Source organism: Cedecea sp. B1(4), assembly GCF_059414925.1.
This window is the reverse complement of sequence record NZ_JCAHMZ010000006.1, coordinates 454,636-560,115: the sequence shown is the minus strand read 5'-3', so window position 1 is coordinate 560,115 and position 105,480 is coordinate 454,636. Positions and strand designations below refer to the sequence as shown.

103 protein-coding genes, 3 tRNA genes and 2 rRNA genes (1 of these 108 only partly in view) are annotated in these 105,480 nt (G+C 53.8%); 62 read left to right on the top strand and 46 right to left on the bottom strand.

Going from position 1 to position 105,480, the window contains the following annotated elements; genetic code table 11:
* From rrf (ACR6JA_RS15330) to rrf (ACR6JA_RS15320), 3 genes are all read left to right on the top strand, one after another.
* Window positions 1-96 (top strand): 5S ribosomal RNA (gene rrf, locus ACR6JA_RS15330); the annotation flags it as partial.
* 14 nt (window positions 97-110) lie between these two features.
* Window positions 111-186: transfer RNA gene (locus ACR6JA_RS15325), tRNA-Thr, on the top strand.
* 38 nt (window positions 187-224) lie between these two features.
* Window positions 225-340: ribosomal RNA gene (gene rrf, locus ACR6JA_RS15320) — 5S ribosomal RNA — on the top strand.
* Between the two features lie 98 nt (window positions 341-438).
* Here the strand turns inward: rrf (ACR6JA_RS15320) and ACR6JA_RS15315 are convergent.
* The 16 genes from ACR6JA_RS15315 to acuI all read right to left on the bottom strand — a co-directional run bounded on the left by ACR6JA_RS15315 (window position 439) and on the right by acuI (window position 14,997).
* The gene (locus tag ACR6JA_RS15315) at window positions 439-1,197 is read right to left on the bottom strand and encodes an amino acid ABC transporter ATP-binding protein (RefSeq protein ID WP_039298264.1); all 759 of its coding nucleotides are present in this window, start codon (window positions 1,195-1,197) and stop codon (window positions 439-441) included.
* 8 nt (window positions 1,198-1,205) lie between these two features.
* A complete protein-coding gene (locus ACR6JA_RS15310) occupies window positions 1,206-2,309 on the bottom strand; it encodes an amino acid ABC transporter permease (RefSeq protein WP_494493806.1) in 1,104 nt (367 codons plus the stop codon).
* Window positions 2,310-2,318: 9 nt separating this feature from the next.
* Window positions 2,319-3,500, bottom strand: coding sequence for an amino acid ABC transporter permease (locus ACR6JA_RS15305; RefSeq protein ID WP_494493805.1), 1,182 nt, complete (start codon window positions 3,498-3,500; stop codon window positions 2,319-2,321).
* A 71-nt stretch (window positions 3,501-3,571) separates the two neighbouring features.
* Complete coding sequence (locus ACR6JA_RS15300) at window positions 3,572-4,597, bottom strand: amino acid ABC transporter substrate-binding protein (RefSeq protein ID WP_494493804.1); 1,026 nt, start codon at window positions 4,595-4,597, stop codon at window positions 3,572-3,574.
* Window positions 4,598-4,895: 298 nt separating this feature from the next.
* Window positions 4,896-5,117: a putative periplasmic lipoprotein gene (locus ACR6JA_RS15295; protein WP_039288243.1), complete on the bottom strand. Its 222-nt coding sequence runs from the start codon at window positions 5,115-5,117 to the stop codon at window positions 4,896-4,898.
* Between the two features lie 291 nt (window positions 5,118-5,408).
* Window positions 5,409-5,705: a DNA-binding transcriptional regulator Fis gene (gene fis / locus ACR6JA_RS15290; protein WP_000462905.1), complete on the bottom strand. Its 297-nt coding sequence runs from the start codon at window positions 5,703-5,705 to the stop codon at window positions 5,409-5,411.
* Between the two features lie 23 nt (window positions 5,706-5,728).
* Window positions 5,729-6,694 carry a tRNA dihydrouridine synthase DusB gene (dusB, locus tag ACR6JA_RS15285; protein ID WP_213715417.1) on the bottom strand — a complete coding sequence of 322 codons (966 nt, stop codon included), beginning with the start codon at window positions 6,692-6,694 and terminating at the stop codon, window positions 5,729-5,731.
* A 371-nt stretch (window positions 6,695-7,065) separates the two neighbouring features.
* Window positions 7,066-7,950 (bottom strand): 50S ribosomal protein L11 methyltransferase, encoded by an 885-nt coding sequence (prmA, locus tag ACR6JA_RS15280; RefSeq protein WP_172744700.1) that lies wholly within the window; start codon window positions 7,948-7,950, stop codon window positions 7,066-7,068.
* An 11-nt stretch (window positions 7,951-7,961) separates the two neighbouring features.
* Window positions 7,962-9,416 (bottom strand): sodium/pantothenate symporter, encoded by a 1,455-nt coding sequence (gene panF, locus ACR6JA_RS15275; RefSeq protein ID WP_494493803.1) that lies wholly within the window; start codon window positions 9,414-9,416, stop codon window positions 7,962-7,964.
* Window positions 9,406-9,648: a YhdT family protein gene (locus tag ACR6JA_RS15270; protein WP_008454917.1), complete on the bottom strand. Its 243-nt coding sequence runs from the start codon at window positions 9,646-9,648 to the stop codon at window positions 9,406-9,408. The genes panF and ACR6JA_RS15270 overlap by 11 nt, the downstream gene beginning before the upstream one ends.
* A gap of 113 nt (window positions 9,649-9,761) precedes the next feature.
* Window positions 9,762-11,108 carry an acetyl-CoA carboxylase biotin carboxylase subunit gene (accC, locus tag ACR6JA_RS15265; RefSeq protein WP_008454915.1) on the bottom strand — a complete coding sequence of 449 codons (1,347 nt, stop codon included), beginning with the start codon at window positions 11,106-11,108 and terminating at the stop codon, window positions 9,762-9,764.
* A gap of 10 nt (window positions 11,109-11,118) precedes the next feature.
* Window positions 11,119-11,598 carry an acetyl-CoA carboxylase biotin carboxyl carrier protein gene (gene accB / locus ACR6JA_RS15260; protein WP_008454913.1) on the bottom strand — a complete coding sequence of 160 codons (480 nt, stop codon included), beginning with the start codon at window positions 11,596-11,598 and terminating at the stop codon, window positions 11,119-11,121.
* A 22-nt stretch (window positions 11,599-11,620) separates the two neighbouring features.
* Complete coding sequence (gene aroQ, locus ACR6JA_RS15255) at window positions 11,621-12,073, bottom strand: type II 3-dehydroquinate dehydratase (RefSeq protein ID WP_008454912.1); 453 nt, start codon at window positions 12,071-12,073, stop codon at window positions 11,621-11,623.
* A 231-nt stretch (window positions 12,074-12,304) separates the two neighbouring features.
* Entirely contained in the window at window positions 12,305-12,904 is a 600-nt protein-coding gene (msrQ, locus tag ACR6JA_RS15250; RefSeq protein WP_494493802.1) for a protein-methionine-sulfoxide reductase heme-binding subunit MsrQ, read from the bottom strand.
* Window positions 12,905-13,909, bottom strand: coding sequence for a protein-methionine-sulfoxide reductase catalytic subunit MsrP (gene msrP, locus ACR6JA_RS15245; RefSeq protein WP_061276105.1), 1,005 nt, complete (start codon window positions 13,907-13,909; stop codon window positions 12,905-12,907).
* Window positions 13,910-14,022: 113 nt separating this feature from the next.
* Window positions 14,023-14,997, bottom strand: a complete 975-nt coding sequence (gene acuI, locus ACR6JA_RS15240; RefSeq protein ID WP_213715421.1) for an acrylyl-CoA reductase (NADPH) — start codon at window positions 14,995-14,997, stop codon at window positions 14,023-14,025.
* 207 nt (window positions 14,998-15,204) lie between these two features.
* Between acuI and csrD the strand changes: the two genes are divergently transcribed.
* The 8 genes from csrD to tldD all read left to right on the top strand — a co-directional run bounded on the left by csrD (window position 15,205) and on the right by tldD (window position 27,646).
* Window positions 15,205-17,145 (top strand): RNase E specificity factor CsrD, encoded by a 1,941-nt coding sequence (gene csrD / locus ACR6JA_RS15235; RefSeq protein ID WP_494493801.1) that lies wholly within the window; start codon window positions 15,205-15,207, stop codon window positions 17,143-17,145.
* A 306-nt stretch (window positions 17,146-17,451) separates the two neighbouring features.
* Entirely contained in the window at window positions 17,452-18,495 is a 1,044-nt protein-coding gene (mreB, locus tag ACR6JA_RS15230; RefSeq protein ID WP_000913396.1) for a rod shape-determining protein MreB, read from the top strand.
* 64 nt (window positions 18,496-18,559) lie between these two features.
* The gene (gene mreC, locus ACR6JA_RS15225; protein ID WP_008454901.1) at window positions 18,560-19,546 is read left to right on the top strand and encodes a rod shape-determining protein MreC; all 987 of its coding nucleotides are present in this window, start codon (window positions 18,560-18,562) and stop codon (window positions 19,544-19,546) included.
* A complete protein-coding gene (mreD, locus tag ACR6JA_RS15220) occupies window positions 19,546-20,034 on the top strand; it encodes a rod shape-determining protein MreD (protein WP_008454899.1) in 489 nt (162 codons plus the stop codon). The genes mreC and mreD overlap by 1 nt, the downstream gene beginning before the upstream one ends.
* A gap of 8 nt (window positions 20,035-20,042) precedes the next feature.
* Entirely contained in the window at window positions 20,043-20,636 is a 594-nt protein-coding gene (locus ACR6JA_RS15215; protein ID WP_008454898.1) for a Maf family protein, read from the top strand.
* Entirely contained in the window at window positions 20,626-22,095 is a 1,470-nt protein-coding gene (gene rng / locus ACR6JA_RS15210; RefSeq protein ID WP_039288211.1) for a ribonuclease G, read from the top strand. The genes ACR6JA_RS15215 and rng overlap by 11 nt, the downstream gene beginning before the upstream one ends.
* A 206-nt stretch (window positions 22,096-22,301) precedes the next feature.
* Complete coding sequence (yhdP, locus tag ACR6JA_RS15205) at window positions 22,302-26,114, top strand: AsmA2 domain-containing protein YhdP (RefSeq protein ID WP_494493800.1); 3,813 nt, start codon at window positions 22,302-22,304, stop codon at window positions 26,112-26,114.
* A gap of 86 nt (window positions 26,115-26,200) precedes the next feature.
* Window positions 26,201-27,646: a metalloprotease TldD gene (gene tldD / locus ACR6JA_RS15200; RefSeq protein WP_494493799.1), complete on the top strand. Its 1,446-nt coding sequence runs from the start codon at window positions 26,201-26,203 to the stop codon at window positions 27,644-27,646.
* A 17-nt stretch (window positions 27,647-27,663) separates the two neighbouring features.
* Here the strand turns inward: tldD and aaeR are convergent, their stop codons facing one another.
* Window positions 27,664-28,611 (bottom strand): HTH-type transcriptional activator AaeR, encoded by a 948-nt coding sequence (gene aaeR / locus ACR6JA_RS15195; RefSeq protein ID WP_034807694.1) that lies wholly within the window; start codon window positions 28,609-28,611, stop codon window positions 27,664-27,666.
* Window positions 28,612-28,788: 177 nt separating this feature from the next.
* On the opposite strand from aaeR, the gene aaeX reads away from it, so the two are divergent.
* The 5 genes from aaeX (at window position 28,789) to ACR6JA_RS15170 (ending at window position 33,766) form a co-directional block, all read left to right on the top strand.
* Window positions 28,789-28,992, top strand: coding sequence for a p-hydroxybenzoic acid efflux pump operon protein AaeX (aaeX, locus tag ACR6JA_RS15190; protein ID WP_008454892.1), 204 nt, complete (start codon window positions 28,789-28,791; stop codon window positions 28,990-28,992).
* A 7-nt stretch (window positions 28,993-28,999) separates the two neighbouring features.
* The gene (aaeA, locus tag ACR6JA_RS15185; protein WP_008454891.1) at window positions 29,000-29,932 is read left to right on the top strand and encodes a p-hydroxybenzoic acid efflux pump subunit AaeA; all 933 of its coding nucleotides are present in this window, start codon (window positions 29,000-29,002) and stop codon (window positions 29,930-29,932) included.
* A gap of 10 nt (window positions 29,933-29,942) precedes the next feature.
* Window positions 29,943-31,904, top strand: a complete 1,962-nt coding sequence (gene aaeB, locus ACR6JA_RS15180) for a p-hydroxybenzoic acid efflux pump subunit AaeB (protein WP_213715426.1) — start codon at window positions 29,943-29,945, stop codon at window positions 31,902-31,904.
* Window positions 31,905-32,003: 99 nt separating this feature from the next.
* Window positions 32,004-33,458: an NAD-dependent succinate-semialdehyde dehydrogenase gene (locus ACR6JA_RS15175; RefSeq protein ID WP_213715427.1), complete on the top strand. Its 1,455-nt coding sequence runs from the start codon at window positions 32,004-32,006 to the stop codon at window positions 33,456-33,458.
* Between the two features lie 35 nt (window positions 33,459-33,493).
* The gene (locus ACR6JA_RS15170) at window positions 33,494-33,766 is read left to right on the top strand and encodes a barstar family protein (RefSeq protein ID WP_213715428.1); all 273 of its coding nucleotides are present in this window, start codon (window positions 33,494-33,496) and stop codon (window positions 33,764-33,766) included.
* A 71-nt stretch (window positions 33,767-33,837) separates the two neighbouring features.
* On the opposite strand, the gene yhcN (ACR6JA_RS15165) is transcribed toward ACR6JA_RS15170, so the two are convergent.
* The 3 genes from yhcN (ACR6JA_RS15165) to argR form a co-directional block, all read right to left on the bottom strand.
* Window positions 33,838-34,104 carry a peroxide/acid stress response protein YhcN gene (gene yhcN, locus ACR6JA_RS15165; protein WP_213715429.1) on the bottom strand — a complete coding sequence of 89 codons (267 nt, stop codon included), beginning with the start codon at window positions 34,102-34,104 and terminating at the stop codon, window positions 33,838-33,840.
* A 124-nt stretch (window positions 34,105-34,228) separates the two neighbouring features.
* On the bottom strand, window positions 34,229-34,492 hold the full coding sequence (yhcN, locus tag ACR6JA_RS15160; protein WP_008454886.1) for a peroxide/acid stress response protein YhcN: 264 nt from the start codon (window positions 34,490-34,492) through the stop codon (window positions 34,229-34,231).
* 368 nt (window positions 34,493-34,860) lie between these two features.
* Entirely contained in the window at window positions 34,861-35,331 is a 471-nt protein-coding gene (gene argR, locus ACR6JA_RS15155) for a transcriptional regulator ArgR (protein WP_008454885.1), read from the bottom strand.
* 488 nt (window positions 35,332-35,819) lie between these two features.
* Between argR and mdh the strand changes: the two genes are divergently transcribed.
* Complete coding sequence (mdh, locus tag ACR6JA_RS15150) at window positions 35,820-36,755, top strand: malate dehydrogenase (protein WP_008454883.1); 936 nt, start codon at window positions 35,820-35,822, stop codon at window positions 36,753-36,755.
* A 59-nt stretch (window positions 36,756-36,814) separates the two neighbouring features.
* On the opposite strand, the gene degS is transcribed toward mdh, so the two are convergent.
* From degS to zapG, 3 genes are all read right to left on the bottom strand, one after another.
* A complete protein-coding gene (gene degS / locus ACR6JA_RS15145; protein WP_213715430.1) occupies window positions 36,815-37,882 on the bottom strand; it encodes an outer membrane-stress sensor serine endopeptidase DegS in 1,068 nt (355 codons plus the stop codon).
* An 88-nt stretch (window positions 37,883-37,970) separates the two neighbouring features.
* Window positions 37,971-39,341: a serine endoprotease DegQ gene (gene degQ / locus ACR6JA_RS15140; RefSeq protein WP_213715431.1), complete on the bottom strand. Its 1,371-nt coding sequence runs from the start codon at window positions 39,339-39,341 to the stop codon at window positions 37,971-37,973.
* Window positions 39,342-39,515: 174 nt separating this feature from the next.
* Window positions 39,516-39,914 carry a Z-ring associated protein ZapG gene (zapG, locus tag ACR6JA_RS15135; RefSeq protein WP_008454880.1) on the bottom strand — a complete coding sequence of 133 codons (399 nt, stop codon included), beginning with the start codon at window positions 39,912-39,914 and terminating at the stop codon, window positions 39,516-39,518.
* Between the two features lie 176 nt (window positions 39,915-40,090).
* On the opposite strand from zapG, the gene zapE reads away from it, so the two are divergent.
* From zapE to sspB, 5 genes are all read left to right on the top strand, one after another.
* Complete coding sequence (gene zapE, locus ACR6JA_RS15130) at window positions 40,091-41,215, top strand: cell division protein ZapE (RefSeq protein WP_213715432.1); 1,125 nt, start codon at window positions 40,091-40,093, stop codon at window positions 41,213-41,215.
* Window positions 41,216-41,442: 227 nt separating this feature from the next.
* Complete coding sequence (gene rplM, locus ACR6JA_RS15125; RefSeq protein ID WP_008454874.1) at window positions 41,443-41,871, top strand: 50S ribosomal protein L13; 429 nt, start codon at window positions 41,443-41,445, stop codon at window positions 41,869-41,871.
* Between the two features lie 15 nt (window positions 41,872-41,886).
* Window positions 41,887-42,279, top strand: coding sequence for a 30S ribosomal protein S9 (rpsI, locus tag ACR6JA_RS15120; RefSeq protein ID WP_000829818.1), 393 nt, complete (start codon window positions 41,887-41,889; stop codon window positions 42,277-42,279).
* A 323-nt stretch (window positions 42,280-42,602) separates the two neighbouring features.
* A complete protein-coding gene (sspA, locus tag ACR6JA_RS15115; RefSeq protein ID WP_008454872.1) occupies window positions 42,603-43,244 on the top strand; it encodes a stringent starvation protein SspA in 642 nt (213 codons plus the stop codon).
* A 3-nt stretch (window positions 43,245-43,247) separates the two neighbouring features.
* Window positions 43,248-43,751, top strand: a complete 504-nt coding sequence (gene sspB / locus ACR6JA_RS15110) for a ClpXP protease specificity-enhancing factor (RefSeq protein WP_213715433.1) — start codon at window positions 43,248-43,250, stop codon at window positions 43,749-43,751.
* 80 nt (window positions 43,752-43,831) lie between these two features.
* On the opposite strand, the gene ACR6JA_RS15105 is transcribed toward sspB, so the two are convergent.
* Window positions 43,832-45,250: a glutamate synthase small subunit gene (locus ACR6JA_RS15105; protein ID WP_039298208.1), complete on the bottom strand. Its 1,419-nt coding sequence runs from the start codon at window positions 45,248-45,250 to the stop codon at window positions 43,832-43,834.
* 9 nt (window positions 45,251-45,259) lie between these two features.
* Window positions 45,260-49,720 (bottom strand): glutamate synthase large subunit, encoded by a 4,461-nt coding sequence (gene gltB / locus ACR6JA_RS15100; RefSeq protein ID WP_494493798.1) that lies wholly within the window; start codon window positions 49,718-49,720, stop codon window positions 45,260-45,262.
* Between the two features lie 679 nt (window positions 49,721-50,399).
* Here gltB and mnmL point away from each other — a divergent pair.
* The 7 genes from mnmL to ACR6JA_RS15065 all read left to right on the top strand — a co-directional run bounded on the left by mnmL (window position 50,400) and on the right by ACR6JA_RS15065 (window position 59,074).
* Complete coding sequence (gene mnmL, locus ACR6JA_RS15095; protein WP_494493797.1) at window positions 50,400-51,332, top strand: tRNA modification radical SAM protein MnmL/YtqA; 933 nt, start codon at window positions 50,400-50,402, stop codon at window positions 51,330-51,332.
* A gap of 61 nt (window positions 51,333-51,393) precedes the next feature.
* Window positions 51,394-53,736: an aerobic respiration two-component sensor histidine kinase ArcB gene (gene arcB / locus ACR6JA_RS15090; RefSeq protein ID WP_213715437.1), complete on the top strand. Its 2,343-nt coding sequence runs from the start codon at window positions 51,394-51,396 to the stop codon at window positions 53,734-53,736.
* Between the two features lie 231 nt (window positions 53,737-53,967).
* The gene (gene elbB / locus ACR6JA_RS15085; protein WP_494493796.1) at window positions 53,968-54,621 is read left to right on the top strand and encodes an isoprenoid biosynthesis glyoxalase ElbB; all 654 of its coding nucleotides are present in this window, start codon (window positions 53,968-53,970) and stop codon (window positions 54,619-54,621) included.
* Entirely contained in the window at window positions 54,618-55,346 is a 729-nt protein-coding gene (gene mtgA, locus ACR6JA_RS15080; protein ID WP_166877750.1) for a monofunctional biosynthetic peptidoglycan transglycosylase, read from the top strand. Before elbB ends, mtgA begins: the two co-directional genes overlap by 4 nt.
* A 46-nt stretch (window positions 55,347-55,392) precedes the next feature.
* On the top strand, window positions 55,393-56,520 hold the full coding sequence (locus ACR6JA_RS15075; protein WP_494493816.1) for a sugar diacid recognition domain-containing protein: 1,128 nt from the start codon (window positions 55,393-55,395) through the stop codon (window positions 56,518-56,520).
* A gap of 138 nt (window positions 56,521-56,658) precedes the next feature.
* Window positions 56,659-57,927 carry a GntP family permease gene (locus tag ACR6JA_RS15070; protein WP_494493795.1) on the top strand — a complete coding sequence of 423 codons (1,269 nt, stop codon included), beginning with the start codon at window positions 56,659-56,661 and terminating at the stop codon, window positions 57,925-57,927.
* A gap of 10 nt (window positions 57,928-57,937) precedes the next feature.
* The gene (locus ACR6JA_RS15065) at window positions 57,938-59,074 is read left to right on the top strand and encodes a glycerate kinase (protein WP_494493794.1); all 1,137 of its coding nucleotides are present in this window, start codon (window positions 57,938-57,940) and stop codon (window positions 59,072-59,074) included.
* Between the two features lie 15 nt (window positions 59,075-59,089).
* On the opposite strand, the gene npr is transcribed toward ACR6JA_RS15065, so the two are convergent.
* From npr to ACR6JA_RS15010, 11 genes are all read right to left on the bottom strand, one after another.
* Window positions 59,090-59,362 (bottom strand): PTS phosphocarrier protein NPr, encoded by a 273-nt coding sequence (npr, locus tag ACR6JA_RS15060; protein WP_008454837.1) that lies wholly within the window; start codon window positions 59,360-59,362, stop codon window positions 59,090-59,092.
* Window positions 59,359-60,213 carry an RNase adapter RapZ gene (rapZ, locus tag ACR6JA_RS15055; RefSeq protein ID WP_008454836.1) on the bottom strand — a complete coding sequence of 285 codons (855 nt, stop codon included), beginning with the start codon at window positions 60,211-60,213 and terminating at the stop codon, window positions 59,359-59,361. Before rapZ ends, npr begins: the two co-directional genes overlap by 4 nt.
* 46 nt (window positions 60,214-60,259) lie before the next feature.
* Window positions 60,260-60,757, bottom strand: a complete 498-nt coding sequence (gene ptsN, locus ACR6JA_RS15050) for a PTS IIA-like nitrogen regulatory protein PtsN (protein WP_494493793.1) — start codon at window positions 60,755-60,757, stop codon at window positions 60,260-60,262.
* Between the two features lie 81 nt (window positions 60,758-60,838).
* A complete protein-coding gene (gene hpf, locus ACR6JA_RS15045) occupies window positions 60,839-61,126 on the bottom strand; it encodes a ribosome hibernation promoting factor (RefSeq protein ID WP_008454833.1) in 288 nt (95 codons plus the stop codon).
* Window positions 61,127-61,148: 22 nt separating this feature from the next.
* A complete protein-coding gene (rpoN, locus tag ACR6JA_RS15040; RefSeq protein ID WP_494493792.1) occupies window positions 61,149-62,582 on the bottom strand; it encodes an RNA polymerase factor sigma-54 in 1,434 nt (477 codons plus the stop codon).
* 48 nt (window positions 62,583-62,630) lie between these two features.
* Window positions 62,631-63,356: an LPS export ABC transporter ATP-binding protein gene (gene lptB / locus ACR6JA_RS15035; protein WP_045784120.1), complete on the bottom strand. Its 726-nt coding sequence runs from the start codon at window positions 63,354-63,356 to the stop codon at window positions 62,631-62,633.
* 6 nt (window positions 63,357-63,362) lie between these two features.
* Entirely contained in the window at window positions 63,363-63,914 is a 552-nt protein-coding gene (gene lptA / locus ACR6JA_RS15030) for a lipopolysaccharide ABC transporter substrate-binding protein LptA (protein ID WP_008454829.1), read from the bottom strand.
* The gene (lptC, locus tag ACR6JA_RS15025; RefSeq protein ID WP_166877761.1) at window positions 63,883-64,455 is read right to left on the bottom strand and encodes an LPS export ABC transporter periplasmic protein LptC; all 573 of its coding nucleotides are present in this window, start codon (window positions 64,453-64,455) and stop codon (window positions 63,883-63,885) included. The genes lptA and lptC overlap by 32 nt, the downstream gene beginning before the upstream one ends.
* Window positions 64,452-65,018, bottom strand: coding sequence for a 3-deoxy-manno-octulosonate-8-phosphatase KdsC (kdsC, locus tag ACR6JA_RS15020; RefSeq protein ID WP_213715442.1), 567 nt, complete (start codon window positions 65,016-65,018; stop codon window positions 64,452-64,454). The genes lptC and kdsC overlap by 4 nt, the downstream gene beginning before the upstream one ends.
* 16 nt (window positions 65,019-65,034) lie before the next feature.
* Window positions 65,035-66,021, bottom strand: a complete 987-nt coding sequence (gene kdsD, locus ACR6JA_RS15015) for an arabinose-5-phosphate isomerase KdsD (RefSeq protein WP_008454826.1) — start codon at window positions 66,019-66,021, stop codon at window positions 65,035-65,037.
* 16 nt (window positions 66,022-66,037) lie between these two features.
* Window positions 66,038-67,015 (bottom strand): calcium/sodium antiporter, encoded by a 978-nt coding sequence (locus tag ACR6JA_RS15010; protein ID WP_213715443.1) that lies wholly within the window; start codon window positions 67,013-67,015, stop codon window positions 66,038-66,040.
* 229 nt (window positions 67,016-67,244) lie between these two features.
* On the opposite strand from ACR6JA_RS15010, the gene mlaF reads away from it, so the two are divergent.
* From mlaF to murA, 7 genes are all read left to right on the top strand, one after another.
* Complete coding sequence (mlaF, locus tag ACR6JA_RS15005; RefSeq protein ID WP_008454824.1) at window positions 67,245-68,060, top strand: phospholipid ABC transporter ATP-binding protein MlaF; 816 nt, start codon at window positions 67,245-67,247, stop codon at window positions 68,058-68,060.
* Window positions 68,061-68,067: 7 nt separating this feature from the next.
* The gene (gene mlaE, locus ACR6JA_RS15000) at window positions 68,068-68,850 is read left to right on the top strand and encodes a lipid asymmetry maintenance ABC transporter permease subunit MlaE (protein ID WP_008454823.1); all 783 of its coding nucleotides are present in this window, start codon (window positions 68,068-68,070) and stop codon (window positions 68,848-68,850) included.
* Window positions 68,851-68,854: 4 nt separating this feature from the next.
* Complete coding sequence (gene mlaD / locus ACR6JA_RS14995) at window positions 68,855-69,406, top strand: outer membrane lipid asymmetry maintenance protein MlaD (protein ID WP_213715444.1); 552 nt, start codon at window positions 68,855-68,857, stop codon at window positions 69,404-69,406.
* Window positions 69,407-69,423: 17 nt separating this feature from the next.
* Window positions 69,424-70,053, top strand: a complete 630-nt coding sequence (gene mlaC, locus ACR6JA_RS14990; protein WP_008454821.1) for a phospholipid-binding protein MlaC — start codon at window positions 69,424-69,426, stop codon at window positions 70,051-70,053.
* Window positions 70,053-70,355: a lipid asymmetry maintenance protein MlaB gene (gene mlaB, locus ACR6JA_RS14985; RefSeq protein ID WP_213715445.1), complete on the top strand. Its 303-nt coding sequence runs from the start codon at window positions 70,053-70,055 to the stop codon at window positions 70,353-70,355. The genes mlaC and mlaB overlap by 1 nt, the downstream gene beginning before the upstream one ends.
* Before the next feature lie 133 nt (window positions 70,356-70,488).
* Window positions 70,489-70,743: a BolA family iron metabolism protein IbaG gene (ibaG, locus tag ACR6JA_RS14980; RefSeq protein WP_008454819.1), complete on the top strand. Its 255-nt coding sequence runs from the start codon at window positions 70,489-70,491 to the stop codon at window positions 70,741-70,743.
* A 53-nt stretch (window positions 70,744-70,796) separates the two neighbouring features.
* On the top strand, window positions 70,797-72,059 hold the full coding sequence (gene murA, locus ACR6JA_RS14975) for a UDP-N-acetylglucosamine 1-carboxyvinyltransferase (RefSeq protein ID WP_008454818.1): 1,263 nt from the start codon (window positions 70,797-70,799) through the stop codon (window positions 72,057-72,059).
* Between the two features lie 45 nt (window positions 72,060-72,104).
* Here murA and sfsB read toward each other — a convergent pair whose 3' ends face one another.
* Entirely contained in the window at window positions 72,105-72,368 is a 264-nt protein-coding gene (gene sfsB / locus ACR6JA_RS14970) for a DNA-binding transcriptional regulator SfsB (protein ID WP_008454817.1), read from the bottom strand.
* 233 nt (window positions 72,369-72,601) lie between these two features.
* Window positions 72,602-73,573, bottom strand: a complete 972-nt coding sequence (ispB, locus tag ACR6JA_RS14965; RefSeq protein ID WP_494493815.1) for an octaprenyl diphosphate synthase — start codon at window positions 73,571-73,573, stop codon at window positions 72,602-72,604.
* 260 nt (window positions 73,574-73,833) lie between these two features.
* Between ispB and rplU the strand changes: the two genes are divergently transcribed.
* The 4 genes from rplU to cgtA all read left to right on the top strand — a co-directional run bounded on the left by rplU (window position 73,834) and on the right by cgtA (window position 76,667).
* Complete coding sequence (gene rplU, locus ACR6JA_RS14960; RefSeq protein ID WP_008454812.1) at window positions 73,834-74,145, top strand: 50S ribosomal protein L21; 312 nt, start codon at window positions 73,834-73,836, stop codon at window positions 74,143-74,145.
* Between the two features lie 19 nt (window positions 74,146-74,164).
* Entirely contained in the window at window positions 74,165-74,422 is a 258-nt protein-coding gene (gene rpmA / locus ACR6JA_RS14955) for a 50S ribosomal protein L27 (RefSeq protein ID WP_007673187.1), read from the top strand.
* Between the two features lie 90 nt (window positions 74,423-74,512).
* Window positions 74,513-75,478 carry a DMT family transporter gene (locus tag ACR6JA_RS14950; RefSeq protein ID WP_213715447.1) on the top strand — a complete coding sequence of 322 codons (966 nt, stop codon included), beginning with the start codon at window positions 74,513-74,515 and terminating at the stop codon, window positions 75,476-75,478.
* Between the two features lie 16 nt (window positions 75,479-75,494).
* On the top strand, window positions 75,495-76,667 hold the full coding sequence (cgtA, locus tag ACR6JA_RS14945; protein ID WP_008454808.1) for an Obg family GTPase CgtA: 1,173 nt from the start codon (window positions 75,495-75,497) through the stop codon (window positions 76,665-76,667).
* Between the two features lie 35 nt (window positions 76,668-76,702).
* On the opposite strand, the gene pmrB is transcribed toward cgtA, so the two are convergent.
* The 3 genes from pmrB to dacB are packed head-to-tail and all read right to left on the bottom strand — an operon-like array spanning window position 76,703 to window position 79,853.
* On the bottom strand, window positions 76,703-77,758 hold the full coding sequence (pmrB, locus tag ACR6JA_RS14940; RefSeq protein WP_494493791.1) for a two-component system sensor histidine kinase PmrB: 1,056 nt from the start codon (window positions 77,756-77,758) through the stop codon (window positions 76,703-76,705).
* On the bottom strand, window positions 77,755-78,417 hold the full coding sequence (gene pmrA / locus ACR6JA_RS14935; protein ID WP_008454804.1) for a two-component system response regulator PmrA: 663 nt from the start codon (window positions 78,415-78,417) through the stop codon (window positions 77,755-77,757). Before pmrA ends, pmrB begins: the two co-directional genes overlap by 4 nt.
* A gap of 2 nt (window positions 78,418-78,419) precedes the next feature.
* On the bottom strand, window positions 78,420-79,853 hold the full coding sequence (gene dacB / locus ACR6JA_RS14930; RefSeq protein ID WP_039305873.1) for a serine-type D-Ala-D-Ala carboxypeptidase: 1,434 nt from the start codon (window positions 79,851-79,853) through the stop codon (window positions 78,420-78,422).
* 250 nt (window positions 79,854-80,103) lie between these two features.
* Here dacB and greA point away from each other — a divergent pair, with 250 nt between their 5' ends.
* Entirely contained in the window at window positions 80,104-80,580 is a 477-nt protein-coding gene (greA, locus tag ACR6JA_RS14925) for a transcription elongation factor GreA (RefSeq protein ID WP_008454799.1), read from the top strand.
* Window positions 80,581-80,685: 105 nt separating this feature from the next.
* Here greA and yhbY read toward each other — a convergent pair whose 3' ends face one another.
* The gene (gene yhbY, locus ACR6JA_RS14920) at window positions 80,686-80,979 is read right to left on the bottom strand and encodes a ribosome assembly RNA-binding protein YhbY (RefSeq protein WP_008454796.1); all 294 of its coding nucleotides are present in this window, start codon (window positions 80,977-80,979) and stop codon (window positions 80,686-80,688) included.
* A gap of 126 nt (window positions 80,980-81,105) precedes the next feature.
* On the opposite strand from yhbY, the gene rlmE reads away from it, so the two are divergent.
* From rlmE to mtr, 18 genes are all read left to right on the top strand, one after another.
* Complete coding sequence (rlmE, locus tag ACR6JA_RS14915; RefSeq protein ID WP_008454794.1) at window positions 81,106-81,735, top strand: 23S rRNA (uridine(2552)-2'-O)-methyltransferase RlmE; 630 nt, start codon at window positions 81,106-81,108, stop codon at window positions 81,733-81,735.
* A 56-nt stretch (window positions 81,736-81,791) separates the two neighbouring features.
* Complete coding sequence (gene ftsH, locus ACR6JA_RS14910) at window positions 81,792-83,729, top strand: ATP-dependent zinc metalloprotease FtsH (RefSeq protein ID WP_166877784.1); 1,938 nt, start codon at window positions 81,792-81,794, stop codon at window positions 83,727-83,729.
* 98 nt (window positions 83,730-83,827) lie between these two features.
* Entirely contained in the window at window positions 83,828-84,676 is an 849-nt protein-coding gene (gene folP / locus ACR6JA_RS14905) for a dihydropteroate synthase (protein ID WP_008454791.1), read from the top strand.
* Complete coding sequence (glmM, locus tag ACR6JA_RS14900; RefSeq protein ID WP_008454789.1) at window positions 84,669-86,006, top strand: phosphoglucosamine mutase; 1,338 nt, start codon at window positions 84,669-84,671, stop codon at window positions 86,004-86,006. The genes folP and glmM overlap by 8 nt, the downstream gene beginning before the upstream one ends.
* A 234-nt stretch (window positions 86,007-86,240) precedes the next feature.
* Complete coding sequence (gene secG / locus ACR6JA_RS14895) at window positions 86,241-86,573, top strand: preprotein translocase subunit SecG (protein WP_038478508.1); 333 nt, start codon at window positions 86,241-86,243, stop codon at window positions 86,571-86,573.
* Between the two features lie 49 nt (window positions 86,574-86,622).
* Window positions 86,623-86,709, top strand: a tRNA-Leu gene (locus ACR6JA_RS14890).
* 59 nt (window positions 86,710-86,768) lie between these two features.
* Window positions 86,769-86,845 (top strand) — tRNA-Met (locus ACR6JA_RS14885).
* A gap of 213 nt (window positions 86,846-87,058) precedes the next feature.
* The gene (rimP, locus tag ACR6JA_RS14880) at window positions 87,059-87,511 is read left to right on the top strand and encodes a ribosome maturation factor RimP (protein ID WP_008454786.1); all 453 of its coding nucleotides are present in this window, start codon (window positions 87,059-87,061) and stop codon (window positions 87,509-87,511) included.
* A gap of 27 nt (window positions 87,512-87,538) precedes the next feature.
* Window positions 87,539-89,041: a transcription termination factor NusA gene (gene nusA / locus ACR6JA_RS14875; protein WP_008454785.1), complete on the top strand. Its 1,503-nt coding sequence runs from the start codon at window positions 87,539-87,541 to the stop codon at window positions 89,039-89,041.
* 24 nt (window positions 89,042-89,065) lie between these two features.
* Window positions 89,066-91,753, top strand: coding sequence for a translation initiation factor IF-2 (gene infB, locus ACR6JA_RS14870; protein ID WP_008454784.1), 2,688 nt, complete (start codon window positions 89,066-89,068; stop codon window positions 91,751-91,753).
* Window positions 91,754-91,818: 65 nt separating this feature from the next.
* Complete coding sequence (rbfA, locus tag ACR6JA_RS14865) at window positions 91,819-92,220, top strand: 30S ribosome-binding factor RbfA (RefSeq protein WP_008454782.1); 402 nt, start codon at window positions 91,819-91,821, stop codon at window positions 92,218-92,220.
* Complete coding sequence (gene truB, locus ACR6JA_RS14860; RefSeq protein WP_494493790.1) at window positions 92,220-93,164, top strand: tRNA pseudouridine(55) synthase TruB; 945 nt, start codon at window positions 92,220-92,222, stop codon at window positions 93,162-93,164. The genes rbfA and truB overlap by 1 nt, the downstream gene beginning before the upstream one ends.
* A gap of 154 nt (window positions 93,165-93,318) precedes the next feature.
* Window positions 93,319-93,588, top strand: coding sequence for a 30S ribosomal protein S15 (rpsO, locus tag ACR6JA_RS14855; protein ID WP_008454776.1), 270 nt, complete (start codon window positions 93,319-93,321; stop codon window positions 93,586-93,588).
* A 247-nt stretch (window positions 93,589-93,835) separates the two neighbouring features.
* Window positions 93,836-95,965, top strand: a complete 2,130-nt coding sequence (gene pnp / locus ACR6JA_RS14850; protein WP_039298148.1) for a polyribonucleotide nucleotidyltransferase — start codon at window positions 93,836-93,838, stop codon at window positions 95,963-95,965.
* A 117-nt stretch (window positions 95,966-96,082) separates the two neighbouring features.
* Entirely contained in the window at window positions 96,083-96,967 is an 885-nt protein-coding gene (nlpI, locus tag ACR6JA_RS14845) for a lipoprotein NlpI (RefSeq protein ID WP_008454770.1), read from the top strand.
* A gap of 110 nt (window positions 96,968-97,077) precedes the next feature.
* Window positions 97,078-97,155, top strand: coding sequence for a protein YrbN (gene yrbN, locus ACR6JA_RS14840; RefSeq protein ID WP_099458804.1), 78 nt, complete (start codon window positions 97,078-97,080; stop codon window positions 97,153-97,155).
* On the top strand, window positions 97,148-99,073 hold the full coding sequence (locus ACR6JA_RS14835; RefSeq protein WP_494493814.1) for a DEAD/DEAH family ATP-dependent RNA helicase: 1,926 nt from the start codon (window positions 97,148-97,150) through the stop codon (window positions 99,071-99,073). The genes yrbN and ACR6JA_RS14835 overlap by 8 nt, the downstream gene beginning before the upstream one ends.
* A 153-nt stretch (window positions 99,074-99,226) precedes the next feature.
* Window positions 99,227-100,471 (top strand): tryptophan permease, encoded by a 1,245-nt coding sequence (gene mtr, locus ACR6JA_RS14830; RefSeq protein ID WP_494493789.1) that lies wholly within the window; start codon window positions 99,227-99,229, stop codon window positions 100,469-100,471.
* Window positions 100,472-100,512: 41 nt separating this feature from the next.
* On the opposite strand, the gene ACR6JA_RS14825 is transcribed toward mtr, so the two are convergent.
* From ACR6JA_RS14825 to ubiU, 3 genes are all read right to left on the bottom strand, one after another.
* Window positions 100,513-101,520 carry a luciferase-like monooxygenase gene (locus ACR6JA_RS14825; RefSeq protein ID WP_008454765.1) on the bottom strand — a complete coding sequence of 336 codons (1,008 nt, stop codon included), beginning with the start codon at window positions 101,518-101,520 and terminating at the stop codon, window positions 100,513-100,515.
* Window positions 101,521-101,663: 143 nt separating this feature from the next.
* Window positions 101,664-102,542 (bottom strand): U32 family peptidase, encoded by an 879-nt coding sequence (locus tag ACR6JA_RS14820; protein ID WP_494493788.1) that lies wholly within the window; start codon window positions 102,540-102,542, stop codon window positions 101,664-101,666.
* Window positions 102,543-102,551: 9 nt separating this feature from the next.
* Entirely contained in the window at window positions 102,552-103,547 is a 996-nt protein-coding gene (gene ubiU, locus ACR6JA_RS14815) for a ubiquinone anaerobic biosynthesis protein UbiU (RefSeq protein ID WP_494493787.1), read from the bottom strand.
* Between the two features lie 255 nt (window positions 103,548-103,802).
* On the opposite strand from ubiU, the gene ubiT reads away from it, so the two are divergent.
* Both ubiT and ACR6JA_RS14805 read left to right on the top strand, forming a co-directional pair.
* On the top strand, window positions 103,803-104,327 hold the full coding sequence (ubiT, locus tag ACR6JA_RS14810; protein ID WP_039288056.1) for a ubiquinone anaerobic biosynthesis accessory factor UbiT: 525 nt from the start codon (window positions 103,803-103,805) through the stop codon (window positions 104,325-104,327).
* Window positions 104,321-104,824: a GNAT family N-acetyltransferase gene (locus tag ACR6JA_RS14805; RefSeq protein WP_494493786.1), complete on the top strand. Its 504-nt coding sequence runs from the start codon at window positions 104,321-104,323 to the stop codon at window positions 104,822-104,824. Before ubiT ends, ACR6JA_RS14805 begins: the two co-directional genes overlap by 7 nt.
* Here the strand turns inward: ACR6JA_RS14805 and ACR6JA_RS14800 are convergent.
* Window positions 104,821-105,114, bottom strand: a complete 294-nt coding sequence (locus tag ACR6JA_RS14800; protein WP_213715457.1) for a GIY-YIG nuclease family protein — start codon at window positions 105,112-105,114, stop codon at window positions 104,821-104,823. The two genes, ACR6JA_RS14805 and ACR6JA_RS14800, sit on opposite strands and share 4 nt — an antisense overlap.
* A gap of 53 nt (window positions 105,115-105,167) precedes the next feature.
* Here ACR6JA_RS14800 and ACR6JA_RS14795 point away from each other — a divergent pair, with 53 nt between their 5' ends.
* Window positions 105,168-105,480: the 5' portion of a YhbP family protein gene (locus tag ACR6JA_RS14795; protein ID WP_494493785.1), read on the top strand. Its footprint extends 116 nt past the window's final position; only the first 313 of its 429 coding nucleotides appear in the window; the start codon lies at window positions 105,168-105,170; its stop codon lies beyond the right edge, outside the window.

The window sequence follows — 105,480 nt, the reverse complement described above, 5'->3', positions numbered from 1 at the left end:
GGTCCCACCTGACCCCATGCCGAACTCAGAAGTGAAACGCCGTAGCGCCGATGGTAGTGTGGGGTCTCCCCATGCGAGAGTAGGGAACTGCCAGGCATCAAATTAAGCGTGCTGATATGGCTCAGTTGGTAGAGCGCACCCTTGGTAAGGGTGAGGTCCCCAGTTCGACTCTGGGTATCAGCACCACTTTTTAGGTTAAAGTTCGGCACGTAGAAAAGAATTTGCCTGACGGCCGTAGCGCGGTGGTCCCACCTGACCCCATGCCGAACTCAGAAGTGAAACGCCGTAGCGCCGATGGTAGTGTGGGGTCTCCCCATGCGAGAGTAGGGAACTGTCAGGCATCAAATAAAGCAAAACCCCGACCGAAAGGCCGGGGTTTTCTGCTTTCAGAGATGTGCAAAACAGCATAAAAAAGGCCGCGTCTGCGGCCTTTGTCGTTTAATGAATAACCTGAGACAAGAAAGCTCGCGTTCTTTCCGATTTCGGGTGGGCAAAAAACTCTTCAGGCGGTGCCTGTTCTACGATCTCTCCACGGTCCATAAAGATAACCCTGTCGGCAACGGTACGCGCAAACCCCATTTCGTGAGTCACGCACAGCATCGTCATCCCGGATTCGGCCAGGCCAATCATGGTATCCAGCACTTCCTTCACCATTTCCGGGTCAAGCGCAGACGTCGGTTCATCGAAGAGCATGATTTTAGGCTTCATGCATAGCGAGCGAGCAATGGCCACTCGCTGCTGCTGGCCACCGGATATTTGCCCCGGGAATTTATGCGCATGTTCAGCGATTCGTACTCGTTCGAGATAATGCATCGCCAGCGCTTCGGCTTCTTTCTTCGGCATCTTACGTACCCAAATCGGAGCCAGGGTGCAGTTCTGCAAGACCGTTAAATGCGGGAACAGGTTAAAGTGCTGAAAGACCATGCCGACTTCGGTACGGACTTTTTCTATATTGCGGAGATCGTCATTCAACTCTGTGCCGTCAACGACAATACGTCCCTGCTGATGCTCTTCAAGATGGTTAATACAGCGAATAGTCGTTGATTTCCCGGAGCCTGATGGCCCACACAGCACGATACGCTCGCCCTGCTTCACATTGAGATTAATATCTTTTAAAACATGGAATTGCCCATACCATTTGTTCACATTTTCCAACGTGATCATCGTGTCGGCAGCCTGCAGTGTCATTTTACTCATCATAATCCTTAGTGCGGCGTGCGGCCGGTGTGGAAGCGCTTCTCCAGATGCTGGCTGTAGCGCGACATACTGAAACAGAAAATCCAATAGACGATAGCGGCGAAGACATAGCCTTCAGTCGACATGCCTAACCAGGCCGGATCGACAGTGGCTTGCTGTACGCTACTAAACAGATCGAACAGGCCGATGATGATCACCAGACTGGTGTCTTTAAACAGCGCAATAATCGTGTTCACCAGACCCGGGATCACCAACTTCAGGGCCTGAGGTAAAATCACCAACCCTTGCGTTTTCCAGTAACCAAGCGCCAATGACTCTGCTGCCTCATATTGCCCTTTGGGCAGAGCCTGCAGCCCGCCACGAACCACCTCGGCCACATAGGCTGACTGGAACAAAATCACCCCGACCAATGCCCGAATCAGTTTATCGATGGTGGTGCCTTCCGGCAGAAACAACGGCAGCATCACGGAAGACATGAACAGCACCGTGATCAGCGGTACACCTCGCCAAAATTCGATAAACATTATTGAAAGGATTCTCACAACCGGCATGCGTGATCGTCTGCCCAGTGCCAGCACTATACCCAGCGGTAGGGCGCCTGCGATGCCGACGGAAGCAATGATCAGCGTGAGGGTTAATCCGCCCCAAAGACGAGTCTCCACGCGGTCCAGCCCCAGGAATCCACCGTACATCAAGACCCAAACGAGGAGCGGATAGGCCACGGCCCAGGCGGCGATATAGCGACCACGGTGAGGAAGCGACTTCCAGAACATTGCGGCTACGGAAAGTAACCCAATGATCAGTGCAAGGTTGATTCGCCAGCGCAATTCGTGAGGGTAAAGTCCATACATAAACTGCCCGAAGCGGTCGTGGATAAAGACCCAACACGCCCCTCCCTGAGTACAGTCGGCTCTTGTCTCACCTACCCAATTCGCCTGGAAAACCGCCCAGTTCAGAAGCGGAGGGATAAGCGTCCACATCAGCCCGAGACAAAGCAGCGTGAGCAGAGTATTCAGCCAACTGGAGAAGAGATTTTTACGCATCCAGCGCCAGACCCGTTCCGGGTGGTTACCTGCCTGGCGGGCGTCGCGCGCCGTTAAAACTTTAGTCATCGACATTCCTTAACGCTCGACGAGGGCGATACGGCGGTTATAGACGTTCATCAGCAGCGAAATAACCAGGCTGATAAGCAAATAAACGGACATCGTGATAGCGATGGTTTCGATAGCCTGGCCCGTTTGGTTAAGCACGCTGCCGGCAAACAAAGACACCATATCCGGATAACCAATGGCTGCTGCCAGGGAAGAGTTTTTGACGATGTTCAAGTACTGGCTGGTCAACGGCGGAATGATGACTCTCAGCGCCTGGGGCACAATCACCTGGCGAAGCGTCACCTGCTTAGGCAGACCCAGGGACAAAGCCGCCTCATGCTGGTCAAAGGGGACGGACTGAATACCTGAGCGGATGATTTCCGCGATAAAGACCGAGGTGTAAACCGACAGCGCCAGCGTTAAAGCAGCCAGTTCAGGGATAAGTACAATCCCACCGCTGAAGTTGAAACCGTGCAGAGCTGGAATATCCCAGTGAAGGGCTGCCCCGAAGATCAAATGCGCCAGCAGCGGAAGCACAACGATCAACGCGATCGTCACGGGCCAGGTGCGACGAATCTGCCCGGTTCTCATTTGGTGCATTTTGTTATAGCGATACAGGCCCGCAGAAACGATCAGTGCGCACAGAATGGCAACCGCAAATGCCAGCAGACCTTCCCCCATAATCGGAGCCGGAAGGGACAGCCCGCGATTGCTCAAGTACATCAGGCCAAAGGCATCCAGAGCCTGGCGTGGGCCCGGCAGATTACGCAGCACGGCAAAGTACCAGAAGAAAATTTGCAGCAACGGGGGGATGTTGCGAAACGTCTCAATATAAAAGGTAGAGAGTTTACGCACCAGCCAGTTATCAGAGAGTCGTGCAAGGCCCACAAAGAAGCCGATAAATGTCGCGAATACAATACAGAGAACAGACACCAGCAGGGTATTCAGCAGCCCAACAACAAAGACTTTGCCGTAGGTATCTCCCTGATCGTAGTCGATAAGATGCTGGACAATGCCGAACCCGGCGGCGCGATCGAGAAAGGCAAAACCGGAGGTAATACCGCGGCTGTCCAGGTTGGTAATGGTGTTGTGAATCAAATAAACCGCCACGCCAATAACAAAAGCGATGGCGACGATTTGATACAGCCAGGCGCGAACCGAGGGGTTAGAAAAAGATAAGTCGGCCTTCACGGCTGGGCGGTGATGACGCATAAGCAAACCTCAGTAACAGGAACATAAATCTGGGGCACCGCAATGGGCAGTGCCCTGTTCTGGTATGTCGCTTAGCGAACTGGTGGGGCGTACTGAATCCCGCCGTTGTTCCACAGGTTGTTCTGGCCGCGTTTGATTTTCAGCGGGCTTTGGGCACCGACGTTACTCTCGAAAATCTCAGCGTAGTTACCGACCTGCTTCACGATGTTGTAGGCCCACTTGTTGTCCAGCTTCAGGTCTTTGCCGAAATCACCTTCTTTCCCTAACAGGTGCGCCATATCCGGCGTGGTAGGGTTGGCGGCCATCTGGTCGACGTTTTTAGAATTAATGCCCATCTCTTCGGCATTCAGCATGGCGAACAGCGTCCAGCGCACGATGGAGAACCAGTCATCGTCCCCGCGGCGTACAACGGGTCCCAGAGGTTCTTTAGAGATGACTTCTGGCAGCACAAGCCACTCTGCCGGATTGCTGAGCTTGATGCGCAGGGCGTACAGCTGAGACTGATCTGAGGCCAGAGTATCGCAGCGCCCGGACTCCAGCGCTTTGGCCGACTCGTCTGAACGGTCAAAGGTGACCGGCGTGTACTTCATCTTATTGGCTTTGAAGTAGTCGGCGACGTTCAGCTCTGTGTCGGTCCCGGCCTGAATACAAACCGTGGCACCATCGAGCTCTTTCGCACTTTTGAGGCCGGCTTTATTGTGTGTCAGGAAGCCGATACCGTCGTAATAAGTAACGCCGGTGAACACCATCCCCATGCCCGCGTCGCGGGAAGAAGTCCAGGTGGTGTTACGGGAAAGAATATCTACCTCGCCGGACTGCAGCGCCGTAAAGCGCTCTTTTGCGGTTAGAGGAGTGTATTTGACTTTAGAAGCATCGCCGAAGACTGCTGCCGCCACGCCACGGCAAACATCCACATCGATACCGGTAAACTTGCCGCTGCCGTCAGCGTAAGAAAAGCCCGGCAGACCATCGCTGATTCCACATTGCACGAAGCCTTTCTTTTTGACGGCATCCAGCGTGGTGCCTGCATGAGCCTGATTAGCCATCGCAAACAGCGCGCCGGTAGCGACCAGAGTGGCGATCATCATCTTCTTCATAAATGCATCCTGAGTGGCAAAATTATCGTTATTGGCGAAATGGCATCCGGGAGGTGCCAGATCCGTATTCGTGGCAAATGCCCGAGTCATAGTCTTTAAAGCAAAGGGGATGCCAGGTTTTTGCGGGGGCGTTTTATGAAGAAGAAGGCAGGCAGCCATGAAGATATGGGCAAAAAAAATGCGCCGAAATAGTGCAGGCCTGCAACTAACGGCGCATTTCAGAGCAAAATGATTCAGGTGTTGCAGGAAGAAGAAACAAAAAAGCGCGAGAGCCTCGCGCTTTGGTCGAGGGGAGAACTTATTTGGTGAGTGCCACGATACCCAAGGCTACGCCTGCCACGGCAGCGGTACCGGCGGCAATCGCGCCAGCGGTTTCCCAGTTATCCTGGGTGGTGCCTTTCATACAGGTATTGGTGTGCACCAGGCGCCCCTGGTCATCATAGACCGGTACGCAAGGGGAGTCGGTCGCACAGCCAGCCAGAAAAGTAGTGAGCAACGCGACAGCGATGAATTTAGTCATTTTGAACCTCGGTTTTACCAAACGCCGGAACAGGGATTGCTCTCGTAGGTGCCCATAAAGGTACGAAGCTTTCACGGATGCTGCACCGGTGTGAATGTGGCTATTTTACCACTGCGACTCAGACCACAGGATCGGGGAATAATTGCAAAGCGTGTGAAGTGTAAACAAAGTGAAGGAAAGGGCGATGCAGCGATGAATGATGAGGAAAAACGTCAGATTCGGGGTGCAGAAAAGAGAAAAGGCGCTTTCCCATGCCGAGTCGCGCCTTTTCACAACACTAACTGATTAGTATCAGTTCATGCCGTATTTTTTCAGTTTCTTACGCAGCGTACCGCGGTTGATACCCATCATCAGGGCAGCGCGGGTCTGGTTGCCGCGGGTGTATTGCATCACCATGTCCAACAGTGGCTGTTCAACTTCAGCCAGTACCAGCTCATACAGGTCATTCACATCCTGACCATTCAGTTGAGCAAAATAGTTCTTCAGTGCCTGTTTAACCGAGTCACGCAGGGGCTTTTGAGTTACCTGATCCTGAGAGTTAACGGTGGAAACGGTCAGTACGTCAGAATTTACGCGTTGTTCGAACATAGTTCTGTCAGCTCTTTATTTCATTACGCAAGATTTTCGAAGTATGCCTCCAACGCCTCCAGCTGTTCGCTGGTATCCTCAATGGCGTTGAATGTGCGCCGAAACTGGTCATTTGGAGCGTGCTCCTGGAGATACCAGGAGACGTGTTTACGAGCAATTCGGTAACCTTTTACATCGCCATAAAAGCTATGCAGTTCCCGAACGTGCGAGCAAAGTAAGCGCTTCACCTCTGCCAGAGGCAAGGGGGGCAGCAGCTCTCCAGTGTCCAGATAATGCTGGATTTCCCGAAAGATCCAGGGTCTTCCCTGAGCCGCACGGCCTATCATCAGGGCATCAGCCCCCGTATAGTCAAGTACAGCTCTGGCTTTAAGCGGGTCAGTAATGTCACCATTCGCGATGATCGGAATGGAAACTTTCTGCTTAACTGCCCGAATGCTGTCGTATTCAGCATCGCCCTGGAATAAACAGGCGCGTGTGCGTCCATGAATTGTCAGAGCCTGAATCCCACAGTCTTCAGCCAGTTTGGCAATCTCTACACAGTTACGGTGCGCGGGCTCCCAGCCGGTACGAATTTTCAACGTCACAGGAACATCCACTGCCTTCACTACCGTCGTCACGATGTCCTTTACCAGACTTGGGTACTGTAGAAGCGCTGAACCTGCCAGCTTACGATTCACCTTTTTTGCCGGACAACCCATATTGATATCAATAATCTGGGCGCCATTAGCCACGTTAATTCGCGCGGCTTCTGCCATCTCTTCCGGTACGCTGCCGGCAATCTGCACGGTGCGAATACCCGGTTCATCCACATGGACCATGCGTAAACGGGACTTATCGCTCGCCCAAACTTCTGGGTTAGAGGACATCATCTCGGAAACGGTTAACCCGGCTCCCATCTCGTAGCACAGCGTCCTGAATGGTCTGTCAGTGATGCCAGCCATAGGTGCTGCGATCAGGCGATTTCTGAGCTGGTGGTGTCCGATGCGCATGAGTTAAGAAATGACCATACTGTGCCTGCAAGGCGGCGTATATTACGCATTTTTCGCACGAGATGAAAGGCCAAACTTTGAACAATCCTCTGTCACAGATCAATGAAGCGGCAACAAGCATGGCCAAAATACGTAATTAATTAAATTAATCAGCGAGTTAGGATTTTTCGTTTATTTCATGCTGTTTTAAATTTTCCTGAAAGTTAGCAGAAATATGCTGTCCAACAGGCTATTTTCACCAGATAAACCGCTGTTTTTGTGGCCAGTTTTGGGGTTTTTATGCGAACAAGCTCTCATTTTTACATACGGCTTACTCACTAAAACTGGCTAAAAACGGCACACGGCGCGGTGTCCGTATGCCGTTATTTTCATCAGCCGTGCTTGCGGCCGGTGATACGGCACCACTCTTCTTTTTCCGCAACCGGGTCAAGCGTGAACTTATCGGCATAAGCTTCACACACACCCTCGGCTTGACTTGCCAGAACGCCGGAAAGGCCAAGGAAACCGCCCTCAACCGGCAGCACGCTGATTAACGGCGCTAGCTCACGCAAAGGGCCTGCCAGAATGTTAGCGACCACCACGTCGGCGCTCATGACTTCTGGTTGGTCTTTCGGCAGGTAAAGCTCAAGCCGGTCGGAAACACCGTTACGCTCGGCGTTATCGCGGCTCGCCTGAATCGCCTGTGGATCGATATCGATGCCGATAGCTTTTGCGGCCCCCAGTTTGAGGGCGGCAATCGCCAGGATCCCGGAGCCGCAGCCGAAGTCGATCACGGTTTTGCCCGCCAGATCCAGACCGTCAAGCCATTCGAGGCACAGTGAGGTGGTTGGGTGGGTACCAGTGCCAAACGCCAGGCCCGGGTCGAGCATCACGTTCACGGCAGTTTCATCCGGCACATCGCGCCAGCTTGGGCAGATCCACAGGCGGTTGCCGAAGCGCATTGGGTGGAAGTTGTCCATCCATTCGCGCTCCCAGTCTTTATCTTCCAGCTGTTCCACTTTGTGGTGGAAACCCTGGCCTAACAAAGGGCAGTGCTCGAGGATAGCGACAACTTCTTCCATGTCGGTTTCCGCGTCATACAAGCCGATAACGTCGGTATCGCCCCAAAGGCGAGTTTCACCCGGCAGCGGTTCAAAGACCGGCGTGTCGTGGGTGTCCTGGAAGGTGACGGAAACCGCCCCGCTTTCAATCAGCGCATCGCCTAAGCTTTCAGCGTTGCCGCCGGTGGTGTTAATTTTCAGTTGGATCCATGGCATGGCGAAACTCTTTATTTATCAGTAGTGGAAACAAGAAGGGGCTCCGGAACGGCACGACCAAAACGGTTACCTATCAGGAACGCCAGCAAGCTGAACAGGAGCGAAGGCACAATCGGGTGGAAGCCCAGAAGCTGCAGGCTAAAACTGGCGAGCACCGCGTATAGTCCGCCGCCGACAATCATGCCGCTCAGCGCGCCTGCTGCGTTCGCTTTCTCCCAATAGAGGCCCAGCACCAGCGGCCACAGGAAAACGGCCTCAAGGCCCCCGAAGGCCAGCAGATTAAGCCAGATAATCATCTCAGGTGGTCGCCAGGCGGCCAGCATCATCAGAATGCCCAGCACCAGCGTCGTGGTGGTGGAAATGCGCTTCAGGCGGCGCTCCTGATGAATTTTAGTCGGACTTGCGCTAAGCCACAGGTCTTTCACGATCGTCGCGGAGGCCTGCAGCAAGTGGGCGTTCACGTTGGACATAATGGCGGCCATTGGCGCGGCCAGGAATAACCCAGCGGCCCAGGGCGGCAGAACCTGCATCATCAGCGTAGGGATAACCAGATCCGGCACCGTCAGGCCCGGGAGTACCGCTCTGCCCAGCGCGCCAGCAAGGTGCATGCCCAGCATCAGGATTGCGACCACAATGGTGCCTATGATGATGCCGCGGTGCACGGCTTTGCTGTCTTTATAAGAGATACAGCGTACCGCCGTGTGGGGCAGGCCGATCACGCCAAAACAGACCAGTACCCAGAAGGAAGCCATAAACGTTGGCGTCAGAATGTCACCCGCGCCCTGAGGGCTGACGAGTTTCGGATCGATGTGTTCTAACGTTTGTACCGCGTTGCCCAGCCCGCCAGCGGCATGAACCACGCCGACCAACAGCACGATGGTGCCTATCAGCATCACCATGCCCTGCATGGTGTCATTGAGCACGCTGGCGCGGAAGCCGCCGAAGGACGTATAGAGCGCGATGGTGATCCCGAAAATCAGCAGGCCAGTTTCATACTTTATCCCTGCGGCGGTTTCCAGCAGCCGCGCGCCACCGATGAACTGGACGGCAATCGCGCCAACAAACGCGACCAACAGGCTAATGCTGGCAATCCAGACGACGGCCCGATTCTGGTAGCGAGCCTGTAGCATGTCATTCAGCGTGATGGCGTTATAGCGGCGTGCCAGGATAGCGAATTTCTTCCCGAGGATCCCCAGAGAAAGCCAGATCGTCGGGATCTGAATCATGGCCAGCAGCACCCAGCCCAGGCCGAACTTATAGGCTGCACCCGGGCCACCGATAAACGAACTGGCGCTGATGTAGGTGGTGGTGAGCGTCATGGCCAGCACGAAGCCGCCCATCGAACGGCTACCGAGAAAATACTCACTCAAAAAGGTACCGGAAGTACGCTGGCGCATGGCGTAAACGGAAAGACCAAAGACCGCGATCAGGTAGATAACCAGCACGGCAATCACTTCATTTTGCATGGTCATCCCCCAGAGGAATGTCGCGGAATAAGTATTTCACCATCAGCCAGCAAAGCAGGATAAAAAGTAGCGGCACCAGCAGGCAGGCCATCTCGAACCAGTGCGGCAAGCCGGTGATCCCCTGTGTATTGTCAGGTAAGTAAGCAGCCACTAACCATGCGGCAAGATAGAGCAAGGTCAGCCAGAGCGCCCAGCGCGCTTCTTTATGGGCCTGAACAAAACGGTTGTCCATTTTTGTCCCTTGAGTTCGCAGAAAGCGGGGATTGTAACGCATCCATCCTGTCGGAGGATAAAAAAAGAAAAAGGCCGGAAATCCGGCCTTTTGTCGACATGTTCAACGGAAACTTAGTGCTGAAGACCGAGTTTCTTCTCCAGATAGTGGATGTTTGTTCCACCGTGCTGGAAGTTTTCGTCGTTCATGATTTTGGTCTGCAGATCGATATTGGTTTTGATGCCATCGATAATCAGTTCTGCCAGGGCGTTTTTCATGCGGGCAATAGCCACTTCACGCGTTTCGCCGTAGCAGATGAGCTTCCCAATCATTGAATCGTAGTACGGCGGTACTGTGTAACCGGCGTAGATATGCGATTCCCAACGCACGCCAAAACCACCAGGCGCGTGGAAGCGCGTGATTTTGCCCGGGCTTGGCAGGAAGGTGTTCGGGTCTTCGGCGTTGATGCGGCATTCCACCGCGTGGCCGGTAACGTGAACGTCTTCCTGTTTGATGGACAGCGGCTGACCGGCTGCGATACGCAGCTGCTCTTTAATCAGGTCAACGCCGGTGATCATTTCGGTAACCGGGTGTTCTACCTGAATACGGGTGTTCATTTCGATGAAATAGAACTCGCCGTTTTCGAACAGGAACTCAAAGGTACCTGCGCCGCGATAGTTAATGTCGATACAGGCTTTGGCGCAGCGGTCGCCGATGAATTTACGCAGCTCAGGCGTAATGCCCGGGGCTGGTGCTTCTTCAACGACTTTCTGGTGGCGGCGCTGCATGGAGCAGTCACGTTCAGCCAGATAGATAGCGTGCCCCTGGCCGTCGGCCAGAACCTGAATCTCGATATGGCGTGGGTTCTCGAGGTATTTCTCCATGTAAACCATGTCGTTGTTGAAAGCCGCTTTGGCTTCCGCACGGGTCATGTTGATGGATTGCTCGAGCTCCGCGTCGCTGCGCACTACGCGCATACCACGACCGCCGCCGCCGCCGGAGGCTTTGATAATCACCGGGTAGCCGATGCGTTTTGCATGGGCACGGTTTTTATCCATGTCGCCGTCCAGTGGGCCGTCAGAACCGGGTACCGTCGGTACGCCCGCTTTTTTCATCGCGGTGATCGCGGAAACTTTGTCGCCCATTAGGCGGATAGTTTCAGCTTTCGGACCGATGAAGATAAAGCCGGAACGCTCAACCTGCTCGGCAAAGTTGGCGTTTTCTGACAGGAAGCCGTAACCCGGGTGAATCGCTACCGCGCCGGTGATTTCCGCCGCAGAGATGATTGCCGGGATGTTCAGGTAGCTTTTTACGGACGGAGCCGGGCCGATACAGACCGTCTCATCCGCCAGTAATACGTGTTTCAGATCGCGGTCCGCGCTTGAGTGCACAGCGACAGTCTTGATGCCCAGTTCTTTACAGGCACGAAGAATACGCAGTGCAATCTCGCCGCGGTTGGCGATGACAATTTTATCCAGCATGTTCGCCTCGTTACTCGATGACGACCAGCGGCTCGTCAAATTCTACCGGCTGACCATTCTCAATCAGAATTGCTTTCACCACACCGGCTTTATCTGATTCGATCTGGTTCATCATTTTCATTGCTTCAACGATGCACAGGGTGTCGCCCACGTTAACTTTCTGGCCCACTTCCACAAACGCTTTGGCATCCGGGCTAGGGGTACGGTAGAAGGTACCGACCATTGGGGAACGTACGATGTGACCACTGACTTCAGCAGCTGCAGGGGCTTCCATTGCTGGGGTTGCGGCTGGTGCAACGGCCTGAGCCAGACCCGGCTGTGGCTGCGGCTGGTACATTGGCGCAGCGTAAGCCTGTTGCATCATTGGGAAACCAGCGTTTGCCGGGGAGCGGCTGATGCGTACAGACTCTTCGCCTTCAGAAATTTCCAGTTCAGCGATGCCTGATTCTTCAACCAGCTCGATCAGTTTTTTAATCTTACGAATATCCATGAGTGGGTTCCGTACTCTTTGTTTAGATGGATTTTGACAGGCGTTTTACCGCCGTCTGTAAAGCATATGAATAGCCGTCAGCGCCTAATCCGCAGATCACGCCGATGGCCTTATCTGATAGATAGGAATGATGGCGGAACGGTTCACGCGCGTGCACATTGCTGAGGTGAATCTCGATAAACGGGATATCCACCGCCAGTAACGCATCGCGCAGCGCGACGCTGGTATGCGTGAACGCGGCCGGATTAATCAGGATAAAGTCGACAGTGTCTTTGGCCTGATGAATTCGGTCAATCAACGCATATTCGGCGTTAGATTGCAGGTGACTGAGCGTCACGCCAAGGCTGGTTGCCTCCGCCTCAAGCGTGTTAACAATTTCTGCTAACGTCTGGTGGCCGTACTTCTCCGGCTCCCGGGTGCCCAGCATGTTTAGATTAGGGCCATTCAAAAGCAAAATGTGAAATTCACCCGACATCGTGCTGCCATCTCCTGCGATTAGTAGGCAATTTACAAAATATACCTAAGTTTTCCGGTTGTCACCTTTTCGAACCGAAAATGGTCGTCAGAAAAAACCGAAGTCGCACATTATAACGATTTCGTAGCATTTGGCAGCTAAATACTGGTCTTATCAGGGAAGATGATCAACCGATATCCAGTTAAGGATACCGATCGATGTTTATTCTGCGGAGAAGCACACGCTTTGCGGCTAGCGCCACCACTGGCGAAACTTCTTGTAGCGAAGCGCAAGAAGAATGATCGCGACCAGCGCATAAAGCAAGGGCTGAGGGGACAAAATCTTAACAGACCAGAGGAAATGAATCGGCGCGAGGATCGCGACCAGATAGACGAAGTTATGCAGTTTCTGCCAGCGGGCACCCAAAAAACGCTGTGCTCGCTGGGTCGACGTCACGGCCAGGGCCAGCAGGATAATCCAGCAAATGATGCCCAGCGTAAGATAGGGGCGGGACACCAGTTCCTGGCCAAGCAGGCCAAGATTGCTGATCCCCAGCTCCAGCAGGGAATAGCTGGTGAGGTGCAGCGTCGCCCAGACGAAGCACCACACGCCCAACAGGCGGCGAGTACGAATCAATAGCGGCTGTTTAGCGTAACGCGCGAGTGGCGTGACAAGTAACGTCGCCAGCAGCAGTTTGAGCGCCATTCTGCCGGTAAAGTGCTGAATGTCTTTTGCCGGGTCGGCGCTGAAAAGTCCCTGGCTTGCAGCGTAAAACAGCCAGACGAAGGGTAGGAAAGCGGCCAGATGAAGCCCCACTTTCAGCCAGGTAATCTGTTTTAACGTCAGGCGCACTCAGAAGTTCTCCTTCAGATTCAGGCCGCGATACAGCGAGGCGACCTGGTCTGCGTAGCCGTTGAACAGCAGGGTGGGCTGGCGCTTAACGTCCAGCACGCCGCCCGAGCCAATAAAGCGTTCTGAAGCCTGTGACCAGCGAGGGTGATCAACGTGCGGGTTTACGTTGGCGTAGAAACCATATTCATTTGGTGCGGCAAGGTTCCATGTCGTAGGCGGCAGTTCGCGCACCAGTTTTATGCTGACAATCGATTTAATGCCTTTAAAACCATATTTCCACGGCACCGTAAGGCGAATCGGTGCGCCGTTTTGCGGTGGCAAAGCTTTACCATAAACGCCCACGGTTAACAGCGTGAGCGGATGCATCGCTTCATCCAGCCGCAATCCTTCTACATAAGGGTATTGCAGCCCACCCCCGATAAACCGGTCCTTTTGGCCCGGCATCTGCTCCGGGTCATAAAGCGTTTCAAAGGCAACGTATTTTGCGTTGCTGGTGGGCTCAACCATAGCGAGCAGCTTGTGAAGCGGGAAGCCAATCCAGGGGACGGCCATCGACCATGCCTCAACGCAGCGCATGCGGTAAATGCGCTCTTCCAGCGGGAAACGCTTATAGAGGTCATCGTGATCGAGCGTCATGGGTTTAGCCACTTCGCCGCTGATTTTAATCTGCCAGGGATCGGTTTTTAGCCCGCCGGCGTTAGCGGCAGGATCGGCCTTATCCAGGCCAAATTCATAGAAGTTGTTGTATCCCGTGACTTTGTCTTCCGGGGTCAGGGCCAGTTTGGCCTGGTACTCTTCTGGCTTAGTGAACGTCAGCGGTTTGCCGGCAGGTGCCGGGGGGCGATCGTTACCTTTGAACCAGGACAGAATATCGGCGTTGGCTGTCTGAGGGAGTGACAGTGCGGCAGCGCTGATGCCCAGAGCTTTCAGTACCTGGCGGCGCTTCATCATAAACACGGATTCTGGCGTAACGTCGGCTTCGGTGAGCCGGGTGACCTTTTTCATGACGTTCTCCTCGTAGCGATAGCCTAAGCATGACCGAGAGAAAGCGTTCCGGCGAATATGTCACGAAAAATTGAAATTTGAGGAGCGACAGGGCGTCGCTCCTCGGGCAAGGTTTAACGCACTTTTACCAGGGTTCTGCCCTGAGCGGCGTTATTAATGATATCGCTGGCGTACTTTGGCGCTTCTGCCAGGCCGATTTCGGTCGTCGCTTGCTGGTAGAAGGCATCCGGCAAGTCTTTCACGAGGCGTGCCCAGGCGGCCGCGCGGCGATCCGGCGGCGTCATGACGGAATCCACACCCTGCAGGCGAACATTACGCAGAATAAACGGCATTACGGTGGTTGGTAGCGCGAAGCCACCGGCTAAGCCACAGGCCGCCACGCAGCCGCCGTAGTTCATTTGCGCCAGAACTTTCGCCAGCACTTTATCGCCGACGGTATCAATGGCACCGGCCCAGAGCTGTTTTTCCAGCGGACGGGTTTCGGCGAACTCATCGCGGCCAAGAATACGGTCGGCACCGAGGCTGCGAAGGTAATCATGCGTACTTTCGCGGCCGGATACGGCGGCCACCTTATAGCCCAGTTTGTGCAGCAGCGCGATGGCGGTGCTGCCTACGCCGCCGCTTGCGCCAGTGACGACGATTTCGCCGCTTTCTGGCGTCACACCTGCGTCTTCAAGTGCCATCACGCAGAGCATCGCGGTAAAACCGGCCGTGCCGATTATCATCGCCTTGCGCGCATCTAAACCTTCGGGCATTGCAACCAGCCAGTCACCTTTTACCCGTGCGGCTTCCGCCAGGCCGCCCCAATGGTTTTCGCCAACGCCCCAGCCGGTGAGCAGCACCGCCTGGCCTGGCTGAAAACGAGTGTCCTCACTGGTGAGCACTTTGCCAGCAAAGTCGATGCCCGGCACCATCGGGAAATTACGGATGATTTTGCCTTTGCCGGTGATGGCCAGCGCGTCTTTGTAATTCAGGCTGGAGTAATCAATCTCCACGGTGACGTTGCCTTCTGGCAACGCGTGGTAGTCGATCGTTTTTACCGCGGCCAGGGTTTGGCCTTCGGACTGTTCCAGGATTAATGCCTGCATGGGCGTTCCTCGGTCGGTAGCAATGGGAAAAAAATCTTAGCAGACTATACTCCGATACTGATGTGAAGAGCCGACCTGACGCAATAAATGCTCAGAAATTCCCGAGGGGTTTCGTTTGCCTGAGGTCGGCCTTTGCTATTTAATGCTTCCTCGTTTGGGGCCCATGATGAGTGTGGTTAATTTTCACTAACCGGAGTTAACACAGGGATGCGATTAACGACGAAACTTTCAGCCTTTATTACCCTTTTAACCGGGCTTGCGATTTTCGTTACGCTCTTTGGGTGTCTGCTAAGTTTCTATAACTCTGTTCACGACAAAACTCAGCAGCGCATTATGGCTGTTGTCACCATCATTGATAACCAGCTTGTCTCACGCTCGCCCCAGGCTCTTGTGGATCACTTTAGCGAGCTGATGATACCGGTGGATATCACCGAAATTCGCCTGATGGCGGATAAAACTTACCTCTTCCAGCACGTTTTACCCGAAGGCTATCGCCCGGCAGGGACGCAATATACCTACCGCACTATTAACGTCGCGTTGATGAAGCACCCAGGCATGACGCTGCAGCTGACTTATCTCGACCCGATTGCTGTCTATTATCACGCCATGTTTACCACGACACCATTAACTGCGGCGGTCGCTTTTATGCTGGTGGTGCTCTTCCTGGCCGGGCGCTGGCTGAGACGACAGCTTTCCGGGCAAGAGCTGCTGGAAATCAGAGCCGGAAAAATCATTAGCGGGGAGCGAGGGGCAGAAGTGCGTGGTTCCGTGCATGAATGGCCGCCGCTGGTGAGCAGCGCAATGGATACTCTACTTTCGGACCTGCAAAGCGCCAGCGAGCAGCGAAGCCGCGTGGATACCCTCATCAGGGCATTTGCCGCCCAGGACATTAAAACCGGCCTCAATAACCGTTTGTTCTTTGATAACCAACTGGCCACGCTGCTGGAAGGCCAGGAGCAAGTCGGCACTCACGGCGTGGTGATGATGATTCGCCTGCCTGATTTCGAGCTATTAAAAGAGACATGGGGCAATGGCCCGGTTGAAGAATACTTATTCACTTTGGTTAACCTGCTCTCGACCTTTGTGATGCGCTACCCTGGCGCTTTATTAGCCCGCTATTTCCGCAGTGATTTTGCGGTATTGCTGCCGCACCGTACGCTGAAAGAAGCGGATGGTATCGCCAGCCAACTCCTCAATTCCGTGGATGCGCTGCCGTCAACCCGTATGGTTGATCGCAGCGATATGCTGCACATTGGCATTTGCGCGTGGCGCAGCGGGCAAACAAAAGAGCAGGTCATGGAGCATGCGGAAATCGCGACCCGCAATGCCGCTTTCCAGGGGGCCAACAGCTGGTCTGTTTACGACGACAAGCTCCCGGAACAGGGTCGGGGCAACGTGAAATGGCGCACTTTGCTTGAGCAGGTACTCAAGCAGGGCGGCCCGCGCTTTTACCAGAAACCCGCGGTTGATAAGCATGGGGTGGTTCACCACCGTGAAATCATGTGCCGTATCTTCGACGGTGAGCAGGAAGTTTTGTCGGCTGAATACATGCCGATGGTCAGGCAATTTGGTTTATCCGAACAATATGATCGGCAGATCGTGTCCAGGCTGTTGCCGCTGCTAAACTTCTGGCCGGAAGAAACCCTTGCCATTCAAATTACCGTTGACTCGCTGATCCGCGCCCCTTTCCAGCGCTGGCTGCGTGATTCGCTGATGCAGTGCGAAAAATCGAAGCGCGCACGGATTATTTTTGAACTTGCTGAGGCAGATGTCTGTCAACACATCAGCCGATTACAACATGTTGTAAGGTTGATCACTGCGTTAGGGGCAAGGGTTGTGATTATCCAGGCGGGATTAACGGTCGTCAGCACAACTTATATAAAAGAGCTGGATGTGGAGTTAATTAAGCTGCATCCGGGTCTGGTCAGAAACATCGGCAAGCGTACCGAAAACCAGCTTTTTGTGAAGAGCCTGGTTGAAGCCTGTAACGGGACGCGAATCCATGTTTTTGCCACAGGAGTGAGGACCCGCGGCGAGTGGCAGACGCTGATTGATAACGGGGTTGCGGGGGCGCAGGGCGATTTTATCGCCGCATCTCAGCCGCTTGACAGTAATGTGAAAAAATATTCACAAAGATACTCGGTTTAACCTGCCGTTTGCCATTATTTCACGTAGAATAACGCGCGCTGCATCTCAAGGGGGCTAGTCAGCCTGCCGGCCAGATTGTCGCAGCCGTTATGAACCGGTTTGCTGCTGTTAGCTGTTCGTTTATTCTACCGCGTTTGCCGCATTTCTGAACGCCATGTAGGAAGACGTTTCAAAAGTGTTACAGCCGTAGTGAACTGCACTATTTTTCACCGTTGCAGAACATTTTTGCGCCTTGTCGCTGTAGCGTGTGGTTGGTAAAGTAAGCGGATTTTGTATCCGCCCCAGCTTTCAGGATTATCCCTTAGTATGTTGAAAAAATTTCGTGGCATGTTTTCCAATGACCTGTCCATTGACCTGGGTACTGCGAATACCCTGATTTATGTGAAAGGACAAGGCATCGTACTGAATGAGCCCTCCGTTGTGGCCATTCGCCAGGACCGCGCCGGCTCGCCAAAAAGCGTTGCGGCCGTAGGCCATGATGCTAAACAGATGCTGGGCCGTACCCCGGGCAATATCGCGGCTATTCGTCCGATGAAAGACGGCGTTATCGCTGACTTCTTCGTGACTGAGAAAATGCTGCAGCACTTTATCAAACAGGTTCACAGCAACAGTTTCATGCGCCCAAGCCCGCGCGTGCTGGTTTGTGTGCCGGTAGGTGCTACCCAGGTTGAACGCCGTGCTATTCGTGAATCCGCACAGGGTGCAGGCGCACGCGAAGTGTTCCTGATTGAAGAACCTATGGCTGCGGCAATTGGCGCAGGCTTGCCGGTATCTGAAGCAACCGGCTCCATGGTTGTGGATATCGGTGGCGGTACCACCGAAGTGGCCGTTATCTCCCTGAACGGCGTGGTTTATTCCTCTTCCGTACGTATCGGCGGTGACCGCTTCGATGAAGCTATCATTAACTATGTGCGCCGTAACTACGGTTCACTGATTGGTGAAGCGACCGCGGAACGTATCAAACACGAAATCGGTTCTGCCTACCCGGGCGATGAAGTGCGTGAGATCGAAGTTCGCGGCCGTAACCTGGCTGAAGGTGTGCCACGCGGCTTCACCCTGAACTCTAACGAAATCCTCGAAGCACTGCAGGAGCCACTGACCGGTATTGTTAGCGCGGTGATGGTTGCGCTGGAACAGTGCCCGCCAGAGCTGGCATCCGATATCTCCGAGCGCGGTATGGTTCTGACCGGCGGTGGCGCATTGCTGCGTAACCTCGATCGCCTGCTGATGGAAGAGACGGGTATCCCGGTAGTAGTTGCAGAAGATCCACTGACCTGTGTTGCCCGCGGCGGCGGCAAGGCACTGGAAATGATCGACATGCACGGCGGCGACTTGTTTAGCGAAGAGTAACAGCCACAGGCCAGGGGGAGCTTTGCGCTGCCCCTGCTTGCTGGTTTGGGAATACGCATAGCCTATGAAGCCAATTTTTAGCCGTGGCCCGTCGCTACAGATTCGCCTTATTTTGGCGGTGCTGGTGGCGCTTGGTGTCATTATCGCCGACAGTCGCCTCGGTATGTTCAGCCAGATTCGAACATACATGGATACAGCCGTCAGTCCTTTCTATTTTGTCTCTAATGGTCCCCGTGAATTACTCGACAGCGTGTCTCAAACGCTGGCCTCGCGCGACCAGCTTGAACTTGAAAATCGGGTTCTGCGTCAGGAGTTAATCCTGAAAAACAGTGAATTGCTGATGTTGGGTCAATACCGGCAGGAGAACGCGCGCCTGCGCGAGCTGCTCGGTTCCCCGCTGCGTCAGGATGAACAAAAAATGGTGACCCAGGTCATCTCCACCGTTAACGATCCGTACAGCGATCAGGTGGTGATCGACAAGGGCAGCGTGAACGGCGTGTACGAAGGTCAGCCGGTTATCAGTGATAAAGGCGTTGTCGGCCAGGTTGTCGCAGTCGCGAAGCTGACCAGCCGGGTGCTGCTGATCTGCGATGCCACTCACGCGCTGCCGATTCAGGTCTTGCGTAACGATATCCGCGTGATCGCCGCCGGTAACGGCTGCACGGACGATCTGCAGCTGGAGCATCTGCCGGCCAATACCGATATTCGTGTCGGCGATGTGCTGGTGACTTCTGGTCTTGGCGGCCGCTTCCCTGAAGGCTACCCGGTTGGCGTTGTGTCATCCGTTAAGCTGGATACCCAGCGCGCCTATACCGTGATTCAGGCTCGTCCTACCGCCGGTCTGCAGCGTCTGCGCTATCTGTTGCTGCTTTGGGGCGCGGATAAAAACGGTTCGTCGCCAATGCCGCCAGAGGAAGTCCACCGCGTGGCCAATGAGCGCCTGATGCAGATGATGCCTCAGGTTCTACCGCCGCCGGGTTCAATGGGCCCTCCTGCGCCGGTCCCAGCGCCAGCAACCGGTATCACACAGCCTGCTACGGGAGCACAGTAGTGGGAAGTTATCGCAGCCAGGGCCGTTGGGTTATCTGGCTTTCATTTTTGATTGCCCTGCTACTGCAGGTCATGCCCTGGCCGGATGACCTCAAGTTTTACCGGCCGGATTGGGTATTGTTGATTCTGCTTTACTGGATTTTAGCCCTGCCGCACCGCGTTAACGTCGGGACGGGTTTTATTGTGGGCGCCATACTGGATTTGATTAGCGGCTCCACGCTCGGCGTGCGTGCTCTATCATTGAGTATTGTGGCTTACCTGGTGGCGCTGAAATACCAGCTTTTCCGTAACCTCGCCCTTTGGCAGCAGGCGCTGGTTGTCATGCTGCTCTCGCTGGTCACAGACATCATTGTTTTCTGGTCAGAATTTTTAGTGATCAACGTCTCTTTCAGACCGGAAGTGTTCTGGAGTAGTGTAGTTAACGGTATCCTGTGGCCCTGGATTTTCCTGTTAATGCGCAAAGTTCGCCAGCAATTCGCTGTGCAATAAAGGTAAACATGACTACGTTGTATCTGGCATCCGGTTCGCCTCGCCGTCAGGAGCTTCTGACCCTGCTGGGCGTTTCTTTCGAGCGCCTCGTGCCTGGCATTGAAGAACAGCGGCAGCCGCATGAAAGCGCGGAGCAGTACGTTCGCCGTCTGGCGCGCGAAAAAGCGCAGGCCGGAGTGGCTATGGCCGCCGAAGATTTGCCTGTACTGGGTGCGGATACAATCGTTATCTTTAACGGCGAAGTGCTGGAAAAACCACGGGATACAGAGCATGCCGCACAGATGCTACGTTTGCTCTCAGGCAATCAGCATCAGGTGATGACGGCAGTTGCTATCGCCGACGCCAGTCAGGTGCTGGAAGCGTTGGTGGTGACCGATGTGACGTTCCGCCGCTTATCCGAACAGGATATTGCCGATTATATTGCCAGCGGTGAACCTATGGACAAAGCCGGAGCTTACGGCATTCAGGGGCTTGGTGGCTGTTTCGTTAAAAGGATTAATGGCAGTTATCATGCAGTGGTGGGATTACCGCTGGTGGAAACTGGTGAGTTGCTGAGCAATTTTCACGCGCTGCGTGACGGACGAGGAAAAGATGACGGCTGAACTATTAGTCAACGTTACCCCATCAGAGACGCGGGTGGCCTATATTGACGGTGGCATACTGCAAGAAATTCATATTGAGCGCGAAGCGCGCCGCGGAATAGTAGGGAATATCTACAAAGGTCGCGTTAGCCGGGTGTTGCCTGGAATGCAGGCGGCGTTTGTAGATATTGGCCTGGACAAGGCGGCATTCCTTCATGCTTCTGACATTATGCCGCACACCGAGTGCGTCGCCGGTGAGGAGCAAAAGAACTTTAGCGTGCGCGACATCGCCGAACTGGTTCGCCAGGGACAGGATTTAATGGTGCAGGTGGTCAAAGATCCGCTGGGCACCAAAGGCGCGCGCCTGACCACCGACATCACGCTTCCTTCCCGTTACCTCGTTTTCATGCCCGGCGCTTCTCACGTGGGTGTTTCCCAACGTATCGAAAGCGAAGCCGAGCGCGACCGCCTGAAGCGTATCGTGAATGAGTATTGCGATGAGCATGGTGGCTTCATTATTCGTACCGCTGCGGAAGGTGTGTGTGAAGAAGATTTAGCCTCTGATGCGGCTTACCTGAAGCGCGTATGGACCAAGGTCAGCGAGCGTAAAAAACGCAATCAAACCCGCTACCAGATGTACGGTGAACTGGCGCTGGCCCAGCGCGTATTGCGTGATTTTGCCGACGCGGCGTTGGACAGAATTCGCGTTGATTCCCGCCTGACTTACGAAATGCTGCTGGAATTTACCGCCGAGTACATGCCGGAGATGACCAGCAAAATCGAGCATTACAGCGGCCGCCAGCCGATTTTCGATCTCTACGACGTTGAGAATGAAATCCAGCGTGCGCTGGAGCGTAAGGTGGAACTGAAGTCTGGCGGCTATCTGGTGATTGACCAGACCGAAGCGATGACCACGGTGGATATTAATACCGGCGCGTTCGTGGGCCATCGCAATCTCGACGACACAATTTTTAATACAAATATTGAAGCGACTCAGGCCATCGCGCGCCAGCTCCGGCTGCGTAATCTGGGCGGCATTATCATCATCGACTTCATCGATATGAGTAATGAAGATCACCGCCGCCGCGTGCTGCATTCTCTCGAGCAGGCGCTGAGCAAAGATCGCGTGAAGACCAGCATTAACGGCTTCTCCCAGCTCGGCCTGGTTGAGATGACTCGTAAGCGCACGCGCGAAAGCGTAGAGCATGTGCTGTGCAACGAATGCCCGACCTGCCACGGTCGCGGCACCGTAAAGACGGTGGAAACGGTTTGCTACGAAATTATGCGTGAAATCGTTCGTGTGCATCATGCCTACGATTCCGACCGTTTCCTGGTCTATGCTTCTCCTGCGGTGGGCGAGGCGTTGAAAAGCGAAGAGTCTCACGCGCTGGCTGAAGTAGAAATCTTTGTGGGTAAACAGGTCAAAGTTCAGATTGAACCGCTCTACAATCAGGAACAGTTCGACGTCGTGATGATGTAAATGCGCGAATGCGCATTGCAGACGACTGACAAACCTCTGGTCATAGAAGAAATACCAGACGTTTAGTCAAAAAAAACAGGAAAATCAATTCGTTGATTTTCGGCTGATAATCACAAAGAGGGAAAAACCACGCTTTTTCCCTCTTTGTCAGCAACCTCAAATGCGCGGATGCGCATTTTGCCCGTAAGGCTGACAAGGAGAGAAAGGTGAGGCGACTGCCCGGCATTCTGCTGCTCACAGGCGTAACGTTGGTTGTTATCGTCGCGCTACTGGTGAGTGGCCTGCGGCTCGTTTTGCCGCACCTGGATGCCTGGCGGCCCGCGCTGCTGGATAAGATTGAAGCCGCCACCGGTGTGCCGGTGGAAGCCAGTAATTTACAGGCAAGCTGGGAGAATTTTGGCCCCACGCTTGATGTTCGCGACGTTAAGGCCGGCCTCAAAGATGGCGGCACGCTGAGTATCAAACGCGTTACGCTGGCGCTGGATGTCTGGCAAAGCCTGCTGCACGCTCGCTGGCAGTTTCGCGACCTGACCTTCTATCAGCTGCAAATGCGTACCAACACGCCGCTCAGCCAGAACGGCGGAGATGGTACGCTGGAAGCGGACAAAATCAGCGATCTTTTCCTTCGTCAGTTCGATCACTTCGATCTTCGCGACAGCTCCCTTAGCTTCCTGACGCTCTCCGGCCAGCGAGCCGAACTTTCTATTCCTCAGCTGACCTGGCTTAACGGTAAAAACCGCCACCGCGCGGAAGGCCAGGTCAGCCTGTCCAGCTTTAACGGCCAGCACGGCGTGGCCAACGTTCGTATGGATCTGCGAGATGAAAACGGGATTCTGAACAACGGCAAGGTCTGGCTGCAGGCAGATGATGTAGACGTGAAGCCCTGGCTGGGCCGCTGGATGGAAGACAATGTCGACCTGAAAAGCGCCCGTTTTAGCCTTGAAGCCTGGATGGACGTGAAAGAAGGGGATATCAGCGGCGGCAGCATCTGGCTGAAAAAAGGCGGGGCAAGCTGGCCAGGTTCCGGTAGCGTGACGCACTCGCTTTCGGTCGATAATCTTACCGCTCAGGTCAGCCGGGAGAAATCCAGCTGGCAGATCTCCGTCCCTTCTACCAATATCACGCTGGATGACCAGGCGTGGCCGAAAGGCTCGCTCTCTGTGGCCTGGGTAGCCCCGCAGGATGTAGGCGGGAAACAAAGCCAGCGCAGCGATGAACTTCGCGTACGCGCCAGCAATATGGAACTGGACAGGTTTAATGGCCTGTTGCCGATTGCCGCCAAAATTTCGCCGCAGCTGGGGGATATCTGGACTTCGTTGCAGCCTCAGGGCCACATTGACGTGCTGGCGCTGGACATTCCACTCCAGCAAACCGAGCTGACTCGTATGCAGGCCCGGTGGAAAGATGTGAGCTGGAAGCAGTGGAAACTGTTGCCTGGCGCGGAGCACTTCTCAGGGTCGGTGACCGGCAGCGTCGCAAACGGGCAGCTTAATGCCGAAATAACCGACGCAAAAATGCCTTATGAAACCGTCTTCCGCGCGCCGCTTGAGATTGAGAAAGGCGTAGCGACGCTTGCCTGGCAGAAAAACGCAGACGGCTTCCAGCTAGACGGCAAGAATATCGACGTTAAGGCTCGCTCCGTTTGGGCGCGTGGCGATTTCCGCTACTTCCAGCCCGCCAGCGGCGATCCGTGGCTGGGAATTTTGGCGGGCATTAGCACCGATAACGGTGCGGACGCCTGGCGCTACTTTCCGGAAAACCTGATGGGTAAAGAGCTGACGGATTATCTCAGCTCGGCGATTCAGGGTGGCCAGGCCGATAACGCCACGCTGGTTTACGGCGGCAACCCACATCTTTTCCCCTACGAGCACAACGAAGGCCAGTTTGAGGTCTACGTCCCGCTTCGTAACGCAAAATTTGCTTTCCAGCCGGACTGGCCTGCGCTGGAAAACCTCGATATCACGCTAGATTTCATCAATAACGGGCTGTGGATGAACAGCAAGTCGGTCAAGCTGGGCGGTGTAACGGCCACTAACTTGACGGCAAACATCCCCGATTATGCCAAAGAAAAGCTGCTGATAGATGCCGACATCAATGGCCCGGGCAATGCGGTAGGGCCTTATTTCAAAGATACGCCGCTGGATGATTCCCTGGCTGCCGCGCTGGATGAACTCCAGATTGGCGGCGATGTGAATGCCCGCTTACATCTGGATATTCCTCTCACTGGTGAAATGACAACGGCCAAAGGCGATGTGCGGCTGAACAACAACACGCTGCTGATCAAACCGCTGAACAGTACGCTGCATAATCTGAGCGGCAAATTCAGCTTTACCAACGGTGACCTGCAGAGTGAAGCGATGAGCGCGAGCTGGTTTAATCAGCCGGTGAGCCTGAACTTCAACACCAAAACTGGCGATAAAGACTATCAGATTGGCGTCAACCTGAGCGGCGACTGGCAGCCCAATAAAACCGGTGTGTTGCCGAAGCAGGTCAACGACGCGCTCAGCGGGAACATCGCGTGGAAAGGCGACGTGGGTATTACGCTGCCTTATCACGGCAGTGCCAGTTACAAGGTCAATCTGGCGGGCGATCTGAAGAATGTGAGCAGTCACTTACCTGCGCCTGTAGATAAAAAATCCGGGGCAGCGCTGCCGCTGAATATCGCCGTTAAGGGCGATTTAAAGAGCTTCGATCTCACGGGCAATGCAGGCGCGCTCAATCACTTCTCCAGCCGCTGGTTGCTGAATAAGAAACTCACCCTCGACCGGGCTATTTGGGCGACAGACAGTAAAACTGTGCCGCCTCTGCCAGAGCAACCGGGCTTGGAACTCGATCTCCCTGCAATGGACGGCGCTCAGTGGCTGGCGCTCTTCAGTGAAGGCGCGGCGGACAGCGTTGGGGGATCTGCCGTCTTCCCGTCCGCAGTGACACTGCGGACCCCGGCATTAACGCTGGCGGGCCAGCAATGGCATAACCTGAGCCTGGTTTCTCGCCCGGAGATGAACGGCACGCAGGTTGAGGCCCAGGGGCGTGAAATTAATGCCTCGCTGAGCATGAAGAACAACGCGCCCTGGCAGGCCAGCGTTAAGTATCTTTATTTCAACCCGAACTGGAGCGTTCTCCCGAGTGGTGCAAACGGAACGGAGACGCTGCAGGTCCCGGAAAGCGGCGATACGCTTAGCTTCCGGGGCTGGCCAAATGTGCAGTTGCGCTGTGCGGAGTGCTGGCTGTGGGGACAGAAATATGGCCGTATCGATGGGGATGTGACCATTAATGGCGATACGCTGCGGCTGGCCAATGGGCTGATTGATACCGGCTTTGCTCGCCTCACCGCCGACGGTGAATGGGTGAATAAGCCCGGCAGCGAACGTACTTCCCTGAAAGGCAAGCTGAAGGGCGAGAAGCTCGATGCGGCCGCGAACTTCTTTGGAGTGAAAACGCCGCTGCAGGGCTCTTCTTTCGACGTTGATTATGACCTGCACTGGCGGGCGGTGCCCTGGAAGCCGGATGAAGCTTCGCTGAACGGTATTCTGCATACCAAGCTGGGGAAAGGGCAAATTACCGACGTCAGCACGGGCCATGCGGGCCAGCTTCTGCGTCTGGTCAGCTTTGACGCGCTGCTTCGCAAACTCCGTTTCGATTTTAGCGATACCTTTGGCAGCGGATTCTACTACGACTCGATTCGCAGCACCGCCTGGATAAAAGATGGCGTATTACATACTGACGACACGCTGGTTGACGGGCTTGAGGCGGATATCGCGATGAAAGGCTCGGTGGACTTAGTCCGTCGCGAGCTAAATATGGAAGCGGTCGTTGCCCCTGAAATCTCCGCGACAGTGGGCGTGGCTACTGCTTTTGCGGTTAACCCGATAATCGGTGCCGCGGTGTTTGCCGCCAGTAAAGTGCTTGGCCCGCTGTGGAGCAAAATCTCGGTGCTGCGCTACAGCATTACCGGCCCGGTAGATAAACCGAAAATTGATGAAGTGCTGCGGCAGCCGCGCACCAGCGAAGCTCACTGATTTGACGTTAGCGGTTAATTGCCGCAAGCTCCATAAATAAACCATTCCTCGCCAAACAGGCGATAAGCAATAAGAGTAGCGAAACGATGAGTCTTAACCTGGTAAGTGAGCAGTTGCTGTCTGCGAATGGCTTAACCCATCAAGATCTGTTTTCCATTCTCGGGCAGCTGTCCGAGCGCCGTCTCGACTACGGCGATCTCTATTTCCAGTCCAGCTATCATGAATCCTGGGTGCTGGAAGACCGCATTATTAAAGACGGTTCATGGAATATCGATCAGGGCGTTGGCGTTCGTGCGGTGAGCGGTGAAAAAACCGGGTTTGCCTATGCCGATCAAATTACTTTGCAGACGCTGGAGCAAAGCGCTCATGCGGCTCGCAGCATCGTTCGTGAGCAGGGCGACGGGCGCGCACGTACGCTGGGTAACGTTCCGCATAGTGCGCTTTATACCAGCGCCGATCCGCTGCTAAGCATGACGCGTGAAGAGAAGCTCGACATCCTGAGACGCGTGGACAGCGTTGCACGCTCTGCAGATGCCCGCGTGCAGGAAGTTAGCGCCAGCCTGACTGGCGTGTATGAATTGATCCTGGTTGCGGCCACGGACGGGACGCTGGCGGCAGATGTTCGCCCTCTGGTGCGCCTGTCGGTTAGCGTTCAGGTTGAAGAAGACGGCAAACGCGAGCGCGGTGCAAGCGGCGGCGGCGGTCGTTTTGGCTATGAGTATTTCCTGGAAAGCGTGAACGGCGAAGTACGGGCTGATGCCTGGGCGAAAGAAGCCGTGCGCATGGCGATGGTTAATTTGTCCGCCGTTGCGGCCCCGGCGGGAATGCTTCCGGTGGTACTGGGCGCAGGCTGGCCAGGCGTGCTGCTGCACGAAGCGGTCGGGCACGGTCTGGAAGGCGACTTTAACCGTCGCGGTACTTCGGTCTTCAGCGGCCAGATGGGCCAGCTGGTGGCCTCCGAACTCTGTACCGTGGTGGATGATGGCACGATGGCTAACCGCCGTGGTTCCGTCTCTATTGATGACGAAGGCGTGCCGGGTCAGTACAACGTGCTGATCGAAAACGGCATTCTTAAAGGCTATATGCAGGACAAGCTGAATGCGCGCCTGATGGGCGTTGCGCCTACCGGGAACGGTCGCCGTGAGTCCTATGCCCATCTGCCGATGCCGCGCATGACCAACACCTACATGCTGGCCGGGAAATCTACGCCGCAGGAGATTATCGAGTCCGTGGATTACGGTATCTTCGCGCCAAACTTCGGCGGCGGCCAGGTAGAAATCACCTCCGGCAAGTTTGTGTTCTCCACCTCGGAAGCCTACCTGATTGAAAAAGGGAAGGTGACCAAGGCGGTGAAAGGCGCCACGCTGATTGGGTCCGGCATCGAAACCATGCAGCAAATTTCGATGGTTGGGAACGATCTGGCGCTGGATAACGGCGTCGGCGTCTGCGGTAAAGAAGGCCAAAGCCTACCGGTTGGCGTCGGCCAGCCAACCCTGAAGGTTGATAACCTGACCGTGGGCGGCACTGCCTGAGTTAATATGAGGCCGGACTAGCTCCGGCCCGTTTGTTTTGCTTTCCCGTTCCTGCCCTGCACGCCCTGATAAAGCTCCGCTACCTTCACAAAATAGTTCGTCAGATAGTTAATACATACCTGCACCTTCAGCGGCAGTTTGTCTTTTTCGGTATACAGCGCGTACACCGGACGGGGATCGGACTGATAGCGCGGAAAGAGGATCTCCAGCTGTCCGCTATTGATCTCGTCGATCACCCACATCAGCGGCGCATAGCCAATACCTGCCCCGGCTTTCAGCCACCGGCTGAGCGTCATCGGATCGTTGGTGACAAAGCGGCCCTGCGGCAACAGGCGGGTCGAGATCCCTTCGGGCGCAATCAGCTCAAATTCGTTATCCGGCCGGATGCTGTATTCCAGCCATGAATGGTTAGCCAAATCAGCGGGTTTTTCCGGCGTGCCGTGAATGTGCAGATAGCTTTTGGCGGCACAAACCACCATTGGCATTGACCCCAGCCTGCGGGAAAACAGGCTCGAATCCTGCAAAGCGCCGACGCGAATGACCAAATCAAGACCATCGGCAATCAGGTCAGGTGCCGGTATGCCGGTGACCAGGTTGACGGTCAGGCCGGGATGTTCACGCAGCATTTCGGCGGTCATGTCGGCGAGAACATTCTGTGCCATAGTTGATGAGCTACCGATGCGCAGCGTGCCGATAGGCGTGTTGTTAAAGGCGTAAAGCTGCTCGTGGACTTCCTGTGCTTCGTGCAGCATTTTGCGGCAGCCTTGATAATAAATTTTGCCGGCTTCGGTCAGGCCAATGCTGCGGGTGCTGCGGTTAAGCAGTTTCACCTGCAGCTCATCTTCCAGTTTGGACACGATCTGGCTGATGGAAGAGACGCTCATTTGTAGCTGCCTTGCGGCAGCGGTGTAGGAGCCAAGTTCAACGACTTTGGCAAACACCGACATACGTTTCAGTCGTTCCATTGTTCACTCTGAGTGAAAAGTGATTTAGATCACACATTATAGATAACAGGGTAACAGTTACGTTAATATATTATTATTAACATAACTCATACCGCACGCTCGCCCGCCTTTTCTGGCCTCTCCGTCGCGGTTTGCCGTCGAGTTATGTATCGCCTGCATTATCTTATCAAGGTCAAAATGAGTCTATTTCCGGTTATCGTAATATTCGGTCTTTCCTTTCCGCCGATATTCTTCGAATTAATTCTGTCGCTCGCCGCGTTCTGGCTGGCGCGTCGGCTGCTGACCCCAACCGGCATTTATGATTTTGTCTGGCACCCTGCATTATTCAATACAGCGCTCTATTGCTGCCTTTTTTATCTGATTTCGCGTTTGTTCGTTTGAGGTTGATGTGAAAATACTAACAAGAAACATAACCCGTACCGCTATCACGCTTTTGCTGGTGCTGCTGGCCTTCATCGCTATCTTCCGTGCGTGGGTGTTTTACACCGAATCCCCGTGGACACGAGACGCGCGTTTCACCGCTGACGTTGTTGCTATTGCGCCGGACGTGTCCGGGCTTATCACCAGCGTGAACGTTCAGGACAACCAACTGGTGAAAAAAGACCAGGTGCTGTTCACCATCGACCAGCCGCGCTACCAGAAAGCGCTCGAGCAGGCCGAAGCAGACGTGGCTTATTACCAGGCGCTGTCCTCTGAAAAGCGTCGTGAAGCCGGGCGGCGTAACTCCCTTGGCATTCAGGCCATGTCGCGCGAAGAGATTGATCAGTCCAACAACTCGCTGCAAACCGTTCTTCATCAGCTAGATAAAGCCCAGGCGACGCGCGATCTGGCCAAACTAGACCTGCAGCGCACGGTCATTCGTGCCCCAGCGGACGGCTGGGTAACCAACCTTAACGTGCACACCGGAGAATTTATTAACCGCGGCGCGGCGTCCGTAGCGCTGGTGAAACAGAATTCGTTCTACATTCTGGCCTATATGGAAGAGACCAAACTGGAAGGCATTCGTCCGGGCTATCGCGTACAGATCACGCCGCTCGGCAGTAACCGCGTGCTGCGCGGCAGCGTCGACAGCATCTCTGCCGGGGTGACGAACGCCAGCAGTACCAGTGATTCAAAAGGGATGGCAACGGTCGACTCCAACCTTGAATGGGTGCGCCTTGCTCAGCGCGTGCCGGTCAGAATCCGCCTTGATGAACAGATGGGAAATCTGTATCCCGCCGGGACAACGGCCACTGTCGTTGTGACGGGAGAAAAAGACCGCAAAGCGGAGAATGACTCAGCTTTTATTAAGCTGATGCATCGTCTGCGCGAGTTCGGTTAAGCAGGCCGCTATGTATAACATTTCCAGGCTGCACGTCCGCTTTGCGATAAAGCTCGCTTTCGCCATTGTTCTGGCGGTGTTTGTCGGTTTTCACTTTGAGCTGGAAACGCCGCGCTGGGCGGTGCTGACCGCCGCGATTGTTGCCGCCGGGCCTGCCTTTGCCGCTGGAGGAGAGCCTTATTCCGGGGCCATACGCTACCGCGGGATGCTGCGCATTATCGGGACATTTATTGGCTGTGCGGCCGCGCTGGTCATCATTATCACGCTGATCCGTGCCCCGGTTGTCATGCTGCTGGTGTGCTGTATCTGGGCCGGATTCTGTACCTGGATCTCGTCGCTTGTTCGCGTCGAAAACTCCTACGCCTGGGGCCTCGCGGGCTACACCGCACTGATTATTGTGGTCACTATTCAGGTTGCTCCGCTGACTACGCCGCAGTTTGCCGTTGAACGCTGTAGCGAAATCGTTATCGGGATTGTGTGTGCCATCGTCGCCGACCTGCTGTTTTCTCCGCGTTCCATCAAGCAGGAGATTGACCGGGAACTGGATAACCTGCTGGTGGACCAATACCGCCTGATGCAGCTTTGTATTGCCCACGGCGACAAAGAAGAGGTGGATAAAGCCTGGAGCGGTCTGGTGCGTAAAGTCACCGCGCTGAACGGCATGCGTGCCAACCTGAATATGGAATCCGCCCGCTGGGCGAAGGCCAACCGACGACTGAAAGCGATCAACACTCTTTCGCTGACGCTGATCACCCAGGCCTGTGAAACTTTCCTGATTCAAAACACCCGGCCCGAATACGTCACGCCAGAATTCCGCCAGCTTTTTGCCGTCGAAGTGGAAACCGCCGACGACGTTTATAAGCGGATGAAAGTGCTGCGCCGAGCGATATCTGCGATGGGCGAAAAGGCCACGCCAATAACCATCGGATCCTGGGTTTCCGCCTCGACCCGCTATCTGTTGCTGAAGCGCGGGTTTATTGGGAATAGCCGCGTGAGTGCGATTGAAGAAGAAGTGCTGAACGGTGAAGCGGTGGTGAAGGTGGAATCCGCCGAGGGCCATCACGCGATGATTAACTTCTGGCGCACGACTATTTCCTGCGTGCTTGGAAGCCTGTTCTGGCTCTGGACCGGCTGGACATCCGGCAGCGGCGCGATGGTGATGATTGCGGTGGTGACGGCGCTGGCAATGCGCCTGCCTAACCCGCGCATGGTTTCGCTCGACTTCCTGTATGGCATGCTGGTGGCGCTGCCGCTCGGCGCGTTCTACTTCCTTGTGGTGCTGCCGTCCACGCAGCAGAGTATGCTACTGCTGTGTATCAGTCTGGCCCTGCTGGGTTTCTTTATGGGCATTGAGGTGCAGAAACGGCGGCTGGGTTCTATGGGAGCGCTGGCCGGAACGATAAATATTATCGTGCTGGATAACCCGATGACTTTCCATTTCAGCAGCTTCCTCGACAGTGCGCTGGGGCAGATCGTCGGTTGCTTCCTGGCCATGATGGTGATCCTGCTGATCCGAGATAATTCGAAAGAGCGCACGGGCCGCACGCTACTGAACCAGTTTGTCTCCGCTGCGGTATCGGCGCTGACGACCAATAATGCCCGGCGGAAAGAGAACCACCTTCCAGCGCTGTATCAGCAGCTGTTTTTACTGTTGAACATGTTCCCGGGCGACATAGATCGTTATCGCCTTGCGTTGACGCTAATCATCGCACATCAACGCCTGCGCGATGCGCCTATCCCGGTCAATGACGATCTCTCTGCCTTCCACCGGCAGTTGCGTAAAACGGCAGATAAGGTGATTTCTGCCAGCAGTGATGATAAGCGAGAGCGCTATTACGAAAGACTTTTAGGCGAGCTGGAAATCTATCAAGAGAAGCTTCGCCTGTGGGAAGCGCCGCGGCAGGTCACCGAGCCGGTGAAGCGGCTGGCGGATATTTTGCACCGCTACCGGCACACGCTGATTAATGCCTGAGCCCAAAACCTTGCACTGAGAGCCGACGCCTGCGTCGGCTTTTTTCTATCTATACTTAACTGCGGTCCATGGGATGAACACTTAGGAACAGGAGCTATTATGACGAATCAGACACTCCAGCAAAGTGAGCTTTTTAAAACCGGCTATCTGGTCGCAGGCAAGTGGCATTCGCTCGAAGACACTTTTGATGTGCTGAATCCTGCTACGGGAGAAATAGTGGCTAGAGTGGCAAGAGCCGGCAAACGAGAAACCGAAGCCGCGATTGAGGCCGCCAGCAAAGCTTTCCCCGCCTGGCGGGCGAAAACTGCCAAACAGCGATCTGAAATTCTCTACCGTTGGTTTGAACTGATGCTGGCGAACAAGAGCTGGCTCGCCCGGTTAATGACCCTTGAGCAGGGGAAGCCGCTCAAAGAGGCTGAGGGTGAAGTGGATTACGCCGCCAGCTTCATTCAGTGGTTTGCTGAACAGGGCAAACGCGCCAACGGCGAGATTATTCCTCCGGTTAAGCCCGGTTCTCGCATTCTGGCCACGCGTGAACCCGTCGGCGTAGTCGCGGCAATCACGCCGTGGAATTTCCCCATGGCGATGCTGACCCGCAAGCTCGGGCCTGCTCTGGCCGCTGGCTGTACCGGAGTGATAAAGCCCGCGAATAACACGCCTCTTTCCGCTTATGCTTTGCTGGAACTGGCGAAGCAGGCCGGCGTGCCGGACGGCGTATTGAATGCCGTGGCCGGGAAAACCCAGGAAATTAGCGATGCCATTATGGCCAGCCATCAGGTGCGCAAAATCTCCTTCACGGGTTCGACGGCGGTGGGTAAAACGCTGATGCGTAACGCCGCAGAAACGATGAAAAAAGTGTCGATGGAGCTGGGGGGCAATGCGCCTTATATCGTGTTTGATGACGCGGATATCGACGCGGCAGTAAAAGGTGCCATTGCTAACAAATTCCGTAATGCCGGCCAGGTCTGCGTCAGCGTTAACCGTTTCTTCATTCAGCAAAATGTGTACGACAGTTTTGTGAATAAGCTTGCTGAAGAAGTCCGGAAGCTGAAAGTAGGCAACGGCCTGGAAGAGGGCGTGATTGTCGGACCGCTGATTGAGCAATCTGCGGTCGAAAAAGTACGAGAGCATGTTGATGACGCGTTGGCGAAAGGTGGGAAAGCGCTTGTCGGCGGCAAGCCCCATGCGTTGGGCGGCAATTTCTGGCAGCCCACCGTCATCATCAACGCTAACGATGATATGAAACTGGCCAGGGAAGAGACGTTTGGCCCCCTTGCGGCGTGCTTCCGCTTTGAAACGGAAGAAGAGGTCATCGAAAGAGCCAACAATACGCCATTTGGGTTGGCGGCCTATTTCTATACCCAGAATTTACAGCGCGTTTTCCGCGTCTCTCAGGCTCTGGAAAGTGGCATGGTTGGGATCAATGAATGTGCTGTTTCTACGGAACTTGGGCCCTTCGGCGGCGTGAAAGAGTCGGGGTTAGGGCGTGAAGGCTCCGTGCTGGGGCTGGACGAGTTTCTTGAAGTGAAAACGCTACATATCGGCGGGCTTTAGCTCAGCGCTTGCTTAAAAGAGTCGGGACGGCAGCGATGAAAAAATTTACTTTTGATTTTAACTACATCGACGACAACCTGGCTTTCTATTGCCAGTTTGCGGAGCAACTCGCGCTGCGCAAAGAGCAGGTTCACGATCTGGATAGCCTGTGGGACGTAGTCACGGCGTCAATGTTACCGCTGCCCGTGGAGATCGAGTTTGCACATTTGCCGGAGAGCAAGCGGCGCAGGTTCGGGGCGCTCATTTTGCTCTTTGACGAGGCAGAAGAAGAACTGGAAGGCCAGCTCCGCTTTAACATTCACGGCTAGCGTTTGATCAGCGGCCATAAAAAAGCCCCCGGCGAGCGGGGGCAAAGTCGTAGGACAAGTACGACGAGGGTTTATTTGTACAGCTCTGCGGTCGCGTGCCAGTTATCGCCGCTACGGGCTTCAATCACGCGGTAAGCAGAGGCACCTTGTTCTGTGGCTTTCTGGGACAATTCCTGACGCATATCCATTGGCGCGCTGCCGACCTGGCTTACAGAAATGGATCCCATGGATTGCAGGCCTTGAGCTTGTTCGCTGTTGACCTGATGTGCGGCAGCGTTAGCGCCTAAAGAGATAACGGACAGCAGGCTCAGTGCGGCGATAGTTAATTTGGTTTTCATAGTCTTTACTCCTGAAGGTTTAACGTGGCGGCCGGAAGGGCTTAATCGCGATTTTTCTACTTGGGGCCGCCGAGGCTTAACGTTTCTACTCAACTCTTTTCAACTGGCTTATGGCTAAGAACGCTTATTTGTACAGTTCTGCCGTTGCGTGCCAGTGCCCACCTGTGCGGGCTTCGATCACGCGATAAGCGGAAGCGCCGTTTTGCTCAGCTTTCTGGTTCAGCATTTCGTGCATATCCATCGGAGAACTGCCGATGTCATCCACGGAAACGGTACCCAGTGACTGGCGATTCTGCGCTTGCTGAGCGTCGATAGAGTCAGCGGCGAAAACGCCGAATGACAGAGCGGAGAGCAGGCTGGCGGTAACTAAAGTGGCTTTCATGTTCATGGTTTTTTCCTCGTCGTATTCTTTTGGTTGGGTCATCGTTCTGTGACCCTCATCACGAAATCAAGTATACACTAGTTACGGGAAAAATTAATACCCTGCTAATTGTTGCCTATGCAACTTTAAATTAACGAAATGATTTTTTATTCCTGATAGTTATTAAAAAGACGTTTTTATCACGGCTTTTTTGTTAAATATAAGTAAAATCATAGATATGGGTGAATTTAACTATTTGTGCGGTAACACGCAGAACAATGCCCTGCGGAATGGTATTGAAGCAATTCCATACGCTGGATTGAGGTTTATTTACGGAAGATTACCGAATGAGAGGCCCGCCGCGTCATGACGGCGGGCTGGGAAGAGGGGAGTGATTACAGCTCTTGTTCGAACAGCACCAGAATGGCTTCGTACAGCTCTTTCACCGTGAAGTTATTGGCTGGCGTGGTGAAAATAGTGTCGTCCCCGGCAATGGTGCCCAGAATACCTTCAGCTTTTCCCAGTGAGTCCAACAGGCGAGCAATGAGCTGTGCGGCGCCAGGGCTGGTATGGATCACTACGACGGCGTCGTTATAGTCGATATCCAGAACCAGGTTTTTTAGCGGGCTGGAGGTCGTCGGGACGCCCAGCTCGGCAGGCAGGCAGTAGACCATTTCCATTTTTGCATTACGCGTTCTTACCGCGCCGAATTTGGTCAGCATGCGGGAAACTTTGGATTGGTTGATGTTTTCGAAGCCGTCGTTTTGTAACGCCTGAACTATCTCGCCCTGTGAGCTGAATTTCTCTTCTTTAAGTAATGCTTTGAAAGCCTTTACTAATTCTTCTTGTTTTGAGGAGTTACGCATAAATAACCTATCCTGGGTAAAAGAGATAACATTATTATGCATTTAAATGAATTTTTATGCAAATTGTTCATCTTCCTCCAGATGCCTGGTTTTACGGCGGCCTGAATAGAGTGGGAGAATCATCCGGCGGAGATCAGCATGAAATAATGTTATGAAAGCGGGCGATTTTATCAAATTTCGTTATCGGCGAACATGCCTGTGTCACGACTCGCAAATAAGCTTCAAAGTAAATTAAATGTTATCAAAATGATGTTGTTTTGGTGTGCGCGGAGGGGTAATGTAACCGCCGTTGATGTAACCACATCAGGTCGTGACCGGGCGCTATGGCGTCGTTCCTCCCGGCGAGTAAATGCAGCAGCAACGCGGTCGGTGATTGCTTTATATCGCAATCTGGCGGCGGGAAGATTGTAATTATCTCATCTCTGGATTATGGTCGCCACCGCATGGAGTTACGGCACGATTTTGCTAACCATAATAAGGAGTTTAGGATGAAAGTTGCAGTCCTCGGCGCAGCTGGCGGTATCGGCCAGGCGCTTGCCCTTCTACTTAAGACCCAACTGCCTTCAGGCTCAGAACTCTCTCTGTATGACATTGCGCCAGTAACCCCAGGGGTTGCGGTGGATCTGAGTCATATCCCGACTGACGTGAAAATCAAAGGTTTCTCCGGCGAAGATGCCACCCCTGCGCTGGTGGGTGCGGATGTGGTGCTGATCTCCGCAGGTGTTGCACGTAAACCAGGTATGGATCGTTCCGACCTGTTCAACGTGAACGCAGGCATCGTGAAAAACCTGATCGAGCAAGTGGCAAAAACCGCCCCTAAAGCCTGCATCGGTATTATTACCAACCCGGTGAACACCACCGTGGCAATTGCCGCAGAAGTGCTGAAAAAAGCGGGTGTCTACGATAAGAACAAACTGTTCGGCGTTACTACGCTGGATATCATCCGCTCCAACACCTTTGTTGCCGAGCTGAAAGGCAAGCAGCCAACGGATATCGAAGTCCCGGTGATTGGCGGCCACTCTGGCGTGACCATTCTGCCGCTGCTGTCCCAGATCCCTGGCGTGAGCTTCACCGAGCAGGAAGTCGCTGACCTGACCAAACGTATCCAGAACGCGGGTACTGAAGTGGTTGAAGCGAAAGCCGGTGGCGGGTCTGCAACGCTGTCTATGGGCCAGGCTGCCGCTCGTTTCGGTCTGTCTCTGGTTCGCGCTCTGAAAGGCGAAAGCAACGTTGTGGAATGCGCTTACGTTGAAGGCGACGGCGAGCACGCACGTTTCTTCTCTCAGCCGCTGCTGCTGGGTAAAAACGGTATCGTTGAGCGTAAAGCTATTGGCACCCTCAGCGCGTTTGAGAAAAACGCGATGGAAGGCATGCTGGATACCCTGAAGAAAGATATTCAGCTGGGCGAAGAATTCGTTAAGTAATCTACGCCTGGATAAAAAAAAACCGGAACTCAGGTTCCGGTTTTTTTTATGTCTGCCGTTTAGCTCCCGGCGGGATATTCCTGCACGGTGACCTGCAGCGTGAGTTTCTTGTCTTCACGCATGACTTCCACCGGAATCACCGAGCCTGGGCGAATTTCCGCCACCTGGTCCATGGTTTCCAGCGCCGAGATGGCCGGTTTGTGGTTCACCGAGATAATCACGTCGTTAACCTGAATACCAGCCTGAGCTGCCGGGCCGTCCGGGGATACGGCATTAACGATAATACCTTGCAGTTGATCGATGCCGGTGGATGGGCCATGCAGCGGGGTGATTTCTCTGCCGCCAATGCCGATGTAGCCGCGAATAACCCGGCCATCGCGGATAAGCTTATCCATTATTTTGGTCGCCAGCTGGGTTGGTATCGCAAAACCAATCCCTTCCGGCGTTTCGCCGTCATTGCTCTTGTCAAACGACAGGGTGTTGATGCCCATCAGTTCTCCGAGCGAGTTCACCAGCGCCCCGCCGGAGTTACCGCGGTTAATTGAGGCGTCAGTTTGCAGGAACGACTGTCGGCCCGAAGGACTCAGGCCGATGCGCCCGGTAGCGCTGATAATGCCCTGCGTGACCGTCTGCCCCAGGTTGTAAGGGTTACCGATGGCCATGACCACGTCGCCAATATGGGGCTGGCGCTTGCCGTTAATAGGAATGATCGGCAGGTTGGTTGCGTTGATTTTCAGCACAGCCAGGTCGGTCAGGCTATCGGACCCAATAAGCAGGGCTTCAAACACTCGCCCGTCCTGGAGCGCGACAATGATCTGCTCGGCATCGTTGATCACGTGCTTGTTGGTGATGATGTAACCGCGTCCGTCCATGATAACGCCGGAGCCTAGCGTCTTGATTTGAAGCTGGTTTTGGCCGTTATTGCCCACACTGCGGTTGTACACGTTCACTACCGCCGGGGCAGCGCGGCGCACGGCCGGATTAAAGCTCATCGGCGTTTCGTCGGTGCTGTCATATTGTGCAGGCACAAGTGGGCCAACGGCTTTGCGTAACGACGGCATCGCGAGCAGCAGCAGCCCCGCAACAATCAGCCCAATGATCACCGAACGTAAGATCTTTAGAAACATGAGTTTGAATTAATGAGTGAGAGATCGACCGCAGAATAGCATGAGTTGGACGGACATCGTACAGACGATGTCCGTTTCTCTGCTTCCGTTAACGCAACAGCAAATAGAGGCTCTGTTCGCCGCGAACAACATGCAGTGCAATGACCGCAGGCTTGGTTTCCAGCACTTTTCGCATTTCGGCGATGGTATGAATTCGCTCACGGTTAATGCCGACGATGATATCGTCTTTGTGCAGACCAACCTGAGCCGCAGGCGTGCCTTTATCCACGTTATCTAGACGAATGCCCTTGCCGCCGTCCTTCAGTTGCCCATCGCTTAGCGTGGCACCCTGCAGCGCCGGCAGGATCATTTCTGCGCTTGCGGAAGAGGCGGTGCTCTTGTCCAGCGTCACGCTCACTTCCAGTGGTTTGCCGTCGCGCATCAAGCCCAGTTTCACCACGGTGCCGGGCTCGGTTGTGGCAATTTTCGCTCGTAATTCGGCGAAACTGCTCAACGGGTTACCGTTCAGGCTGGTGATGATATCCCCGGCTTTAACGCCCGCTTTTGCCGACCCTGATTGAGGCAGGACTTCACTGACAAAGGCGCCGCGCTGGGTGGAAAGGTTAAACGCTTTGGCGATGTCGGCGTTCATCTCCATGCCTTTTATTCCCAGCAGGCCACGTTTGATTTCACCAAATTCCATCAGCTGTTTGGCGAGGGTTTGGGCCATATTGCTCGGGATAGCAAAACCAATCCCTACGCTGCCGCCTGCGGGAGCAAGAATCGCAGTATTGATGCCAATCAGTTCGCCGTTCAGGTTGAGCAGCGCGCCGCCGGAGTTACCACGGTTGATTGAAGCATCTGTTTGAATAAAGTTTTCCAGACCTTCAAGGTTCAGGCCGCTGCGGCCCAGTGCGGAAACGATCCCGGAAGTCGCTGTTTGACCGAGGCCAAATGGGTTACCCACCGCAACCGCAAAATCACCCACTTTGAGCTTGTCAGAGTCGGCCACTTTGATTTCGGTAAGCCCGGTCGCGTTTTGCAACTGAAGTAGCGCGATGTCGCTCTGGTCGTCCCCGCCAATCAGTTTGGCATCAAATTCACGCCCGTCATTCAGCTGCACGCTGATTTTCTGTGCCTGATTAATCACATGATTGTTGGTCAGGACATAGCCTTTTGCGGCGTTGATGATGACGCCTGAACCCAAGCCTTCAAACTGCTGAGGTGTATCGGAGGGGGCTTCATCGCCGTAGAATTTTTTGAACTCTTCCGGCACTTTCTGGCTGGACGCTGAGGCGGTGCCTTCAACCTGTACGCTGACGACCGCCGGTAAGACTTTTTCCAGCATCGGCGCAAGGCTTGGCAAAGCCGGCTGGCCTGGAACCTGGGAAGGCAGTGACGCGCTTGCCAGAGGGGATACGCCGAGCGTCAGAGCGACGCTTAACGCTAATGCATTCAACAGCCGTGTTTGTTTCTTCATTGGATGCTGGATCTCGTCACCTGGAAAAAGGAATGCCCACTCACGCAATTGATGTTATTGAAAGATCAATCGACTCACAATGGCGTAATAAGAAAGCACAAGATAATTAAATGATAGCTGGGTCAGGAAAGGATGGGGCACCTGAACTGTGCCCCGGAAAAGCTAAAACAGGGATTAATCGCGTTTTGCACCGGCGCGAAGCAGGCCGGAAGCACCGTCTGAATAATCACGCGGCATCTGAACCGGCGCCTGATCGTTCCCGGCTTCAGACTCGGCAAGACGGTTACGGAACGGATTGGCTTCCGCTGTCATCTCCGGCAGCAGGCTGCTGGAGCTTTTTGCCATGTGCTGGTACAGCTGGCGATAATCGTGCGCCATGTTATCCAGCAGCTCGGCGCTGCGGGCAAAATGGCTGACTAACTCTTCGCGGTACTCTTCAAGCTCCGCTTTGTTTTTTTCCAGCTCATACTGCAGAGCTTGCTGTTGGCGCAGCTTACGGTTGCCAAAACGCATGGCTACGGCACCGATAATAAGGCCCACTACTAACCCAATAAGCGCATATTCCCAAGTCATGAACTTCTCCCGTTATCTTGTGATTCCGTAGGGTAATGTAGCCACTATAACCGTTAACCTAAGAGAAGTGGAATCCTGACGCTGCATCGCTTAGGGTAGAACGGCCTTTTTTTGGACAACCGGTTCGAAAAAGGCAGTGAACGGCTATCCGATTATAAAGGGAAGATAATAATACCATGCAAAATCTCTCTCCTGCATCGCGCTACCAGCAGGCCCTGGCAGAAGGCAGTTTTCAACCTGATGATGTGCAGCGCGAAGCGATTATGCGCCTGGACGCTATCTGGCAAGCATTGTCCGTTGCACCAACGCCTGCACCTGCCGGTGGGTTGCTGACTAAGTTCGGCAAGCTGTTCGGTAAAAAAGAGGTTCAGGCCGGGCAGGAGCCCGCCCGGGGTTTGTATATGTGGGGAGGCGTGGGGCGAGGTAAAACCTGGCTGATGGATATGTTTTTTCAGAGTTTGCCGGGAGAGCGCAAACTCAGGCTGCACTTTCACCGCTTTATGCTTCGGGTTCACGAAGAGCTGGCGCAGCAGCAGGGTCACACGGATCCGCTGGAAATTATTGCTGACGGCTTTAAGGCCGAAACAGATGTGCTGTGCTTCGACGAATTTTTTGTCTCTGATATCACTGATGCGATGCTGCTGGGTACATTAATGAAAGCGCTTTTTGCGCGAGGCATCACGCTGGTGGCCACGTCGAACATCCCGCCGGATGATTTGTACCGCAATGGGCTGCAGCGCGCGCGGTTCTTACCCGCCATCGAAGCAATCAAACGCTATTGCGACGTGATGAACGTGGATGCCGGGATTGATTACCGCCTGAGAACGCTGACTCAGGCGCACCTTTGGCTGTCACCGCTGAATGCAGACTCCGCGCTGCAAATGGAAAAGCTTTATGTCGCTCTGGCCGGGGCAACGCGCGAAGGTGCGCCGGTGCTGGAAATCAACCATCGGCCAATGGTGACGATGGGGGCCGCAAACCAGACGCTGGCTATCGATTTCAGCACGCTATGCGTGGACGCGCGCAGCCAACATGATTACATCGCGCTTTCGCGCCAGTTCCACACCGTCCTGCTGTTTAATGTAACGGTGATGACAACGTTGATGGAGAGTGAGGCACGCCGTTTTATCGCTATGGTGGACGAATTCTATGAACGCCACGTCAAGCTGGTGGTGTCTGCTGAGACCGAGCTATTCAATATTTATCAAGGGGAAAGGCTTAAGTTTGAGTTCCAACGTTGTCTTTCCAGGCTGCAGGAAATGCAAAGTGAAGAGTATTTACGTCGGCCTCATCTGCCGTGACGATGAATATGTGATATCAACGACAAATTGTGGTCGATCTTTGAGGTCGACTTCTCTATAATCTTGCGACCCCACGTTACAACCAAAGTTTTTTTCCCAAAACTTTTGTCGTGCCGGCATAGGCTATTCGAAGGGGTAGGTTTGCTGGACAATGTCGCGTGAACCTCGACTGATTTTAAACGTTTGGGTGTTCACCAACGTGTAACTATATATTGGGTAAGCTTTTAATGAAAACTTTTACAGCTAAACCAGAAACTGTACAGCGCGACTGGTATGTCGTTGATGCTGAAGGTAAGACCTTAGGTCGTCTGGCTACTGAACTGGCTCGCCGTCTGCGCGGTAAGCACAAAGCGGAATACACTCCGCACGTTGATACTGGTGATTACATCATCGTTCTGAACGCTGACAAAGTTGCTGTAACCGGCAACAAGCGTACTGACAAAGTGTACTACCACCACACCGGCCACATCGGTGGTATCAAACAAGCGACCTTTGAAGAGATGATTGCCCGCCGTCCTGAGCGTGTGATTGAAATCGCGGTTAAAGGCATGCTGCCAAAGGGCCCGCTGGGTCGTGCAATGTTCCGTAAACTGAAAGTTTACGCGGGCACCGAGCACAACCACGCGGCACAGCAACCGCAAGTTCTGGACATTTAATCGGGATTATAGGCAATGGCTGAAAATCAATACTACGGCACTGGTCGCCGCAAAAGTTCCGCAGCTCGCGTGTTTATCAAACCGGGCAACGGCAAAATCGTTATCAACCAACGTTCTCTGGAACAGTACTTCGGTCGTGAAACTGCCCGCATGGTAGTTCGTCAGCCGCTGGAACTGGTCGACATGGTTGAGAAACTGGATCTGTACATCACCGTTAAAGGTGGTGGTATCTCTGGTCAGGCTGGTGCGATCCGTCATGGTATCACCCGCGCTCTGATGGAGTACGATGAGTCCCTGCGTTCCGAGCTGCGTAAAGCTGGCTTCGTTACCCGTGATGCTCGTCAGGTTGAACGTAAGAAAGTCGGTCTGCGTAAAGCACGTCGTCGTCCTCAGTTCTCCAAACGTTAATTGTTCTCTGCCTGTTCAGGCAGCAAGACAGTTGGCAAAAAGCCCGGTCCTGGTACCGGGTTTTTTTATGCCTGTAATTTATATTATTGCTTCTAACATCTTGAAATGATTTGCCTTTCAGGCAAATTCGATATACGACCACCACAAAACCCGTAAAATCTGGTAAACTATCATCCAATTTTCTGCCCAAATGTCGGCATCCGGTTGTTTTCGCCCTGATAAGGCGTCAGCGATGTTTCGGCGAAGCATTGGGTAATAACGGTCAGGTTAGTCGCCGCTTGCGGCTATTAGCAGTAATTTTCTGGATAAACTTGGAGGTTTTCATGGCTGTCGCTGCCAACAAACGTTCGGTGATGACGCTGTTTTCCGGTCCTACTGACATCTACAGCCACCAGGTCCGTATCGTCCTGGCTGAGAAAGGTGTTAGCGTTGAAATTGAGCATGTGGAAACGGATAACCTGCCTCAGGATCTGATTGACCTCAACCCCAATCACAGCGTACCGACCCTGGTTGACCGCGAGCTGACGCTGTGGGAATCCCGCATCATCATGGAATACCTTGATGAGCGTTTCCCGCACCCACCTTTGATGCCGGTTTATCCGGTTGCGCGTGGTGAAAGCCGTCTGTACATGCACCGCATTGAGAAAGACTGGTATTCGTTGATGAACGTGGTGATGAACGGCTCAGCGCAGGAAGCGGAAGCCGCTCGTAAGCAGCTGCGTGAAGAGCTGTTGAGTATCGCCCCGGTCTTTACCCAGAAGCCTTTCTTCCTGAGCGACGAGTTCAGTCTGGTCGACTGCTATCTGGCTCCGCTGCTGTGGCGCTTGCCGCAGATGGGCATTGAGCTGACAGGTGCGGGCTCCAAAGAGATGAAAGGGTACATGACCCGCGTCTTCGAGCGTGACTCCTTCCTGGCCTCTTTGACCGAACCTGAGCGCGAAATGCGTCTGCAGACCCGAGGCTAATTGATGGATATGTCGCAGCTGTCGCCGCGCCGTCCTTATCTGCTGCGGGCCTTTTATGAGTGGCTGCTGGATAACCAGCTCACGCCGCATCTGGTGGTAGATATCACACTACCGGGCGTACAGGTTCCGATGGAGTATGCGCGTGACGGGCAAATTGTGCTGAACATTGCACCGCGAGCCGTAGGGAATCTGGAGCTGGCCAATGACGAAGTGCGCTTTAACGCGCGCTTCGGCGGCGTACCTCGCCAGGTTAACGTACCTATGGCTGCCGTGTTGGCTATCTATGCACGTGAAAATGGCGCGGGCACCATGTTTGAGCCGGAAGCGGGCTATGATGAAGACGCTGAAAGCCACAACGATGACCAGCCAGTCATCGGTGAGACTGAAACAGTTATGCAGGTTATTGACGGCGATCGCCCGGATCACGGCGATGATGACAATAACCCGGATGACGATCCGCCGCCGCCTCCTCGCGGTGGTCGCCCCGCACTGCGCGTGGTGAAATAACAAAAAGCCAGTCGAAAGACTGGCTTTTTTTATGGAGGATTCGGCGCAATCTGGCAGCCTGAGCCGCCAGATTTTAACGCTTATACTTCGAGGAAGTTCAGGATCCCGTCTGCGGCTTTACGCCCTTCAGCAATAGCGGTGACCACCAGATCGGAACCGCGAACCGCATCGCCACCGGCGAAGATTTTCGGGTTGCTGGTCTGGAAAGCGTTCTCGCTAGCTTCTGGTGCGAGAATGCGCCCCTGGCTGTCCAGCTCAACGCTGTGCTGCTCCAGCCAGGTCATGCTGTGAGGGCGGAAACCGAAGGCCATTACCACCGCATCGGCAGGCAATACGTGCTCGGAGCCGGCGACGATCTCCGGGCGACGACGGCCATTCGCATCCGGCGCACCCAGCTCGGTACGGGCCACTTTCACACCGCACACCCGGCCATTTGCGTTAATTTCCACGCCCAGCGGCTGCAGATTGAACTGGAACTCCACGCCTTCTTCGCGCGCGTTTTTCACTTCGCGTTTGGAGCCCGGCATATTTTCTTCGTCACGACGGTAGGCACAGGTCACGTGGGTTGCACCTTGGCGCACTGAAGTACGCACGCAGTCCATAGCGGTGTCCCCGCCGCCCAGCACGACAACGCGTTTACCTTCCATGCTGACATACGGCTCTTCAGCTGTTTCGCTGAAGCCCATGATCTGCTTGGTATTGGCGATGAGGAACGGCAGGGCGTCATACACGCCAGGCGCGTCTTCATTTTCGAGACCACCGCGCATCGACTGATAGGTGCCGACGCCCAGGAACACGGAATCGTATTCGCTCAGCAGCTCGTCCATCTGCACGTCGCGGCCCACTTCGGTATTGAGTTTGAATTCAATTCCCATCCCGCTGAAGATTTCGCGACGCTTGGTCATCACCTCTTTTTCCAGCTTAAAGGCTGGAATACCGAAGGTCAGCAGACCGCCGATTTCTGGGTGTCGGTCGTAAACCACCGCCTTCACGCCGTTACGTGCCAGAACGTCTGCACAGGCAAGCCCGGCAGGGCCTGCACCGATGATAGCCACGCGCTTACCGGTTTGCTTCACGCCGGTCAGGTCCGGCTTCCAGCCCATCTCAATCGCTTTATCGTTGATATAGCGCTCGATGTTACCGATAGTTACCGCCCCGAACTCGTCGTTCAGCGTGCAGGAGCCTTCGCAAAGGCGGTCCTGCGGGCAAACGCGGCCGCAGACTTCCGGCAGGCTGTTGGTCTGGTGAGACAGCTCGGCTGCCTCAATAATGCGTCCCTCATTGGCCAGTTTCAGCCAGTTTGGAATGTAGTTATGAACCGGGCACTTCCACTCGCAGTACGGGTTGCCGCAGGAGAGGCAGCGGTCGGCCTGAGCCTTGGCCTGCCCCTCAGAGAATGGCTCGTAGATTTCCACAAATTCAATTTTGCGGATCTTCAGCGGCTTCTTCGGCGGATCAACGCGCTGCAAGTCGATAAATTGATAAACGTTTTGACTCATCGTGACCTCTTACTGCGCCTGCACCCGCAGCTCAGCTGCGGAACGACTGCGGTGACCCAACAATGCTTTAACATCACTGGACTTCGGTTTAACCAGGGTGAATTTCGAGGCGAATGCCGGCCAGTTGGCCAGGATTTCTTCGCCGCGCTGGGAGCCGGTCAGCTGAACGTGTTCGGTGATCATGCCTCGCAGGTGCTCTTCATGAATCGCCAGCTCTTCCACATTGAGTAATTCAACCAGTTCCGGGTTCACGCGTTTGCGGAATTCACCGTCTTCGTCGAGTACGTAGGCGAAACCGCCCGTCATACCAGCCCCGAAGTTAACCCCCGTTTTGCCCAGAATACAGACGATACCGCCGGTCATGTATTCACAGCCGTTATCGCCGATGCCTTCAACCACGGTAATCGCCCCGGAGTTACGCACCGCGAAACGCTCGCCTGCACGGCCTGCGGCATACATCTTCCCGCCGGTGGCGCCATACAGGCAGGTGTTGCCGATAATGGTCGCTTCGTGGCTGCGGAAGGCTGAGCCTACCGGTGGACGCAGAGAAATCAGCCCGCCCGCCATACCTTTACCGACATAGTCGTTGGCATCGCCGGTCAGGTGCAGCTCAACGCCGCCCGCGTTCCAGACGCCGAAGCTCTGGCCTGCGGTGCCGTTAAAGTGCGCCTTGATTGGATCTGACGCCAGGCCTTGATCGCCATGTTGCTGGGCAATGTAGCCGGAGAGCGAAGCTCCAATCGAACGGTCGGTGTTGCGAATATCAAACCAGAACGTTTTACTCTGCTTGTCGTCCACATACGCCTGTGCCTGGTTCAGCAGTTGTGCGTTAAGGTCGCCCTTATCGAACGGCGGGTTATGCTCGGTGCAGTACACCGCTTTGCCCGGCATCGGTTCAGCCGTTTTCAGCAGGGCAGAGAGATCCAGCTTCTGCTGCTTCGCCGTAAACCCGTCCAGCTCTTTCAGCAGGTCGGTACGGCCAATCAAATCAACCAGACGTTTCACGCCCAGCAGTGCCATCAGTTCTCGGGTTTCGCGGGCGATGAATTCAAAGTAGTTGGTCACTTTGAACGGCAGGCCGTGGTAATGGTTTTTACGCAGTTTGTCATCCTGAGTTGCCACGCCGGTAGCGCAGTTGTTCAGGTGACAAATTCGTAGGTATTTACAGCCCAGCGCAACCATTGGCCCGGTACCGAAGCCGAAGCTTTCTGCCCCAAGAATGGCTGCCTTGATGATGTCGAGGCCGGTTTTCAGCCCACCGTCCACCTGCAGACGAATCTTATGGCGCAGGCCGTTAGCCACCAGTGCCTGCTGGGTTTCCACCAGACCAAGTTCCCACGGGCAGCCCGCGTATTTCACGGATGACAGTGGACTTGCCCCGGTGCCGCCGTCGTAGCCGGCAATAGTAATCAGGTCTGCATAGGCTTTGGCTACGCCCGTTGCGATGGTGCCGACGCCCGGTTCGGAAACCAGCTTCACGGAAATCATCGCTTTCGGGTTAACCTGCTTCAGGTCGAAAATCAGCTGCGCCAGATCCTCGATAGAGTAAATATCGTGGTGAGGCGGAGGTGAAATCAGCGTCACGCCCGGCACGGAGTAGCGCAGCTTGGCGATATAAGGCGTCACTTTATCGCCTGGCAGCTGACCGCCTTCGCCCGGCTTCGCGCCTTGCGCAACTTTAATCTGGATAACGTCGGCGTTGACCAGGTAGGCAGGCGTCACCCCGAAGCGGCCGGAAGCAACCTGCTTGATACGGGACACTTTATTGGTGCCGTAGCGCGCCGGATCTTCGCCGCCTTCGCCGGAGTTAGAGTTCCCGCCGATACTGTTCATCGCTTCAGCCAGGGATTCGTGTGCTTCCGGGCTCAGAGCGCCGATGGACATTGCCGCGGTATCGAAGCGTTTGAACAGCTCGGTCGCTGGCTCAACGTCTTCAATTTTGACGGACTCGTCCTGCGGATTCAGCGCAAGCATATCGCGCAGCGTGGCGACCGGGCGCTCGTTAACCAGTTTCGCGTATTGCTGATAGTCGCTGTACTCGCCGCTCTGCACCGCTTTTTGCAGCGTCTGTACTACGTCCGGGTTATAGGCGTGGTATTCCCCGCCGTGAACGAATTTCAGCTGGCCACCTTGATCCAACGGCTTACGTACCAGCCAGGCGCGTTTGGACAGGTTCAGCAGATCCTGCTGGAAGTCGCCGAAGCCTGCCCCGCCGATGCGGCTGACCGCGCCCTGGAAGCAAAGCTCGAACACTTCTTTATGCAGACCCACCGCTTCGAACAGCTTAGAGCAACGGTAAGAGGCGATAGTCGAGATGCCCATTTTGGACATGATCTTGTACAGCCCTTTGTTGATGCCGTTGCGGTAGTTTTGCATCACGGTGCGGTAGTTTTTATCGATGGCGCCGCTGTCGACCAGCTTCGCCAAGGTTTCATAGGCGAGATACGGGTAGATAGCGGTCGCACCGAAGCCCAGCAGAACGGCGAAGTGGTGCGGATCGCGGGCGCTGGCGGTTTCAACAATGATGTTGGCATCGCAGCGTAGGCTCTTCTCAACGAGGCGAGTCTGGATGGCGCCCACGGCCATCGGGGCCGGAACCGGCAGGCGATTTTTCGCAATATTACGGTCGGACAACACCAGCAAGACGGTGCCATTCCGAACCATGCGTTCAGCTTCGTCGCACAGCGCCATCACCGTTTCGTGCAGCGACTTCTCGGTCACGTCGTAGGTGATGTCGAGCGTATCGGCGCGATAGTGTTCCTCTTCCAGCGTGGTGAGCTGCTGGAAATCAGACCACAGCAGAATCGGCGATTTGAAGCTCAGGCGGTGCGCCTGGCCTTCTGCTTCACAGAAGACGTTCATTTCGCGACCAATGCTGGTGGCCAGGGACATGACGTGGGCTTCACGCAGCGGATCGATTGGCGGGTTGGTCACCTGCGCAAACTGCTGACGGAAATAGTCGTAAATAATGCGTGGCTGGCTGGAAAGCACGGCAAATGGGGTGTCATCGCCCATTGAACCCACGGCTTCCTGACCATTCTCGCCCAGCACGCGGATCACTGAATCCAGCTCTTCGCTGCTGTAGTTAAACTGTTTCTGATAGCTGGCAAGCGTATCGTCGTCCAGCTCCCGCGAGCCCACTTTTTCATCCGGTAGGTCTTCAAACGGCACCAGGCGGCGAACGTTGTTCTCCATCCACTCTTTATACGGATGGCGGCTTTTCAGCTCGGCATCGGTTTCAGCGGAGTGCAGAATACGCCCGACGCGAGTGTCGATAACCATCAGCTCGCCCGGGCCAACGCGGCCTTTCTCAACCACTTCATCCGGCTGGTAGTCCCAGATCCCGACTTCAGAGGCGCAGGTGATGAGCTTGTCTTTGGTGATCACGTAGCGCGCCGGACGCAGGCCGTTACGGTCCAGGTTACAGGCGGCGAAACGTCCGTCGGACATCACGATCCCGGCTGGGCCATCCCACGGCTCCATGTGCATGGAGTTAAAGTCGAAGAAGGCACGCAGCTCAGGATCCATGTTTGGGTTGTTCTGCCATGCCGGTGGAACCAGCAAACGCATGGCGCGCACGATATCCATCCCGCCCGCCAGCAGCAACTCAAGCATGTTATCCATGGAGCTGGAGTCGGAGCCGGTTTCGTTCACGAAAGGTGCGGCGTCGTGCAGATCGGGGATCAGCGGCGTCTGGAATTTATAGGTACGGGCGCGCGCCCACTGGCGGTTACCGGTGATGGTGTTGATTTCGCCGTTGTGCGCCAGATAGCGGAACGGCTGAGCCAGCGGCCAGCGTGGCACGGTGTTGGTGGAGAAGCGTTGGTGGAACAGACAAATGGCCGATTCCAGGCGCAGGTCCGCCAGGTCCAGGTAAAAGCGCGGCAGGTCAGCCGGCATACACAGACCTTTATAAATGTTCACCAGGTTGGACAGACTGCAGATATAGAAGTCTTTATCTTCCTGGATACGTTTTTCGATACGGCGACGGGCGATAAACAGGCGGCGTTCCATATCGCGAGGGCGCCAGCCCGCCGGGGCGTTAACGAATATTTGTTCAATACGTGGCAGAGAGGAGAGGGCGATTTCACCGAGCACGTCTTTGTTCACCGGCACTTCACGCCAGCCAACAATAGACAGAGTTTCGTTTTGCAGCTCTTCTTCAACAATGCGGCGGCTGGCGCGGGCAAGCGCGTCATCCTGGTTCAAGAAAATCATGCCAACGGCATAGTTCTTGGCCAAACGCCAGTGGCGCTCTTCTGCAACAATGCGGAAGAAACGATCGGGTTTTTGCAGCAGCAGGCCACAACCGTCGCCGGTTTTACCGTCGGCAAGGATGGCACCACGGTGCTGCATACGGGCTAGCGCGTGAATAGCGGTACGCACTACCTTGTGGCTAGGTTCGCCTTCTATGTGGGCGATCAGGCCGAAACCACAGTTATCCTTCTCAAGGGATTTATCGTACAACATATCAGTGAACCTCCCCAGGCTCTACGTTACTCCCAACCGTTTGCGCGTGGACGCAGCAAGGGCATGGCGACGGGGTTTGCGCATCATACGCTTGCCTCGCGTGTCGCCCTCTTAATGTCCAACGCATCCGGTGTCACAAGTGTTGAGGACTTGCTTTAGAGGGAATCTCAATTACTGCATAAATATGATGGGCACAGAACCCATCCAGAAAGCTTCCAGCGGATTTCCAACTTATCGGGAAAGAGCACACAGGTCAAATGGCATTCTTATTTATACGGAATCGTACTAAGAGTGGCTTAATTTAATGAATTTAATGGTTTTTTTTGCTTTTTTGGCTGTGGAGGGACAACCGTGAACGCCGAGTGTTATGTGATCGTCCTCACTATCCGAAAGGCCGTGAAACTCCAGACCATGCTGGCATGAATGATATTGCCAGCATGATATGCTGCTTAACCCCCGCAGAGTGCAGCATGACACTGTTTTTCACCGTTCGTCATATTCTTTAAATAAAGGGCAGCGTCATAAGGAAAAGTAATCAAGCGCTGTGTGAATAGAGTTGCACTTATTTTGAGTTTATATGCAATAGATAAGGCTGCGCCGAAGCGATTGATCCAGGTCATCGCCGGTGCGAGAAGAAAATGGCAGGCTAGGTCCCTTTTTCGGGACGGCCCATCAGATTATGCAGTTACAGAAATTAGTCAATATGTTTGGCGGCGATCTCTCTCGTCGCTATGGGCAAAAAGTCCATAAACTCACGCTGCATGGTGGTTTCAGTTGCCCCAATCGCGATGGGACTATCGGGCGCGGTGGCTGTACTTTTTGCAACGTGGCCTCTTTCGCTGACGAAGCGCAGCAGCACAATTCCATCGCTGAGCAGCTCGCACACCAGGCCAGCCGGGTGAACCGTGCTCAGCGTTATCTGGCCTATTTCCAGGCCTATACCAGCACCTGGGCTGAAGTGCAGGTGTTGCGGTCGATGTACCAGCAGGCGGTGAGCCAGACCAGCATCGTGGGGCTGTGCGTCGGTACCCGGCCTGACTGCGTGCCCGACAGCGTGCTGGATTTGCTAAGCGATTATCATGCACAGGGCTATGAGGTATGGCTGGAGCTGGGGTTACAGACGGCGAATGACAAAACGCTGCACCGTATCAACCGGGGGCACGATTTTGCCTGTTATCAGGAAACTACCCGCCGGGCCCGAGCGAGAGGTTTAAAAGTTTGCAGCCATCTGATTGTCGGTTTACCGGGTGAAGGCCAGCGGCAATGTATGGACACGCTGGAGAAAGTGGTTGGAACCGGTGTGGACGGCCTGAAGCTGCATCCTTTGCATATCGTTGACGGCAGCATAATGGCCAAAAGCTGGCGGGCTGGTCGCCTTGAGGGGATCGCGCTGGATGAGTATGTCGTCACCGCGGGAGAAATGATTCGCCATACACCGCTTGATATCGTGTTCCATCGTATTTCGGCTAATGCCCGGCGCCCAACCTTGCTTGCGCCTTTATGGTGTGAGAACCGCTGGGCCGCGATGGTGGATATCGACAGGTATTTGCGGACGCACGGGGCGCAGGGGTCAGCGCTGGGTACGCCGTGGGATCTCTCAGTTCTTTCGTAAATCCTGAGCCCGGTTCCTTTTTGCGGTATATTTAGCGCATCCAAGGCGAAGGAATCGTTCCATGAAGCAAATTCGGTTATTGGCGCAGTATTACGTTGATCTTATGGTGAAGCTGGGGCTGGTGCGCTTCTCCCTACTGCTGGCCTCGGCGCTGGTCGTGCTGGCGATGGTGGTGCAAATGGCCGTCACCATGCTGCTGAGCGGCCAGGTTGAAAGTATCGACGTTGTCCGCTCTATCTTCTTTGGTCTATTGATTACACCCTGGGCGGTTTACTTCCTGTCGGTTGTGGTTGAACAGCTTGAGGAGTCCAGGCAGCGGCTGTCGAAGCTGGTGGAAAAGCTGGAGGAGATGCGCGAGCGCGACCTCATTCTGAACGTGCAGCTTAAGGACAATATCGCCCAACTAAACCAGGAAATCGCCGACCGTGTCAAAGCGGAGGCCGAGCGCCAGACCATGCTGGAGCAGCTCAAAGTTGAGATGCAGGAGCGCGAAGAGACGCAAATCCGGCTTGAGCAACAATCCTCTTTCCTGCGCTCTTTCCTTGATGCTTCGCCCGATCTGGTCTTCTATCGCAACGAAGACCGGGAGTTTTCAGGCTGCAACCGGGCGATGGAACTGCTGACCGGCAAGAGCGAGAAACAGCTTATCCATCTCAAGCCGCAGGATGTGTACTCTGCCGAAGCCGCTGAGAAAGTGCTGGAAACAGACGAAAAAGTGTTTCGTCATAATGTATCTCTGACCTATGAGCAGTGGCTGGATTACCCGGATGGCCGCAAAGCCTGCTTTGAAATTCGTAAAGTGCCTTATTACGACCGCGTCGGTAAACGCCACGGGCTGATGGGCTTTGGCCGCGATATTACCGAGCGTAAACGCTATCAGGATGCGCTGGAACGTGCGAGCCGGGATAAAACCACCTTCATCTCCACCATTAGCCACGAGCTGCGTACGCCGCTGAATGGCATTGTCGGCCTAAGTCGTATTCTGCTGGACACCGATCTCACCGCCGAGCAGACCAATTACCTGAAAACGATCCACGTGTCGGCTATCACGCTGGGAAATATTTTCAACGATATCATCGATATGGATAAGCTCGAGCGCCGCAAAGTGCAGCTCGATAACCAGCCGGTGGATTTCACCAGTTTCCTTGCCGATCTGGAAAACCTCTCAGGCCTACAGGCTCAGCAGAAAGGGCTGTCATTTGTGATGGACCCGACGCTGCCGCTGCCGCACAAGGTGGTGACGGACGGGACGCGTCTGCGCCAGATCCTCTGGAACCTGATCAGCAATGCCGTGAAGTTCACGCCGAAAGGGGGATTAGTCACGGTACGCGTTCGTTACGAAGAAGAGAGCTGCCTGCGCTTTGAGGTTCAGGACTCCGGGATTGGCATTCCGGTGGACGAGCAGGACAAAATCTTTGCTATGTACTATCAGGTTAAAGACAGTCACGGCGGCAAGCCCGCGACAGGAACGGGGATTGGGCTGGCGGTTTCTCGCCGTCTGGCAAAAAGCATGGGCGGGGATATTACCGTGACCAGCAAACCGGGTGAAGGTTCGCTGTTCACGCTGACCGTTCAGGCGCCGAGCGTGGCCGAGGAAGTGGAAGACACGCTGGAAGATGACGATATGCCGCTGCCTGCCCTGCATGTGCTGCTGGTGGAGGATATTGAGCTTAACGTCATCGTGGCGCGTTCTGTACTCGAGAAGCTTGGCAATAGCGTTGACGTAGCAATGACTGGGAAAGACGCGCTGGAGATGTTTATACCGGGCGAATATGACCTTGTGCTGCTGGATATCCAGTTGCCGGATATGACCGGGCTTGATATTTCTCGCGAGCTGAATAAACGCTTTAGCAAAGAGGAACTGCCGCCGCTGGTGGCGCTAACGGCCAACGTGCTGAAAAACAAGACTGAGTATCTTGAGGCCGGGATGGATGACGTGCTGAGTAAGCCGCTCGCCGTGCCGGCTTTGATGTCGATGATCCAAAAATTCTGGGATAAGCAGATAACGGATAAGGAGCCTGTGGTGACAAAAGTCGATAGTGAAAAACAGCAAGCATTACTCGATATTCCGATGCTCGAACAATATATCGAGCTGGTGGGCCCAAAACTCATTACCGATGGCCTGGCGATGTTTGAAAAAATGATGCCGGGTTATTTAGAGGTGCTCGATTCCAATATGACCGCGCGGGATAACAAAGGCGTGGTGGAAGAGGGGCATAAAATTAAAGGTGCGGCAGGCTCCGTTGGTTTACGGCATTTACAGCAGGTTGCCCAGCAAATTCAGTCCCCGGACTTGCCTGCGTGGTCTGATAATGTCGGTGAATGGATCGAAGAGCTGAAACAAGAGTGGCAACATGACGTTAGCGTATTAAAAGCGTGGGTTGCGGAAGCTGGAAAAAAATGACCCCGGCCAGGCCGGGGTGCGCGAATACTGCGCCAACACCAGGGAAAACAGGGTTGCGCCTTTTTTAGCGTTGAATTATTGAACGGCACAACCAGCAATTCGCGTGCTGTCAGCCATATAAGATAGCAAACCTTAAAATATTTGTTACGTGAATCAGTAAAATATGTGAAGCATAGCGATCAAATTAACGTGGCTGATACTGATTCACCCGGAACGAAAAGGAACTGATGGATGAAAAAAATAGGCGTAGTGCTGAGCGGCTGTGGGGTTTATGACGGCAGTGAGATTCATGAGGCCGTATTAACGCTGTTGGCCATTTCTCGCGCTGGTGCGGAAGCCGTTTGCTTCGCGCCGGATAAACCTCAGTCTGACGTGATCGATCATTTAACCGGTCAACCTGCAGCAGAGACTCGCGATGTGCTGGTGGAGGCTGCGCGTATCACTCGCGGCAATATTCAGCCGTTGCGTGAGGCTTTGTCTGAAAATCTTGACGCATTGATTGTGCCCGGTGGTTTTGGCGCGGCTAAAAATCTAAGCACCTTTGCTTCAAAGGGGGCAGATTGTGACGTTGATGCCGATCTCCGTCGCGTTGCACGGGAATGCCACGAGCAGGGTAAGCCGCTCGGTTTTATGTGTATTGCCCCGGCGATGCTGCCAAAGATTCTGGATATGCCTGTGCGTCTGACCATCGGCACCGACATAGATACCGCAGAGTTACTGGAAGCCATGGGGGCAGAACACATCCCTTGCCCGGTGGATGATATCGTGGTGGACGAAGAACAGAAGGTTGTCACCACTCCTGCTTACATGCTCGCGCAAAACATCGCTGAGGCCGCTGCCGGGATCGACAAGTTGGTTGCCCGCGTGCTGGAACTTAGCGCATGAGTAAAGGGCGTTTCGCGCCGTGGCAGTGGGTTAAACGCTGGCTGCTAAAAGCTGTTCTGGCGGTTTTGGCGGTTTGGTTCATGGGCATCCTGGTCTTCCGCTTCCTCCCGGTGCCGTTTTCCGCAGTGATGGTGGAGCGGCAGTTCAGCGCGTGGTTCAGCGGTAACTTCGGTTACGTTGCCCATTCTGACTGGGTTTCCATGGATGATATTTCGCCGTGGATGGGGCTGGCGGTGATCGCCTCTGAGGATCAAAAGTTTCCCGAGCACTGGGGCTTTGATACTGATGCTATCGAAAAGGCGCTGGCCCATAATGAACGCAACGAAAATAGGGTACGAGGCGCGTCGACGCTTTCCCAGCAAACCGCAAAAAATTTGTTCCTGTGGGATGGACGGAGCTGGCTACGTAAAGGGCTGGAAGCCGGCCTCACGGTGGGGCTCGAAACCGCGTGGAGCAAGCGACGTATTCTGACGGTGTATCTCAATATTGCCGAATTTGGTGAAGGTGTTTTCGGCGTGGAAGAAGCCTCCCGTCGTTACTTCAACAAGCCAGCTAGCCGCCTGACACCTGCCGAAGCAGCGCTGCTCGCCGCCGTCCTGCCTAACCCAATTCGTTTTAAGGCTAATGCGCCTTCAGGCTATATTCGCCAGCGCCAGCAGTGGATTTTGCGACAGATGCGCCAGCTGGGCGGTGAGTCGTTCCTTGAGCAGCACAATTTAAAATAAGCCGCATCCAACGCACTCGTGCACTCTCCACGACAAGGTAAACGCTATCATGACCTCTTGCCTGAAAGAAGATACCGCCCGGCAAATTGTCCAGCGCACCATGAACATCATCGATCACTCGGTGAATGTGATGAGCGAGCAGGGGGTGATTATTGCCTCTGGCGATCCCCGCCGTCTGTATCAGCGTCATGAAGGTGCTGTCCTGGCGCTGACGGAAAACCGGACCGTGATTATTGATGAAGCTTCTGCCCGGCGGCTGAAAGGGGTTAAACCCGGTATTAATTTGCCCATCGTCTTTCGCCAGAAAATCGTTGGCGTGGTGGGGATTTCTGGTGAGCCAGAGAAAGTGCAGGCTTATGCCGAACTGGTCAAAATGGCGGCCGAGCTGATCCTTGAGCAGGCGGAAATGCTTGAGCAAAATCAGTGGGAAAAGCGCTACCGGGAGCAGCTCGCCGCGCAGATTATTTCAGGCCAGCAAAGTCTGGCGGAACTGCGCCCTATGGCCAGCGGCCTTGGCGTAGACCTTGAGTTGCCAAGGGTTGCGCTGATGATTCATTTTCCCTCTCGGGATGTTTTGCGTCAGCGGGAGCTGCTCGAGCGGCTTGGCGGCTACGACAGCCAGGCATTAGTCACGCCATTCGGCTTTGAACAAATCGCAATGCTGTTGCCCCAGGGCATTGGGCGGCCCGAGGAGCGGCAGGCATTGCTGAAAAAAACGCTGCGCAAACTTCATTCTCAGCTGCTGGCGCATTTTGAAGTCACCCTGTCAGTTGGGGGATGCTTCGACGGCGACGACGCGTTACGACGCTCCTGGCTTAGCGCCGTGGCGCTGCATGAGATGGCTTCACGGCAAAAAATTGGCCGGTCGATTTTGTACTATCAGGATCTTTTATTGCCTGTGCTGCTCAACGGACTTTCCGGCAGCTGGCAGGCCGAGGAAATGGGGCGAGCATGGAAAACGCTTTGTGAAGCCGATCCGAAAGGCGTGCTTCGCCGCACGCTGCGCTGCTATTTTGAACAGAATTGTGATCTGTCTCAAACGACAAAATTGCTGCATATTCATGTCAATACATTGCGCTATCGGCTAAGTAAAATAGAGTCTATAACAGCTTTAGATATTAATAAGTTAGATTCAGTTCTTCAGCTGTTTATTGGTATGCAGCTCAGCGACTGATTTGTAGTAATCTACAAGAAAACGTTTCTTTCACCGCCCATTTTCTGGTGTTTTCTCTCAAGCTATTCGCTGCCCGCTCAGGGTAATGTCCCGCCGTACCTTTAGATCTCCCTAAAAAAATCAAAACAGGAGTGATTCATGACCACGGTTTCGGCTCTGGGCGCCCTGGTGGCGCTGGTTGTTTCTATTGTCCTTATTTTACGCAAGGTTCCTCCGGCCTACGGCATGATTGCTGGCGCTCTGGCTGGCGGGTTAGTTGGTGGCGCTGATTTAGTGCAGACGCTTTCGCTTATGATTACCGGGGCGCAGGGGATTACCAATGCAGTACTGCGCATTCTCGGGGCAGGCATACTGGCAGGAGTTCTGATTGAGTCCGGGGCGGCCAACACGATTGCCGAAACCATTGTCCGTAAGGTGGGTGAGAAAAGGGCGCTGTTCGCTTTGGCCGTGGCGACCATGTTGCTGACCGCCGTCGGCGTATTTATTGATGTTGCCGTTATCACGGTCTCTCCTATTGCCCTGGCGATTGCCCACCGGGCCGATATTTCGAAAATGGCTATACTGCTGGCGATGATTGGCGGCGGAAAGGCTGGCAACGTTATGTCGCCCAATCCTAATACGATTGCGGCGGCTGACGCTTTCCACGTTCCACTCACCGACTTAATGATGGCGGGCGTCGTACCGGGTCTGTTTGGGCTGGTGCTCGCCTATTTCCTGGCGAAGCGGTTGCAGCATCGGGGCTCTAAAGTTGCCAGCAGTGAGTTGATTGCCGGGGAAAAAGAAAAGGCCTTTCCAGCGTTTGGCGCGGCAATAGCGGCGCCGCTGGTGGCTATCTGCCTGCTTGCACTTCGCCCGATTGCCGGCATTGCGATTGATCCGCTGGTTGCGTTGCCGATAGGCGGCCTGATTGGGGCTATATTGATGGGGCAGTGGCGGCAGACAAACCATTTTATGGTGTCGGGGCTGGCGCGTATGTCTCCGGTGGCGATTATGCTGCTGGGGACCGGAACGCTGGCCGGGATCATCGCCAACTCCGGCTTGAAGGATGTACTGATTAACGGTTTAACGGCCTCCGGTATGCCGTCCTACCTTCTGGCACCTTTTTCTGGGGCGCTGATGTCAATGGCTACCGCATCAACAACGGCAGGGACGGCGGTGGCTTCTGCGGTGTTTAGCTCAACGCTTGTCGATATGGGGATTTCTGCACTCGCCGGGGCGGCAATGATCCATGCCGGGGCGACGGTGCTTGACCATATGCCGCACGGCAGCTTTTTCCATGCCACCGGGGGCAGCGTGAATATGCAGGTTCATGAACGCTTAAAACTGCTTCCCTACGAAACAGCCGTTGGTTTGGCCATCGCATTTGTTTCAACCCTGATGTTTGGTGTGTTTAATTTAGCGGGTTAATGAGGTTGCCATGAAAATTGTTATTGCCCCCGATTCTTTCAAAGAGAGCCTTAGCGCGATGCAGGTCGCCGAGGCCATTGAGCAAGGTTTTCGCGAGATTTACCCGAACGCAGAGTATATCAAGCTGCCGATGGCCGACGGAGGAGAAGGGACCGTTGAATCGATGGTTGCCGCGACGCACGGGCAAATTATCCCTGTAACAGTGACCGACCCGCTGGGGCTGCCTGTTGAGGCTTTCTTTGGCATCACGGGCGATGGTGTAACAGCCATCATTGAAATGGCGGCCGCTTCAGGGCTGCATCTGGTGCCGCCCGAAAAACGAAATCCGCTGCTGACCGGCACTTTTGGCACCGGGGAGCTTATTCTGGCGGCGCTGGATCGCGGCGCACGTAAAATCATTATTGGTATCGGTGGCAGCGCGACCAACGACGGCGGGGCCGGCATGATGCAGGCGCTGGGCATCAGGCTTCGTGATGCACAGGGTAATGAGCTTTGCGCAGGTGGTGCTGCCCTGGCTGAGCTTGCAGAGATTGATGTTAGCCAACTGGATGCCCGCCTGGCACAGTGCGACATTCTGGTGGCCTGTGATGTTGATAATCCGCTGTGCGGTGAGCGCGGTGCGTCAGCGGTCTTTGGGCCGCAGAAAGGCGCTACGCCCGAGCAGGTTATGCGGCTTGATACTGCACTCAGGCTTTATGGCGAACGGCTGGAGCGCATCAGTGGTAAGGATGTGATTACCGTGGCAGGTGCCGGGGCGGCAGGGGGCATGGGGGCGTCTTTGTTTGGTTTGCTTCATGCCCGCCTGCAGCCCGGTGTGGAAATTGTCACCGAAGCTTTGCGGCTTGCCGAGGCTGTTCAGGGGGCGGACCTGGTTATCACCGGAGAAGGGCGTATAGACAGCCAGACCATTTATGGCAAAACGCCGATAGGCGTGGCGAGAGTGGCGAAGCGTTTTCAGGTGCCGGTTATCGCGCTGGCTGGCGGTATGACGACTGATTACGGCGTAGTCCATCAGCACGGGCTCGACGCTGTGTTTTCGGTGCTTAATCGGGTTCAGACGCTGCCGGAGGCGTTGGAAAAGGCGGGCGAGAATATTTGCGTAACAGCGCGTAACGTTGCCGCAGTATGGAAAATAGGGCGCGGTTAGATCCGCGCACAGCGGTTAGTCTTCGTCAAATCCGGCATTGAACAGAGCAATCACGGCCGCCAGGGCTTGCTCTTCTTCCGGGCCTGTGACTTCTATTTCTATGTGGCCTCCTTTGGCGGAGTCCAGCATCAGGAGGGCAATCACGCTGCTGGCTTCAGCTTCGGTGCCCGCTTCGTTTCTCAGCATCACTTCCGCGTCAAAACTTTGTACCAGCTCAAACAGTTTCATCGCCGGGCGTGCGTGCATGCCCAGCTTGTTGGTGATTTCAACGGTCTGCTTTACGCTCATGTTTTACGTTTTTCCAGCGTGCGGTGACGGGACTGGACGTTCTTCCCGCGTGAGCGGAAGTAGTCGGCCAGCTGCTCTGCAATATAAACCGAACGGTGTTTACCGCCGGTACAGCCAATCGCCACGGTTAGGTAGCTACGGTTGTTGGTTTCCAGCATCGGTAACCATAACTCAAGATAGCTGCGGGTCTGGTAGATAAAATTGTGTACTTCTGTGTGCCTGTCGAGGAAGGCGGCGACCGGGCGATCGAGGCCGGTCATTGGACGCAGTTTTGGATCCCAGTGCGGGTTAGGAAGAAAACGCACGTCGAACACATAATCGGCGTCAATCGGTATGCCGTGCTTAAAGCCAAAAGACTCGAACACCATGGTGAGTTCGCGTTCACGTTTACCCAACAGGCGAGTACGCAGCATCTCCGCCAATTCGTGTACCGACATTTCGGAGGTGTCGATGATAAGGTCCGCGCGGGATTTTAACGGTTCGAGGAGATCGCTTTCTTCATCAATCGCACTTTCCAGAGAGAGATTTTTGCTGGAAAGCGGATGAAGGCGGCGCGTGTCACTGTAACGGCGGATTAGCGTATTACGATCGGCATCAAGGAACAGTAGCTGCGGAGAAAAAGCGTCCGGCAGGCTGTCCATTGCGTGCTCGAAGATTTCCGGCGACTCCGGCATGTTGCGCACGTCTATGCTGACGGCAGCAGAGATTTGCCGATCGGCAAGCGTTTTTGCCAGCTCTGGCAACAGGACAACCGGCAGGTTATCCACGCAATAGAATCCCATATCTTCCAGTGCGCGCAAGGCTACAGACTTCCCTGAACCTGAGCGGCCGCTGACAATCATCAGCACCATGTAATCATTCTCCCGATTTATCTGTCTGAGACATCAAACGCGCCGATTATTCATTTTCGCTGTCGTGATCGACTTCTGTTTCAGTAATTAGCTGGTAAAGCTCTTCGTCACTGCTGGCTGAGCGCAGCCTGCGACAAATGGTTTTATCCGCCAGACGCTTGGCCACCAGGGAAAGCGTGTGCAGGTGGGTTTTTGTCTGGTCAGCAGGTACCAGTAACGCAAATAACAGGTCAACCGGTTGATTGTCGATGGCATCAAAAGCGATTGGCGTTTCCAGTTGAATAAAGACGCCGACTGCGCGAAGCGTATCTTCCTCCAGCTTGCCGTGGGGAATAGCGATACCGTTGCCAATGCCGGTACTGCCCATACGCTCACGGGTCAGTACGGCTTCGAAAACGACCTGCGGTGGAAGGCCAAGCTGTTTGGCTGCCAGTTCGCTGATGATTTCCAGCGCACGTTTTTTACTCTGGCAGTGGACGCCACTGCGAGTACATTCCTGGTTAAGGACATTGCTCAGTTGTAGAGCGGAATCGTTGTTCATCATAAGTTCACCTAAGCACTTTTGTGCAAACGGCCCGCTACTTAAGCAGCGGGCCGGCCATATGCACATCGGATGCCCGGATTATCAGTGTTGTTTTAGTTTATCTTTGTGTTTCGTTAACTGTCGGGCCAGTTTATCAATCAGGCCGTCAATCGCCGCATACATGTCCTGGCCTTCGGCACTGGCATGCAGTTCTCCACCGTTCACATGCAGCGTAGCATCCGCTGTATGGGTGACTTTTTCCACCTTTAATACAATATAGACTTGGTTGATTCTTTCGAAGTACTGCTCCAGTTTGGCAAACTTCGAGTTCAGAAATTCACGCAGTGCTTCAGTGATCTCGACGTTTTGTCCCGTAATGTTGAGCTGCATAGTGTCTTCCTTATCGGTGAAGTCACACCAGCTGTTTACGCTGGTTTGACGGTGGAATGGATAAAGATTCTCGGTACTTCGCAACTGTGCGGCGCGCCACCATAATACCTTGATCCGACAGTATTGAGGTTAACTTACTGTCGCTCAGCGGTTTGGCGGGGTTTTCCGCAGCAATTAACTTCTTCACCAGCGCCCGAATTGCCGTGGAGGAGGCTTCACCGCCGCCTTCGGTATTGACGTGACTGGAGAAGAAATATTTCAATTCAAAGATGCCGCGTGGGCTATGCAAATATTTCTGAGTGGTCACCCTAGAAATTGTCGACTCGTGCATGTCCACAGCCTGAGCAATATCGGCCAGCACCATCGGTTTCATGTGTTCTTCACCGTGCTCAAAGAAGGCCTGCTGCTGTTCGACAATGCATCGGCTCACGCGCAATAACGTATCATTGCGACTTTCCAGGCTTTTAATCAACCATTTCGCTTCCTGCAGGTTGCTGCGGATGAACTGCGAGTCGCTGTCATTGCGCGTGTTGCCGCTCATGGCTGCGTATTGCTGATTGATTTTGAGGCGCGGGATGCTGTCTGCGTTAAGCTCTACAACCCAGCGCGCCAGGTGTTTACGCACCAGTACATCAGGAATAACGTACTCAGGTTCACCCGTTTGGATCGACTGGCCGGGGCGAGGATCGAGGGACTGAATCAGGCACATGGCCTCTTTAAGCGCGTCCTCTTTGATACGCGTGACCCGCATCAACGTCCGGAAGTCGTGATTTGCCAGCAGATCTAAGTGATCGCTAACAATAAGCCGGGCTTCCGCCAGCCATGGGGTCTCTTTGGCGTACTGAGAAAGCTGAATTAACAGGCAATCGCGTAAGTCTCGTGCTGCGACACCGACGGGATCAAAACGTTGGATGCGTTTGAGGACGGCTTCTACTTCGTCAAGGCTCACATCGTCGTGGCCCAGACTTTCCAGAATGTCTTCCAGCGGCACGGTGAGATACCCGGTTTCATCCACTGCATCGACAATAGACGTCGCAATAGCGGCGTCCGTATCGGAAAATGGCGTCAAATCGACCTGCCACATCAGGTAGTCCTGCAGGGACTGGGTGGTCTCGCCCTGGTAGACAGGCAGCTCGTCGTCCAGATAGTCAGTTCCCGTACCTGAAGGGGTACCGGCGGTGTAAATTTCATCCCAACTGGCATCCAGCGGCAGCTCTTCGGGCATCTCTTTCTGCTCGAGGGCTTCACGGGTGTCCATTGCTTCGCTCTCAGGCACTTCCTGAGTATCGATCTCATCATGCAGGTCGGTTTGCTCAAGCAATGGATTACTGTCCAGTGCCTGCTGGAGTTCTTGCTGAAGCTCTAACGTTGAGAGCTGAAGCAGACGGATGGCCTGCTGCAGCTGGGGCGTCATAGCAAGTTGTTGGCTAAGCCGTAATTGCAAACCTTGCTTCATGTTCAGAGCAAACGTCCTCAAATAAGTCGTTTAAGACTTCCCACCCTATCAGAGTCTGAACTCTTCGCCCAGATAGACTCGCTTAACTTGCTCGTCTTCAAGGATTTCTTCCGGTGTACCGTGGGCAATCAGGTGCCCCTGACTAACGATGTAGGCGCGTTCGCAGACGGCCAGCGTTTCGCGGACGTTATGGTCTGTAATCAATACGCCGAGGCCGCTGTCACGCAGGTGCTCGATAATGCGTTTGATATCAATAACGGAAATAGGATCAACCCCGGCAAAGGGTTCATCCAGCAAAATGAACTTCGGGTTTGCCGCAAGCGCGCGAGCAATTTCTACGCGGCGGCGCTCACCGCCGGACAGTGACTGCCCGAGGTTATTACGCAGGTGCGAAATGTGGAACTCTTCCATCAGTTCATTAGCGCGGTCTTCACGCTGTTCTGAAGTCAGATCGTCACGAATCTGCAGCACCGCCATCAGATTATCAAAAACGCTCAGGCGGCGGAAAATTGACGCTTCCTGCGGCAAATAGCCGATGCCGCGACGAGCTCGAGCGTGCAGCGGCAGCAGACTGATGTCTTCTTCATCAATAATGATGTTGCCTGCATCGCGTGGCACGATCCCCACTACCATGTAAAACGTCGTGGTTTTACCGGCGCCGTTTGGCCCGAGCAGCCCAACGATTTCACCTGATTTAACGGTCAGGCTGACGTCTTCGACTACGCGGCGGCCTTTGTAGGCTTTGGCCAGGTTTTTCGCAATTAAAGTTGCCATAACGAATCAGTTACTCTTTTTCGGTGCTGGTTGCTGGCCGTTTTTGTTTTGCAGCTGAGACGGCACCAGCACGGTGGTCACGCGTTTGCCTTTCTCGCTAAACGCCTGCATTTTTTGCTCTTTCACCAGGTAGGTGATCTTGTCGCCGGTGATGTTGCTGTCCAGCTGTTCAAGGTAAGCGTTGCCGGTCAGTACAACGAAATCTTTAGCCAATTCATAATGCATGGTGGACGCGTGGCCTTTTACCGGCTTACCGTTGTCCTGCATTTGATAGAAAGTAGCAGGGTTACCGTAGCCATCAATCACCTCTTTGCCTTGTTCACCGCCAGGGCGGGTCACAACAACTTTATCGGCGTTGATTTTGATCGTGCCCTGAGTCACAACGACATTGCCAGTGAAGGTAACGACGTTGCCCTGCATATCGAGAGACTGTTGGTCGGATTCGATATGAATAGGTTGGTCGGTGTCACCGGTCAGTGCCCAGGCTGACAGCGGTACGGCAAAAAGCGAACCAAGCAGAACAAGTTTAAGGCTGAGTTTGTTTATTCTGGATTTCATATGAGGTTTTAACCTTTTCAATCAGCTGTGCAGTTTGGCTGCGTAAGTTGCCACGCATTTTCAGGCCGCTGGAATTAAATGTGGTGCCGTACAAAGTCACCAGGTCGTCAGAAGCGACATCCTGAGTAATTAAATTCACCTGCGCATTGTCCGTCGTGATTCTGCGTAACTGAGAGTCAGGTGTTAACGCTGTGACGACAACGTTGCCATACAAATAAAGCATTTTGTCATCGGTAAGTTTGGCGCGATCCGCCTGAATTTCCCAGGTGGCGATTTTATTTTCATCGTACTGGGTCATGACGGGCTTGGTGAACCATGAAATACCCGTATCCGAGAAGTATTCAACGTGTTGAGCAATAAGCTTATAGTTCAGCGCGCCCTGTGGGTTGTATACGACTGTCGTGGAAAATTCGCTTTGATAAGTTGGCGTATCGCTGTTAACGGTTACGCCGGATTCGTCCTTCTCCGTCAGATTCAGGCCGATAAGCACTAATGCCGCAATGGCAAGCAGGAAAATAATCCAACGTCTGGTCTTGCTCATATGGATTGTCCTTTCGCCTCATCAAGCTTGCCTTGCGCCATCAACAGGAGATCGCAGATTTCCCGCACTGCGCCTCGCCCGCCGCTGATTCTGGTCACGTAATCCGCTTTTGGCGTCAATAATGGGTGGGCGTCTGCAACGGCAACGCTTAAACCGACCCGTTCCATGACTGGCCAGTCGATCAGATCATCGCCAATGTAGGCAACCTGATCGGGAGAAAGCGCAACCTTTGACAACAGATCGTGAAACGCCACAAGTTTATCGGATTGCCCTTGATAAAGGTGGGTAATGCCCAACGTTTCGCAGCGATCTTCCAGCAGTTTTGCTTTCCTGCCTGTAATAATAGCGACTTCAATTCCGGAGGTTAGGGCGCAGCGAATGCCATAGCCATCGCGTACGTTAAAGGCTTTCAGCTCTTCACCGCTGTTGCCCATGTAAATAAGGCCGTCAGACATCACGCCGTCAACGTCCAGAATCAGCAGGCGAATCTCTTTCGCTTTCGCTATGACCTGCGCGCTTACCGGCCCGTAGCAGGTATTAAGCAGCGCATCATGGTTACTCATTAAGGCTAATCCTTTTTTAAACTACGCCCGCGCGTAGCATGTCATGCATATGTACCACACCCAGCAACTGGTCGCCATCCGCGACCATAACCGAAGTAATATGGCGTGACTGCATCAGGTTTAATGCGTCCACAGCTAATGTGCCAGGGCGTACGCGAATGCCTCCCGTTGTCATGACATCCGCAATACGTAAGGTATGTAAATCAACACCCATATCGAACACGCGACGTAAATCGCCATCGGTAAAGATGCCCTCAATTTTCATCAGGTCATTGCAGATGACCGTCATCCCCATATTTTTACGGGTAATCTCCAACAGCGCATCGCGCAAAGAGGCTTCTTTACTTACGTGCGGGATATCATCACCCGTGTGCATGATATCGTTCACGCGGAGTAATAGCTTACGCCCCAGCGCGCCGCCAGGATGAGACAGAGCAAAATCTTCAGCGGTAAAACCACGAGCCTTCAGTAACGCCACGGCCAGCGCATCGCCCATAACCAGCGTCGCCGTTGTGCTGGAGGTTGGCGCGAGGCCGAGAGGGCAAGCTTCCTGAGGCACTTTGATACACAGATGGATATCCGCTGCGCGACCCATTGAGCTTTCCGGGCGGGCGGTCATGCAAATCAAAGGCACCTGAAGGCGCTTTAATACCGGGATGAGCGCCAAAATTTCGTTCGACTCGCCGGAATTAGAAATCGCCAGGACGATATCCTGTGCCGTGACCATGCCTAAATCACCGTGGCTGGCTTCTCCTGGGTGCACAAAAAAGGCTGGCGTGCCGGTACTGGCAAAGGTTGCCGCGATTTTTTTCCCAATATGACCCGATTTTCCCATCCCCATGACAACAACTTTACCGGGGCAATAGAATATCTTCTCACAGGCCAGCGAGAAATCGTCGTTGATGTACTGGTCGAGTTGAGCCAGGCCTTCACGTTCAATATTGAGCACGTCTTTGCCCGCTTGTTGAAAGTCAAAACCCGGTGCTAAATCTATATGAGACATAATTCCCGTTTCCGCTTTATTCGACGACAGGTGGCGCAACGAACCACAGCACCACAATCCATATGATGAATCCACATGTTAACAGAGCGCCCGCGAGCTTGCCGATTTGGCGAGGTTTACGCCAGCAGAGCAGGGCAAAAACAGCACTTACCGCTAACATCAACCAATAATCCCGAGCAAAAGCTAACGGGTTGAGGTGGCCCGGTGCCACCAACGCAGGAATGCCAAGCACAAACACAACGTTAAAAATGTTCGAACCGATGATATTGCCAATCGCAATGTTATCTTCGCCCTTACGCGCTCCGGCTATGGCGGTCGCTAATTCCGGCAGACTGGTACCAATCGCAATGATCGTCAAACCGATAACCAGTTCGCTTACGCCAAAATAATGGGCAAGCACCGAGGCATTATCGATGACCATCCGCGTTGCCATCGGCATAATAACCAACGCCACTCCCAGCCATAAAAATGCGACGGACAGGCTGCCTTCTTGGGGGAGTTCGGCCAGTTGCTCCCGCGTCAGACTATCGATTCCCTGCCGTTCCGCAAGGCGGCCTATTCTAATGATAAAGAGTAGATATAACACTGCGATTGTCAGCAGCATGACGCCCTCGGCCTGCGTCAGTTCACCGTCATAGAGAAACAGACCTGCGGCGGCACTCACCGCCAACATTAGAGGCAATTCACGACGTAGAATATCGGAATTAACGGTAAATGGGTGCAGCAGCGCGGCGAGCCCCAGGATCAGCATAATGTTAGTGATATTTGAACCGATAGCTGTCCCTACGGCCAAATCTAACTGGCCGTGCAGCGCTGACGTACTGGCGATGATAATTTCAGGCAGTGAAGTGCCAATGCTGACCACCGTCATGCCGATAATCAGCGGCGGGATCCCGATGCTGCGACAAAGTATCGCTGCGGCGAAAACTAAACGGTCGGCGCCATAGACCACCAGGAGTAAACCAATAATTAATAGCGCCGTAGCTAACAGCATGAAAAATCCTTTATTAGGGTATAATCGCCGATCCTGAGGGGCTGAAGGGTCGGGCAAAACGAAGTGCAGCCTGAGCCTGGCGATAAGTCTTAATTCTGACTTTATGCGGCGAAAAAGTAAAACAAATGCCAGCTTTCGCTAACCTGCACAGGTAATATTCTGTAAAAATGTTGGGTTTTAGCATCCCTTTGAGGCCATGCTTGCCGGCAAACATAAAAAAGGAAGGGCGATGAGTCAGACAGAAGCCAATCTGGTTGAGATCCGTGGGATGAGTTTCTCTCGCGGCGAGCGCCAGATCTTCGAGAATATTTCGCTGACGGTACCACGCGGCAAGGTGACGGCGATCATGGGGCCATCGGGGATCGGTAAAACTACGCTATTGAAGCTTATCGGTGGGCAGATCCAGCCGGACAGCGGCGAGATCCTTTTTGATGGTGAGAACGTACCGTCGATGTCGCGCTCACGGCTTTTTACCGTGCGTAAACGCATGAGTATGCTGTTCCAATCCGGCGCCTTATTTACCGATCTTAATGTGTTTGAAAACGTGGCTTATCCACTGCGTGAACATCTTCAGTTACCAGAACCGCTATTGCACAGCACGGTGATGATGAAACTTGAAGCCGTGGGGCTTCGCGGGGCGGCTAATCTTATGCCTTCTGAATTATCTGGCGGGATGGCGCGCCGCGCGGCGTTGGCCCGTGCTATAGCGCTTGAGCCAGACTTGATTATGTTTGATGAACCTTTCGTCGGACAGGATCCCATTACCATGGGCGTGCTGGTTAAGCTTATTTCAGAACTTAACAGCGCTCTTGGCGTCACCTGCATTGTGGTATCACACGATGTACCAGAAGTATTAAGCATCGCGGATTACGCTTATATTGCTGCCGATCAGCACATTGTTGCTCAAGGTAGCCCGGCGGAACTGCGTGAAAACCACGATCCACGCGTTAGACAGTTCCTTGATGGGATCGCGGATGGCCCGGTGCCATTCCGTTATCCAGCCGGGGATTATCAACAAGATTTATTACCTGGAACGAGGAGCTAAACTGCTCATGCTGCTAAATGCACTGGCATCTCTCGGGAGACGCGGGATAAAAACTTGCGCTTCGTTTGGACGTGCCGGACTGATGTTATTCAACGCGCTGGTAGGGAAACCGGAGTTTCGCAAGCATGCGCCGTTGCTGGTTCGTCAGCTTTATAATGTCGGCGTACTGTCGATGTTGATCATTATGGTTTCCGGCCTGTTCATCGGGATGGTGCTTGGCTTACAGGGCTATCTGGTGCTGACGACTTACAGCGCTGAGTCGAGTCTCGGCATGCTGGTGGCGCTTTCACTGCTCCGTGAACTTGGCCCGGTTGTTGCCGCGCTACTGTTTGCCGGGCGTGCTGGTTCTGCTTTAACCGCTGAAATTGGCCTGATGCGTGCGACTGAACAGCTGTCCAGTATGGAGATGATGGCTGTCGATCCGCTGCGCCGCGTCGTTTCACCGCGATTTTGGGCTGGGGTCATCTCGCTGCCGCTTCTGACGCTTATCTTCGTTGCCGTGGGCGTTTGGGGTGGTGCTCTGGTGGGCGTGAACTGGAAAGGCATTGATGCCGGTTTCTTCTGGTCGGCAATGCAAAATGCGGTCTCATGGCGGCTGGATTTGGTTAACTGCGTGATTAAAAGCGTAGTCTTCGCCATTACCGTAACGTGGATTGCGTTATTCAACGGGTACGATGCTATTCCGACTTCTGCCGGGATTAGCCGGGCAACCACGCGCACCGTTGTGCACGCTTCTCTGGCCGTTTTGGGCCTCGATTTTGTGCTGACAGCACTGATGTTTGGGAATTGAGTTCATGCAAACAAAGAAATTTGAAGTTTGGGTTGGTGCTTTTCTGCTGGTCGCGCTGGTCGCTATTATTTTTCTCTGCCTGAAAGTGGCGAATGTTACCTCTCTGCGCAGCGAACCGACTTATCGGGTATATGCCACCTTCGACAACATCGGTGGTCTGAAAATGAGTTCGCCAGTTCGTCTTGGTGGTGTTGTTATTGGTCGAGTTGATGGTATCGCTCTTGACCCGAAAACCTATTTGCCTCGCGTAACGCTGGACATTGAACAGCGCTACAACCAGATTCCGGATACCAGCTCTCTGGCGATTCGCACGTCTGGCTTGTTGGGTGAGCAATATATTGCTCTTAACCTCGGCTTTGACGACCCGGAACTGGGATCATCTATGCTGAAAGATGGCAGTACCATTCAGGATACGAAATCTGCTTTGGTTCTTGAGGATCTGATAGGTCAGTTCCTTTACAAGAGCGGCAACGGCGACAATAAGAATTCCGGCGATGCCGAATCACATCCTGCAGGCCATACTGATGCCGCACCGCAGTCAGGTACTACGAATTAATTTAAGAGGAACGAGTGATGTTTAAGCGTCTTATGATGGTAGCTATGCTGGTTATCGCCCCGTTTGCGATGGCGGCAGACCAGACCAACCCTTACAAATTAATGAATGAGGCGGCGCAGAAGACCTTTGATCGCCTGAAAAACGAGCAGCCTCAAATTCGACAGAACCCAAATTATCTGCGAGATATCGTCGGCCAGGAACTGCTGCCTTATGTTCAGGTAAAATACGCGGGGGCGCTGGTGTTAGGGCGTTACTACAAAGATGCCACGCCTGCGCAGCGTGACGCTTACTTCAAGGCTTTTGAAGAGTACCTGAAACAGGCCTATGGTCAGGCGCTGGCGCTGTATCACGGGCAGACTTATCAAATCGCCCCTGAGCAACCTCTTGGCAATGCCGATATTGTGGCGATCCGTGTGACGATAATCGATCCAAATGGACGTCCACCAGTGCGTCTTGATTTCCAATGGCGTAAAAATAGCCAAACTGGGAACTGGCAGGCATACGATATGATTGCCGAAGGGATCAGCATGATCACCACCAAACAAAACGAGTGGAGCGACCTGCTCCGTACGAAAGGTATCGATGGTTTGACCGCGCAGCTGCAGTCGATTTCGAAACAGCCAATTACCCTGGACAGTAAAAAGTAATGGCGGAAGAACTAAGCTGGAAGCAGGACGGTGCAACGCTGCATTTCTTCGGAGAGCTGGATGGCGGCACTGTTAATTCGCTTTGGCAGCAGCGTGAGAAAGTGGTCGCGGGTATCAATCTCTTTGAGCTAAGTGGCTTAACTCGCGTTGATACCGCCGGGCTGGCGTTGCTTATTCATCTGACCGCCATCGTGGCTCGTCAGGGGAACAAGATTGAGCTTAGGGGCGCTACTGATAATTTGCGCACGCTGGCTCAACTCTACAATCTGCCAGAGGCGCTATTGCCACATCTGGCAGGCTAATGATTTCAGCACGTTACTTTCAAAGCCCTCGAACTGTTAAGTTCTGGGGCTTTTTGCTTATTTAAGCGGACGCCACTTTCCTCTAAGATGTGTGGCTTATTTCATCATTTATTAATCGACGAATAGATACCCCATGGAAAATCATGAAATTCAGACAGTGCTGATGAACGCACTGCCCCTCCAGGAAGTCCACGTCTCAGGCGATGGCAGCCACTTTCAGGTGATAGCGGTGGGTGAGTTATTCGCCGAGTTAAGTCGCGTCAAAAAACAGCAAACCGTGTATGCCCCGCTGATGGAATTTATCGCGGATAATCGCATGCATGCTGTGTCTATTAAGACCTATACGCCGGAAGAGTGGGCGCGCGATCGTAAACTGAATGGTTTTTGAATCATCGGCTCAGGCTGGTGATAACGTTTTGAATTTAAAAGAGAGCAGTTTCAATGGATAAATTTCGTGTGCAGGGCCCTACCCGCCTGAGTGGAGAAGTCACAATCTCAGGGGCTAAAAACGCCGCGCTGCCAATCCTCTTCGCCGCGCTTCTGGCGGAAGAGCCGGTAGAGATTCAGAACGTTCCAAAACTGAAAGACATTGATACCACGATGAAGCTGCTGAGCCAGCTGGGTACCAAAGTTGAGCGCAACGGTTCCGTCTACATTGACGCCAGCGGCGTAAATATTTTCTGTGCGCCATATGACCTGGTGAAAACCATGCGAGCATCTATTTGGGCGCTAGGGCCACTGGTTGCTCGCTTTGGCCAGGGGCAGGTTTCTCTGCCTGGTGGTTGTGCCATTGGCGCTCGTCCGGTGGATTTGCACATTACTGGTCTGGAGCAGCTGGGTGCGGAGATTAAGCTCGAAGAAGGCTACGTTAAGGCGTCGGTAAATGGCCGCCTCAAAGGTGCTCATATCGTGATGGATAAGGTCAGCGTGGGTGCAACCGTGACCATCATGAGTGCGGCCACGCTTGCGGAAGGCAAAACGATCATTGAAAACGCTGCCCGTGAACCGGAGATCGTCGATACTGCGAACTTCCTTAACACCCTGGGCGCGAAGATCAGCGGTGCGGGCACCGATCGTATTACTATCGAAGGCGTTGCTCGTTTGGGCGGGGGTGTTTATCGCGTGCTGCCTGACCGTATTGAAACCGGGACGTTCCTGGTGGCTGCGGCAATCTCTGGCGGTAAAATTCTTTGCCGTAACGCGCAGCCGGATACTCTGGATGCTGTTCTGGCGAAGCTGCGTGAAGCTGGCGCGGAAGTTGAAACGGGTAAAGACTGGATCAGCCTTGATATGCATGGCCAACGTCCAAAAGGCGTAACGGTGCGTACTGCTCCGCATCCAGGTTTCCCTACCGATATGCAGGCGCAATTCACCCTGCTGAACCTGGTGGCGGAAGGGACGGGCGTTATCACCGAAACTATCTTTGAAAACCGCTTCATGCATGTGCCTGAATTAATCCGTATGGGTGCGCATGCTGAGATCGAAAGCAATACAGTTATCTGCCACGGTGTCGAAAAGCTTTCCGGCGCTCAGGTAATGGCAACCGATCTTCGTGCGTCTGCAAGTCTGGTTCTGGCGGGCTGTATCGCAGAAGGGACAACGATAGTGGATCGTATTTACCACATTGATCGCGGCTATGAGCGCATTGAAGATAAGCTTCAGGCGCTGGGGGCTAAGATCGACCGCGTCAAGGGAAGCGAGTAAACATCCTCCCTTAATGACGGATTGCCGGGGCATGCCCCGGCTTTTTTATAGCTGCCGGATCTTCCGTGTTCGGTCGATAAACTCACGTGTCACCGGGTCGTGGTAGCGTGAAGGCCAGATAACCTGCGGTGCGACACCTAAAGCCTTAGCGATAATAAACTCCCCTTTGGGCCAGGGGCGAGACAACGCATTGGCGAGCGTTGATGAGCTTAAACCTGACTGGCGTGATAAGGCGGCAAGCGACGTTTTCTTTTTTCGCAGTCCGGCAATAATGTCCGCCGGATGCCAGTCCACAAATTGATTTTCCATAATCTCTCCCTGTGATCTTACTAATCCTGCTCTGAGCTGAGCGATGGCACAGGAAATTTATAACATAAAAATTTCCAAATGATTCCAGTAAGTGCAAGGAATAATAGATTCTGTGTTTTCATCCGCAAATATTATGAAAGCTAGTGAGAATGAAATATTCAGGAAAGAGGGAAGGGGTGAGGATCTGTTTTACTGGAAACTTTAGCGCGCCAACTGGCGCGCTAAAGTCGATGTTAGTGGTCGCGTTGAACGGACATGTGCGCCAAAGAAATTAGCGCTTCACGGTAAGGAGTATCAGGCAGCACTGAAAGGGCATCGATCGCTTTATCTGCCTCTTCTTCGGCGCGTTGACGAGTCCATTCCAGAGAACCGCAATCCGACATAGCTCTCAGTACGGGATCCAGTAAATGACGGCCATTTCCCTGTTCGATCGCTTCACGAATCATCTGAGCCTGCTCTGGTGAGCCGTTGCGCATGGCGTGTAACAGCGGCAGCGTCGGTTTGCCTTCGTTCAGATCATCGCCGACATTTTTACCCAGCGTTTGCCCATCTGAGCTGTAATCCAGCAGATCATCAATGAGCTGGAACGCAGTACCCAGGTAGCGCCCATAATCCTGCAGCGCTTTTTCCTGAATCTCCGTTGCGCCTGCCAGAATTCCCGAGCATTGAGCCGCAGCTTCAAACAGGCGGGCCGTTTTGCTGTAAATGACCCGCATATAGCTTTCTTCAGTAATGTCTGGGTCATTACAGTTCATCAGCTGTAGCACTTCGCCCTCAGCGATAACGTTTACGGCCTCTGACATCACCTCCAGCACTTTCAGCGAACCGAGGCTGGTCATCATCTGGAATGCTCGCGTATAGATGAAATCACCGACCAAAACGCTCGCTGCGTTGCCGAAAGCGGCATTGGCTGTAGCTTTACCCCGACGCATATCTGATTCGTCCACGACGTCATCATGCAGTAGCGTGGCGGTATGTATAAATTCGATCAGCGCTGCAATTTTGACATGCGCTTGCCCGTCGTAAGCAAGTGCCCGCGCGGCAAGCACGGCAATCATTGGGCGGATACGTTTACCGCCACCGCTGACGATGTAGTAGCCCAACTGGTTGATCAGTTGAACATCGGAATTCAATTGCTCAAGGATTGTCGCATTGACACCCGCCATATCTTGCGCGGTTAACTCATTAATTTTTTCTAAATTCATCGCAAAAGTCTGGCTTTCGTCCTGTTTATTCCATATCCATATGGCATAACGAGAGGGTTGAGGTTCGATACTGTAGTACAGATTGTACTGAAAAAACGAGGCAGATAAACGGTGTGTGTGCTGTTGCGTTTTTTTTCTACGGTAATTGACGATCGGGCTTGTCAAACCCTCACGATTTGCGTAATATTCGCGCCCTATTGTGAATATTTATAGCGCTACCTGAAACCTATGTAAGGTAAGCGCGGAAAGCGGAGTTTTATATGTACGCGGTTTTCCAAAGTGGTGGTAAACAACACCGAGTAAGCGAAGGTCAGACCGTTCGCCTGGAAAAGCTGGACATCGCAACTGGCGAAACTGTTGAGTTCGCTGAAGTTCTGATGATCGCAAACGGTGAAGAAGTCAAAATCGGCGTTCCTTTCGTCGATGGTGGCGTTATTAAAGCTGAAGTCGTTGCTCACGGTCGTGGCGAGAAAGTTAAAATCGTTAAGTTCCGTCGCCGTAAACACTATCGTAAGCAAGCGGGCCACCGTCAGTGGTTCACTGATGTGAAAATCACTGGCATCAGCGCCTAAGACCTGAGGAGTAGATTAAATGGCACATAAAAAGGCTGGCGGCTCAACTCGTAACGGTCGCGATTCAGAAGCAAAACGCCTGGGTGTAAAACGCTTTGGTGGTGAAACTGTACTGGCTGGTAGCATCATCGTTCGTCAACGTGGTACCAAATTCCACGCTGGCAACAATGTAGGTTGTGGTCGTGACCACACCCTGTTTGCTAAAGCAGACGGTAAAGTGAAATTCGAAGTTAAAGGCCCGAACAATCGTAAATACATCAGCATCGTTGCTGAGTAAGTTTTTCGGTCCGGTAACGGATGAAAGCCCCGCAACGTGTTGCGGGGCTTTTTACATTGTACGCCTGGTAAATTAAGACAGGGAATGGGCATGGGGCAGCAGGCGGGAATCGGTATTCTTTTAGCGTTAACCACGGCGATGTGCTGGGGGGCGTTACCCATAGCGATGAAGCAGGTGCTTCCGGTGATGGCGCCACCGACCGTGGTATTTTATCGATTTCTGATGGCCAGTATTGGCCTGGGTATTTTCCTTTCGATTCGGGGGAAATTACCGCCGCTCAGAATGTTCCGTAAGCCCCGATGGCTAGTGTTGTTAGCGATCGCCACTGGGGGATTATTTGGCAACTTTCTGCTCTTTAGTTCTTCCCTGCAGTATTTAAGCCCTACTGCGTCTCAGGTTATTGGCCAGCTTTCTCCTGTCGGGATGATGGTGGCGAGCGTAGTCGTGCTAAAAGAGAGAATGCGTGGCACGCAGATTATTGGTGCCATGATGCTCTTGTGTGGTCTGGTGATGTTCTTCAACACCAGTCTTGTAGAGATTTTTACCCGCCTGACGGATTACACCCTTGGTGTTATCTTCGGCGTGCTGGCGGCAACGGTTTGGGTCAGCTATGGTGTGGCGCAGAAAGTGTTATTACGCCGGTTAGCCTCACAGCAGATCCTCTTTTTGTTGTACACTTTATGTACTATTGCACTTTTGCCGCTGGCAAAACCTGGTGTGATTTTCCAGCTCAGTAGCTGGCAACTGGCATGTCTGGTTTTCTGCGGTCTGAATACGCTGGTAGGCTATGGCGCGCTCGCTGAGGCGATGGCGCGCTGGCAGGCCTCCCAGGTTAGCGCCATCATTACGCTAACCCCGTTATTTACGTTGCTGTTCTCAGACCTGCTGTCTCAGGCCTGGCCCGAGTATTTCGCCATACCGATGCTTAACCTTGTGGGTTATATCGGGGCTCTCGTGGTTGTGGCTGGTGCGATGTATTCCGCGATTGGCCACCGCCTTTGGGGGCGCTGGCATAAAACCGAAACGGTCACGCCGGTGCAGCGTTCGGGCGAATGATTTACGGAGAAGTAAGATGAAGTTTGTTGATGAAGCAACGATCCTGGTCGTAGCAGGTGATGGCGGTAACGGCTGCGTTAGCTTCCGTCGTGAAAAATATATCCCGAGAGGCGGCCCGGACGGTGGTGATGGTGGTGACGGTGGTGACGTATGGCTTGAAGCCGACGAGAACCTGAATACGCTTATCGATTATCGTTTTGAAAAGGCCTTCCGCGCAGAGCGTGGCCAGAACGGCCAAAGCCGCGATTGTACCGGTAAACGTGGGCATGACGTCACTGTAAAGGTACCAGTGGGTACCCGAGTGATCGATCAGGGCACCGGTGAAACCATGGGCGATATGACGCAGCATGGTCAAAAGCTGATGGTTGCCAAAGGCGGCTGGCACGGTCTGGGTAATACCCGTTTTAAATCCTCCGTAAACCGTACCCCACGTCAGAAAACGATGGGTACTCCGGGTGAAAAACGCGATCTGCAGCTAGAGCTGATGCTGCTGGCCGATGTCGGTATGCTGGGTATGCCAAATGCGGGTAAATCTACCTTTATCCGTGCGGTATCTGCAGCGAAGCCAAAAGTGGCTGATTATCCGTTTACTACGCTAGTGCCAAGCCTGGGCGTTGTTCGTATGGACAATGAAAAGAGCTTCGTTGTCGCGGATATCCCGGGGCTTATCGAGGGCGCAGCTGACGGCGCTGGTCTGGGCATTCGCTTCCTTAAGCACCTTGAGCGCTGCCGCGTATTGCTGCATCTCATTGACATTGAGCCTATCGATGGCTCTGACCCGGTTGAAAACGCCCGCATCATCGTTGGCGAACTGGAGAAATACAGCGAAAGCCTGGCGTCAAAACCTCGCTGGCTCGTGTTTAACAAAATCGACCTGATGGATAAAGCGCAGGCCGAAGAAAAAGCGAAAGCCATTGCCGAAGCGCTTGGTTGGGAAGATAAATACTACCTGATCTCCGCTGCCAGTCAGATGGGCGTGAAAGATCTCTGCTGGGATGTGATGACCTTTATCATCGAGAACCCGATTACGGCGGCTGAGGTCGCTAAGCAGCCAGAGAAAGTCGAGTTTATGTGGGATGATTACCATCGCCAGCAGCTCGATGAAATGGAAGCTGAAGCAGAAGAAGACTGGGATGACGACTGGGATGATGAAGACGACGAAGGCGTCGAAATTATCTACCAGAAGTAAGCTTCAACGAAGAAGGCCGGTGCTCCCGGCCTTTTTTATTGGATGCTGTTCGGAAGCCAGCAGTCAGCCTGCAAGCCGCCTTCCGCACGATTGCCCAACGCCAGGCGGCCATGGTGAAGTTGAACAATCCGCTGCACAATGTTCAGACCGAGTCCGCTACCGCCATAGCGTTGATCCATACGCCTGAAGGGCTCGGTGATTTGTTGAAGATATTCGTTTTTAATGCCCGGGCCGCTGTCGGCCACGCTCAAGAGCGTTCCACCCTCTTTTTCCGTCAATGCTATATGAATTTCGCCTTTTTCCGGGCTATAGCGGGAGGCATTTTCCAGCAGGTTACGCAACATTAAACGCAGCAGCACGGCATCACCTTGCACGGTCAGAGCGGATGCTGCAGGCCAGATTAGCTTTTGCGAGCGCTGTGCCGCCAACTCTTCCATTTCCATTTTAAGCGGCGCAATGATGTCGTCACTCCAGACCAGCGTATTGTAATGCCCACTGGCCAGAGCTTGCCCGGCGCGCGAAAGCATCAGGAGCTGTTCAATGGTATGCATAAGCTGATCGATACGTGTTAGCAGCATAGGGGCCTGCGCTACCCCATTTTTTACCATCAATTCCAGATGTAACCTGAGACCAGCAAGCGGTGTTCTCAGTTCATGGGCCGCATCGGCAGTGAATAAGCGCTCCTGTTGAATCGTATGATCCAGCCGGCCAAGCAGCTGGTTGAGGGAATTGGTTACGGCTACCATTTCGTCCATGTCGGAAAACATAGGCAGGGGAGTGAGGTTGTCGGCTGAGCGGTTAGCCAGGCTTGAACGCAGCTGATTCAGCGGGCGGGTTATCCAGGTAATTGCCCAGAAAGAGAAAAACAGCGTAAAGGCAACCATGACCAGAGAAGGCACCAACAGGGAAGCAATCGCTTCACGAATTTCTTTTTCGACCTGCTGGTTTCGGGCTTTTGCGGAGAGCGTTTCACTCACCAAAAAACCAATCTGCTCACGGCTTTCATGCCACAGCCAGACAACGCTAATCAACTGGAAGAAAAGGAGAATAAGCGCCAGCAGGATCATCAGGCGCCGGCGCATGCTGCTCATGAGCGGCTTTCCAGCCGGTAGCCAACGCCGCGTACGGTTTTGATTCTGTCTTTGCCTAATTTTCGGCGTAGGTTGTGAATGTGCACTTCAAGGGTGTTGGAGCCAGGATCGTCCTGCCAGCTGTAAATATCCTGCTGTAGCGTTTCACGGTGGACCGTCTGGCCGATTCGCATCATCAGGCGTGTCAGAAGAGCGAACTCTTTGGGCGTAATTTCTACGGCCTGATTGGCGAGCAGCACCTGCTGAGTCTGCAAATTGAGGGTTAAATCGTCTTCCTGAAGCAGATTGTCGCTGTGTCCCTGGTAGCGACGGATCAGCGCTCTCGCACGCGCCTGCAGTTCTGCAAGCGCAAAAGGCTTAACCAGATAATCATCCGCGCCGGAGTCCAGACCATTTACTCTGTCTTCAAGCGCGTCACGAGCCGTCAGGATAAGCACCGGATTTTTTACCCCACGCCGACGCCATTGACTCAACAGCGTGGCACCGTCTTTGTCCGGGAGCCCGAGGTCGAGAATAATCAGGCTGTATTCACCGCTTTGCAGCAAGGCATCAGCCTCCGCAGCCGTCGCGGCGCAGTCCAGCGCGTAGCCTTCCCCACCTAATGCCAGCGCAAGACCTTCCTGTAACAGTAAATCGTCTTCAACAATAAGCAGTTTCATAACTAGTTATTCTGGTAAATGTCTTTGTACAGTCGGCTTTCGAAGCGCACTAACGGGATGCGGCGATTACGCTGGTCCGCTGGTTCAACGGCATAACCAGAGAGATACTGCACAAAGGCCATGCGCTGTCCGCTTGCCGTGGTGATGAAGCCAGCCAGATTATATACACCCTGCAACGAACCTGTTTTCGCCGACACTTTCCCATCCACGCCTGCCTGATGTAGGCCGGCACGATACTGCAGAGAGCCATCGTAGCCCGCGAGCGGCAGCATAGAGATAAAGTTTAGCTGATTATCGTTCTGCGCGATGTATTGCAGCACCTGCATCATTGTGGCCGGTGAAATCAGGTTATGACGCGAAAGGCCTGAGCCATCGACGACAATACTGTTCCCCAAATCTACGCCCGCTTTTTGGCGCAATATCTGGCGTACAGCATCAGCACCTGCCCGCCAGGTGCCAGGAACACCCAGCCGGTTATGTCCGATGGTCCTGAATACGGTATCGGCAATCATGTTATCGGATTTCTTGAGCATGATTTTAAGCAGGTCATGCAACGGGGCTGACTGTTTGCTGGCTATCACCGTGCCCGGTTCGTTGGGTTGAGTCTGGCGCAGCAGTGTTCCGCTGTAGCTGATCCCTGCCTGCTTCAGTTCATCTTTAATGATGGCACCTGCATAGCTTGCACCATCCTGAATGGCAAAGGCTAAGGGCAGCGGATCGGCACGTTGTGTAAGACAACCGGTAAGCGTATAGCGGTTGAGATCGCCCGGGACAACATCCAGTTCGCAGTATTGGGCGTCAGGAGAACCTTTGGCGAGCGTTCTGACCTGACTAAACATCACGACCGGATAGTAAGAAGCAATGCGGATATAGGCTAAATCGTCAGCTTTTGGGGCGCTGTATAAGGAAATAGAGAAGCAGTTACGGTCCACGATGGCGGCGGCGGGTGGTGCGCTGAAGCACTGTGTCATGTCGTTCCACGGCCAGCCCGGTGCTTTATCGTGGCTGGCGAAAATAGACGTGTCGACCAGCACGTTGCCCTTAATCTGTTGGACGCCCGCTTTTTTTAATTCGGCAACCATGTTGCGAATATCCTGACGCTTTAGCGTAGGATCCCCGCCGAAACGAGCGATAAGATCGCCGTTAAGTACGCCATTATCGATTTGAGCACGGCTTTCCAGCGTGGTGGTAAAACGAAAATCCGGGCCCAACTGAAGGAGCGCCGCTAGCGCCGTAATCACTTTCTGCGTACTGGCAGGCAGAGCCATTTGTTGGCTGTGATAATCAATGAACGGGCTTGTCGCACCGACTTTTTGTACCATCAGTGCCAGGTTCGCCCCGTCAGGCAACTGGGAGGTGTACTCTTCAACGTTCGCAGCCTGAACATTGATGGCTACGGCAGCGGTCAACCCAATGACAAATCTCAAAAATCGCATAATCTCGCGGTAACGGCCTGGAAACGTGACCGCCATACTACGGTGCATTATGGTGCAAAGTAAACGATGACCCTCAGGGAACTCCAGGGTAAAATACCGGTCAATTTGAAAACTGTTACTGACCTGGAGTCATCACCCCGGGTCGGTTTTCTTTTATTTGTTGCCGGAGAGACTTGCGTTACCGGCCATGCTCTTAAGCCAGCACGGTGTTTACCCTGCTGCAGAGGACTGATTTTAAGAGGTATAACAAATGCAACCTATTCCGATGACCTTACGTGGCGCTGAACAACTCCGTGAAGAACTGGATTTCCTGAAGTCCGTTCGTCGCCCTGAAATCATTGCTGCGATTGCTGAAGCTCGCGAGCATGGCGATCTGAAAGAAAACGCTGAATATCATGCCGCGCGTGAGCAGCAGGGTTTTTGCGAAGGCCGCATCCAGGATATCGAAGCGAAGCTTTCTAATGCTCAGGTGATCGACGTCACAAGAATGCCAAATAACGGCCGTGTGATCTTTGGTACTACCGTAACAGTATTGAACCTGGACAGTGATGAAGAGCTTACTTATCGCATCGTTGGCGACGATGAGGCTGATTTTAAAAAGAATCTTATTTCTGTAAACTCGCCTATTGCTCGCGGTCTTGTGGGCAAGGAATGCGACGATGTTGTCGTAATTCGCACGCCGGGCGGTGATGTCGAATTCGAAATCTTAAAAGTAGAATATTTGTAATTTTTACTACGCTGGCTAAAGGGTTGGCGTATTGTAAAGAAAAGAAAAAGGCCGCATAGCGGCCTTTTATCAACGAACATAGCGTGGCATTTTGCACACCTCTGCTTATTTCGGCAGAGAAATCTTACGCTCTTTAGAAGGGCGGTAGAGCACCAGCGTTTTACCGATGACCTGTACATTACAGGCGCCGGTTTCCCGCACGATGGCATCCACAATTAAGGTTTTGGTTTCGCGATCTTCCGTTGCGATCTTCACCTTGATTAATTCATGGTGCTCAAGCGCTTGTTCAATCTCGGCCAGTACCCCTTCGGTCAAACCATTATTGCCAAGCATAACCACCGGCTTGAGCGGATGGGCCAGACCTTTTAGGTGCTGTTTTTGTTTAGTACTCAGATTCATCGTATTTTTTGCTTACGTTGGGATTGAAAACGGTTCATTCTACCGCCATCTCCAGTGTATCGCCAAATCGGCTGTGCTGATTGTTAGTTAGCCTGCTATTCACGATGAACAAAGTTGGATATTGAGATGACAGGTAAGAAGCGTTCTGCCAGCTCCAGTCGCTGGCTGCAGGAACACTTTAGCGATAAATATGTTCAACAGGCACAGAAAAAGGGGTTGCGGTCCCGTGCCTGGTTTAAACTTGATGAAATACAGCAAAGTGACAAACTTTTTAAGCCAGGAATGACTATTGTTGATCTTGGTGCTGCACCTGGCGGGTGGTCACAATATGTCGTGACGCAAATCGGGAATCAGGGGCGAATCATCGCTTGCGATCTTTTACCAATGGATCCTATCGTTGGTGTGGACTTCCTTCAGGGCGATTTTCGTGATGAATTAGTCGTCAAGGCCCTGCTGGAACGTGTTGGTGACAGTAAAGTGCAGGTTGTCATGTCAGATATGGCGCCAAACATGAGCGGGACACCGGCAGTCGATATTCCCCGCGCTATGTACTTGGTTGAACTGGCACTGGAAATGTGTCGGGACGTGCTGGCGCCGGGCGGTAGTTTTGTAGTGAAAGTGTTTCAGGGCGAAGGTTTCGATGAATACCTGCGAGAAATTCGCTCCCTGTTTACGACGGTTAAAGTTCGTAAACCGGACTCTTCTCGTGCCCGCTCACGTGAAGTGTACATTGTAGCGACCGGGCGCAAACTATAGTACCCTGACGCTGTTTGTTAACACAGTTGTAATATGAGGTTAATCCCTTGAGTGACATGGCGAAAAACCTAATACTCTGGCTGGTCATTGCCGTTGTGCTAATGTCTGTATTCCAGAGCTTTGGGCCCAGCGAGTCAAATGGCCGTAGGGTGGATTACTCCACTTTCCTGTCTGAAGTTAATCAGGACCAGGTTCGCGAAGCGCGCATCAACGGACGTGAAATCAACGTTACCAAGAAAGATAGTAACCGATACACGACTTACATCCCCGTTAATGATCCCAAGCTGCTTGATAATCTGATTACCAAGAACGTGAAAGTTGTGGGCGAACCGCCTGAAGAGCAGAGTCTGCTGGCAACTATCTTCATTTCCTGGTTCCCAATGCTGCTGCTGATTGGGGTCTGGATCTTCTTTATGCGTCAAATGCAGGGCGGCGGTGGTAAAGGTGCCATGTCGTTCGGTAAGAGCAAGGCGCGCATGCTAACGGAAGACCAAATCAAAACCACCTTTGCTGACGTCGCTGGCTGTGATGAAGCGAAAGAAGAGGTGGGTGAGCTGGTTGAATACCTCCGTGAGCCGAGCCGCTTCCAGAAACTGGGCGGTAAAATCCCGAAAGGCGTCCTGATGGTCGGCCCTCCGGGTACGGGTAAAACGCTGTTGGCAAAAGCGATTGCTGGCGAAGCGAAAGTGCCGTTCTTCACAATTTCCGGTTCTGACTTTGTTGAAATGTTCGTCGGTGTTGGTGCATCCCGTGTGCGTGACATGTTCGAACAGGCCAAAAAAGCGGCACCTTGTATTATCTTCATCGATGAAATCGATGCCGTAGGTCGTCAGCGTGGCGCTGGCTTGGGTGGCGGTCACGACGAACGTGAGCAAACCCTGAACCAGATGCTGGTTGAAATGGATGGCTTTGAAGGTAATGAAGGGATCATCGTGATTGCGGCAACTAACCGTCCTGACGTGCTTGACCCTGCGTTGCTGCGTCCTGGTCGTTTCGACCGTCAGGTTGTCGTCGGTCTGCCAGATGTTCGTGGGCGTGAGCAAATCTTGAAAGTTCATATGCGTCGCGTACCGCTTGCACCGGACATCGATGCCGCAATTATCGCTCGTGGTACACCTGGCTTCTCCGGTGCCGATTTGGCTAACCTGGTAAACGAAGCTGCGCTGTTTGCTGCTCGCGGTAACAAGCGTGTGGTGTCGATGGTTGAATTCGAGAAAGCGAAAGACAAAATCATGATGGGGGCAGAACGCCGCTCCATGGTGATGACGGAAGCGCAGAAAGAATCGACCGCTTATCACGAAGCAGGCCATGCGATTATCGGTCGCCTGGTACCGGAGCACGATCCGGTCCATAAGGTGACGATTATCCCTCGTGGCCGCGCGCTGGGTGTGACCTTCTTCCTACCTGAAGGCGACGCAATTAGCGCCAGCCGTCAGAAACTGGAAAGTCAGATTTCCACGCTGTATGGCGGCCGTCTGGCTGAAGAGATTATCTACGGGGCAGAACATGTTTCTACCGGTGCGTCGAACGACATTAAAGTGGCGACTAACCTGGCTCGTAACATGGTGACCCAGTGGGGCTTCTCCGACAAACTTGGCCCGCTGCTGTATGCTGAAGAAGATGGTGAAGTATTCCTGGGCCGTTCAGTGGCAAAAGCGAAGCATATGTCTGATGAGACTGCGCGTATCATCGATCAGGAAGTTAAATCCCTGATTGAACGCAACTATGCTCGTGCTCGCCAGTTGCTGAATGAGAACATGGATATTCTGCACACCATGAAAGACGCATTGATGAAGTATGAAACCATCGATGCCCCGCAGATTGACGACCTGATGGCGCGCCGTGAAGTTCGCCCGCCAGCAGGTTGGGAAGATGCGAGCAAAAACAACAATAACTCTGACAACAACGGTACCCCGAATGCGCCACGTCCGGTTGATGAACCACGTACGCCAAATCCGGGCAACACGATGTCTGAGCAACTGGGCGACAAATAAGACGCTCACGCAGATGTTTTTGCAGTAATCTATAAACCCCGGGCCTGCCCCGGGGTTTTTGTTTTTGTACAGCCTAAGACGAACGCAAAGGAAGAAGAATGAAACTCACCGCGCAAGGCTCCACGCTGGATCTCTCGCATCCTCACGTCATGGGGATTTTAAACGTCACGCCGGACTCCTTTTCCGACGGTGGCCAGCACAATTCCCTGGTTGAGGCCCTCAAGCATGCAAATGCGATGATCAATGCCGGGGCAACAATCATCGACGTTGGCGGAGAGTCAACCCGGCCTGGCGCGGCAGAGGTGAGCACAGAAGAAGAACTTGAGCGCGTTATTCCGGTGGTCGAAGCGATCGCTCAACGGTTTGAAGTCTGGGTCTCAGTGGATACATCAAAAGCCGAAGTTATTCGCGAATCTGCACGAGTAGGGGCGCATCTTATCAACGATATTCGTTCCTTAACGGAACCTGGTGCGCTAGCTGCCGCTGCGGAAACGGGGCTCCCTGTTTGCCTGATGCATATGCAGGGCGAACCGAAAACGATGCAACAGGCACCACAGTACGATGACGTATTTGCCGATGTGAATCGCTTTTTTGTGGAGCACATTGCCCGCTGCGAAGCCGCAGGGATTTCAAAAGATAAATTGCTGCTCGACCCGGGCTTTGGTTTCGGTAAGAATCTCTCCCACAATTATCAGTTATTGGCTCGCCTTTCGGAATTTCATCACTACGGTATGCCGCTGCTGGTAGGAATGTCCCGTAAATCGATGGTCGGGCAACTGCTTAATGTTGGCCCGGATCAGCGCCTGAGCGGTAGCCTTGCCTGCGCGGTGATTGCTGCGATGCAGGGGGCTCAAATTCTTCGCGTTCATGACGTAAAAGAGACTGTTGAAGCTATGCGCGTGGTCGAAGCTACGCTTTCAGTGAAGGAAAACAAATACTATGAGTAACCGTAAATATTTTGGCACCGATGGTATCCGTGGTCGCGTGGGCGATGCACCTATTACCCCTGATTTTGTTCTGAAGCTTGGCTGGGCTGCGGGTAAAGTCCTGGCTCGTCATGGTTCGCGTAAAATTATTATCGGTAAGGACACGCGTATTTCCGGCTACATGCTGGAATCTGCACTGGAAGCAGGCCTGGCTGCAGCCGGGTTGTCTGCTTCATTTACTGGTCCAATGCCTACGCCTGCGGTTGCTTATTTAACTCGTACATTCCGCGCTGAAGCTGGGATTGTTATCTCCGCCTCACACAACCCGTTCTATGACAACGGTATAAAATTCTTCTCGATCGACGGGACTAAACTGCCGGATGAGGTTGAAGAAGCTATTGAAGCGGAGATGGAAAAAGAGATCACCTGCGTGGATTCGGCGGAGTTGGGTAAAGCCAGCCGTATTGTCGATGCAGCAGGGCGGTATATTGAATTCTGCAAAGGCACGTTCCCGAACGAACTGAGCCTTAATGGCCTTAAAATCGTCGTAGACTGCGCCAACGGCGCGACTTACCACATTGCCCCGAATGTATTGCGTGAACTGGGTGCAAAAGTCATTGCCATTGGCTGTGAGCCGGATGGGGTGAATATTAATGAAAAATGCGGTGCGACCGATGTGCGTATGCTGCAAGAGCGCGTGCTGGCGGAAAAAGCCGATCTCGGCATCGCATTTGACGGCGACGGCGACCGGGTAATTATGGTGGATAACCAGGGACTTAAAGTCGATGGCGATCAGATCCTTTATATCGTTGCCCGGGAAGGATTACGTCAGGGGCAGCTTCGCGGCGGTGCCGTGGGTACGCTAATGAGTAATATGGGACTTGAAGTCGCGCTGAAGCAGTTGGGTATTCCTTTTGCCCGCGCGAAAGTTGGCGACCGCTATGTTCTGGAAAAACTGCAGGAGAAAGGCTGGCGAATTGGGGCTGAAAACTCCGGTCACGTCATTCTGCTGGACCAAACCACCACCGGTGACGGCATAGTCGCAGGTTTGCAAGTGCTTACCGCAATGGTTCGTAACCATATGAGCCTGCACGATCTCTGCAGCGGAATGAAATTGTTCCCGCAGATTCTGGTTAACGTTCGCTTTACCGCAGGCAGCGGCGATCCGCTTGAAAATGAAGAGGTCAAGCGCGTTACGGCTGAAGTGGAAGCTGCATTGGGCAGCCGTGGCCGGGTGTTGCTGCGTAAATCAGGAACGGAGCCACTTATTCGCGTGATGGTCGAGGGTGAAGATGAAGCTCAGGTTACCGCGTTTGCTCATCAGATCGCAGACGCAGTGAAGGCCGTTTAATATTTTTTCGTCGCAAACTGATTGAAAAGGCGGCAGTTGCCGCCTGTTTATTTGGTGGATATTACTTGTTTGCTGTTTTTTTCCGCAGTCAGTGCATTGTTAATAAATTGCCCTTGCGCACCAGTCTGGCTTTGGTTAGTATTCTCACCCGCTTCAGTGGGTAATGACAAACGTATCCGCTTAACTGGTTTGAAGCAATTGGCGTGCGGTAACCCCGCAAGGAACAGGTTGATTATGTACGAAGCTCTTTTGGTTGTTTTCCTTATTGTAGCGTTGGGCCTTGTAGGTCTTATCATGCTGCAGCAAGGTAAAGGCGCTGATATGGGAGCCTCCTTCGGAGCAGGCGCTTCCGCTACGTTATTCGGTTCAAGTGGTTCTGGTAACTTCATGACCCGCATGACCGGTGTGCTCGCAACGTTGTTCTTTATTCTGAGCCTGGTTCTGGGTAACCTCAGCACCAACAAAACCAGTAAAGGAAGCGAGTGGGAAAATTTAAGTCAGCCAGCACAAACTGAGCAGACTGCGCCAGCGGCACCTACCAAGCCGAGCAGCGATATCCCGCAGTAAGTTTGTCAGCTTCAATGCGGTAACATGAAGGTTACCGTGTTCAAAGAGTGCCGAGGTGGTGGAATTGGTAGACACGCTACCTTGAGGTGGTAGTGCCCGATTGGGCTTACGGGTTCAAGTCCCGTCCTCGGTACCAAATCCTAGCAATTCTTGCATTTAATGCAATTCTGGCGTAGTATTTGCCACGTTTTCGGACGCGGGGTGGAGCAGCCTGGTAGCTCGTCGGGCTCATAACCCGAAGGTCGTCGGTTCAAATCCGGCCCCCGCAACCACTTTCCCTGAGAGTTCTTTTTCAAATATACTGTGAACACCAGTTTCGGTGCCTTCGCGAAGAATTTAGAAAAAAATTCTCCTGGACGGTGTCCGGGCCGCAGTTGCGGCATACAGGGTTCAGTTATATAAAGCCCCGATTTATCGGGGTTTTTTGTTATCTGACTTTAGAATAACTGGGCTATATGCCCTTTTTTTATGTCTTGGGGGTGGGCTTGTCCACATTAGAGCAAAAATTAACAGAGATGATTTCAGCACCGGTCGAAGCACTGGGCTATGAACTTGTAGGCATCGAATTCGTTCGGGGCCGCACGTCTACGCTGCGCATCTATATTGATAGTGAAGATGGCATCAATGTTGATGATTGTGCTGATGTCAGTCACCAGGTCAGTGCCGTACTGGATGTCGAAGATCCCATCACCGTGGCCTATAACCTGGAAGTGTCCTCACCTGGCCTCGATCGCCCAATGTTCACCGCAGAACACTACGTTCGTTTTACCGGCGAAGAAGTGAGCATTGTATTGCGTATGGCTGTGCAAAACCGCCGCAAATGGCAGGGTATTATTAAAGCCGTAGACGGTGAGATGATCACGGTAACGGTCGAAGGAAAAGACGAAGTGTTCGCGCTGAGCAACATCCAGAAAGCGAACCTGGTACCCCACTTTTAATAGTTTGGATTGAGGTGAAAACCCAGGATGAACAAAGAAATTTTGGCTGTTGTTGAAGCAGTTTCCAACGAAAAAGCGCTGCCGCGTGAGAAGATTTTCGAAGCGCTGGAAAGTGCGCTGGCAACGGCGACCAAGAAAAAATACGAGCAAGAAATTGACGTGCGCGTTGAGATCGACCGCAAAAGCGGTGATTTCGATACCTTCCGCCGTTGGGTTATCGTTGAAGAAGTCACTCAACCTACGCGTGAAATCACTCTCGAAGCGGCTCAGTTTGAAGATCCGGCTCTCGGCCTCGGCGATTATGTTGAAGACGAAATTGAGTCCGTCACCTTTGACCGTATCACCACTCAAACTGCGAAGCAGGTTATCGTGCAGAAGGTTCGCGAAGCCGAACGTGCGATGGTAGTAGATCAGTTCCGCGATCAGGAAGGTGAGATTGTTACCGGTGTAGTGAAAAAAGTTAACCGCGACAATATCTCCCTTGAACTGAAATCGGAAGGCATGTCCGGCAACGCTGAAGCTGTGATTCTGCGTGAAGATATGCTGCCACGTGAAAACTTCCGCCCGGGCGACCGCATTCGCGGCGTGCTTTACGCAGTACGTCCTGAAGCTCGCGGTGCGCAGTTGTTCGTTAGCCGTTCCAAACCTGAAATGCTGATCGAACTGTTCCGCATTGAAGTGCCGGAAATCGGTGAAGAAGTTATCGAAATTAAAGCCGCCGCACGCGATCCGGGCTCTCGCGCCAAAATCGCCGTGAAAACAAACGACAAACGTATCGACCCGGTCGGTGCTTGCGTTGGTATGCGCGGTGCGCGCGTTCAGGCGGTTTCTACTGAGTTAGGCGGTGAGCGTATTGATATCGTGCTGTGGGACGACAACCCGGCGCAGTTTGTTATCAACGCAATGGCACCGGCCGACGTAGCATCCATTGTTGTCGACGAAGACAAACATACGATGGATATCGCGGTAGAGGCAGGCAACCTGGCACAGGCCATTGGCCGTAACGGTCAGAACGTTCGTCTGGCATCACAGCTGAGCGGCTGGGAACTCAACGTTATGACCGTTGATGACCTGCAGGCTAAACATCAGGCTGAAGCGCATGCGGCTATTGATACCTTTACCAAATACCTCGATATTGACGAGGATTTCGCCACCGTGTTGGTCGAAGAAGGTTTCTCCACGCTTGAAGAACTGGCCTATGTGCCAATGAAAGAGCTGCTGGAAATTGACGGCCTTGATGAAGACACCGTGGAAGCATTACGCGATCGCGCTAAAAACGCGCTCACCACACTGGCTCTGGCACAAGAAGAGAGCCTTGGCGATAAAAAACCTACTGAGGATCTGCTGAACCTCGAAGGGATGGATCGCCCGCTGGCCTTTAAACTGGCTGCTCGTGGTGTTAGCTCGCTGGAAGACCTTGCCGAGCAAGGTGTTGACGACCTGTCTGATATCGAAGGCTTAACGGATGAAAAAGCCGGCGAGTTGATCATGGCAGCGCGTAACATTTGCTGGTTTGGCGGCGAAGCGTAATAAACTGTAGCAGGAAGGAACAGCATGACAGATGTAACCGTAAAAGCGCTGGCCGCAGAGATTCAGACCTCCGTGGACCGCCTGGTACAGCAATTTGCTGATGCAGGGATCCCGAAGTCTGCTGATGACTCCGTTTCGGCGCAAGAGAAACAAACGCTGCTGGCCCACCTGAACCACGAACATGGTTCAGGCCCAGACAAGTTGACTTTACAGCGCAAAACGCGCAGTACTTTAAACATTCCAGGTACCGGTGGGAAAAGTAAATCGGTACAAATCGAAGTCCGCAAGAAGCGCACCTTTGTGAAACGTGATCCGCAAGAGGCAGAACGCCTTGCTGCGGAAGAACAGGCGCAGCGTGAAGCGGAAGAGCAAGCCCAGCGTGAGGCAGAGGAAGCTGCCAAACGTGCGGCACAAGAAAAAGCTAAGCGTGAAGCTGAAGAACAAGCTAAGCGCGAAGCCGCTGATAAAGCGAAACGTGAAGCTGCGGAAAAAGACAAAGTGAGCAATCAACAAACTGATGAAATGACGAAAGCCGCCCACGCCGAGAAGTCTCGCCGTGAAGCGGAAGCTGCTGAACTGAAGCGTAAAGCTGAAGAAGAAGCCCGTCGCAAACTTGAAGAAGACGCCCGCCGTGTGGCAGAAGAAGCCCGTAAAATGGCTGAAGCTAATGCTGGCGTTTGGGAAGAGCAGGAGAAGGTGGAAGACGATAAGTCTGACTATCACGTCACCACTTCCCAGCACGCTCGTCAGGCAGAAGACGAGAATGATCGTGAAGTTGAAGGCGGTCGTGGTCGTGGTCGTACTGCAGCTAAAGCGCCGCGTCAGAAAAAAGCTGGCGGTAAGCACGGCGAGTCTAAAGCTGACCGTGAAGAAGCTCGTGCAGCCGTTCGCGGTGGCAAAGGTAAGCGCAAGCCAAGCAGCCTGCAGCAGGGCTTCACCAAGCCAGCACAGGCCGTTAACCGTGACGTTGTAATTGGCGAAACCATCAGCGTTGCTGAACTTGCTAACAAAATGGCCGTTAAAGGCTCTCAGGTCATCAAAGCGATGATGAAGCTGGGCGCAATGGCGACCATCAACCAGGTTATCGATCAAGAAACCGCTCAGCTGGTTGCTGAGGAGATGGGCCACAAAGTTATCCTGCGTCGTGAGAACGAGCTGGAAGAAGCGGTAATGAGCGACCGTGACACCGGCGCTGCGGCAGAAACCCGTGCACCGGTTGTGACCATTATGGGTCACGTTGACCACGGTAAAACCTCTCTGCTCGACTACATTCGTTCAACTAAAGTGGCCTCCGGAGAAGCGGGTGGTATTACCCAGCACATCGGTGCTTACCACGTAGAAACCGACAACGGAATGGTTACCTTCCTGGATACCCCAGGTCACGCAGCATTTACTTCTATGCGTGCTCGTGGTGCTCAGGCAACGGATATCGTTGTTCTGGTTGTTGCCGCTGACGATGGCGTGATGCCACAGACTATCGAAGCAATCCAGCACGCAAAAGCGGCGCAGGTACCGGTAGTTGTCGCGGTGAACAAAATCGATAAGCCAGAAGCGGATCCGGATCGCGTTAAAAACGAACTGTCCCAGTATGGCATCATGCCGGAAGAGTGGGGCGGCGAAAGCCAGTTCATCCACGTTTCTGCAAAAGCCGGTACCGGTATCGACGACCTGCTGGATGCAATCCTGCTGCAGGCCGAGGTTCTGGAGCTGAAAGCTGTCCGTAAAGGTATGGCAAGCGGCGTGGTCATAGAATCCTTCCTGGATAAAGGTCGTGGTCCGGTTGCTACCGTTCTGGTGCGTGAAGGTACCCTGAACAAAGGCGATATCGTTCTGTGTGGCTTCGAATACGGCCGTGTACGTGCGATGCGTGACGAGATGGGACGTGAAGTGACCGAAGCGGGTCCTTCTATTCCAGTTGAGATCCTCGGCCTGTCCGGCGTGCCTGCCGCGGGTGACGAAGTGACCGTTGTTCGTGACGAGAAGAAAGCTCGTGAAGTTGCTCTGTACCGTCAGGGTAAATTCCGTGAAGTTAAACTGGCTCGTCAGCAGAAATCCAAACTGGAAAACATGTTCGCCAACATGACCGAAGGCGAAGTGTCCGAAGTGAACATCGTGCTGAAGGCAGACGTTCAGGGTTCTGTGGAAGCAATCAGCGACTCCCTGCTGAAACTGTCTACCGATGAAGTTAAAGTTAAAATCATCGGTTCCGGCGTGGGTGGGATCACCGAAACTGACGCAACGCTGGCTGCAGCATCCAACGCCATTCTGGTTGGCTTCAACGTCCGTGCTGATGCGTCTGCGCGCCGCGTGATTGAAGCAGAAAGCCTGGATCTGCGTTACTACTCCGTCATCTATAACCTGATCGACGAAGTGAAAGCGGCGATGAGCGGTATGCTGTCTCCAGAACTGAAACAGCAGATCATCGGCCTGGCTGAAGTTCGTGATGTCTTCAAATCACCGAAGTTTGGCGCGATTGCTGGCTGTATGGTTACCGAAGGTGTGGTGAAACGTCACAACCCAATCCGCGTACTGCGCGACAACGTGGTTATCTATGAAGGCGAGCTGGAATCCCTGCGCCGCTTCAAAGATGACGCAAGCGAAGTCCGTAACGGTATGGAATGTGGTATCGGCGTTAAGAACTACAACGACGTGCGCGTGGGCGATATGATCGAAGTCTTCGAAATTATCGAGATCAAGCGTACCATCTCCTGATAGCCGTACCGCATCAACTATCTTAGGGGGGCCGTGTGCCCCCCGTTTTGTCTGGAGAAATTATTATGGCGAAAGAATTTGGTCGCCCGCAGCGCGTTTCTCAGGAATTGCAGAAAGAAATTGCCATTATCCTGCAGCGTGAAATTAAAGACCCGCGTCTGGGCATGATGACCACCGTTTCTGGTGTTGAAGTCTCCCGTGACCTGGCGTATGCCAAAGTATTTGTGACCTTCCTGAACGACAAAGACGAAGATGCCATCAAAGAAGGCATCAAAGTTCTGCAGGACGCGTCGGGTTATATCCGAACTTTAGTTGGCAAGGCAATGCGTCTGCGCATCGTACCTGAGCTGACCTTCTTCTACGATAACTCGCTGGTTGAAGGGATGCGCATGTCTAACCTGGTTTCCAATGTCATCCGTCATGATGACGAGCGTCGCGTGAATACGGACGACAGCAAGGAGGATTGATGAGTCGTCCTCGTCGTCGCGGTCGTGATATTCATGGTGTACTGTTGCTCGATAAGCCTCAGGGCCTTTCGTCCAACGACGCACTGCAAAAAGTAAAACGTCTTTATAACGCGAACCGCGCGGGTCATACCGGGGCGCTGGATCCTCTGGCGACCGGTATGCTGCCGATTTGCCTTGGTGAAGCGACGAAGTTCTCCCAATACCTGCTGGACTCCGACAAACGTTATCGCGTGATTGCCAAACTTGGGCAGCGCACGGACACGTCAGATGCCGACGGCATTGTGGTCCAGGAACGCCCAATTAGCTTTAGCTCCGAGCAGCTCGCTGCCGCGCTGGAGAGCTTCCGCGGGGATACCGAGCAGGTTCCATCGATGTACTCTGCGCTTAAGCATCAGGGTAAGCCCCTGTACGAATATGCGCGCGCGGGTATTGAGGTTGAACGTGAAGCTCGCCCAATCACGGTGTACGAACTGTTGTTTATTCGCCATGAAGGGGATGAACTGGAGCTGGAAGTCCATTGCTCTAAGGGAACGTACATTCGTACGATCGTTGACGATCTCGGTGAAAAACTTGGCTGTGGGGCGCATGTTATCTTCCTGCGTCGTCTGGCTGTAAGTAAATATCCGATTGAGCGGATGGTCACTCTGGAACAGCTTAACGAGTTGGTAGAACAGGCACATCGGCAGGAGCGCGAGCCAGCGGAAATGCTGGATCCGTTGCTGATGCCGATGGACAGCCCAGCCTCAGATTTCCCGCTGGTGAATTTGCTGCCTGAAGTTGCCGTCTACTTTAAAAACGGTAATCCAGTTCGGGTGGCAGGCGTTCAGGCCGAAGGGTTGGTACGCGTCACCGAAGGCGAAGAGAAGAAATTCATCGGTATGGGTGAAATCGATGGCGAGGGCCGGGTTGCTCCGCGTCGTCTGGTCGTCGAATATCCCGTCTGACTTTTGCCGCTACCTTGCGGTAAAAGGGCGCTACAGGTAAAATAGCGCGGCTTAACGGCTGGCCGATTGTTTAACAAACGGTTCAGGCGTGCACTGGGGTTGCTGAATTAGAGATCGGCACCCTGTTTATTTATCTATAATGTTGGAGTTGAAAATGTCTCTAAGCGTTGAAGCTAAAGCTAAAATCGTTTCCGAGTTTGGTCGTGGTACTAACGACAGCGGTTCTACCGAAGTTCAGGTTGCACTGCTGACTGCACAGATTAACCACCTGCAGGGTCACTTTGCAGAGCACAAAAAAGATCACCACAGCCGTCGTGGTCTGCTGCGTATGGTTTCTCAGCGTCGTAAACTGCTCGACTACCTGAAACGTAAAGATGTAGCACGTTACACTGGCCTGATCGAGCGCCTGGGTCTGCGTCGCTAGTTCTTGCGAGTTTCAGAAAAAGGGGCCTGTAAGGGCCCCTTTTTTCAACCAGACGGCAGCAATTCTATGGAAACTAATGTATTGTTGCTGAGTGTGATCTTTATTGCAGAGGTTCGCGCGGCTAATGAGAGGCTTTACCCGTCAGAGCGGGTTAGGATTGTCATTAGTCGCGAGGATGCGATGAAGGTCGGGTACCAACGGCGGCGCGTGAAGCCACGTGCTGCCCGTCATTTTAAAGGATCTTATTTTGCTGAATCCGATCGTTCGTAAATTCCAGTATGGCCAGCATACGGTCACGCTTGAAACCGGCATGATGGCTCGCCAGGCTACCGCTGCTGTAATGGTAAGCATGGATGACACCGCGGTATTCGTTACCGTTGTTGGCCAGAAAAAAGCCAAGCCAGGCCAGGACTTCTTCCCGCTGACCGTTAACTATCAGGAGCGTACCTACGCTGCTGGTCGTATCCCAGGTAGCTTCTTCCGTCGTGAAGGCCGTCCAAGCGAAGGCGAAACCCTGATTGCGCGTCTGATTGACCGCCCGGTTCGCCCGCTCTTCCCTGAAGGTTTCGTCAACGAAGTGCAGGTTATCGCCACCGTTGTCTCCGTTAACCCACAGGTTCACCCTGATATCGTAGCCATGATCGGTGCTTCTGCAGCACTGAGCCTGTCCGGTATTCCGTTTAACGGCCCGATCGGCGCCGCTCGTGTTGGTTACATCAATGACCAGTACGTGCTGAACCCGACCGCTGAAGAGCTGAAAACCAGCAAGCTGGATCTGGTTGTTGCCGGTACCGAAAGCGCAGTACTGATGGTTGAATCTGAAGCTGAACTGCTGAGCGAAGACCAGATGCTGGGTGCCGTTGTCTTCGGTCACGATCAGCAGCAGGTTGTCATCAAAGAAATCAACGCGCTGGTTGCCGAAGCCGGCAAACCACGTTGGGACTGGCAGCCTGAGGCCGTGAACGAAGCGCTGAATGCGCGCGTTGCCGCACTGGCTGAATCCCGTCTGAGCGATGCTTACCGCATCACTGAGAAGCAAGAGCGTTATGCACAGGTTGACGTCATCAAAGCTGACGTTATCGCGACGCTGACCGCAGAAGACGAATCTCTGGATGCCGGTGAACTGTCTGACATTCTGCACGCTATCGAGAAAAACGTTGTTCGTAGCCGCATCCTGGCTGGTGAACTGCGCATCGATGGCCGCGAAAAAGACATGATTCGTGGTCTGGACGTGCGTACTGGTGTTCTGCCGCGCACTCACGGTTCTGCACTATTCACTCGTGGTGAAACTCAGGCGCTGGTTACCGCAACGCTGGGTACTGCACGTGACGCACAGACGCTGGACGAGCTGATGGGCGAGCGCACTGACAGCTTCCTGTTCCACTACAACTTCCCTCCGTACTCCGTAGGCGAGACCGGGATGGTAGGTTCGCCTAAGCGTCGTGAAATTGGTCACGGCCGTCTGGCGAAGCGTGGCGTTCTGGCCGTTATGCCAGAAGCTGACAAATTCCCGTACACCGTTCGTGTGGTTTCTGAAATCACAGAATCTAACGGTTCTTCTTCCATGGCCTCTGTGTGCGGTGCATCTCTGGCACTGATGGACGCTGGTGTGCCAATCAAAGCCGCCGTTGCGGGCATCGCGATGGGCCTGGTGAAAGAAGGCGACAACTTTGTTGTTCTGTCCGACATTCTGGGTGACGAAGATCACCTGGGTGACATGGACTTCAAAGTAGCCGGTAGCCGTGAAGGTATCTCTGCGCTGCAGATGGATATCAAAATCGAAGGTATCACTCGCGAAATCATGCAGGTGGCTCTGAACCAGGCTAAGGGTGCGCGTCTGCACATTCTGGGCGTGATGGAGCAGGCTATCGACGCACCGCGTGGCGATATTTCTGAGTTCGCACCACGTATTCACACCATTAAAATCAACCCAGACAAGATCAAAGACGTGATCGGTAAGGGTGGTGCTGTGATTCGTGCGCTGACTGAAGAAACCGGCACCACTATCGAAATCGAAGATGACGGTACCGTTAAAATCGCAGCGACCGACGGCGACAAAGCGAAACACGCTATTCGTCGTATCGAAGAGATCACCGCGGAAATCGAAGTGGGCCGTATCTATAACGGTAAAGTCACTCGTATCGTTGATTTCGGTGCGTTTGTTGCTATCGGCGGCGGTAAAGAAGGTCTGGTTCACATCTCTCAAATCGCCGACAAGCGCGTAGAGAAAGTGACTGACTATCTGCAGATGGGTCAGGAAGTTCCGGTGAAAGTACTGGAAGTTGACCGTCAGGGCCGCGTCCGTTTAAGCATTAAAGAAGCAACCGAGCAGTCTCCGGCAGAAGGTGCAGCACCAGCCGCGCCAGAAGCTGAGTAAGGTTTGCCAATTAAGCTCTCCATGGTGACATGGAGAGCTGTTTGTTACGAGACAGGATGTCTCGTTTGCAGCCGGGGGACAGGACGTTCATCCATTTGTTGTCTTCGGGAGTAGGAAATGAAGCCTTTTTTGCGCTGGTGTTTCGTTGCGACAGCTATCACGCTGGCCGGATGCAGCAACTCTGCCTGGCGTAAGAACGAAGTATTAGCGGTGCCATTGCAGCCTACGCTGCAGCAGGAAGTGATTCTGGCACGCATGGAACAAATACTTGCCAGTCGGGCTTTAACCGATGACGAACGCGCACAGCTTTTATATGAGCGCGGAGTGTTGTATGATAGCCTCGGTCTGAGGGCTCTGGCGCGGAATGATTTTTCACAAGCGCTGGCCATCCGTCCCGATATGCCTGAAGTATTCAATTACTTAGGCATTTATTTAACGCAGGCAGGCAATTTTGATGCTGCCTATGAAGCGTTTGATTCTGTACTTGAGCTTGATCCAACTTACAACTACGCGCACTTAAATCGCGGTATCGCCCTCTATTACGGTGGTCGTTATCGTTTAGCGCAAGATGATCTGCTGGCGTTTTATCAAGACGATCCCAACGATCCTTTCCGTAGCCTGTGGCTCTATATTGCTGAACGCAATTTGGACGAAAAACAGGCCAAAGTGGCGCTACAACAGCGTCTCGAGAAATCGGATAGAGAGCAATGGGGATGGAATATTGTCGAGTTCTACCTGGGCAACATTAGCGAAAAAGAGCTAATGGAACGCCTCAAGGCGGACGCAACGGATAACACCTCGCTCGCTGAGCATCTCAGTGAAACCAACTTCTATTTAGGTAAGTACTACCTAAGTCTGGGGGATAAGGACAGCGCCAAGGCACTGTTCAAGTTAGCGGTTGCTAACAACGTACACAACTACGTTGAGCATCGTTATGCATTGTTGGAATTAGCGCTCTTGGGCCAGGAGCAAGACGACCTGGCAGAATCGGACCAGCAATAGCTGACGAACAACGATCGTCCCATAAACTTTTTAACTAAAGTCATCACCTTCACGGGTGAGGGCGTTTTTGTTCGTTAATCAATCAAATTTGAGCCGGTTCACACTTTTCAATGAAAATTGCAGATCAATTTCACGATGAGTTACGTAGACTGGCCGCCATCAACGAGGCACATGTACTACATGACTGATATCATCGAAACCACTTTTTCTGATCTGGGGCTGCACGCCTCCATCATTCAGGCCCTGAACGATCTGGGCTACGAAAAGCCATCACCAATTCAGGCTGAGTGTATCCCACACCTGCTGAATGGCCGCGACGTTCTGGGTATGGCCCAGACCGGTAGTGGTAAAACCGCAGCGTTCTCTCTGCCGCTGCTGAACAACCTCGATCCTGAGCTGAAAGCACCGCAAATTCTGGTGCTGGCCCCGACCCGCGAACTGGCGGTTCAGGTTGCTGAAGCCATGACGGATTTCTCTAAACACATGCACGGCGTGAACGTTGTTGCCCTTTACGGCGGCCAGCGTTATGACGTGCAGCTGCGCGCTCTGCGTCAGGGACCACAGATTGTTGTGGGTACCCCAGGGCGTCTGCTTGACCACCTGAAACGCGGCACTCTGAACCTGTCCGGTCTGAAAGGTCTGGTCCTGGACGAAGCGGACGAAATGCTGCGTATGGGCTTCATCGAAGACGTTGAAACCATCATGGCGCAGATCCCGGCTGAACATCAGACCGCGCTGTTCTCTGCCACCATGCCGGAAGCGATTCGTCGCATTACCCGTCGCTTCATGAAAGATCCTCAGGAAGTGCGCATTCAGTCCAGCGTGACGACTCGCCCGGACATCAGCCAGAGCTTCTGGTCTGTTTATGGCATGCGTAAAAACGAAGCGCTGGTTCGTTTCCTGGAAGCAGAAGACTTTGATGCGGCGATTATCTTCGTTCGTACCAAAAACGCGACTATGGAAGTGGCTGAAGCGCTGGAGCGTAGCGGTTACAACAGCGCCGCGCTGAACGGTGACATGAACCAGGCGCTGCGTGAGCAGACCCTGGAGCGCCTGAAAGATGGTCGTCTGGATATCCTGATCGCCACCGACGTTGCGGCCCGTGGCCTGGACGTGGAGCGTATCAGCCTGGTTGTTAACTACGACATCCCGATGGACTCCGAGTCTTACGTTCACCGTATCGGCCGTACCGGTCGTGCTGGCCGTGCTGGCCGTGCGCTGCTGTTCGTTGAGAACCGCGAGCGTCGCCTGCTGCGCAACATCGAACGCACCATGAAGCTGACGATTCCTGAAGTAGAACTGCCAAACGCAGATCTGCTGGGTGAGCGTCGTCTGGCTAAATTCACCGCTAAAGTTCAGCAGCAGCTGGAAAGCAGCGATCTGGATCTGTACCGTGGCCTGCTGGCAAAAATTCAGCCTTCCGCTGAAGAAGAGCTGGACATCGAAACGCTGGCTGCAGCACTGCTGAAAATGGCTCAGGGTGAACGTCCTCTGATCCTGCCACCAGATGCACCGATGCGCCCACGTCGCGAATTCAAAGAGCGTGACGATCGCTTCGAACGTCGTGGCGACCGTAATGACCGTGGCCCACGTGGTGACCGTCCAGAGCGTGGTGGTGAAGATCGTCCACGTCGCGAACGTCGTGATGCTGGCGATATGGAACTGTACCGCATTGAAGTGGGCCGTGATGATGGTGTTGAAGTTCGTCACATCGTTGGCGCTATCGCTAACGAAGGCGACATCAGCAGCCGTTACATCGGTAACATCAAGCTGTTCGGGACTCACTCCACCATCGAGCTGCCGAAAGGCATGCCGGGTGAAGTTCTGCAGCACTTTACCCGCACTCGTATTCTGAACAAGCCGATGAATATGCAGCTGTTGGGTGACGCACAGCCTCGTCCAGAGCGCAGCGGTGAACGCCGTGGCGGTCGTGACGGTGGCCGTGGCTTCGGCGGCGAGCGTCGTGAAGGCGGTCGTGGCCCACGTCGCGAAGGCGCTGGTGCAGGTGCAGGCCGTAGCTTCAGCGGTGAACGCCGTGAAGGTGGCCGTGGCCCGCGTCGCGAAGACGGAGCTGCAACCGCTCGTCGTCGCTTCGGTGATGCATAATTGACCTATAATCTGCCGTATTATTTTTAAACGGCAGTGATAAAAGCCCCGGTTATTGCAATCGGGGTTTTTTTTATCCCTTTTGTACTCATATACTGGTACAATGAACCGCATAAGACAATTTCGTCGTGCTCAGTTTTTCAGGGATTCGATATGACAACGTTAACCGCCCCCGGCACAAAGCCTTCATTAATTGGCGGGGTGATGATCATCGGTGGGACAATCATTGGTGCAGGGATGTTTTCGCTCCCAGTGGTGATGTCGGGGGCCTGGTTCTTTTGGTCGTTGGCTGCGCTGGTCTTCACCTGGTTCTGCATGCTGCATTCCGGGCTGATGATCCTGGAGGCGAACCTGAACTACCGCATCGGCTCCAGCTTCGACACTATCACTAAAGATCTGCTGGGGCGCGGCTGGAACGCGATCAACGGCCTGTCGATTGCGTTTGTGCTTTATATTCTGACTTACGCCTATATTTCTGCCAGCGGCTCCATCCTGCATCATACGTTTTCAGAGATGTCGCTGGACGTGCCGGCTCGTCTGGCGGGGCTGGCCTTTGCGCTGGCTGTGGCGTTTATCGTCTGGCTGAGTACCAAAGCGGTTAGCCACATGACGGCCATTGTGCTTGGTGCCAAAGTCATTACTTTCTTCCTGACCTTCGGCAGCCTGCTTGGGCACGTCACGCCAGTAACGCTATTTAACGTGGCGGAGAGCAATGCCTCCTACACGCCCTATTTATTAATGACGCTGCCGTTCTGCCTGGCCTCTTTTGGCTATCACGGCAATGTACCTAGCCTGATGAAGTATTACGGCAAAGATCCTCGCACCATTATTCGCTGTCTGGTTTACGGCACGCTGATGGCGCTGGGGCTGTATACCATCTGGCTGCTGGGAACGATGGGGAATATTCCACGCCCTGAGTTTATTGGCATCGCGGAGAAGGGCGGCAACATTGACGTGCTGGTGCAGGCGCTGAGCGGCGTGCTCAACAGCCGAAGCCTGGATTTGTTACTGGTGGTGTTCTCGAACTTTGCGGTGGCGAGTTCATTCCTCGGCGTCACGTTGGGGTTGTTCGATTACCTGGCGGATCTGTTTGGGTTTGACGATTCCGCAATCGGGCGTTTGAAAACGGCGCTGCTGACTTTCGTCCCGCCGATTGTCGGTGGCCTGCTGTGGCCGAATGGCTTCCTGTATGCGATTGGCTATGCGGGACTGGCGGCGACTATCTGGGCGGCCATTGTCCCTGCGCTGCTGGCGAGAAAATCACGTAAACGCTTCGGCAGCCCGAAATTCCGCGTCTGGGGTGGCAAGCCGATGATCGTCCTGATTCTGATCTTTGGTGTGGGCAATGCGCTGGTACACATTCTGTCTACCTTCGACGTCCTGCCGGTCTATAAGTAAATTCTAACGGGCCCTCCGAGCTGAGAGGGCCTCACACCACGTTAGCCTAAAAGCTCTTCTTTCACCTGCATTGCCAAATCGAACGAATGTAAGCGCGCCTGGTGATCGAATATCTGGCCGTTAACCATAATTTCATCCGCTTCAGTTTCGCGCAGAACGGACTCCAGGCCGTGGCGCACCTTCGCTTTATCCCCCACCAGAGACATGCTCAGTGCCTGCTGAACCCCATATTGCTCAGAGGCAGACCAAAGCTGATGCATATTCTCCACCGGTGGCGGAAGCTGCCCGGTTTCACCGCGACGGAGGCGAACAAAAGCCTGCTGCATGGAAGTAAACAGGAACTCGGCATCGCGGGTGCTGTCTGCCGCCACGATATTGATGCAGACCATAGCGTAAGGTTTTGCCAGCCGTTCGGACGGTTTGAAGTTCTCACGGTAGAGCTGCAGCGCCCGGAACAGCATATCTGGCGCAAAGTGCGAGGCAAAAGCAAACGGCAGGCCCAGCTGTGCCGCTAGTTGAGCGCCGTACAGGCTGGAGCCTAATAGCCAGACCGGCACCTTTTCGCCATAACCCGGCACGGGGCGTACATGCGGGTTCGGATCGCGGGCGTCAAACCAGTCCACCAGCTCAGCAACATCCCGGGGGAAGTTATCCACGTCGCCGCTCATATGGCGTCGCAGCGCCCTCATGGTCGGCTGATCGCTGCCCGGCGCACGACCAAGCCCGAGATCTATACGCCCCGGATAAAGCGCATTGAGGGTACCGAACTGCTCGGCAATCACCAGCGGGGAATGGTTCGGCAGCATCACGCCGCCGGAACCTAAATGCAGCGTGGTGGTATTCGCGGCCAGGTAACCAATCAGCACCGAGGTTGCCGCGCTGGCAATACCGACCATATTGTGGTGTTCCGCCAGCCAGTAGCGGTGGTAGCCGCGCTTTTCAGCCAGTCGGGCGAGATCCAGAGAGTGGGAAAAAGCCTCCTGCGCCGAGGAGCCTTGAGGGATCGGCGCTAAATCCAGCACCGAGAAAGCAACATTTTTGTCAGTCATAACCGCTCACTTTTGTTACAGCGTAGTCATCAGATTGAAGGTCTTCTTCCAGCCTGGCGCAGGAATACCGCGCCGGCCAGAAAAGCTGCACTTTTAATAGTGCATTAAACGATGACCAAATTTGTTAACAAAGTGAGCTATTATCAGTCCCGAAGCTCCAGCCCGGCAACGCGTCGCCAGTAGCCGTTACAGTCGCTGCGCTTGGCCAGCGGCAGCGGTGCGCTACCGTTCTCATTGGCCCGGAAGGCGTTCAAGATATCCAGCGTCCCTAAACCCATGGGCGACAGGCGAACAATATCTACCAGCCCTTTCATCGACGTCAGCTCATTGCCAAGGTTATAGACATAGCCGCTCATGGTCTGAATGCCGTTCAGCACAAAGACTTGTTGCTGCTCCTGAGAGCGCATATCCCGGCCATTTGGGTACTTAATGCAGCAGGTTTCGCACTCGTCTTTGGCGCGGTCTTCGGAGCGGGCGGTAAAGCAGCGGGCGGAATAAGCCAGCGGCAGATGGCCGTAGCTCAGCACTTCCACTTCGAATTTGTCACGAATGCCGAGCTCATCGCATTGGTTGAGCATATTGGCTAACCAGTCGCGGGAAAGCTCGACCGGCATACACCAGCGCGTCATGCCCTGTTTTAATAACAGGCGCAGCGTCACGGCGTTATAGCAGTTGAGCGCATGCCCGGTGACAAACGGCAGTTTGCGTTCGGCGGCCATATTTACGCTGCCGATATCATTGGCCTCAATCAGAAAGTCGCCGTTTTCTACATAGCGCTTCAGTTCACCCAATTCTGATGGAGCCTGCACCAGCGCCAGCGTGGAAAGCACCACCTGTTTGCCCTGGCCTGCGAGCATTTTCGCCATATCCAGCCAGTCGCCAACTTTGGTTGCCCTGCGCTTGCTGCATACCGCTTCGCCCAGGTAAATCACATCGGCCCGGCTTTTCGCCGCGGCCTGATAAAACTTTTCCAGCGTCTCTTTTGGCCAATAGTAAAGCACCGGCCCTAATGAATATTTCATGCTTTTCCCCTACTGCCATTTGCGGTGATAGGCACCAAGCGTTGTTTGCGTGCCTTCGGCCATAGATCCCAGGGTCTCCATCCAGGTAGGTTGGGCCTGGTAGCCTTTAGGATCGGCCATGCAGCGATCGATAGCCTGGCGCCAGACTTTTGCCACCTGAGTCACATAAGCCGGACTGCGCTGGCGGCCCTCGATTTTCACCGACGCAATATTGGCGGCGAGCAGCTCCGGCAGCAGTTCGAGCGTGTTAAGGCTGGTGGGTTCTTCCAGCGCGTGGTAAGGCCTGTCGTCAACCAGATAACGCCCTTTGCAGAGGGTGGGATAGCCCGCATTTTCGCCATCTTGATAGCGGTCAATCAGCACGTCGTTGAGACGGGACTCCAGCCCCTGGGACGTCTGCTGCCAGCGCACAAAGCGAGCGGGGGAGCAGGCACCCACGGTATTGGGCGACTCGCCGGTAAGGTAAGACGAAAGATAGCAACGCCCTTCCGCCATAATGCACAGGCTGCCAAAAGCGAAGACTTCCAGCGGTACTGGCGTGACGCGCGCGAGCTGTTTGACCTGATGAATAGAAAGCACGCGAGGCAGCACCACACGGGCAACATCGAAGTGGCGATGATAGAACCGAATCGCTTCTTCATTGGTGGCCGAAGCCTGCACCGATACATGGCGCTCGATGTGTGGATAGCGCTCAGCGGCATATTCCAGCATGGCTAAATCTGCCAGGATCAGCGCATCGGCACCCAGTTGGGTGGCCATATCAACCGCCCGCTGCCAGCGGGAGTAGCCGTCCGGGTGGGCAAAAGTATTGATGGCAATATGCAGCTTACGGCCGCGAAGATGCACGTAGCTGACGGCTTCCTGCAGCTTTTTCTCGGTGAAATTAAGACCGGCAAAATGACGCGCATTGGTATCATCTTTCAGGCCGATGTACACCGCATCTGCACCGTTATCGATGGCCGCTTTCAACGCCGGAAGGTTTCCGGCCGGGCAAAGCAACTCCATATTTTATCCTGAATCATAGGGGGCATGAATACGTGCCCGCGCTGCACAGGGACGGGCAGCATAATTGTTAACGAACCGGGATTTTAGTTAACCTGTCGGCGACAATTTTTGATTTGGGGCAGAGAAAGGCGTATTGCTTAGTGTAGCCGCCGCCAATTCGGCCCCACAGCAACCTGCGGAATTGTTGATTTGGCACGCCATCGGGAATTGTCGTTATGGCAAAATAGCGACAAATCTTTTAAAGGAGTTAAACCCGTGTTCGATAAACTGCGTTCTCGCCTGGTTCAGGCTGGTCCTTCTTTGCTGCGGGTTCCGGTCAAGCTAACCCCTTTTGCCGTTAAGCGTCAGGTCCTGGAGCAGGTGCTGGGCTGGCAGTTCCGTCAGGCGCTGCAGGATGGCGAGCTAGACTTTCTGGCAGGCCGCTGGCTAAGTATTGAAGTGCGCGATCTGGGCCTGAAGTGGTTTACTTCCGTTGAGGACAATAAGCTGCTGGTGTGCGACGATGCACCTGCAGATGTGAGCTTTAGCGCTGAGGCCAACGATCTGTTGCTGATCGCCGCTCGCAAGCAGGATCCTGATACCCTGTTTTTCCAGCGTCGTCTGGTCATTGAAGGCGATACGGAACTCGGGTTATATGTGAAGAATCTAATGGATGCCATTGAGCTGGATGCCATGCCTAAACCGCTACGCATCCTGCTATTACAGCTGGCTGATTTTGTTGAGGCGGGTTTGAAACACAACGCCGCCCCTGAAGGTAATTCGATAGGTGAGCCATGTTAATTCGTGTAGAAATTCCCATTGATGCACCCGGCATCGACGCGCTTCTGCGCCGTTCCTTTGACGGTGAGGGTGAAGCTGAGCTGGTGAAAGCACTGCGGGAAGACGGGCTGTTAACGCTGGGTCTCGTCGCCACCGACGATGAAGGGCAGGTGATTGGCTACGTGGCCTTCAGCCCGGTCGCTGTAGAAGGCGAAGAGCTGCAGTGGGTGGGGCTTGCGCCGCTGGCGGTAGATGAGTCGGTTCGCGGGCAGGGCATTGCCAAACAGCTGGTATACGAAGGGCTGGATTCTCTGAATGAATTTGGCTATGCCGCCGTTGTCACGCTGGGTTCGCCGGAGATGTATGGTCATCTTGGCTTCCAGCCTGCGGCCCGTTACGATCTGCGCTGCCGCTGGCCTGGCACCGAAGCGGCATTCCAGGTTCATCCCCTGGCGGATGATGCCCTGAACGGCGTCAGTGGCCTGGTAGAATATTCTGACCACTTCAACACCGTTTAGCGAGTTTCCCCTTGAAGGCTTGTCAGCAGGTCTTCAAGGGCTACCTTGCCCGCTACCAGCCGCTCTTTCTCGGCCTTGCTCAGCTGTTTAATTCGGTATTCGGCCCGCAGCGCCAGCGAGCGGTTGCCCACCACCTGGCTAAACACCAAATCCAGCCCCCCCTTGCCGCGCAGCGCCTTGGCTCCTTTCCCTGACTGATGCTGGGCAAAGCGGCGAGCGACGTCGGTGGTGATGCCGGTATAAAGGCGGTTATCGGGGCAGCGAATTAAATAGAGATACCAGGGAGTCATAGGGCGGGCGCATAATTAACATTTGCCGCAGAGTATCACTGTTCAGGATGACGATGGAATCACTCAATGCCATCAGCCGCTGGCTGACAAAACAACATGTTCTCAGCTACTGCGTGGGCAGTGGGCACTCGCTTTGGTGCGCGAACGCGTTTTACATTTTCGACCCTGAACGCGTGGCCTTTTATCTATTGAGCGATACTTCATCCCGCCACGGTGAATTGATTGGGGAGCAAGCCCCGGTAGCCGGGACGATAAACGGCCAGCCCAAAACCGTGGCGCTTATCCGGGGCGTACAGTTCCGGGGGGAAATTCGTCTGCTGGCGGCAGAAGAAGCGGCTGACTTCCGTATTCGCTACCTAAAACGTT

Coding starts and splice junctions, on each gene's coding strand:
- ACR6JA_RS15315 (WP_039298264.1), bottom strand. CDS start 1,197: ATGAGTAAAATGACACTGCAGGCTGCCGACACGATGATCACGTTGGAA.
- ACR6JA_RS15310 (WP_494493806.1), bottom strand. CDS start 2,309: ATGACTAAAGTTTTAACGGCGCGCGACGCCCGCCAGGCAGGTAACCAC.
- ACR6JA_RS15305 (WP_494493805.1), bottom strand. CDS start 3,500: ATGCGTCATCACCGCCCAGCCGTGAAGGCCGACTTATCTTTTTCTAAC.
- ACR6JA_RS15300 (WP_494493804.1), bottom strand. CDS start 4,597: ATGAAGAAGATGATGATCGCCACTCTGGTCGCTACCGGCGCGCTGTTT.
- ACR6JA_RS15295 (WP_039288243.1), bottom strand. CDS start 5,117: ATGACTAAATTCATCGCTGTCGCGTTGCTCACTACTTTTCTGGCTGGC.
- fis (WP_000462905.1), bottom strand. CDS start 5,705: ATGTTCGAACAACGCGTAAATTCTGACGTACTGACCGTTTCCACCGTT.
- dusB (WP_213715417.1), bottom strand. CDS start 6,694: ATGCGCATCGGACACCACCAGCTCAGAAATCGCCTGATCGCAGCACCT.
- prmA (WP_172744700.1), bottom strand. CDS start 7,950: ATGCCATGGATCCAACTGAAAATTAACACCACCGGCGGCAACGCTGAA.
- panF (WP_494493803.1), bottom strand. CDS start 9,416: ATGCAAAATGAAGTGATTGCCGTGCTGGTTATCTACCTGATCGCGGTC.
- ACR6JA_RS15270 (WP_008454917.1), bottom strand. CDS start 9,648: ATGGACAACCGTTTTGTTCAGGCCCATAAAGAAGCGCGCTGGGCGCTC.
- accC (WP_008454915.1), bottom strand. CDS start 11,108: ATGCTGGATAAAATTGTCATCGCCAACCGCGGCGAGATTGCACTGCGT.
- accB (WP_008454913.1), bottom strand. CDS start 11,598: ATGGATATTCGTAAGATTAAAAAACTGATCGAGCTGGTTGAAGAATCA.
- aroQ (WP_008454912.1), bottom strand. CDS start 12,073: ATGTCGGGTGAATTTCACATTTTGCTTTTGAATGGCCCTAATCTAAAC.
- msrP (WP_061276105.1), bottom strand. CDS start 13,909: ATGAAAAAGGTCACCCGGCTCACCGAAGCCGACGTTACGCCAGAATCC.
- acuI (WP_213715421.1), bottom strand. CDS start 14,997: ATGCAGGCATTAATCCTGGAACAGTCCGAAGGCCAAACCCTGGCCGCG.
- csrD (WP_494493801.1), top strand. CDS start 15,205: ATGCGATTAACGACGAAACTTTCAGCCTTTATTACCCTTTTAACCGGG.
- mreB (WP_000913396.1), top strand. CDS start 17,452: ATGTTGAAAAAATTTCGTGGCATGTTTTCCAATGACCTGTCCATTGAC.
- mreC (WP_008454901.1), top strand. CDS start 18,560: ATGAAGCCAATTTTTAGCCGTGGCCCGTCGCTACAGATTCGCCTTATT.
- ACR6JA_RS15215 (WP_008454898.1), top strand. CDS start 20,043: ATGACTACGTTGTATCTGGCATCCGGTTCGCCTCGCCGTCAGGAGCTT.
- rng (WP_039288211.1), top strand. CDS start 20,626: ATGACGGCTGAACTATTAGTCAACGTTACCCCATCAGAGACGCGGGTG.
- tldD (WP_494493799.1), top strand. CDS start 26,201: ATGAGTCTTAACCTGGTAAGTGAGCAGTTGCTGTCTGCGAATGGCTTA.
- aaeR (WP_034807694.1), bottom strand. CDS start 28,611: ATGGAACGACTGAAACGTATGTCGGTGTTTGCCAAAGTCGTTGAACTT.
- aaeX (WP_008454892.1), top strand. CDS start 28,789: ATGAGTCTATTTCCGGTTATCGTAATATTCGGTCTTTCCTTTCCGCCG.
- aaeB (WP_213715426.1), top strand. CDS start 29,943: ATGTATAACATTTCCAGGCTGCACGTCCGCTTTGCGATAAAGCTCGCT.
- ACR6JA_RS15175 (WP_213715427.1), top strand. CDS start 32,004: ATGACGAATCAGACACTCCAGCAAAGTGAGCTTTTTAAAACCGGCTAT.
- ACR6JA_RS15170 (WP_213715428.1), top strand. CDS start 33,494: ATGAAAAAATTTACTTTTGATTTTAACTACATCGACGACAACCTGGCT.
- yhcN (WP_213715429.1), bottom strand. CDS start 34,104: ATGAAAACCAAATTAACTATCGCCGCACTGAGCCTGCTGTCCGTTATC.
- yhcN (WP_008454886.1), bottom strand. CDS start 34,492: ATGAACATGAAAGCCACTTTAGTTACCGCCAGCCTGCTCTCCGCTCTG.
- argR (WP_008454885.1), bottom strand. CDS start 35,331: ATGCGTAACTCCTCAAAACAAGAAGAATTAGTAAAGGCTTTCAAAGCA.
- mdh (WP_008454883.1), top strand. CDS start 35,820: ATGAAAGTTGCAGTCCTCGGCGCAGCTGGCGGTATCGGCCAGGCGCTT.
- degS (WP_213715430.1), bottom strand. CDS start 37,882: ATGTTTCTAAAGATCTTACGTTCGGTGATCATTGGGCTGATTGTTGCG.
- degQ (WP_213715431.1), bottom strand. CDS start 39,341: ATGAAGAAACAAACACGGCTGTTGAATGCATTAGCGTTAAGCGTCGCT.
- zapG (WP_008454880.1), bottom strand. CDS start 39,914: ATGACTTGGGAATATGCGCTTATTGGGTTAGTAGTGGGCCTTATTATC.
- zapE (WP_213715432.1), top strand. CDS start 40,091: ATGCAAAATCTCTCTCCTGCATCGCGCTACCAGCAGGCCCTGGCAGAA.
- rplM (WP_008454874.1), top strand. CDS start 41,443: ATGAAAACTTTTACAGCTAAACCAGAAACTGTACAGCGCGACTGGTAT.
- rpsI (WP_000829818.1), top strand. CDS start 41,887: ATGGCTGAAAATCAATACTACGGCACTGGTCGCCGCAAAAGTTCCGCA.
- sspA (WP_008454872.1), top strand. CDS start 42,603: ATGGCTGTCGCTGCCAACAAACGTTCGGTGATGACGCTGTTTTCCGGT.
- sspB (WP_213715433.1), top strand. CDS start 43,248: ATGGATATGTCGCAGCTGTCGCCGCGCCGTCCTTATCTGCTGCGGGCC.
- ACR6JA_RS15105 (WP_039298208.1), bottom strand. CDS start 45,250: ATGAGTCAAAACGTTTATCAATTTATCGACTTGCAGCGCGTTGATCCG.
- gltB (WP_494493798.1), bottom strand. CDS start 49,720: ATGTTGTACGATAAATCCCTTGAGAAGGATAACTGTGGTTTCGGCCTG.
- mnmL (WP_494493797.1), top strand. CDS start 50,400: ATGCAGTTACAGAAATTAGTCAATATGTTTGGCGGCGATCTCTCTCGT.
- arcB (WP_213715437.1), top strand. CDS start 51,394: ATGAAGCAAATTCGGTTATTGGCGCAGTATTACGTTGATCTTATGGTG.
- elbB (WP_494493796.1), top strand. CDS start 53,968: ATGAAAAAAATAGGCGTAGTGCTGAGCGGCTGTGGGGTTTATGACGGC.
- mtgA (WP_166877750.1), top strand. CDS start 54,618: ATGAGTAAAGGGCGTTTCGCGCCGTGGCAGTGGGTTAAACGCTGGCTG.
- ACR6JA_RS15070 (WP_494493795.1), top strand. CDS start 56,659: ATGACCACGGTTTCGGCTCTGGGCGCCCTGGTGGCGCTGGTTGTTTCT.
- ACR6JA_RS15065 (WP_494493794.1), top strand. CDS start 57,938: ATGAAAATTGTTATTGCCCCCGATTCTTTCAAAGAGAGCCTTAGCGCG.
- npr (WP_008454837.1), bottom strand. CDS start 59,362: ATGAGCGTAAAGCAGACCGTTGAAATCACCAACAAGCTGGGCATGCAC.
- rapZ (WP_008454836.1), bottom strand. CDS start 60,213: ATGGTGCTGATGATTGTCAGCGGCCGCTCAGGTTCAGGGAAGTCTGTA.
- ptsN (WP_494493793.1), bottom strand. CDS start 60,757: ATGATGAACAACGATTCCGCTCTACAACTGAGCAATGTCCTTAACCAG.
- hpf (WP_008454833.1), bottom strand. CDS start 61,126: ATGCAGCTCAACATTACGGGACAAAACGTCGAGATCACTGAAGCACTG.
- rpoN (WP_494493792.1), bottom strand. CDS start 62,582: ATGAAGCAAGGTTTGCAATTACGGCTTAGCCAACAACTTGCTATGACG.
- lptB (WP_045784120.1), bottom strand. CDS start 63,356: ATGGCAACTTTAATTGCGAAAAACCTGGCCAAAGCCTACAAAGGCCGC.
- lptA (WP_008454829.1), bottom strand. CDS start 63,914: ATGAAATCCAGAATAAACAAACTCAGCCTTAAACTTGTTCTGCTTGGT.
- lptC (WP_166877761.1), bottom strand. CDS start 64,455: ATGAGCAAGACCAGACGTTGGATTATTTTCCTGCTTGCCATTGCGGCA.
- kdsC (WP_213715442.1), bottom strand. CDS start 65,018: ATGAGTAACCATGATGCGCTGCTTAATACCTGCTACGGGCCGGTAAGC.
- kdsD (WP_008454826.1), bottom strand. CDS start 66,021: ATGTCTCATATAGATTTAGCACCGGGTTTTGACTTTCAACAAGCGGGC.
- ACR6JA_RS15010 (WP_213715443.1), bottom strand. CDS start 67,015: ATGCTGTTAGCTACGGCGCTATTAATTATTGGTTTACTCCTGGTGGTC.
- mlaF (WP_008454824.1), top strand. CDS start 67,245: ATGAGTCAGACAGAAGCCAATCTGGTTGAGATCCGTGGGATGAGTTTC.
- mlaE (WP_008454823.1), top strand. CDS start 68,068: ATGCTGCTAAATGCACTGGCATCTCTCGGGAGACGCGGGATAAAAACT.
- mlaD (WP_213715444.1), top strand. CDS start 68,855: ATGCAAACAAAGAAATTTGAAGTTTGGGTTGGTGCTTTTCTGCTGGTC.
- mlaC (WP_008454821.1), top strand. CDS start 69,424: ATGTTTAAGCGTCTTATGATGGTAGCTATGCTGGTTATCGCCCCGTTT.
- mlaB (WP_213715445.1), top strand. CDS start 70,053: ATGGCGGAAGAACTAAGCTGGAAGCAGGACGGTGCAACGCTGCATTTC.
- ibaG (WP_008454819.1), top strand. CDS start 70,489: ATGGAAAATCATGAAATTCAGACAGTGCTGATGAACGCACTGCCCCTC.
- murA (WP_008454818.1), top strand. CDS start 70,797: ATGGATAAATTTCGTGTGCAGGGCCCTACCCGCCTGAGTGGAGAAGTC.
- sfsB (WP_008454817.1), bottom strand. CDS start 72,368: ATGGAAAATCAATTTGTGGACTGGCATCCGGCGGACATTATTGCCGGA.
- ispB (WP_494493815.1), bottom strand. CDS start 73,573: ATGAATTTAGAAAAAATTAATGAGTTAACCGCGCAAGATATGGCGGGT.
- rplU (WP_008454812.1), top strand. CDS start 73,834: ATGTACGCGGTTTTCCAAAGTGGTGGTAAACAACACCGAGTAAGCGAA.
- rpmA (WP_007673187.1), top strand. CDS start 74,165: ATGGCACATAAAAAGGCTGGCGGCTCAACTCGTAACGGTCGCGATTCA.
- ACR6JA_RS14950 (WP_213715447.1), top strand. CDS start 74,513: ATGGGGCAGCAGGCGGGAATCGGTATTCTTTTAGCGTTAACCACGGCG.
- cgtA (WP_008454808.1), top strand. CDS start 75,495: ATGAAGTTTGTTGATGAAGCAACGATCCTGGTCGTAGCAGGTGATGGC.
- pmrB (WP_494493791.1), bottom strand. CDS start 77,758: ATGAGCAGCATGCGCCGGCGCCTGATGATCCTGCTGGCGCTTATTCTC.
- pmrA (WP_008454804.1), bottom strand. CDS start 78,417: ATGAAACTGCTTATTGTTGAAGACGATTTACTGTTACAGGAAGGTCTT.
- dacB (WP_039305873.1), bottom strand. CDS start 79,853: ATGCGATTTTTGAGATTTGTCATTGGGTTGACCGCTGCCGTAGCCATC.
- greA (WP_008454799.1), top strand. CDS start 80,104: ATGCAACCTATTCCGATGACCTTACGTGGCGCTGAACAACTCCGTGAA.
- yhbY (WP_008454796.1), bottom strand. CDS start 80,979: ATGAATCTGAGTACTAAACAAAAACAGCACCTAAAAGGTCTGGCCCAT.
- rlmE (WP_008454794.1), top strand. CDS start 81,106: ATGACAGGTAAGAAGCGTTCTGCCAGCTCCAGTCGCTGGCTGCAGGAA.
- ftsH (WP_166877784.1), top strand. CDS start 81,792: ATGGCGAAAAACCTAATACTCTGGCTGGTCATTGCCGTTGTGCTAATG.
- folP (WP_008454791.1), top strand. CDS start 83,828: ATGAAACTCACCGCGCAAGGCTCCACGCTGGATCTCTCGCATCCTCAC.
- glmM (WP_008454789.1), top strand. CDS start 84,669: ATGAGTAACCGTAAATATTTTGGCACCGATGGTATCCGTGGTCGCGTG.
- secG (WP_038478508.1), top strand. CDS start 86,241: ATGTACGAAGCTCTTTTGGTTGTTTTCCTTATTGTAGCGTTGGGCCTT.
- nusA (WP_008454785.1), top strand. CDS start 87,539: ATGAACAAAGAAATTTTGGCTGTTGTTGAAGCAGTTTCCAACGAAAAA.
- infB (WP_008454784.1), top strand. CDS start 89,066: ATGACAGATGTAACCGTAAAAGCGCTGGCCGCAGAGATTCAGACCTCC.
- rbfA (WP_008454782.1), top strand. CDS start 91,819: ATGGCGAAAGAATTTGGTCGCCCGCAGCGCGTTTCTCAGGAATTGCAG.
- truB (WP_494493790.1), top strand. CDS start 92,220: ATGAGTCGTCCTCGTCGTCGCGGTCGTGATATTCATGGTGTACTGTTG.
- rpsO (WP_008454776.1), top strand. CDS start 93,319: ATGTCTCTAAGCGTTGAAGCTAAAGCTAAAATCGTTTCCGAGTTTGGT.
- nlpI (WP_008454770.1), top strand. CDS start 96,083: ATGAAGCCTTTTTTGCGCTGGTGTTTCGTTGCGACAGCTATCACGCTG.
- yrbN (WP_099458804.1), top strand. CDS start 97,078: ATGAAAATTGCAGATCAATTTCACGATGAGTTACGTAGACTGGCCGCC.
- ACR6JA_RS14835 (WP_494493814.1), top strand. CDS start 97,148: ATGACTGATATCATCGAAACCACTTTTTCTGATCTGGGGCTGCACGCC.
- mtr (WP_494493789.1), top strand. CDS start 99,227: ATGACAACGTTAACCGCCCCCGGCACAAAGCCTTCATTAATTGGCGGG.
- ACR6JA_RS14825 (WP_008454765.1), bottom strand. CDS start 101,520: ATGACTGACAAAAATGTTGCTTTCTCGGTGCTGGATTTAGCGCCGATC.
- ACR6JA_RS14820 (WP_494493788.1), bottom strand. CDS start 102,542: ATGAAATATTCATTAGGGCCGGTGCTTTACTATTGGCCAAAAGAGACG.
- ubiU (WP_494493787.1), bottom strand. CDS start 103,547: ATGGAGTTGCTTTGCCCGGCCGGAAACCTTCCGGCGTTGAAAGCGGCC.
- ACR6JA_RS14805 (WP_494493786.1), top strand. CDS start 104,321: ATGTTAATTCGTGTAGAAATTCCCATTGATGCACCCGGCATCGACGCG.
- ACR6JA_RS14800 (WP_213715457.1), bottom strand. CDS start 105,114: ATGACTCCCTGGTATCTCTATTTAATTCGCTGCCCCGATAACCGCCTT.